Origin of the sequence: Sinorhizobium sp. RAC02 (assembly GCF_001713395.1) — a bacterium.
GTDB lineage: Bacteria > Pseudomonadota > Alphaproteobacteria > Rhizobiales > Rhizobiaceae > Shinella.
This window is the reverse complement of record NZ_CP016452.1, coordinates 1,024,901-1,140,243: the sequence shown is the minus strand read 5'-3', so window position 1 is coordinate 1,140,243 and position 115,343 is coordinate 1,024,901. Positions and strand designations below refer to the sequence as shown.

Sequence of the window (115,343 nt, the reverse complement as noted above, 5' to 3'; positions counted from 1 at the left end):
AAGTCGTGCCCTTCGAAAAGACGGAAGAAGCCAATGCTGCCTTCCTCTCGGGCCGTTGCGACGCCATGATGGAATGGGACCTACAGCTCGGCGTCCTGCGCGCCACCGAGGCAAAGAATGCGGACGACTTCGTGATCCTTCCCGACGTCCTGTCTGCCGAGCCGGTGGGCATCGTGATGCGCCAGGGTGATGACAACTGGATCGATATCGCCAACTGGGTGCAGACGGCATTGCTTCTGGCCGAACAGTCCGGGGTGACCAGCGCGAATGTGGACGAGATGAAGGCCAATCCCCCGACGCCTGCGGTCGGCAAGCTTCTGGGTGCGACGCCCGGCATGGGTACGCCGCTCGGCCTGACGGACGACTGGGCCTACAACGTCATCAAGACCGTCGGCAACTATTCGGAAATCTGGGACCGCAACATCGGTAAGGATTCGCCCTACAAGGTCGAACGTGGCGTCAATGCGCTCCTCAAGAATGGCGGAATTCTCTACCCGCTCGTTCTCGACTGATCCTCCTCCCGAGACGACCGCCGGTGCTTGACGCGCCGGCGGTCACGATCAGAGCGGAGAGGTGTTCCGATGCAGATATTGAGAAACAGAAAAACGCGCAACGTCATCTATCAGGTCGCCTTTCTCGTCATTCTCGTCCTTGCCATCACGGGCGCCGTGCATGAGGCGACGGCCAAGATGGCCGCGCAAGGCATGACGGGCGGTTTCGACTTCCTGTACAAGTCGACCGGCTTCAGAATCGGCTTTTCGCTGATCCCGTTCGATCCGTTCAGCTCCTATGCGCGCATGATCTGGGTTGGCATCGTCAACACAATCTTCCTTGGCCTGCTCAGCATCGTGCTTGCCAACATCGTCGGCCTGGTCATCGCGATTTTCCGGATTTCATCGAACGGCGTCCTCAACGACATCGGAACGCTATACATTGAAGCCTTCCGCAACGTGCCGCTCATCCTCCAGGCCCTGTTCTGGTATGCCGCGCTCACGCATTTTCCGCCGCCCAAGCAGGCGTATGCGCTGTTCGATTCCGTGTTTCTCTCTGCCCGTGGCGTGTTCATCCCGAGCCTGAACGTGGAAGGGAAATGGTTTGCGGCCGTGGCACTGGTGCTGGTTGCCGGCCTTACCTGCCTCGCCTGGTTTTCGATGACCCGCCGCTTCCGACGCATTCGAAGCCGGGGAAAGGTTCAAAGCATCATTGCCGCAACCACGCTGGCAGCCATGACGGCCATCCTCGTCTATGCGCGCGAACCGGGCTCTGCACTCATCTCCATCCCCTCGCTGCAAGGCCTCAATTTCCGCGGCGGCATCACCGTCCCACCGGAAATGGCGGCGCTTGCCATCGCCACCGCCATCTATGGCGGCACCTATATCGCCGAGGTCATCCGCGCCGGTTTCATCTCGGTCGGCAAGGGGCAGGTCGAGGCGGCGCGTGCCCTCGGCCTTTCGCCGTGGCATGTCTTTTCGCGCGTGCATCTTCCGCTCGCCATCCGCGCCGTTCTCCCCACGCTGATCAACCAATATGTCTGGCTGTTCAAGGCGACGACGCTCGGCATCGTCGTCGGTTTTGCGGACTTCTTCTCGGTCATTTCCGTTTCCATCAACCAGAGCGGCCAGACACTCGAGCTGATCGCAATCCTGATGGCCGGCTTCCTCATCATGAACAACACGCTCTCCTTCGTGCTCAATCGCGTCAACAAGGCGATTGCCCTCAAGGGCACGCAGCTGAGAACCTGAAGAGAGCCCCATGGCAACCGTTTCCGCGACAACCACCGTTTCTCCACTGAACGCCTCCGGCTTTCGCCCCACAGGCGTGCTGGAAAAAATCCGCCGGCGTTATTTTCGGACCCCTTTCAATGCCGTCATTTCGGTGTCGGGGATCATCTTCCTCGCCTATTTCGCCTTCCTGGCCGCCGATTGGGCCATTCTGAATGCCGTTTGGATCTCGCCTGACGGTACCTCGGCAGTCTGTCGCGGCATTGAAGGCGCCTGCTGGGCGGTGATCCATCAGCGCTGGCGCATCATCACCTTCGGCCTGTTCCCCTATGACGAACAGTGGCGCTCGATGCTCGCCTGCATTGCAATGGTGGTCACGATCGTCTTGTCCTGCGTGCCATGGTTCTGGAAGCCGTTGCGGCTGGCAAGCCTCTGGTGCACCGGCTTTCTGGTCTTCTATATCCTCATGCGTGGTGGCGTTTTCGGAATGCCTGTTGTCATGCCGGCTGACTGGGGCGGCCTGACGCTGACGGTCTTCCTTTATGCCGCGGGCGTGCTGATCGGCATGCCGATGGCGATCGCGCTGGCGCTCTTGCGGCGTTCGGAACTGCCCGTCGTTTCGAGGACCACGGGCGCATTCATCGACGGCGTGCGCTCCCTGCCCCTCATCACCATCCTCTTTACCGCGGCACTGATCCTCCCCTTCGTGTTGCCCGGCTGGCTGCAGGGTGACAAGATCTGGCGCGTCATCATCGGCTTTGCGCTTTTCTTCGCCGCGTATCAGGCCGAGATCATCCGCAGCGGCATTCAATCCGTTCCCGTCGGGCAGGAAGAGGCTGCGAAAGCGCTCGGGCTTGGCTATTGGCAGCGCACCGGCCGCATCATCCTGCCGCAGGCCTTCCGCAATGCCCTGCCGCCGACGATCAACCAGCTCGTGATCACCTTCAAGGAGACCTCGCTGATCGTGATCATCGGCTTCTTCGATATTCTTGCCTCCGGCCATGCGGCCTACGGCACGGGCGAATGGTCCTTCGCCTACTTCGAGGTCTATATTTTCGTCGGTCTCGTCTACTTCCTGTTCGTTTTCAGCCTCTCCCGCTATGGCGCCTATCTCGAACGGCGCATGCGTATCGGCCAGCATTGAAAGAGATTCGTGATGAGCGAAGCCGCGGTCCACATTTCCGGCATGAACAAGTTTTACGGCCGCTTCCAGGTCCTGCGGGATATCAACCTGGAGGTCCCCACGGGCGAGCGGATCGTCATCTGCGGCCCGTCGGGCTCTGGCAAGTCTACCCTGATCCGCTGCATCAACCGGTTGGAAGAACATCAGGATGGCCTGATCAACGTTCTCGGCACCGAACTGAATGACGATATCGCCAAGATCGATCATATCCGCCGGGAAGTCGGCATGGTGTTCCAGCATTTCAATCTGTTTCCGCACCTGACCGTGCTGGAGAACTGCACGCTCGCCCCTACCCTCGCCCGCAAGGTACCGATAGAGGAAGCCGAGGCGACTGCCATGACGTATCTGGAGCGCGTTCGCATTCCCGAGCAGGCTGAGAAATTCCCCGGCCAGCTCTCCGGCGGCCAGCAGCAGCGCGTCGCCATTGCACGCGCGCTGTGCATGAAGCCGAAGATCCTCCTCTTTGACGAACCCACCTCCGCCCTCGATCCGGAAATGATCAAGGAGGTGCTGGACGTCATGGTGGAGTTGGCGAACGACGGCATGACGATGGTATGCGTGACCCATGAAATGGGGTTTGCCCGCCAGGTCGCTGACCGTGTCATCTTCATGGACAAGGGCGAGATCGTTGAGGAAGGCCCTCCGGCGGACCTGTTCGACAATCCGAAGAGTGAGCGAACCCGCACATTCCTGAGCCAGGTCCTCAGTCACTGAGACGGGGAGAGAGTTGTGCGGCTTGTCTCGCTCTTGTATGCAATGACAAGTAACAGAAATACGATGAGCGGGACTGCCGCGTGGTCGGCAGGTTCACACAGTTTGGCGGCAGAATGAGCAAGAAGAAGCCTTTGGACGTTTCGCTGGCCGGCGTGGATCTGGCGCCGATCGGTCGTAGCGAGACCCTCGGCCAGCAGGTCCGCACCCAGCTTGGAAGCGCCATCATGGCTGGCCGTTTCAAGCCCGGCCAGAAATTGACGATCCGTGCGGTCGCAACCGCGCTCGACGTAAGCCTGACGCCCGCCCGGGAAGCACTTTACAACCTTGCCGCCGAGGGCATTCTCGAAATGCGGCCGAACGGCTCCGTCTATGTGCCGACGCTCACGACGGAGCGGATCGTCGAACTGACAAAAATCCGCACGGCACTCGAGGCCTTGGCCGCGCGCGAGGCGGCCATGCGCATCACCGACGAGGGCATCGCCAACATCACGCGCATCAACGAGATGATGGTGGAGGCGAACGAGCGGAAAGACTACGCCCAGGTCATGGAATTGAACTGGGAATTCCACTTCGCGATCTACCGTGCCAGCGGCATGAGCGAGCTGGTGCGAATGATCGAGAAGCGCTGGATGATGAACAGTTCCTACCTGAACGTCATCTATCCCAGCTTCGGCCAGATGGACCAGGGCATAAACAATCACCACACGATGGTCCGCGCCCTTCATTCGCGCGACCCCGAACGTCTCGCGAGTGCCGTCGTCATCGACATCAATTTCGCAGCCGATACGCTGCTGGATATGATCACGGCGCAGCAGGGAGCAGAGCGCCGCCAAAAGGCTGGCCGGTAAGACCGAAGCACAGGATGCCCAAGCCCCGGGGCAGCGCGGTACGTCCTGCACGCGCCGTATTGTGGGCGTTGTTTCGCTTTTTTGCCATCTTCAGTCGCGAACCCGCGACACACCTTTTCATCATAAGTCGGCGATTTCCTGCATCTTTTCCTTGACGCGCAAGAGCGCGTCACGCAAAATGTTACAACAAATAACATGGCGCCCTCTGGTGGAGAAAACGGATGGCTGGAACAGCAATCGTGACGGGGGCAACAGGCGGCATCGGCCAGGCCGTGACGCGACAGCTAACGGAAAAGGGCTTTCAGGTTCTTGCCCTTGGGACGCGCCGGGATGCCCTTGAACAACTCTCCGACGCATGTGGCTGCACGGGTATTGCGGTCGATATCTCCGATGCCGAGGCGGTCGACGCCGCACTGGTGGGCGTGACGGCGGACGTTCTGATCCACGGCGCCGGCCTTCTCGGACCAAACCTGCCGATCCATCGGACACCGGCAGAGACGATCGCGCAACTGATCGCCGTCAATGTCACCGGCATGTTCAACATCTTGCGCGCCGTCGTTCCCGGGATGGTCGAGCGCCAGCGCGGCTCGATCGTGCTGCTGGGCTCGATTTGCGGCAATGTAGCGGGCGCGGGCCCCGGCGCCTACAGCGCCACCAAGGCCGCCATGCAGTCGGTTGCGGCAAATCTGCGCTTCGATCTTCAGGACACGCCTATCCGGGTCGGCGAAATCCGCCTTGGCCGTGTGCGAACCGGCATTCACGGCCAGCTCGAGATGGATACTGATTTTTACGATGGCTACGAATGCATCCTCCCGGACGATGTCGCCCAGACGATCCTCCACATGCTCGCCACCCCGCCGGCGACCGATATTTCCACCGTCGAGATGATGCCGACCCGACAGGTTGTCGGCGGAACGCGTTTCTCGAAGGGCTGATCCCCACCCCGAAATCCAACAAAAGGCATTCCCATGTGCAACGGCACTGTCCACCACGGCTCGATCAACTACAAAACCATTGCGCTTGAAGAGTGCTTGCCGCTTGCCAACCGTCTTCAAAGCGAGGGGAAGGCATGGCATTCGCACGTTCTGTCTCCCGGCTGCCGTTTCAACCCTTTCGAGGGCCGCTATGCAGCCGTCGTGGAAGACGATTCAACGCAGACTGCCTACATCGCCCCCTCGGACGGCTTTCCGGAAGTGGACAAGCAACTTGTGAAGATGCTGCATGGCGACGACATCCTGGATGCAGGCCACCCGGCAAGTGCCGAAGGCGCATTGCTAGACGGGTCGCCGCTGCTGCGCCGTCTCGTCGAGATCGATGATGCCGGCAAATCCTGGCACCATCACATGAATTTCCCGGATTGCGCGCTCAACCCGCATCGTGGCCGCTGGGCAATCACGATTGAAAGTGGCGATGACCAGTTTTCCGAAAGCTACGACGAAGAACCGCGCGATATCCTGCGCGCGATCGAGGTTCGCTACTTCCGCAATCTCGACGGTAAGCGGTAACGCCCCGGCGACGCTTCAAGGTCAGGCACGCCTGTCCTTGAAGCGGTTCCACGGATGAATGCGATTGGCCACCTGCACGGCGAGGGAATGGAAGGCGATCGGCTTCATCGCGGTCACGGGCAGCGGCATGTCCGCATCGGTCCGGCGGCCGGCAGCCCAACGGCCGATCTCCTGCCCCAGAGCCATAGAAAGCGCCACGCCCCGGCCGGAATACAGGCCGCCGAAGACCAGGCCCGGTGCCAGCCGATAGAGGTGCGGCTTCAGATCCGGAACCACCGCGAAGGTACCATGCCAATATTCGGTAATGCGCGGTTCGCCGCCAAATGCCTTGAAGGTGCTGGCGAGCATTTTCGCAACCTTGGCCCGCCCGCGGGCCGCCTCGTCATGCCAGAATGTATGCGTCGCACCACTGACAAGACGTCCGTCGCGGTCATAGTGGAAGTAGCGAAGGTCGTTGCGCATATCGGAGACCGCCGGATTGCCGACGAGAATCTGTGCCCTCAGGTCCTCGGCGAGCGGCTCAGTTGCCGCTTGAAAGACCTTCATCGGAATGAGCGTGCGCTTCAAGCTGGGCCATAGGTCATCCGTCAATGCATTTGTGGCCAGCACAACCTCGCGCGCGGTCACGCTGCCGCTGCTTGCGTAGACTTTCCAACCCGCCGCCACCCGCTCCAGACGGAGCGCCCGGGTGTTTTCGAAGAGCCTCACGCCGTCGCGCTCGACCGCGCCGGCAAGCCCGACCGTCATCGCGAAGGGATTGATATGCCCGGAATTGCGCACCATCCAGCCACCAAGATACGGGCTTCCCACCCTCTCCGTCACCTCGTCCCGGTCGAGCCAGGAGACGTGCGCGCCGAAGGCTCGCCATTCGTCATGGAACCGACGCGCACGAGCGAGCGTCGCCTTCGTGTGCGCCGGCTGGATCCAGCCCTCCTGGACTTGATGGGCATCAATGCCGAAGCGCTGCATCAGCCCGAAGGCGACATCGGCTGCGCCTGCGACAAGAGCGTTGAACCGCGCGCCATGCACCTTCCCAAAACTCGCTTCGAGTTCGGAGGGCGAGGCCTTGGAATGATGCGAAATGACGAGACCGTTGTTGCGGCCGGACGCAGCCGAGCCAATCTCGTTGCCCTCGAGAAGAACGACGCTCGCCCCGCTATCGCGCGCACCCAGCGCCGCGGCGAGACCGGTAAAACCGCCGCCGACCACAAGCACGTCAGTCTCGATATCATCGGCGAGTGCGGGAGAAGCATTTCGGGTTGCTGTCGTCTTCCGCCATAGATGCGGGTTCTTCCAGTCGACGTCAAACACGGACGGTGTCCTCGTTGGCCCCGCCGAGATAGAGTTCGCCCAGCGCCGAGTGCTCCGCCATTTCCTGCGCAGGTCCATGGAGCTTCACCTGCCCCATGTTGAACAGATAGCCATAGTCGCCGCATTCCAGCGCAAGCTGGACATTCTGCTCCACGAGCAGGATCGACATGCCGGTTTTCGACAGGTCGAGGATGATGCGGAAGATCTGGTGGACGATCTTCGGAGCAAGGCCGAGAGAGGGTTCGTCCAGCATGAGAAGCGTCGGTTCCGCCATCAGCGCACGACCGATCGCCAGCATCTGCTGCTGGCCGCCGGACATGCGGCTCGCCATGCCGTTGCGGCGCTCCTTGAGAACGGGAAAGAGGTCAAACACCTCTGTCCGCAACGCCTCGAAACTCTTGCCGGCACGGCCGATATGGGCGGCGACGAGGTTTTCCTCGACCGTCAGGCGCTGGAAGATCTGCCGCCCCTCCGGGCAGTGAGTAAGCCCCATGCGCACCACCTGCTCCGGTCGCGCGCCGGTGATATCGCGGCCCTCGAAGTGAATGGTGCCGGCCGTGGGACGAGCCACACCCGAGATCGAGTTGAGCAGCGTCGTCTTGCCCGCACCATTGGGTCCGAGGATAACGACGATCTCACGCGGGTCGACCTCGAGATCGACGCTTTCAAGAACGCCGACGCGCCCGTATCCCGAGCTGAGCCCGGCGATCTTGAGCAGCGGCTCTGATGTCATCGATGTCATTATCAGTCCCCAGATAGGCAAGTTGAACGTCGCTGCTCGCCTGAACTTCGGCGGGCGTTCCCTGGAAGAGGAGTTTGCCGTGATGCATCACGACAATCCTGTCGCAAAGCGTCATCACCAGATCCATGTCATGCTCGACGACGAGCATGATCCGATCAGGCGAGCGCAATTCGGCGAGCTTGGCCGTCAGATCGGCCGTTTCATGGTGGTTGAGACCCGCGGCAGGCTCGTCGAGCAGAAGAACGCGCGGGTTCATGGCGAGGGCGCGGGCGATTTCCAACATGCGTTGGCGGCCATAGGGAAGGCTGCCGGCTTCCATGTCGGCATACCCCTGGAGATCGAAGAAGCGCAGGATTTCCATACAGGATTCGCGACGTGATCCCGCGCGAGCGCGCCCATAGGGCGGCCAGAGAACCTCTTTCCACGTGTCGCGCACCTGCGCCGGATAGGAACAGACTTCCAGATTCTCCAGCACGGTCATCTGATCGAACAGGCGGATGTTCTGGTAGGTGCGCGCGATGCCGGAATTGGCGATCTGGTATTTCTTCATCCCGTCCAGGCGCCGCCCGTCGAGGGAGATGGAGCCCGCAGAGACGGTGTAGGAGCCGGCTGTCATATTGATAAGCGTCGATTTGCCGGCACCGTTCGGGCCGATGACGCCGTGAATGAGGCCAGGCGCGAATTCGGTCGAGACGTCGTTGATGGCGACATTGGCGCCGTACTGCTTTCGCAGGTTGCTGAAGACGAGTGTCATTTTCCGAAAAGCCCCCGAATGAGTTTTTCCGGGCCGAAGCTGCGCGGCACGATGCCGGCCGGGCGCACGATGATGAGAACGACCATCAGGATACCCAGGAAGAGGATGCGCCATTCGGCAAATTCCCTGAGCATTTCCGGCAACAGGATGAGAATGGCCGCACCCGCGACGATGCCCAGAATGTTGCCGATCCCTCCGATGACGATCATAAGGACGATCAGCACGGATTCCTGCAGCGTAAAGCTTTCCGGGCTGACGAAACGCTGCGACGCGGCAAAGATCGTCCCGGCAACGGCGCCGATGGTGGCGGAGGTCGCGAAGGCCGCGAGCTTGGCATTGGTCGTGTTGATGCCGATGCCGCGCGCAGCATCCTGGTCTTCGCGGATCGCAGCCCAGGCTTTGCCGAGGATGGAGCGTTCGAGCCGCCAGACGAGGATCCCCGTCAGGACGACAGTGACCAACAGCAGCCAGTAAATTTCCACCGGCCGCGCGACCTCCACGCCAAGAATGGAGGCCTTGTCGAGGCGTGCAATGCCCTTCGGGCCGCCGGTCAGCCAATCGACATTGTTGATCACGATGCGGATGATCTCGCCGAAACCGAGGGTCACGATGGCGAGATAATCGCCTCTCAGCTTCAGGACCGGGATGCCGAGCAGGATGCCGGTGATCATGCCCATGAGGGCCGCGATGCCGACGATCAGGAGGAAGGGCAGGTGCAGATCGAGCTGCGGGCTGGCCAACAGTGCGTAGGTGTAAGCTCCCACCGCATAGAACGCCACGAAACCCAGATCGAGAAGGCCGGTATAGCCGATGACGATGTTGAGGCCGATCCCGAGCAGGATGTAGATCAGCAGGCTGTTGACGACGCGGATGTGGTAGTTCGACAGAAACGGCGTCGCGACGATCAGGGCTGCAATGGCGGCAAGCACGAGAAGTGCGACGAGACGGCTTGCCTTTGGTTTGGCGGGGGAAGAGGCGTCGATCGCAGACATCAGAACTCCCTCTTGTAGACCATGCTTTCCTCGGACACCGGCTCGCCAAGAATACCGGCGGGTCTCACGAGCAGCACGAGGATGAGGATGATGAAGGACAGCACGTCACGATACTCCGTGCCGAGCATGCCGTTGGTGAGGATCGGCAGCAGCGCCGTGCCTCCCACTTCGACGAAAGCCAGAATGTAGGCGCCCAGCATGGCGCCTGGAATGGAGCCTATCCCGCCGAGGATCGCTGCGGTGAAGGCCTTGAGGCCGATGACGGCGCCCATCGTCGGCGACATGATGCCGTAGTAGCTGGCATAGAGAATGCCACCGGCAGCGCCAAGCAGCGGGCCGGAGAAGAAGACCGCCGAAATCGCCAGATTGACGTTGATGCCGAGAAGCTGCGCCGTGGGGCGGCTTTCCGAGACGGCGCGCACGATGATGCCCATGCGGCTGCGATTGACCAGCATGTAGAGCGCGAACATCAGAACGAAGGCCGCAACGAGAATGCCGATCTGCACGGACGTCACGGTGCCACCGAAAAAATCGTAGCGCGTGGCCGGGAAGAAACTGGGGAAGGCGACGGGTTGCGGTCCCGCCAGAATCTGGAGGCCGGTGACAAGGGTCAGCGATACGCCGAGCGAGGACAGCATTGGCGCCAGGCGGGTGGAATTGCGCAGCGGCTTATAGGCCAGCCGCTCGATGCCGACGCCAAAGAAGCCAACGGCGACGACGGCGCCGAAAAAAGCAAGGGTGAAGGCGAATGCACCGGCCGCGCCGATCTCACCGACAAACAGGCTGAGTGCCAGAAATGCGGCGTAAGCGCCGAGCATGAACATCTCACCATGGGCGAAATTGATCATGCGCAGGACGCCGTAGACCATCGTATAGCCCAACGCGATCAGAGCGTAGATCGACCCGATCGTCAGGGCGTTGACAGTCTGTTGAATAAGGGTTCCCAGCATAGAGGTCCGCCCGGAAAGTCCGCGGCCGAAGGACGGCGGATATCAAGAAGAAATGCGCGGCGGCGGAAAAGGCCACCGCGCGGCGGACGGACGGGCCGGCCGAGGCCGGCCCTGCCCGCTTACCTGGATCCGATCAGCACGAAGTTCTTGCCTTCCACCTTGTAAAGGTAGGACGGCGCGACCTTCAACTCACCAACATCGTCGAACTCCAGGGCGCCAACGGCGGTCTCGACCTTTACGGCGTGCAGTGCCTCGTTCATCTCCTCGCGGGAGAGCCCCTTGGTCGTCTTCAGCACGGCCTCGAGGATCTGCCCCTGGACATAACCGTAGATCGAATAGGGTCCGGCTTCTTCGCCGAACTTCTCCTTGTAAAGCTTGGCGAATTCGGCAATCGCCGGTGACGCATCCATCGGGGGAACCTGGATTGCGACCAGCGTGCCCTGCACGTTGCCCTCACCCGCCTGGCCGATGAAGTCCGGCGTGTAGCCGCCGTCCGGAACCATGAGGGTCGCCGTCACGCCCTGCTCATGCATCTGCTTGGCAAAGAGGGCGAGCTGCGGCATGACCGCGCCGACATAGATGACATCCGGCGCCTTGCCCTTGATCTGGGCGAGAACCGAAGAGAAGTCCACATCCGTCGGCGCAATGGCAAGCGTGTCGAGCAACTGCCCGCCGCCAGCCGTAAAGTTCTTGCCGAAGATTTCGGAAATGCCTTGGCCGAACACCTGTTTGTCGTTGACGACGATCGCCGTCTTCGCACCGAGTTTCTGGAGCGCATATTCAGCCGGCAGCAGAGCGCCAGCGAGGTCGTTGGCGACGGGGCGCACCATGTATTTGTAGTCTTGCTGGGTCAGGTCCGGGTTCGAGCCGAAGGTCATGGTCGGCAAGGTGCAATCTTCGAAGATCGGCAGCGTCGATTGCGCCACACCGGAATTGAAGTTTACGAGACCGATCACGACACTGTCGTCGTCGCAGAACTTCTGGGCTACCAGCGTGCCCTCGCGTGGGTCGGCCTTGTCGTCCTGCTGGTTGTAGGCGACGGTCACGCCGTTGACGCCGCCAGCCGCATTCAGCTTGTCCCAATAGAGCTTGAAGCCATTGTGCCAGGTGTTGCCGAAGTAGGCCTGCGGCCCGGAGAGCGGCCCGGCAATGCCGATCGAAATTTCTTCGGCGAGGCTCGGCGTCGCGAGAAGCGAAACGCCGAGGCAAAGTGAAGCGACAAATTTCATAACAGTTCCCCTGTCTTTGACACGATCCGGTTGTTGGCAGGCCGTTCCGGTCTCTTGCCACTGCCTGCATGGAAGCAGACATTCACAGTCGCGTCAAGAAAGTGTCGACACTATTGCGTTCAATTATCGCATTTAGGCCTCTTTGTTGGAGCGGCGCCGCGGCCGGGCTGCCGATTCGGCCGATGTGTAGACCTTGAGCAGCGCATTCTTCAGCGCCTCCTGCGTTGCCGAAACGGTCATTTCGATGTGATCGCGCAGCAGCGCCGTCCCACGCTCCGCATCACGCCGGATGGCGGCGGCGACGATATCCGAGTGGGAAACGATCTGTTTCCTGTCATGCGTGTGCTCGATCTGGATGCGCCGGATGAAGCGGATGCGTGCATTGATCGCGGCAAGCTGGTTGGCGAGTTCAGGATTGCCTGAAAGTTCCGCAATCAGCAGGTGAAACGTCTCGTCCTTGACAAGGATCTCGTCCGGCGGATTTTGTTCGTAACCATCGACGACGCTGGCCCAATAGGCCGTCAGTCGCGCAATCTGCGTATCTTCGGCCCGCTCACACATCAGCCGGAAGGCGGCACATTCGATGATAGAGCGCAACTCGTACAGGTCGAGCAAGCCCTCCGTCGAAAGGCTGCGCACGAAAAAGCCGCGGTTGGGCGTGAGCGACACGAACCCCTCGGAAGCAAGCCGGTTCAATGCCTCGCGAATGGGCGTGCGCGATACGCCGAGACTGCGCGACAACTGAACTTCATTCAGGCGCTCATCCGGCTTAAGTTTGAATTCTATCAGCAGTTTCCGGATCGTGTTGTAGGCCCGTTCGCTGCTGTCCGCCGAGCGGCGCCCCTCCTGCTCAGCCTCAACGGGCACGTTTTCCAGCGCATCCGCCTCTATTCTTTCGGTCATGGCGCCTCCGGCGTCTTGCTGCATAGAACCAAAGTGTCTACAGTTTTGTGCAATATCTTGTTCCTAATTTTGCGTCGATGGCAAGCCGCCGTCATTAATTTGGAGGCGAATGATGATTGTCGGCATTATCGGCGTGGGCCACCTTGCAGCCGCAGTCCTGTCCGGCCTCCTGCGCGCGGGCGTTGATCCGGCATCCATACTGTTGTCTCCCCGCGGTCAAGCCCGGCAGCTGGCGCAGCGCTGGAACATTCCCCTTGCGCGTGACAACGAAGATCTCGTTACACGCGCGGACATTGTGCTGCTTTCCGTGCGCCCTGTCGATGCGCCCGATGCCGTTGCCGGTTTGCCGTGGCGTGCGGGCCAGACAATGCTTTCCTTCTGCGCCGGCGTACCGCTTTCCAGCCTCAATGTCGGCCTTGCCCAAGCCGTGCGCGCGATGCCGCTGACTGCGGCGGCGATCAATGCCAGCCCCACGGCCTGCTTCCCCGCCAGTCTCGCGGCCTTCGGTGTTCTTGAGAAGCTCGGTCCGGTCATCACCCTTCGCGACGAACGCGAGTTCGAAGTGGCATCCGTGAATGCGGCAATCTATGGCTGGGCACAGGATCTGATCCGGCAATCTGCCGGATGGGCGGCCCACCAAGGCGGCGATGCCGACGCCATGCGCAAGCTCGCGGCCCTGACCTTCGTCGCTGCGGGGCGCTTGATCGCGGAAACCGACCGGCCGATGGATGCGCTGATCGGGGAACTGGTGACGCCAGGCGGCATCACCGAACTTGGCCTCGATGTTCTCGCCAGGGAGAGGCAGCCGCAGGCATGGCAAGCTGCCTGCGACGCCGTTCTTCATAGGCTATCGGAGCAAGCACCCACTTAGGACGCGAGCGAACCGGGCTCAGTCCAGCGCGGCCCGAAATGCCTCATTGAGATCGTTCCACGGAATGAGAAGGTCCAGCCACGCGCCGATGCGGCCCGCGACAAGAATGGCCTCGTCAACGAGCACTGCGACGGGCACGCCTTCTTCCGTCGCGTCACGCAGGCTGAAAAGGAGCGCCGGCGTTTCGTCCATGTGACAGAAATCGCGTAGCCGTGTCGCCGTTTTATCAAGTGCAATGGCCATGGTCTGCCGCAGGACAGCGTCGTCATACTGACCTTGGCCGGCGCGGATCCACCAGAGTAGCTCATGCAGCACCCGCGCCTCCGCTTCGGCCGCGAAAATCGGACCGGCCGGATGCATGATCGCACGCGAGGCTGTCAGACGGGCAATGTCTGCAGGCATCTCCTGCCAAAGCACCTTCCGACGCGAGATCAAATCCGCAGGCAGGACAGACGACGTGTCGCCAGCCGCTGCCAGTTCCGTACCCTCTGTGAGCGCTAGAGTTCCCTCGATAACACGATGACCCTGCTCGCGTTTGAGGGTCGCGGCCAGCTCGGCAATGCCCTCCACCGCAGCGTCCAGATGGCCAAGGACGGTGATCTGGGCGTTCTCTGCCTGCAACGGCGCAAAGGTAATCTCGAGGAACTGTCGAACCGGCCAATAGATGAAGGCGCCCGCTTGCGCGTCGAGGACATGGGTTGCCCCTTCCACGTCTTCGACAAAGGGCGCATGCCAATATATATGGCTCCCGGCAATCTTTGGCGTATGCAGCTGGAGACGCAAAGGCAAGCTGGCCAGCAACGCACTGCGTGTGCGCAGGGCATCGCCCGTAAGGCGGATTGGCCAGCTACGGCCTTCGGCAGTGAAAACAAGTTGCATCCCTAATCCTTCATTTTCGAAGCGCGAGGCGCGGTACCGCCTCACCGAACAATAATCCAATACATTTCTGTCGACACTTCATTTAGTGACCCAACCGCCACCGACACTTCCTGTCTAGTTTTCAGGCGAACGGGCTTTGAGCGCGACCAGCATCCCATCCAGATCCGTGCAGGGGATGCAGCCGATCTCTGCGATGTCGTTCGAAACATCGACAGGAAGGCCCGAGTTGGAATCCTTCGGCACCTCGTTCAACCGCCCACCGATCAGAACCGGAAGGTCGAGGCCGCGCTGCTGCATGGCAGCCTTCACCGCGCGCGAATAGGAAAGTGCGACTCCGTTATATGTGCTGACGGCGATCACATCCGCGCCGGTTTCCGCCGCTTTTGCAACGAGAGTTTCCGGGTCGACGGCGACGCCAGCATCGATGGTTTCTATGCCCAACCCTTCGAAAGCCTTCTCCACGAGATATTTGCCGTGTTCGTGCACGTCAGTCGTGCCGATACAGACGGAAAGCGGCTTTGACGGAGCGAACGAACGGTGTGACGCAACCCAGTCTTCTGCCTTGTGATTGAGTTCGCGTGCCCATTCCGCATGGATCAACGGCGTTCGTCCCCGTCCCTCCAGCACGCCTGGGCCAAACAGTGCCTCCATGCGTTTCGGTCCCATGCGGCGGATTGCCAGCAGCAATGCAGCCGGGTCATTCACGTCCACGCCGCGCTCGCCCAAACCGTCCAGGACCGCGGTAGCGAAGCGTCCCCCGCCCTCAACCAGGACGTCGGCCATGGCCTCCACCTGCACCCAGTCGAAAACCGGATCGTAGAATGGTGCCTGCAACGTGAGACGATGGGCAAAGGTCTGCGCATCGATTATCTCGTCGATGTCGGGGATGCGCTGGTTCTCCGTCACCGGAACCGGATTGATCGCGTGGCCCGCCGGCCAGCGTCCAAGCGCCAGGATATCGGCAAGAAGATAGCTTGCGAGACTGGCATAATTGCCAGCCGGCGTTGACTGGTAAGCGACCGTATTGCCGAAGATCATCGTGCCGGGCGTATCGTTGACCCGCACCAGCGCGGCATGAAAGGCGGTGCGCGACAGCGGATCGCTGAAGTGATGCCCGTAACAATGGGCGAGCCGCGCGCCGATCAACCCCTCGACAATGTGTTTTTCGATGATCACCATGCCGAGCGCACAGGCCATGTCCACGAACAGGCCGGCGAAGCCGTCGTCGAGATTGGAATGAACCAGGATTTCCGCATCTTGCGCTGCGATAAGGCCAAGCGCGGTGACGGTCGCTTCCGTGGTCGCCACGTCATCGTCCCAATAGGGCAGCCGGAAGGTGAAATATTGCCCGAGATTGCCGATGGCCGTGGCGCCGGCCACGATCGCGGCTCTGGTGTTTTCGAGCGCACCGGGAAGCCCCAGCATGAAATCGCCAAAGTGCGCGGCTGCGGGGGCCGCCTCGATGATCCGCGCAAAATCCTCTGGCCCCGACAGGACAATGCCGGTTCCGCGGGATGCTTGGGCACGCCACGCCTCGGGATAGCCCATCGACCAATCGAGCGTTATGCCGAAACGATCGACCGTGATGCCCGCATCGGCGCATGCGCCATGGACCGCACGAATACCCTCGATCGTGCGGTTGACATCGCGAAAGCCGATATGGGCATGCTGCATGATACGTTTGTCAGTGGCGGCCTGTCGCTTCCATTCCGCCTCGGACGCCACGCCCGTCTCACGCATGAAGCGGCTTGTCCCAAGCCGCCAGTCCTGGGCCATCGACCGCCCTTGGCTGAGCAGGTCGGCGCCCGCCGTGAGGCGCGGATCATGAAGACCGGATATGTCATCTCTTGTCATAGGCTGCCCGACATTCGAGAAAGATGTTTGGTGCGCAGATATGGGGCCGGACGCACCACACCATAGCCGGTCGGTGAGCCGGTTATGGCGATGCGGCTTGACCTGCCGTGCTTTGGAAGGATCCTCCAACCTGATTGCAGGTCAGACTATCGCGCGAAAAGTGTCGACACAATAGTAGACAGATAAAGATTATTCTTCTTATAGTGCGGTTTCGGCATCGGAGAAGGCAATGAACGAGTTCGACGTGGTGGTGATTGGATCGGGCTCGGCCGCGTGCGCCGCAGCTTTGCGGTCTGCAAAGGGCGGGCTGAAAGTCCTCGTCCTCGAAAAATCGGATCGGCTCGGCGGGACGTCCGCCATGTCCGGCGCGGGCATCTGGATTCCAGCGAACCATGTGGCCGCGGCCGCGGGTGTCGCAGACAGCCGGCAGGACGCGCTCGCCTATATCCATGCCGTGCAGCCGCCTGAGCTCAAGCAGCGCGATAGCAGACGGTGGGCCGCCTTCGTGGAATCGGCGCCCGACATGCTGCAATTTCTCGCGGAGAACACGCCCCTGGAGTTCCAGCTTGTCGCCGAGCCGGATCCCTTCACGGAAGCGCCAGGTGGCAAGGTCTTTGGCCGAATGGTCACGCCTCGGGAATTGAGCCGCCGTATTCTCGGCCGTTTTGCCAATCGGCTCCGCCGCTCAACGCTTCCCCACAGCTTCACCTACAAGGAGGCAGTCGACCTCGACATCTATCATCATCCGATAAAGGCGGGCTTCAAGGTCTGGTATAAACTCCTCCGCAGATGGCTGACCAATTCGGGCGGGCAGGGAACCGCACTGATGGTCGGGCTCATTAAGGGCTGCCTGGATGCGGGCGTCGAGTTTCGCCTGGAGGCGCGGGCGGTTGACCTTGTCCGCGATGCAGACGGCCGGATCAATGGTGTGGATGTCGAACAAGCCGGCCAGAAGCAGCGCATCGAAGCCGCACGCGGCGTCGTCATAGCCAGCGGTGGATTCGAGTGGAATCCGGAGATGGTCGCGCGCCATTTTCCAGGCCCGATCGATCGCATCGGCAGCCCGAGCAGCAACGTGGGGGATGGGCAGCTGTTGGCCGCGCTCGCCGGGGCCGCGTTGTCGTGCATGGACCAGGCAAACATCTATCCTTGCCTTCCCACCCGCTACGAACGACGCCCCAGCGGCCTTCCAATGACATTCCAGGCCGAGCCGCATTCCATCGTGGTGAACCGCCACGGCGAGCGCTTCGTCAGCGAAAGCGACTTCAACATCGGCGAGGCGCTCGACGCGAGGGACGAGAACGGAACCCCTCTCAACCTGCCGTGTTTCCTCATCGGCGATCACCGCTTTCTGGGCGCTGCCCTCCCCTTTCGCTGGTACGCCTCGTACGACCCGGGCTGGGTCAAAAAGGCGGAAACGATGCCGGAACTCGCACGGAAACTGGGACTGCCGGCGGAAGCCCTTGAGCAAACGATCGCGCGCTGGAATGCCCATTGCAAGACGGGCCGCGATACGGATTTCCAGCGTGGCGAGAACAGTTGGGAAGCGTACAAGGCGCACGGCGAGGCAAGCCGTCTCAAGCCGATCGACAAGCCGCCCTATGTCGGCATGACCCTCAACCGCTCAATCCTTGGCACCAAAGGCGGCGCGATGACCAATGAGCGGGGCCAGGTGCTCCGGGAGGACGGCTCTATCATCGCCGGCCTCTATGCCGCCGGCCTCGCAATGGCCAACCCGTTCGGCACACGCGCCATCGGTGCCGGCACGACACTCGGTCCGAACATGACCTGGGGTTACATCGCTGCCGAGACAATACTTCAACAAAACCGGTGAGCGCGCTGCACTGCTCGGAAAATCCGCCGCCGGCAAGTGGATGTGCATGACAACCGCCTCGCCCGCTTCAACGGTGATAGGCCGTCATAGCGGGCGTCGCCGTTAAAACGTTCGGTGCGCCGGCGATCGCACCTTCGCGAGCCGAAAGACAGCCATTGTCTGCCCGGCAGAGATGTCGCCGACGGAATGTCACGTTGACGTGCGCTTGCCGGCTGCCAGCGACCCTTCCCAAGCCGCTTCCGAGAAAATTTGGAACACGATCGATTTATAACCGCTTCGTTCGCTGGAGTAGATATTCGGATTTTCGACAAACTGCCCATGGTCGGCCAGACCGGTTGATGATCGGATTCTCGCCTGCATCCTTCGGTGGCAAACCGCAAGGTACCGATCCCGCATGACCCGGCACTCTACTGAAGCACCACAAAGCCTCCATGTTCGGCAGACTCAAAGACTGAGCGATGGACCTAAACTTGAGACAGCCAACACCATCATACCTTCATCCCAAAGATATACATAACTACAGTAGCCATATTTCGGACCTTTCTTCATGAAAGCTCGACTTAAAACAATACAAATCAGCTCTTCAGAGATTTTAACCGTTGATTAATATTACAATCTCGATCATTTTAAGAATTAACGCTGGGGATACGCAGGATGGCGGCTCCTCTCCGATGAATTCCGAATGAATGGCAACCTCCGGGGGATCTTATGACCACATTGTTGAAGACTCGCGCGCTCTATGACGGACTTGATCAAAAGGCTTATGAAGCCGTCGCGGATGGCGACTTCAATCCGCTCCTGCCGTTTGAAAGCGATGTACGCCAGGAGCCCGCTACGGCGTTGCAGCAGTTCGACGGCGCGACCACATCGGTTGCTGCGTCGGGCATCAATTATGTCGACGGCCTTCTCTCCGGGGTACGATGGAACCTGACGTCGATCACCTTTAGTTTTCCAGATGAAGCAACCGATTATGAGGCAGGGTATGAAGACGGCGCGCCTTTGGAGAATTTCGGACAAATTTCATCGAGCCAGCAAGCAATTCTGCGCGCAGCGCTGGATGGCAATACCTGGCGTTCGATCGACGGATTTACCGCCCTCGATACAATAGACAACGGCAACAGCGCGGATTCCACATTGCGTGCCGCCTATTCTTCGGATCCCGGCGGTTCGGCGTATGCCTATTACCCATCGAGCAGCTATTACGGCGGCGATATGTGGTTCGGCACCTTCAGCGGATACAATTACGCCACGGCGACGCTCGGGTCGTCCGGCTACCGCTCGACGCTGCATGAACTGGGGCATGCGCTCGGCCTTAAGCACGGCCATGAAACCGGTGGTCCTGCCAACATTTCCGTGCCGGTGGAGTATAATCATCATGAATATACCGTCATGCCGTATATCAGTTACCAGGGTGGGCCGACTAGTTATACGAATGAAGCCGGCGGCTTTCCGCAGAGCTTCATGATGGTCGATATTGCAGCCTTGCAATACATGTATGGCGCCAATTTCGGCGGCAGCAATTCTACGTATTCGTGGTCTCCGACGACGGGTGAAATGTTCGTCAACGGCGTCGGCCAGGGCGCACCCAACAACGGAGCAGGCGGGATCTACAACCGCATCTTCCTGACAATCTGGGATAATGGCGGCACGAACGACACCTATGATACGTCCAACTATAGCAATGATGTCAAAATCGACCTCAGACCCGGGTACTCCTCCGTCCTGTCCCCGGAACAGGTCGCCTATCTTGGCGGCGGCCCGAACAATGGTTATGCCCGGGGCAACGTCTATAACGCGTTTCTCTACAACGGCGACCTGCGTTCACTGATCGAGAATGCGATCGGTGGGTCGGGGAACGACCAGTTGCTAGGCAATCAGGGCAATAACAATCTTGATGGTGGAGCGGGTGATGACCGGCTGGATGGCGGAACCGGCGCAGACACTTTGGTGGGCCGGACCGGGAACGACCACTATATCGTCGATCGGGTCGGCGATGTGATTGTCGAGGTTGCCGGCGAAGGAACCGCCGACAGGGTCTCTGCTCGGGTGAGCTATGCATTGGCGGCGGATGACGATATCGAGCTGTTGACCACGGTTTCGTCGGCAGCCACCACGGCGATCAATCTGACGGGCAACGCGCTTCACCAGGAAATCGTCGGCAATGCCGGGGCGAATACTCTGAGGGATGGTGGCGGCGCAGGAGATACATTGAAAGGACTTGGCGGCAACGATACTTATCAAATCTATAGTAAAACAACGACAATCGTCGAGGCGTCAACCGGCGGCACCGCAGACCGGGTCATGGCTGCAGTCGATTATCAGCTCGGCACCGGAGTCCGTGTGGAACTTATGACCACCAATGGTTCGGCAGGGACATCCGGGATCGACCTCACCGGCAACGAATTCGTCCAGTCGATCACCGGAAACGCCGGCAACAACATTCTAAATGGCCTGGGTGGCAATGATACCCTGACAGGGCTCGGCGGCAAGGACACCTTTGTGTTTTCCAATGCGCTCGGCGCAACGAATGTCGACAAGATCACCGACTTCAACGTCGCCGATGACACGATCAGGCTGGAGAACGCAATCTTTACCGGCCTGACCTCCACCGGCGTGCTCTCGGCGTCCCTCTTCAAGGACAATGGCCTGTCGCCGCGGGATGCAAATGACAAGATCTTGTACAATTCAAACTCCGGCTCGCTCTTCTATGACGCGGACGGATTGGGCACCAGTTTCGCGGCCGTTAAGTTCGGGTCGTTGGCGCCGGGGCTGGTACTGACCGCTGCGGATTTTTTTGTAATCTGACCACCGTGTCGAATGATATTCTGACCCAAACAACCCCAACCACGATCGCCAACGGCGGTCATGGTTGGGGTTGAATCCTTCAACGTATCCCGACCCCGCCCCGCTCAAGGCATCGCATGCCACCACCTAGGCAGCCAATCTCCTCGGCAGAGGTGGCTCGGGAGAGCTTGACTACGGGGATACGTGGAATTTCTGCCTCCCCTTGGCTTGGATGCCGGAAAAAGGAGGTTGCATGACGAGACGCCCGCGCCGGAAACCGTCCCTGCATTCAAGGCGACGATGGCGCTTGCTGCGATCCGTTTACGAGTAGACGCTGGTGGGCGGTTCGACCAGCACGCCGATCAGATCAAGCAGTAGTAAGACCAATCCCATGAGGGGCCGCGGTCGTTTTTGGCGATGAGCCAAGACAGAACGGACAGACCTCCACAATCGATGCCGAAACTTGGCACGCCAAGATCGGCGAGAACGATTTTCTATCCGGCACTTCGGCAAGGCGGGCTCGCGGGGCGGAAAAAATGATCGGCGGGAACCAAACGGCCGCTCATGCGCCAAACGAAGCTTCTCGGCTTTCGTCATGGCAGCGTCTATCATGCTGCGTATGGAGATATTCGACGTCTGGTGGAAATCCCCGGATCAGCGCGCTCCACTATGATGCGAAACCACGCCAGCGTGCAACCCATCTGCTACGAAAGCGTTCGGAACGGCAGGGGATTGGCGTACGGACGTACCGTCCGGCATAACAGACAGGAAAGTCAAGCTAGAGGAGAAATCAGATGTCGAAGCGACTTTCTGCCTTTCTGCTTTCATTCACCGCCATCACTCTAGTCAGCCCGTCCTGGGCGCAGGAGCATGACGACCTCAACGCGGCCAACAATCCGCTGACGCCGAAGATCACTTTCAATTTTCAAAACTACTACACCCCCGAACTGAAAGGCATCGATGACCGGCATGCCAACCAGTTCCTCCTGCGAGGGCTTGTTCCTTCCGATTTGTTTGGCGTGCCACAGCTATTTCGCTTTACCTTGCCGATCGCAACGGCCCCGGAATTCCCGCGCGACTACGTGACCGGGCTCGGCGATCTGACACTGATGGACATCTTCGTTTTTCCCGGCAAGGAGGTCTCGCTCGGCGTCGGTCCACTCGTCGTTCTGCCGACGGCAACCGACGATGCACTCGGCGCAGGTAAATGGCAAGCCGGCGCTGTCTGCATGGCGGTAGCGCCGCAGAAATGGGGCCTTCTTGCCGGTCTCGTGACTTACCAGGCGTCGTTTGCGGGCGATGATAATCGCGACGACGTTTCACTTGCGACGGTGCAGCCGATCGTCAATATCAACCTTAGTGATGGCTTCTACCTGCGTTCGACGGCGATCTTGGATTTCGACCTTGAGACCGGTGAATACACCATCCCTGTCGGTTTCGGCATCGGTAAGGTCATCCAGGTCAACGACAAGCTGACACTCAACGCCTTCATCGAACCGCAATACACAGTTTGCAGCAGGGACACGGGCGGCCCGAAATGGCAGATCTTCGCGGGAATCAATTTCCAGTTCGCGCTTGACCGCTAGGCGCAATGAGCTGACCAAACAGGAGCGTTCTGGCATGATTTCGGCAATAGCCTCCCTTTTGAAGAATTCGCTCAAGAGCCGTTCGCAGGAAGAACGCGACGACCGCAACAAGGTCCTGGATACAGTTCTTTCAGGCGGTTCCGGGAGCACCCGGCTGACGGCGGGGCGAGAGCAGCAGACGCTGCACCAAAAATATCTTTTCCCTGAGACGTCGAGGGAGGATCGGGGGAGCAAGCCGGCCCGCGACGAAAAAGAAAATAGCTGGGTCCAGTTCAATTGGCCCGACGAGCACCATCACGAGAGCTGCACATGGCACAATGTGAGCTGGCGTTTCTACCGCACCGGATTTGTGACGGTTTCAATGGGCTTGAGCGTTACCGACCGTCGCCTGGACCTTCATGATCTTCTCGGGCACCGCATCGAACTGCGTGACAAGTCCGGTTTCCTTCTCGGTGTCTGGTCGGCCGCCTTTCAGGTGTGGAAGGGTGTCGGGCGCATGGGCTATCAAAGCTCTGCCTCCGAAGATTTCCTGCCGCTGAAGCAGCATTTCGACGACATCGCACTTGTTCAGGAGGGACAACGGTTCAGCATCTGAACCCACCGTCTTCATGGCACGCGCACGCTGGCGAGGGGCCGGACCAGTCGCGGGCGACAAGAAAAATGGCAGTACGCTACCGCAATTTGACAATTCTAATCCCTGAATTCTGCATCAGTGTTCTCGGTCGGCTGACGACGCCCCGACAAACACATCAACGCCCCGTAAATCCGGCCGCTTTTACCGTAACGTACTTATCCGCTTCCATGGCGTGGATAGTATGCGCCGGTCGGACTCGACCGAGGCTAGACGGGCTGATGGGCAAGGGAAACACAAGCGAAGGACTACCGCACGGTTCCGCTGAGCGTGGCCTTTGGAGGCTCATGCTGAAGCTGCCCGCGCTGCGCGGGCGTCTTCAGATCCTTGCTGCCAGACGTGATTCCATCATCAATCTCTTCGAGGCGTACGAAGACGCAAGCGTGACCCTTCAGCGCCTGAGGATAGCGCCGGGAGAACAAGACCACCTGCTCGCGCTTGAGTACGAAACCATCTGTTCCGAAATCGAGACCGAAGTCATCGAGTACTGTCTGAAGCACCGCCCAACCGTGCCGGAATAGGCCACTTGCCCCGCGGGGGCTTTACGCTCGCTTAGTTTTGTCGCGCTTCATGGCACAACTTCGGTTGCAACTCATCATCACCTGCGCGATAAAACCTCTGGTTTAGTTTCAGGTAAAGCGTAGCGGGGGAGCGACGATGAACACTGAACACAGCCTTGGCGTGGTCGTCGCCGTTTCAGACGTCCACGCACGTGCCGAACTCTGCAGGCTTCTCGACGATAGCAGGTTCCACGGCACCGATCGCACGCGCAGTATCTTGAAATATCTGGCGGAACGGCGTTTCGAGGGGCAGGCTGACAGCGTCAAGGCCTACTCGATCGCGCTCGATGTCCTCGGCCGCAGGTGCGACTTCGATCCAACGACCGACCCCATCGTGCGCATCGAGATGAGCAGGCTACGCTCGGCTCTGTCGCAATACTATGAAGCGTTCGGTTCTGAGAGCGCTGTCGTCATCACGCTCCCCAAAGGTCACTACGTCGCCGACTTTACCTACGCGAACGCCGCACGGGCAGAAGGTGCCGACGATCAGGCAACGGATGCGCGACCGACAGCGCACGCAGCCATCGACGCACGCCCGTCCCCTGCCCCGGCAGAGGCACAATCTCGAAACATCAGAAGACACTGGCGGCCGGCAGCCTGTCTTGCATTGGCCGTTTCCGTCATGATCGCTGCGGGAACATGGTACGGCATGCAGCCCGACATCACGGAAAAGCCGATAGTGGCCGTGACGATGACGGCAGCCGATGAGGCCCTTTCGGGAGAGGCCAGCCTCACGCGCGACATGCTGCTGGCAGCGCTCACACAGTTCAGCACCTTGACGGTCGCGAGCGTCGGGCGTGCGACCGGATCGTTCTCCACCTCGCTGCGTCCGCGCCGCTCGAACGCCTATACGATCGACCTCAAATACTACGGAGATGACGACAACCGCAGCGTATGGTGGCAGATCGTCGACGCGCGGACGGGCGACCTGCTGAAATCCGGCCTCGAGCGCGTCAACACCGACGGCAAGGCTGCATTCGCGGTGCGGGACGAGCTGGTGAGCGTGCTCTCAAGGCGCTTTGCCCACACACGCGGTGTCATCAACAACATCGAGCGGCATGATGCTGCGGAAAGCGTTGTTGGAAACGCCTGTGTCCTGCGTGCCGAATATGATCTTGATGACGGCGGTGCCAGCGACCTAACCGAAGCGGCCGACTGCCTCGAACGTACCGTGGCGAAACACACATGGGACAGCGACGCGGCGGCAGCTTTGTCGCGCGTGATCATCGCGCGGGCCGGAGGACATCCTGCCAAAGAGGCGATGGAACGGTCTCTCGATCTTGCCAACCTGGCGGTCTCCCTGGCACCACTTTCCGACCGAGCACAGATCGCGCAGATGATGGCGCAGTTCTACAGCGGCCGCACGCCGTCGGCGATCGAGACGGGCAAGAAGGCGATGGCCCTCAACCCCAACAATCCCGACGTCGCCGCCAAGCTTGGCATGGTACTGTTTTCGTCCGGATACTGGGATGCGGGCGTGTCGCTCGCCGAGGATGCAAGCCGGTCGTCGATGTCGTCCCACGTGACGCAATCATGATTCTCGCCCTCGATGCCTATCGCCGGGCCGACTGGTCGTCTGCGTCGCTGCTGTCCGAACAACTCAACGGCAGCGATGCCGTCGTGCGGCTGCTGCGGGCGGCTGCGCTGGGCGAAATCGGCTCCGAGCAGGCGACACAGCGACTGGCCGATGTCCGGTTCCATGATCCTGATTTCGAGCAGACCTATTCCGAGCTGATGTCCGCCCGGCGCTTCGTGCCGGCCTTGGCGACATCCATCAAGGCAGGCCTGATGAAGGCAGGGGCGAACATGGAGACGCGGCGCTCCGCGCGGGCGTTCTGAGTGTAGTGCACGCATGTAAAACGCGACATTTACCGTAACGTACTTGTTGCAAGGCCTGTCTCTGCCACTCTCGTGCCTGATGCAAACGACACGTGGAAGGAGGCCGCGATGAGACGGCTCGCAGCACTTCTGATAACGGTATCCCTCGTGGCGACGGCGGCCTCGGCTGCGCCTGCGATCACGACCACCAAGGTCAACCTGCGCACCGGACCGGGCACCGGCTATCCCACTGCCGGCACCGTCGGCGAAGGTGTGACGGTCGATGTCAGCGAGTGCGACGCGAGCGGTGCGTGGTGCGCCGTAAAGCTGGATGGCCGCGAAGGCTTCATCAACGGCAAATATATCGAGCAGGCCGATCCGCATAAACCCAACTGGCCGCGCAGCTTCACCACCGACAAAGGCGCGACACTCACGCTCTTCCAGCCGCAGATCACCGATTGGCCGGGGTTCACGCAGCTCGACGCGCTGGTCGCCACCGAATTCAAGGCGACGGCCGATGCCAAGCCCATCTACGGCGTCATCGGCATCAGCGGCAAGACCGTCGCAGACGACACGACCGATGAGGTGGTGATCACCGACGTTACCGCCACGCAGGTGGATTTCTCGACGCTTGATCGCAAGGAACTCACCGATCTGGCAATCGAGGTCGGAAAGATCATGCCGACCGGCTCCATCACCGTGTCGCAGGAACGGCTGACAGCAAGCCTTGCGGACTACAAGCGTCTTGAAGACGTGAATGGCATCAAGTCCGACCCGCCGAAGATCGTCGTCAGCACCGAACCCGCCATCCTCGTGCAGACGGACGGCAAGGAAGTGCTCTCGCCGGTAAAGGGCGTCGAGGGCCTTCAGTTCGTCGTCAACACGAACTGGGATCTCTTCAAGACGGCCGATCCCGACGGCGCCTATTTCCTGCGCGACGAGAAGAGCTGGCTGACATCGAAGACCCTCGGCGGCGCGTGGACCGCGGTTACACAGCTTCCGGATGTTCTGACGAAGCTGCCCGCGGACGACAACTGGAAGGACACGAAGACAGCCGTACCGGCCTCAGCTTTCGAGGATGGCAAGGTGCCGAAGGTGTTCTATTCGGATGTGCCGGCCGAAATGCTTCTGTTCGACGGCCAGCCAACGCTTGAAGCCGTCCCTGGAACCGGACTGGAATGGGCGTCGAACACCACAAGCGACGTCTTCTTCCACAAGGACCAGAAGACCTGGTACGTGCTTGTGTCGGGGCGCTGGTTCTCCGCGGCGAGCCTTGATGGTCCGTGGACGTTCGCGACGCCGAATCTCCCCGCCGACTTCCAGAACATTCCGGACGACTCTGCCTATTATCAGGTGCGCGCATCCGTGCCCGGCACGTCTGAAAGCGCTGAAGCCCGTCTGAAAGCCAGCATCCCGCAGATGGCCCGCGTCGCCACGGATGGCTCGGTCAATGTCGAGGTGTCCTATAGCGGCGATCCGAAATTCGAACCGATCGACGGCACGAGCCTTGCCTATGCGGTGAATTCCAACGAGCAGGTGATCAAGGTCGGCGATGCCTATTTCGTCCTGAAGGATGGCGTCTGGTTCACCGGACCCGCGCCGACCGGACCGTGGAAGGTCGCCACGGCCGTGCCGGATGAGATCTACAAGATCCCGCCATCGTCGCCGATCTACAATGTCACCTATGTGCGCGTCTACAACACGGAGCCGGATGCGGTCTGGTTCGGCTACACGATGGGCTATCTCGGTGCCTATCTGGCATGGGACACCTTCGTCTACGGAACGGGCTGGGCGTATCCGGCCTATTGGGACTTCGGCTGGGCTGGCGGCGGCTACTGGCCCTATTATCCGCGACCGCTGACCTACGGCGTCGGCGCCTTCTACAATCCGGCCTATGGGACGTTCGGCCGTTATGGCTATGCCTACGGACCCTATCGCGGCATAGCCGGGGGTACGGCCTATAATCCTCGCACCGGGACCTATGTCCGCGGTGGCGCGATTGCGGGACCAAACGGTGCGCGCGGTTTCGTGTCGGCCTACAATCCCCGCACGGGCAATGCCGCCTTCGCCCGCGGCGGCCACAATGTCTACGGAGCCTGGGGCACGGCAGGCGTGAAGCATGGCTCCGATTTCGCCCGCATATCAGGCGGCGCGACAGACAATGCGGCGGGCATGCATTGGCGAACGTCTGGTGGCAACCATGGCTTCGTCGCCGGCGGCAAGGGCACCGATGTCTATGCGGGCCGCAACGGCAATGTCTACCGCAAGGACGACGGGGGCTGGCAGAAGCACACGTCAGATGGCTGGCAGGACGTCAATCGTCCGAACACTGAAAACCTGAAAAACCACGCCCAGAACTTCCAGGCAAAACATCCTGATGCCGCCGAGCGGATCCGCACCGAAAAGCCCGTCCGTCATACAGGCAAGGTTCGCGAAAGGGCGCCCGAGCATCTTGCCATCGACAGGGCGGGGCGTCAGGTCGGCAACCAGCGGGAACTTCGCCACGACTTCGGACGGCAGGACATCGGGCAGTTCCGCGGTGGCGGCATCAGCGAACGGCAGTTCCGCGGCGGGGGAAGCAGCTTCCGGGCCCATGAGTTTAGTGGCCACCGGATGGGGGGCTTTCATGGCGGAGGTGGTGCACGCTTCAGGCGTCGGTAGCAGGAAGAGTTAGCCTTATCGGAATAGTCAGGAGAGCATGATGGGACGGCATATGAAGACGACCGCGAGACTGGTTCTGGCGGGAACGACCTTGTGTCTTGCGGCTCCCGTACATGCCGCCGAAGGCGGTGCAGGCTTCTATCTGCTCGGTTCGAAGGGACCTGCCGCCGCCATCCTGCCGCCGCCGGGCGTGTTCTTCCAGAACGACATCTACATCTACTCCGGCGACCTCGGCGGCGGCACGGAGCTTCCGACGGGTGGCAAAATAGCTGTCGGTGTCGACGGCAGCGCGATCGTTGAAGTTCCAACCGTCATCTGGGTTCTGCCGGAAGAGGTGATCGGCGGCCATCTGGGCCTCTCGGCCAGCCTGCCGTTCGGCTGGAAGAAGACCTCTGCGGAGGCGACACGAACCGGGCCACTCGGCGGTATTGCGACCGGGTCGGTGACCGATACGGTGTTCACGATCGGAGATCCGATCCTGAGCGCTTTCGTCGGCTGGGAAGCCGGCAACTTTCACTACCAGGTTGGCACGATGGTGAACGTCCCGATCGGCGACTATCAGGAAGGCGAAATCTCCAACATCGCCTTCCATCACTGGGGCGCCGACGTGTTCGCGGCCGCGACGTGGCTCGACCCGAACATCGGCCTCGACCTGTCGGGCGTCGTCGGCATGACGTTCAATGCGGAAAACCCGGCGACCGACTACAGGACCGGCAACGAGTTCCATTTTGAATGGGCGGCCGTCCAGCACTTCAACGAGCAATTCGATGCGGGCCTGGTTGGCTACTACTACAACCAGACGACCGGAGACAGCGGCGATGGCGCCGCGCGGCCGTTCAAGGGGGAGGTCGCGGCGATCGGCGCGACGATCGGTTGGAACTTCAAGTTTGGCGAAGTGCCGATTTCCGCCCGCATCAAGTACTTTCATGAATTCGATGCCACGAACCGGGCCGAGGGCGATTCGGTATTCCTGACGATTGCGATGCCTTTGGCGATCACACAGCCGACGAATGTGGCGGCCCAGTAAGGCCATTCCGTCCTCCAGCAACATGCCTGTAAATCGTGCAATGCAGGCGTCGTTATAGGACACCCGCATTGCACGGAATGCTGAGGACTGTTGGCTACCGGCTATTCGAAGGTATAAATCTTCTTCCAGTCCGCCTTCATGTCCACGAGGAGCCACTTGCGAGCTTCGGCCTCGTCCAATGCCTTGTCCAGCTTCCCGAAAGCGGATTCCCGGTCATAGGCGAACTCGCGCACCGCATCCGTGTGATGGACGATCATGCCGAACCCCTTCTGCGGGCCGCTAGTGACCCAGCGAAGCATCTCGTAATCCCCGTCGGAATTTCCGGCGACGAAGATCGGCCGGCGGCCGATGAACTTGTTGATGCCGGCCGGTTTGCCCGCGCCGTCGTCGATGAAGTCGATCTTCGGCAGCCTGTTCAACACGGGCACGTCGTCGACCAGCGCATATTGCGTCACGATCGTGCTGCCGATGACCTGCTCGGGCGGAATGCCATAGGCCTTCTCGGTGATTGGCCGCATGAATTCCACGCCGCCGCCCGAGACGATATAGGTCTTGAATTCGTTGGCCCGCAGGTAATCGAGCAGTTCACGCATCGGGAGGAACGTGACCTCGTCATACGGCTTGTGGAACTTCGGATGGCGGGCGGTCGCGTACCAGTCCGTCACGATTTTCGTGAACGCTTCGGTGGTCATCCCGGCATGCGTCGCCATGCCCAGCTCCACGATGCCCTTCTCGCCGCTTTTCGCGATACCTTTCAGGTCACCCGCAAGGATGGACTTGAACGGTTCCTTTTCGGACCATTCCGGATGCTGTGGTGCCAGCGCTTTCACCCGATCGAGCATGAAGCCGAGCTGGAAATAGAACGGCTGCTCGGACCACAGCGTGCCGTCATTGTCGAACACGGCGATGCGGTCTTCGGGTGCGACGAAGCCTTCGCCTCCCTGCGTCGTCACCGTCGTGACGAAATCGACGATCGCCTGCCTGGATTTGCCCTCGTTCCAGGATGGCAGGTCTTCCGCCATGGCGGCCAAGGGTGCCAGGAGCAGGATGAGCAAGACGCGAAGTATGATCTTCATCAAAATTCTCCCATCAGAGGCTGGTCCGCCTGATGCAACGGAAGCCGACATGGCTCGTGGATGTGTCTTCCGGCTCCGCATGGCGGGCCGCAGGGCGATAGCGGCGGCAATAGTTCGGAGCGCAAAGATGCGAGCCGCCCTTGAGAACACGGCGCGGAATCCGGATTTCGGGCTGGCGAGGATCGAAGCTGCCGTCGATGGCGGCGCCCCGCGGGTTCTGCGGAATGCAGCAGGACTTGGCTGCGGGCTCCGGATGCCGGGTCGACCAATAGTCCGTCGTCCACTCCCAGACGTTACCGATCATGTCATATAGGCCGTAGCCGTTTGCAGGAAAGGAGCGGACGGGCGTCGTGCGGTCCTTGCCCGCAGCCTTCGTGCTGAGCGTCGGAAATGTGCCCGCCCAGGTGTTGGCCATTATTGTGCCACCGGGCGTCAGCTCGTCACCCCAGGCGTATTCGACGCCGTCGAGACCTCCGCGCGCGGCGAGCTCCCATTCGGCCTCGGTCGGCAGGTCGAGGCCTGCCCATTCTGCATAGGCAAGGGCATCGCAATGGGCAACATGGACGACGGGGTGGTCGAGCTTGCCCCGAAGATCGCTGAGACCGCCATAGGGCCGCCGCCAGTTCGCGCCGAACTTGAAATTCCACCACTGGCTGATATCCGGTCCGCTCACCGCCTTTGGCGGCGTGAAAACGAGCGAACCCGCCTTCAGCATCTTCGGAAGCGCGCCCGGATAATCCTTGGGATCGGGGGCCTTCTCGGCCAAAGTGACATATCCGGTCGCCTTGACGAAGTCTGCAAACTTCCTGTTCGTCACCGGGGTCTGTTCGATCCAGAAACCATCGACCTTTACCGGGTGTGCCGGGGCTTCCTCCGGATAGTGGCTGTCGGAGCCCATCACGAAGGTGCGGCCGGGGATCCAGACGAGATCTTCGGTTACGGCCGGCCGCGCACCTGTCGTCGGGAAAGCCAATGTCATTGCCGTCTCCGTCTTTCGATACCGGAACATTGCGGAGACGGGCGCGCGACGGAAGTACGTTACGGTAAAAAGCAACCGGACGATGTAACAACGCCGTAAATCGGGCTCACCCGATGGCCGCGCTATCCGGGTTCAGCTTCGGCAGCGCGGACGGCCGGACAATACCCTCTCGATTTTCACCGCGCTTTCGGGCAGCGCGGACGGACTTTGACAATGCCGCCCTGTTGAAGCCAGGACGGTCGCGATCCGGGCCAAAAAGCTCTCGCTGGAGCTTCTCCGCCTCCCTGACGACATCGCCGTTCCCGGACGCGCTCACCCAATCGCCGATCGATCCATATCCTGCACTGCGCGTCCAATCCTCAAGACGTCGATAGACCGTCATCGGATCGCTCCCGCGAATTGCCACCATCAGGCGTTTGAAACTCCGCCGCTCGGAAACCCACTCACCATCTGCGAACGCACGTAGTCTTCGTTTCATCCACGGGAGCGTTTTCACAAAGAGCCAACATCCCGTCGCAAGAACAACGAATAGCGCGGCAGCGGCCGCCAATGTCGCCTTCGACGGCCATCTCCGTTCGCTCCCGGCGTCTGTCTGCTCAAGCTGCGGCGCAAGGCCTGTCGTCGCCGGGGCGGCCTTGCTCACCTTGACCGGCGTGCCCGGAAGGGCCGCTACCGCGTTGGCTTGCGCATCGATGTCGAACCATGGATAGGACACCGCGGGAATCTCGACTGCGCCCGCAACCTCGGCGACGAAGGTGGTCGTCTCCGTCCGCGTGCTACCTGTCGTCCGGTCCTCGGCCTGCACCCCGTCCGCTATGCTGGGGGATTTTGGATACTGCTTCATGCCTGCCACGGCCGTCACCGGGGCCGCTGGTATCAGCATCGCCTGCGTATCTTCGGCGAACACCGTGATCGTCCTGACCAGGGCGTCGCCCACCTCCAGGGTGGAGGGATCTCGATCGAAGGACTGGGTTATCGTCAGACCGCGCGCCGCAAAGGTCGGGGCGGCTGCGGCGCCGCCCGATGGCTCGGCCACGGTGAAACGCGTTTCCGGCAGCGTCGTCTGACCCGGGACCGGTTTTCCATTCTGCGAATAGCCGAGCGTGATAACCGCCGGCGGCAAAGTGAAAGTGCCCGCCTCCATCGGAACCACGGCGTAGGTCCGCCGGATGCCGGCATATTGCACCCCATCGATCGTTTCGACCATGTTCAGCGCGCGACCATCCGGCAGGGTGACGAGCGCGTTCGGCAGATCGAAGAGCGGAAACTGCGGCGGCGACGTGAAGAAGTCGGGCACGAACACCTCGACATCGACCCGAACCTGCTGGCCGGGGACGATCCTGCCCGTGTCTTCGATCTTCACCCGGGCGAACGGTTCCGCTGCAAAGCCTGCCGACCCCAACACCAACCAGAGTGCGACGGCGAAGCGCAGCAGCGTCATGGTTTTGCCCTCTGCGCTTCGATCGCGAACTTGCGCGCCATCAGATCCGTCGGGCTGACCACGATGCTCTTCATCCACAGCTCCGACGCCTGCTCGGCGATGGTCATCTGACCGGCCTTGCCCTGCTTGCCCTTGTCGTCGAACTGCACGCTGTCGGGTGGCAGATTGGGTTGGTCCTGCTGCTCTTCTTCAGCGTCCTTTTTCTGCTGGATGAGTGTCTTGGCAATGGCGAGGTTTGCGATGGCGTCCGGCCAACCCTTTCTCTTGTCGAGCGCCTTCCCATAGGCGGCGACCGCCTCGTCGAGCTTGCCGATATGCAGCAGGGCGTTGCCCTGATCGTACCAGCTTTCCGCACTATCGACCGTGGCGAAGGCGTCGACCGCCTCGGCGAACTTTCCCGCCCTGTAAAGTGCCGTTCCTCGCCACATCGGATCGGCGAAATGGGCTGCCGCCGCGTCGAAGTCGCCTTTCTCATAGGCCAGCCGCCCTTGCTGGTCCGGGGTCAACCACATGCCCACCCAGTCTGCGGCCTGGGCTTCGGCCGGAAGCAGCAGGCGCGCAGCGAGGAAGACCGCGCCGACCCGCACGACCCAGCCCTTGCGGAACGACAGCAAGAAAAAAAACACCAACGGAAGCAGCATCCACCAGCCCATGTCACGCCAGCGATCCTCTTCGGCTGCCTGCTTCTGCGCGAAGTTGGTGCGGATCTTCTGCAACACCCAGCGGACATCGGTGTCGTCATCCGTTATTGTGGCGACATCCGCGCCTGTCGCCGCATGCAGCGTCTTCAGTGCCTCGACATCGAGCTTCGCAAAGACGCGTCCGCCAGTCGCATCGGTCAGGAATCCGCCGTCCGGCGTCTTCACCGGCCCGCCTTCGGAGGTGCCGATACCGAGCACGACGATCCCGTTCCTCGCGCTGCTTTTGAACGCGTCGAACGCCTTCTGTTCGACCCCGTCGGTCAGGAAGACAACGGTGCCGGATGCCTCCTGCGCGGCGAGCATGGCCGTGGCCAGCTCAAGAGCCCCGGCCGTGTCCTTGCCATCAACCGGCATGATCCGTGTTGCCAGCGCATCGGTATAGGTCTCGATCAGCGACAGGTCTTCGGTGAGCGGCAGGACCTGATGAGCCGACCCCGCATAGGCGATCACGGCTGTCCGCGCGCCCGCGCGCCCGGCAATGATGTCCCGGATCTTCAGCTTGGCGCGCTCCAGCCGCGATGGGGTCACGTCAATCGCATCCATGGTGGGTGAAAGGTCCATCGCGATGACGAGCGGAGCGGTGTCCTCGACGAAGGGTGGCAGCTCCCGCTGCCAGGTCGGGCCGGCGGCGGCCAGGATTGCCAGCGTCAACACTAGGGCCAGCAGCCACGAGGGGCGCATGCGCGAACCGGTTGAACCATTGACGATCAGACTGTCGAGAAGGTGCGGCTCGATCATGCCCTTCCACTGGCCGCGCATATCGGTCGCACGCGTGGACAGCCAGGCGATGGCGAGCGGAAGGATAAGCGCCAGCAGCCACCACGGCCTCAGGAAATGGAAGGCCTCGATCATGCCGGTGCCCTCCTCTTGAAAACACCCGCCAGCCCGCTCAGAAGGTAGAACAGGGCAAGGACGGCGATCGAGGCGCCTAACGGCCAGTGGAACAGCTCGATGCGCGGCCGCCAGGACAGGTTTTTCTGATCCTGCGGCGTGATTTTGTCGAGGGTGTCGTAGATGGCTGCAAGCTGTGCCTGATCCCCGCCGAAGAAGTACCTCCCACCCGTGTCGGCCGCCATCCTCTGCAATGTCGCGATGTCGAGCTTGTCCTCGCCTGCGGCCTTCGGATCGCCGATGCCGACCGTGTGGATGACGACGCCTTTCTGCTTGGCGATCTCCGCCGCCTTGACCGGCGGCATCCGGCTCGCCGTGTCGTTGCCGTCGGTCAGCACGATCAGGACCTTTTCCGGCACGGTGGTCTTGTCGAACATCTTGATGGCAAGGCCGATCGCATCGCCGATCGATGTTCGCGGCCCCGCCATGCCGGGCAGCGTTTCGGCGATCACCGCCTGGACGGTCTTGTGGTCCATGGTGAAAGGCACCAGCGGATAAGGCGCATCGCCAAAGGCAATCAACCCGATACGATCGCCGGGGCGCTTGGCGACGAAATCCGCGACCACCGTACGCACCGCATCCACGCGGGCCTCGGTGCTGCCGTCGGGTGAACGAAAATCCTTGGTATCCATCGACTGCGACAGGTCCAACGCCAGCAACAGGTCGCGCTGCGGCTCGACTTTCTCGATCGGCGGCTCGACGAATTGCGGCCGGGCCAGCGCCAGGATCATCAGGCACCATGCCAGCGTCTCGCAGGCAAGCTGGACCCAGCCGCGACGGGCAATGACCGACCCCAGGGTTGGATTGATGCCGGCAGCTTTGGCGATCTGCGTGAAGAAGGGAAGCCGCACCGATGCCGAGGTCTCCCGGTGCGCGGGCAGCAACCACCAGACCAGGAGCGGCAAGGGAAGGACAACCAGCAGCCAAGGAAGATCAAGCTGATACATGATGCCGCCTGATCCAATTGCGGGCCGGTGACAAGATGCCATCCGACGTCGGCGCCGCCGCACCGCTGCCGTTCCGGTATTCGCCATCATCAAGCAGCGCGGCGAGCGCATGCCCGTTTTGTCGATCACCCTGCTCTTCGAGAAACGCCACCCATGCTGCACCTGACAGCGCGGCGACATCGGCCCGGCCCCACCCGGCAAGGGCCGTCCGTTTAAGCACTTCGGCGAGATCACGCAGGGCCTGATCGCGCTCTGCAGCATTCTGGAGCTTTCCCTCCATCCCGTCGAGAAGACCGAGCGCCTCACGGCGATAGGCGTTGGCGCGATAGACCCGCACCCGGTGAAGGAGGATTGCAATGACGGCCAACGCGAAAAGGACCGCAACCAGCGACCAGCCCCAGGTCTGCGGCATCCATGACACGGGCTGCGGAACCGCAATGTCCTTCAGCGATTCAAGCGCGACCTTGGTCAATGGATCAAGCGGTGTCGCCTTGTCGGGTTCCATCACCGCCTCCGCTGCCGCCACGCGGCCTGTTCGAGGAGGCGCCGGAGTTGCGGCGCTGTTTCTTCCGCCGCCGAGACAGGGAGCATCGGCAGCCCCAGTTCCCGCTGCCAGTCGCGAAGTTCGCGGCCGCGTGCGCGCGCAAACGTGTCGATGGCCTGCCGGATATCGGCACGGCGCAGCGATAATTCCGCCTGCAGGGTGCCGCCGCTCACCACGATGTCGCCGGTGGTCGGAAGTTCAAGCAGGAAAGGATCGTAGACGAGGATGCAGATGACATCGTTGCGGCCCGATAGCCGCAGCAGCGTATCCCGCGTCGTGGCACTGTGCCCATCGAAGTCGCTGATCACCACGACGAGATGGTCATGATGGGCGATGCCGGCCACACGTTGCAGCACGGTGTCAAGCGATGCGGGCGACGGCGCCCCGGAAAATCCGGCCTCGAGCCTGCCGTTCTGTGTTGCGACCTTGCCTGCGAGCGTGATCACCGCCTCGCGGCTGCGGTGCGGCCGCACCTCCTCGATGTCTCCATCGTTGAAGACGAAGCCGCCGACGCGGTCGCCCGAACCGAGGATGCGCCAGGCGCAAAGCATCGCCACCTCGGCCGCCGCCACCGATTTCATCGCGCGCCGACTGCCGAAGAACATGTTGATCCGCTGGTCGACGACAATGAGGGCCGGGCGCTCCTTCTCCTCGCTGTAGACGCGCACGACAGGCTTGTTCGTGCGCGCCGTCACGCGCCAGTCGATGGAGCGGATGTCGTCACCAGGCAGGTAGTCCCGCAGTTCCTCGAAGGTCAGGCCCCGGCCGCGCATCGAGGACTGCATTCGCCCTGCAAGCTGCTGGTGGCTGCGATATTTCTGGACGAAGCTCAGGTCGCGGGCGCGCGCCTCCAGCGCCACGAGCTGGTCGGTGGAGATATGGACGCCTGCCGTGCTTTCGGTCGTGGGCATCCCCTCTCCTCACGAAACCGCCACGAGTTCGACAATGCGATCGATGACCTTATCCGGCGTGGTGTTCACGGCATGCGCCTCGTAGGACAGGATGAGCCTGTGGCGAAAAACATCGTGGACGACCGCCTTGACGTCATCCGGCGTGACATAGTCACGGCCCTTCAGCCAGGCATAGGCGCGCGAGACCTTGTCGAGACCGATGACGCCGCGCGGGCTGGCACCGACCTGCAGCAGCTTGGCGAGATCCCTGTCGTAACGATCCGGATAACGCGTGGCGAAGACAAGGGCGACAATGTATTTCTCGACGGGATCGGACACGGTCACGGCGCCGATTTCCTTGCGAGCAGCGAAGATTGCCGCTGGATCGAGACGCTCGACCGCGGCCGACTTTGCATGCTCGGCGGCATTCTCCTCGCCGCGCACCAGCCGCATGATCGCGGCCTCAGACGCCTCATCCGGATAGCCGACCTCGATATGCATCAGGAAACGGTCGAGCTGGGCTTCCGGCAACGGATAGGTGCCTTCCTGCTCGATGGGGTTCTGCGTCGCCATGACCATGAACAGGTCAGGCAGAGGATAGCTTTTGCCACCGACGGTTACCTGCCGTTCCTCCATCGCCTCGAGCAGCGCCGACTGCACCTTGGCAGGCGCGCGGTTGATCTCGTCGGCCAGGATCAGATTGGCGAAGATCGGTCCCTGCTGGAACTTGAATTCGCCCTTGCCGCCCTCGCTGAAATAGATTTCCGAGCCGGTAATATCGGCGGGCAGAAGGTCCGGCGTAAACTGGACGCGGGAGAGTTCGGAATTGAGGTTCTTCGCCAGGCTCTTGATGGCGCGTGTCTTTGCAAGTCCCGGAAGGCCTTCGACCAGCAGATGGCCGTTGGCGAGCAGCCCGAGCAGCAACCGCTCGACCATCGCTTCCTGCCCGATGATGGACTGGCCAATCCGTTGGCCGAGAGCCAGGATGTCGTCGCGTGCGGTCATGGGAAACCCTGTCAAAACCGGAGCAGCGAAACGCGCCGATTGAACGGCGCGTCTCCAGGTCGATGGGTTACTTCTCGATGCCGCGCGCCTTGAAGGACTCGTCGATCGCCTTGTCGACCTGCTCGCGCACGCCTTCGATGTTGAAGCTGGCGACACGCTGGCTCGGCGGGTACTTGACGAAGGTCTCGAGGAAGGCGGCCCCCTTCAACTGTCCCTTGACGAGCAGGAAGTCGTTTTTCACCAGCCAGTCATTGTACTGGTCGGAAACGAGATCGGCCCGCTCATAGGGATCCATGCGGAGGTTGAAGAGCTTGGGAAGACGAAGGGTGACCAGGGGATCCTGCCAGACGCCAAATCCACCCGGCGTGCGCTGTTCATGGAAGACCACCTTCCAGTCGTCGTAGCGAATGGAGACAAGATTGCCGTCGTCATCGAAGTAGTAGAACTCGTTGCGCGCGCTCTTGTCGGCCTTTCCGGTGATGTAGTCGAGCTGGTTGTATCCGTCGAGATGGTTCTTGAACGACGTATCGCTGCCTTCCGGCTTCCAGCCGCTGAGGAGACGGCTCTTCACATCGGGATCGCCAGCCGCGGCAAGCAGGGTCGGGAACCAATCAAGGCCGGAGATCATGCCGTTGGAGACCTGTCCGGGCTGAACATGTCCCGGCCAGCGGACCATTGCCGGAACGCGGAATGCGCCTTCCCAATTGGTATCCTTCTCGCTGCGGAACGGTGTCGTTGCCGCATCGGGCCACGAGAACTGGTTAGGGCCGTTGTCGGTCGCATAGACGACGATGGTGTTGTCGGCAATGCCGAGCTCGTCGAGCTTGGTCAGGAGCTTGCCGACGTCCTGGTCGTGCTCCCACATCCCGTCGCCATACTCATTGCCTGTCATCCCGCTCTTGCCCCTGTATTCCGGGCGGACATGCGTGAACAAATGCATGCGGGTCGTGTTCATCCAGGTGAAGAAGGGCTTCTTCGCTTTCGCCTGGCGGTCGATGAAGTCGATGGCGGCCGCCGTCGTCTCGTCGTCGATGGTCTCCATGCGCTTGACGGTCAGCGGACCGGTGTCCTCGACCTTGCCATCGGCCGATGCCTTGATCACGCCGCGCGGAGAGTAGGCTTTTAGGAATTCCTCGTCATTTCCCGGCCAATTGGCAGCCTCGGGCTCCTCCTCGGCATTGAGATGATAGAGATTGCCGAAGAACTCGTCGAAACCATGCTTGGTCGGCAGGTATTCGTCGCGGTCCCCGAGATGGTTCTTGCCGAATTGGCCCGTCGCATAACCGAGCGGCTTCAAAGCCTGGGCAATGGTGATGTCACCCGCCTGCAAGCCGACCGCAACACCCGGTGCACCGACCTTGCACAGTCCCGTACGCAGGCAGGTCTGCCCGGTGATGAATGTCGAGCGGCCCGCGGTGCAACTGTTCTCGGCATAGTAGTCCGTGAACATCATGCCTTCCTTGGCGATACGGTCGATATTCGGCGTCTTGTAGCCGACGACGCCCATCGAATAGGCGGAGATGTTGGTCTGGCCGACATCATCGCCGAAGATGACGAGGATGTTGGGTTTGGCGGCGGCCGCATCCTGCGCCCCTGCGGTGCTGGCGCCCAGGGGTACCGCCGTCAAGGACATGGCGACTGCGGCAGTGGCACTCAGTAATCGACGTGAAAATGTATTCGTCATGATGGTCGCTCCAGCTTGTTTGGTCGGACATCCTTCGACATTTCGCCCTCCTTCTGACGGGACAGGCCACAGCCGCCCTCGCAGGTCGCTTCTTGCCGGTGCCACTGTCATCCGCAAACGGATCGAAGGAAGTACGTTACGGTAACAATTCGCGTAAATGCGGGTGTCCTGCATCAGGTCGCCGAGGGCTTTATCGCGAGCGAGATACTCGCGTGGTCTGGCATAGCGCCACGACGTTTCGTCGCAACTTGATCCGGATACGGGTGCGAAGCGCGTTCGACGGTGGCGCTTACGGCGCCAGTAGTTCGCGGATACAGGACAAGCTCTACCCCTTGAGATAGTGGATAACCGCGTCTGCGATCAGGCCCTTGTGCCGGGTCATCGTTTGCGGTTCGGACAGGTCGCGCCGGAAAATCGTTCCGAAGGTGTAGCGGTTCGAGACGCGGAAGAAGCAGAAGGCGCTGATCAGCATGTGGACGTCGATCGGATCGGCCTGGCGCTTGAAAGCGCCCTCGGCGACACCGCGTTCCAGGATGCCGGCGATCGTTTCGATGACCGAGACGTTGAGATCGCGGATCGCCTCCGAACGCAGCATATGGGCGGCATGGTGGATGTTTTCGATGCTGACCAGCCGCACGAAATCCGGATTGGCCTCATCATGGTCGAAGGTGCTGGAGATGAGCGTGCGGAGTGCTTCTTCCGGCGCGAGGCTGGCGAGCTTGAGATCCTCCTCCAGCGTGCGGATCTTGCGATAGGCGCGCTCCAGCACGGAGAGATAGAGCCCCTCCTTGCCGCCGAAATAGTAGTAGATCATGCGCTTCGACGTGCGCGTGCGCTCTGCGATGGCATCGACACGCGCGCCGGCGAGACCATGGGTCGAAAATTCCTCCGTGGCGACGACGAGGATATCTTCCTTCGTCCGCTCCGGATCGTTCTTTCGACTCGCCTCAGCCCGCTCTACCATTTTTCCCATTCTCCCCGCGATCAACTTGATTTTCATCAAGAAAACGCCACCCAACGGGACGGCCAAACAGCCGTCCCATCTTGCCTCCCAGGAAAGTCATATTGAGCTTATGGGGGTATTTCAAGAGACGCCACTTGACATACGTACTAGTTCGTACATTTTGTAAATGCGCTGACGGCCAGGAGGAGGACGTCGCTGCACCATAGCGCTAACGCGCCAGGCCGGACCTAGGCTAGGAACGGATACAGGCCGCACCAGCGGCAATTCGCTTTGGGAGGAGCGTTATGGTTCGCATCATCGATTTCAGCTTCTGGCTGCTGAAGGCAGCGATTGCCGCCCTGCTTGCCGGCATGGTCGTCCTCGTCTTCGGCAACGTCGTCCTGCGCTACGCCTTCAACACGGGCATCACCTATTCGGAAGAACTGTCGCGCATGTTCTTCGTCTGGCTGACCTTTCTCGGCGCGGTCGTCGCCATGCGCGAACACGGCCATCTCGGTGTCGATTCCCTGCTGCGTCGTCTGCCGCCCACGGGCGCCAAGGTTGCCGTTGTTGCCGGGCAGGCGCTGATGCTCTGGGCGACGTGGCTGATGATCAGCGGAAGCTGGACACAGACCGTGATCAACCTTCACGTTTCGGCACCCGCGACGGGGATTTCCATGGGCGTCTTCTACGGCGCCGGCCTTGCCTTCGGTGTGCCCGCCTTGCTCCTCATCCTCGCCGATATGATCGGCGTTCTCACCGGCCGTATCGACGTCACCACCGCCGAATTCGTCAAGGACAGCGAGGACGAGGTGGCGCTGGAACACCAACCGGAGCCGTCCCTCGTCACGTCTTCCGGCAAACATTGAGGTTGCACCGATGACCGTCACGATCTTCTTCGGCGCCCTTCTCGTTCCCATGGCCCTTGGCGTGCCTATCGCCTTCGCCCTGATCCTCAGCGGTGTCGCACTGATGATGTATCTCGGCCTCTTCGACGCGCAGATCGTCGCCCAGAACGTGCTCAACGGCGCCGACAGTTTTCCCCTGATGGCCGTGCCCTTCTTCCTGCTTGCCGGGGAAGTGATGAACACGGGCGGACTGTCGCGCCGCATCGTCAACCTCGCCATGGCGCTGGTCGGCCATATTCGCGGCGGGCTCGGTTTCGTTGCCATCTTCGCCGCCTGCATCCTGTCCAGCCTCTCCGGCTCGGCCGTTGCCGATGCGGCAGCACTCGGCGCCCTGCTCTACCCGATGATGGTGAAATCCGGCCATGACCCGGCGCGCACCGGCGGACTGCTTGCGTCCGCCTCGGTCATTGGCCCGATCATTCCGCCGTCGATCGGTTTCATCCTTTACGGCGTCATCGGCGGCGTCTCGATCACCAAGCTGTTTCTCGCCGGCATCTTTCCCGGCCTGATGATCGCAGCCGCGCTCTGCATCACCTGGCTGCTGGTCGCGCGCAAGGAGCAGTTCGCGCTGCCGCCGCGCCAGAGCGGCGCAGTGCGCCTGAAAGCCTTCGTCGACAGCCTCTGGGCCTTGATGCTGCCGGTCATCATCATCATCGGACTGAAATTCGGCGTATTCACGCCAACGGAGGCGGGCGTCGTTGCCGCGGTCTACTCGCTCTTCGTGGCCATGGTCGTCTACCGCGAGTTGCCGCCGGCAAAACTCTTCGGCGTCTTCGTCGCCGCGGCCAAGATCACGTCCGTCGTCATGTTCCTCGTCGCCTGCGCGGCCGTCTCGGCCTGGCTCGTCACCGTCGCGAACGTGCCCGGCGAACTCGTGTCCCTGCTCGAACCGCTGATGGACAACCAGACGCTGCTGCTGCTCGCCATCATGGCCCTCGTCGTCGTGGTGGGTACCGCCATGGACATGACGCCGACCATCCTGATCATGACGCCGGTGCTGATGCCGATCATCAAGCAGGCTGGCATCGACCCGGTCTATTTCGGCGTGCTGTTCATCATCAACAATTCCATCGGCCTGATCACGCCGCCGGTCGGCACCGTGCTCAACGTCATCTGCGGCGTCTCCAAGCTCAACATGGAGCAACTAATGAAGGGTGTGATGCCCTTCCTCATCGCCGAAATCATCGTGCTTCTGCTGCTCGTCCTGTTCCCGCAACTCGTCACGTTTCCCGTGGCGCTGATGGGGCATTGAGCAGTTGATTTAACCGGCCGAACGCAAAAGCGCGGCCAAACCTGGGAGGAAAACATGCGCAATATCCTGAAGAGGCTAGTGTTCGGGGCGATCGTTCCGCTCGCCGTGCTGGCTGCCGGTCCGGCCGCGGCAGAAATCCGCGAGCACCAGCTCAAATTCGCCTCGGCCAACAACAAGGGTCACCCGCAGGTGACCGGCATGGAGAAATTCGCCGAACTGATCAAGGAGAAGAGCGGCGGCAAGATCGACGTGAAGCTGTTCCCCGGCGGTGTGCTTGGCGGCGACGTGCAGACCGTTTCGGCGCTGCAGGGCGGCGTCATCGAAATGACCGTGCTGAATGCCGGCATCCTCGCCAGCAACGTCAAGCAGTTCGGTGCCGTCGACCTGCCGTTCCTGTTCAACAGCGGCGAGGAAGCCGACAAAGTGATGGACGGCGCCTTCGGCACGAGCCTGATGGATCTCCTGCCCGATACCGGCCTTGTGGGCCTTGGTTATTGGGAGCTCGGGTTCCGCAACCTCACCAACAACCGCCATCCGGTCACCAAGCTGGAAGACATCAGCGGACTGAAGATCCGCACGATCCAGTCGCCAATCCCGATCGAGCTGTTCAACAGCCTCGGCGCCAATGCCGTGCCGCTGCCCTATACCGAACTCTACACGGCACTCGAAACCGGCACTGTCGATGGCCAGGAAAACCCTGCCGCCAACATCCTGAACGCCAAGTTCTACGAAGTGCAGAAATATATGACGGTGACCCGCCACCAGTACAATCCGCAGATCGTGCTGATCAGCAAGAAGGTCTGGGACGGGCTCAACGACGAGGAGAAGGCTGTCTTCCAGTCCGCTGCCACGGAGGCACGCGACTATCAGCGCAAGGTCTCGCGCGAGGTGGACGCCAAGGCCATCGAAGACATCAAGGCGACCGGCATGGAGGTCGGCGAGCTCTCGCCGGAGGAAACCCGGAAGCTGCGTGACGCCGTCAAGCCGCTGATTGAGAAGTTCGCTGCGGAGATCGGCCCCGAGACGGTTGCCGCCCTCTTCAAGGACCTCGAGACGATCCGCGGCAACTAAGGCCAGCAAACCGGCCCGCCGGGACTGGCGGGCCGGATTTCACCTCACTGGACTGCGAGAGATGAGCGAAATTCTGCTGAAACCGTTGAAGGCCGGGCTGATCGGCGCCGGCATTCAGGCATCGCTGACCCCGGCCATGCACATGCGCGAAGGCGAGGCGCAAGGCTTCTCCTATGACTATGAGCTGATCGACCTCAGCCAGATCGACGCGACAGCAGCGGATCTTCCCCGCCTGCTCGACAAGGCGGAGGCCCGAGGGCTCGCCGGCCTCAACATTACCTATCCCTGCAAGCAGAGCGTCATTCCCCATCTCGATGAGCTTTCGCCGCAGGCCCGCGATCTTGGGGCCGTCAACACGGTGGTGTTTCGCAACGGCAGACGCTCCGGCCACAACACCGACTGGTGGGGTTTTGCCGAAAGTTTTCGAAGAGGCCTGCCGCAGGCGGACTTATCGTCGGCCCTACAGCTTGGCGCCGGCGGTGCCGGAGCAGCCACCGCCTACGCCCTTCTGTCGCTTGGGCTGGAAAAGCTTCTTGTGTTCGACCGGGAAAAGGAGCGCGCCGCGGCGCTCGCACAGACCATGGCTGCCCTCTTCCCGAATGCCACCGTCGATGTGGCTGGTGACCTGGCGCACGCCATGCAGACAGGGGCCGGTCTCGTGCATGCGACGCCGACCGGGATGGCCAAGTATCCCGGCATGCCTTTGCCGGCCGATCTGCTCGACCGCCAGCACTGGGTTGCCGAGATCGTCTATTTTCCGCTCGAAACCGAGCTTTTGCGCGCGGCGAAGCGCGCTGGCTGCCGGACGCTTGATGGCGGTGGCATGGCCGTGTTCCAGGCGGTCGATGCATTCCGGCTGTTTACCGGCCGCGAGCCGGACGTTGACCGCATGCTCGCGCATTTCAACACGCTCGCACGCTGAAGGAAGATGCCATGAAGACCTCGATCGCGACCGTCTCGCTCAGCGGCGACCTGCGTGAAAAACTCGGAGCCATCGCCAAGGCAGGCTTCGATGGCGTCGAGATCTTCGAAAACGATTTCCTCGTCTTCGACGAGAGCCCGAAGCAGCTCGGCCGCATGGTGCGGGACTTTGGCCTGGAGATTACCCTCTTCCAGCCCTTCCGCGATTTCGAGGGGATGCCGGAACCGCTGCGTAGCCGCACCTTCGATCGGGCCGAGCGCAAGTTCGACCTCATGCAGGACATGGGCACGGACCTCGTGCTCGTCTGCTCGAACGTTTCCAGTGCCGCCCTCGGTGGCCTGGACCGCGCCGCGGCCGATTTCCGCGAACTTGGCGAGCGTGCGGCGAAACGCGGTCTCCGGGTCGGGTATGAAGCGTTGGCCTGGGGCAAACACATCAATGATCACCGGGATGCGTGGGAAATCGTGCGTCGGGCCGACCATGCCAATATCGGGCTGATCCTCGACAGCTTTCACACGCTTGCGCGCAAGATCGACGTCAATTCGATCCGCTCGATCCCGAAAGAGAAGATCTTCATCATCCAGCTCGCCGATGCACCGAAGATCGACATGGACCTTCTCTACTGGAGCCGGCATTTCCGCAACATGCCGGGAGAAGGCGAGCTGCCGGTAGAGGCGTTCATGGCCGCCGTCGCGGAGACCGGCTACGATGGTTATCTGTCCCTCGAGATCTTCAACGACCAGTTCCGCGGCGGTTCGCCCGCCGCCATCGCGGCCGACGGGCATCGCTCCCTCGTCTATTTCGGCGACCGGGTTCGTCGCGCCAATCCCGGCCTCGCGGTGAACGTGCCCAAAATGCCAGATCGCAGCCGCGTCGAAGGCGTCGCCTTCATCGAGTTCGCGGTGGACGAAACGGAAGCGCCGGCACTGGAGGCCATGATCACCACCCTCGGCTTTCGTCGGGATGCGCGTCACAAGACCAAGAACGTCGCCGTGTTCCGGCAGGGCGATATCCGGTTGGTCGTCAACGCGGATGGCCGCGGCTTTGCCAGTTCTTCCTATCTCGTGCACGGCACATCGGCCTATGCGATGGGTCTTCTCGTCGACGACGCCTGGGCGGCAAGGGCGCGCGCTATCACGCTCGGCGCCGAAGCTTTCGAACAGCCGCTCGACCGCGACGAGATCGAAATGCCGGCCGTGCGCGGTGTCGGCGGTGGCATCGTCTACCTTCTGGACCGGAGCACTGATCTCGCCCGCATCTGGGACATCGAGTTCGATCCCATCGCGGATGGGGCAGACACGCACAGTGCCGGTCTCGCAACCATCGATCACGTCGCGCAGACGATGCCCTATGACGAACTCCTGACCTGGTTGTTGTTTTACACCTCGATCTTCGAAGCCGGGAAAACACCCATGGTCGATATCGTCGATCCGTCCGGCCTCGTGCGCAGCCAGGCGATCGAGAACAGTGAAGGATCGTTGCGCATCACCATGAACGGCGCGGAGAACCGCAATACGGTCGCCGGGCGCTTCATCACGGAGACCTTTGGTTCCGGCATCCAGCACCTCGCCTTCACCACCGACGACATCTTCGCCACAGCCGCTGCACTCACCGCCAATGGCTTCGCCGCACTGGAAATCTCGCCAAACTATTACGATGACCTGGAAGCGCGCTTCGGCCTCGACCCCGCCCTCACGGAACAGCTCCAGTCGCACAACATCCTTTACGACCGCGACGAGCACGGCGAGTATTTCCAGCTCTACAGTCCCACCTACCGGGAAGGCTTCTTCTTCGAAATTGTCCAGCGCAAGGGCTATCGCGGTTATGGAGCGGCGAATGCGATATTCCGCATCGCCGCGCTACGCCGGCATCTCCGGCCGGTGGGCATGCCGCGCGCGTGATAGTTTCGATCGCAAGCGCGGCCGGACTAGCGCAGCCCCGGCGCCACGATGAATTCAACCGCGCCGCGCCGCCTCGATTGCCGCGACATCGATCTTCCTCATCGTCATCATGGCATCGAAAGCGCGCTTTGCCTCATCGCCGCCAACCGCCAGCGCCTCCATCAGGACACGCGGCGTGATCTGCCAAGACAACCCCCATTTATCCTTGCACCAGCCACAGTCGTTCTCCCGGCCGCCATTGCTGACGATCGCGTTCCAGTAACGGTCGGTTTCCTCCTGGTCTTCGGTCGAGATCTGGAAGGAAAAGGCTTCGTTATGCCTGATCGCCGGGCCGCCGTTCAGGCCGATGCAGGCAACACCGGCAACCGTGAACTCGACAACCAGGACGTCTCCCTGTTTCCCCTCCGGATAGTTCCCAGGAGCACAGATGAGGGCGCCTACCGCGCTATCGGGAAAGGTCTCGGCGTAGAAACGAGCGGCGTCCTCGGCGTCCTTGTCGTACCAAAGACAGATGGTGTTCTTCGCCATTGTGCGATCCTTTCGCGCTTTGTTTCCGATGTCCTTCCCGAAATAGAGGCCAGACTGCCATTCTCCAGTCCCGCATGCCGTTTTAACGACCATCGAAAAACGATGAGCCTGCGCACGGCACGTCGAACCACGCACCGACATGGACGGCGTTGATCTATGCGGTGCTGGCTGCCTTGAGCGTTCAACCCACCCAGACGCCCTCGCACGCAACGATGCGGCCGCGCTTAACCACGAGGCTGCGCTTCGGCCGATCCACCAGGATCTGTGCGCGATTTTCCCCATCGATCAGCACGAGGCTGCCCTCGCTGCCGACATCGAGGCCATAGCCTTCGAGATCGAGCAGGGCTGCACCTCGCTTCGTGCCCATGTCGAGAGAAGAGACGAGTTCTTCGTCCGTGCGGCAATAGGAGCGATAAGACAGCAGCCAGCAGCGCTCCAGCATGTCGCCGTTGCCGTGCGGGTTCCAGGTGTCGCGCAGGGAATCCGACGCGACGGCGCATTTGACGCCACGTCGCGCCAATTCGAACATCGGCGGGAAGTTGATCTCGCCCGGCACGGCCGAAATGATGCCGATGCCGGCCTCTGCCAGTATGTCGATCATCGCATCCACCGTATCAGCCGGCCCATCGCCGAGACAGAAGGCGTGGCTCACCACCACCCGCCCCTGCATGCCGTTCGCCTTAGTGCGCTCGGTGATCATCTTCAACGCGGCAAGGCCGAGTTCACCCGCCTCGTGCAGGTGGATGTCGATCTTGGCGGCCTTGCGGTTGGCAATGTCGAAGATCGTGTCGAGATGCCCCTTCGGGTCGCCGTCGATGTTGGTCGGGTCAATACCGCCGATCACCGAGGCCCCCTCGTCCAGCGCGGCCTCCATCAGGTCGGCCGTACCGGGGTCGATCAACATGCCGAGCTGCGGAAAGGCGACCAGTTCGAGCCCGACGGCATGCCGCGTCTTCTCCCAGGCGCGCAACACTGCATGCAGGTTGTCGAGCTTGTAGCCGGTCGAGATGTCGACATGGCTGCGGATATGGGTGGAGCCCATGGCAACACACTGGCGCATCAGGTTGCCGGCGCGCTCCTCCGTGTCCCAGGGTAGGCTCTTGCGGATTTCCACCTCGTTGTCGATCATCGCGCGCAGCGACGGCGGCACGTTGATGCTGTGCCAGGGCAGACCCCAAAGGATCTTGTCGAGATGCACATGCGGCTCGACGAAGGGGGCGATGGCAACGGCATTGCGCCCGTCATGCACCGGCACGCCGGCCTCGCGCGGCAGGTTCGCACCGACGGCGGCGATACGGCCGCCCTTGATCAGGATGTCGGCGGTCTCCCCGCCATCTGGCCGGACATTGGTTACGAGCAGATCGGTCATCTTGAAAATCCTGAAATCAGTGCGGGTTGAGAACAGCCAAGTCGCCGCCAATCCAAACAGAATACACTTTAGCTTCCATATTGTGTCAAATCTAAAAGGAGTTTTGCATACCACAACGCGCATAGCCCCTCCGATGGATAGGGCTGCGAGCCGTTTCGACCACTCTCACGATGGGAACCTGTTGACGGTTACAAGGTCAATCATCGAGCGCGCGGATACTTCCCCGAACTCCATCAGCGCACGATAAGAAACAATCCGCTGACGATTGCAAAGCTGAGGACGCCGATCCGCAGACCGCGACCGCCGATGCGATGGTGCGCGAGCCTGGAGACAGCACTCCCCAGCAGAACCGCGGGCGTCAGATAGAGGGCGGCCAGAAGCTGCTCGGAGCCCACGCGTCCGGAAATAGCCAGCACGACGAGCGACATGACCTCCCCAACGAGGAAGCAGAGCGCAACCGTTGCCCGCAGGACCGGAGCCTTGGCGTGCTGGTAGAGCAAGGCGAGCGGGGGGCCGCCTATGCCGGTCGCGGTTTCGGTAATACCCGTGAACAGGCCGACACCAAGCGCGCTCGTCCGGTTCGGCGTGAAAGGCGGGGCAACAAGGGCGGCGCCGGCGGCAACCACCGTGAAAATGCCGACTGCCAAATCCAGTTGGCCCAGCGATAGAGCGGCAAGCAGCCAGAGGCCGGCAAACGTTCCCGCGAACCGCCCCATCGTAATCCAGCGGGCACCCGACCAGTCGATATGGTCGCGCTCCCGTACCGCAACGTGCAGATTAAGTGGCAGCATCAGCAGAAGCAGAGTGACGGGCAGCAGATCGGGTTTCAACATCCCGACGATGGGTGCGACGATCAGGGCAAAGCCGATACCGAGTGCGCCCTGAATGAATGCCGCGACGAAGGTCACCGCCGCCAGGATGAAGAAAAGTTCAAGGCTCATTTGTAGTATCCGAGATGACGGTGCGCTTCGGAAAGCGGATGAATGCGCTGGATCGGCGCCTTCGCGATGGCCACGGCGGCATCGCCGCGCACTTCCGCCAAGAGCGCCCGTGCATCCCAATCGACAGGCCAGCCTTGCCAAAGCCGAAGCTGCCCGTTGGTGAAGACGGCGTCGATCTGGTCGCGATTGCCATAACGGACAAGCTCCCACATCAGATCGTATGAGGGGGTGAATTCGGGCCGGTCGAGATCGACGAGTAGGAAGTCGGCCGCCAGGCCTTCGGCAATCGAACCGGTAACGCCGGCCAGGCCTGCGACATTGGCAGCGCCGGATGTCGCCCGGTCGAGCCAGAGCCAGCCGCCGCCGCAGGATGAATCGCCCGTCGCAAGGCCGAAGCCGGCGCGCTGCAAACCTTCGGCCGCGTCCATCAACCGGAACCCGTCCGCACGGGTTCCGTCCGTCCCCAGCCCGAATCGGATGCCGAGTGCCGCCATCTGCAGCGCTGGCGCCACCGCATTTCCCTTCCAGAGGCTGGCCACGGGATTGTAGGCAACGGCGCTGCCGGTCTCGCGCAGCAGATTGAGTTCATGCGGCGTGATGAGCGTGGAATGCGCAAGCAGGACCTGAGGGCCGAGCGCCCCCAGATGTGCAAGATGTTCGATCGGGCGGCGCCCCCTCGCCACGAGGGAGCGTTCGACGGCTACGAGATGTTCGTTAACATGGGTCTGGAACACCACTCCGGCCGCGCCGGCCATGTCACTGACCGCCTTCAGCATCCCATCGCTCGCCACTTCCGGAATGGATATCGCGAGTGAGGGATGGACCAGCGGGTCACGCCTGTAGGTGGACAGATGCGCCTCGGCCTGGCGCAGGATGACATCCGCATCCGGGATGTGCGCCGTGCCGCCGAGATCGTTGCAGATAAAGCCGACGACACTGCGCAGCCCGACATCCCGCGCAGCCCGCACCAGTGCGCCGATATGGCCCTCCGAGCGGGTGCCGGCATCGACGGCGGTCGTGAAGCCGCCGCGCAGGCATTCCAATGCGGCAAGCTTGGCGGAAAGATAGACCATGCGCTCGTCCAGGCTGCCTTCCAGCGGCACCCAGATCCGCCGGAAAATTTCCGACGGCTCGCCGAAGACCAGCGCCTTGCCGAGCGACTGGGTTAGGTGCGTATGGGCATCGACAAAGCCGGGCATCAGGAGATGATCCGGCAGGTCGAGCGGCAAGAGGTCCGGATAGTCCCTTTCCACGGCTTCCGCCGTATCGACGCGGCAAAACACCCCGGCGCGCACGACGACCGCCATGCCGGCACGCGGGCCTTCCGGCAAAAGCACATGGCCCGGGCGCAGAAGCAGGTCGCCCGTTCCGGACAGTTTTTCGCGGATCACGCTCACTCGTTGGCTCCTTGGGTCGTGGATTGCAGGGAGGGCGCCGGGACCGCCGGGTGTTTTTCAGCGCCGTGATGGGAAAAGAGGGCATTGACCAGCACGGCGGTGACGGTGCCGGCGGCAAGCCCGTTGCCGAGGATCATCTGGGTCCATTGTGGGAACTGGCTGTAGACGCCGGGCACCAGGATCGGCAGCAGCCCGATCGACAGGGCCGAGGCCAGGGTGAACATCGCCCCGTGTTCGCGCAGGTCGACACGACGCAGCAGGTCAATCCCGATGACGCCGATGATGGAGAAGACGATGACCGCCGTGCCGCCGATGACCGCGCCCGGCAGTGCCGTCGCCAGTCGCCCGATTGGCGCAAACAGCGCAATCACGACGAGAATGGCGCCAGCCATGGCTGTCACGTAGCGCGATTTGACGTTCGTCGCCCGCACGATGCCGACATTCTCGCCACTGGTGATGATCAGCGACGTGCCGAACAGGCCACCGACCAGGGACATCAAGGCATCGCCCCGGATGGTCGCGGGAACGATGGCATGGGCGTCGCCCCGCCGCCCGACGATTTCGGCGGTCGCGATGGTCTGGCCGGTCGCCTCTGCCATCGAAATGATCGAAAACACGATGAGCGGTATGGCGGCGATGAGATCGAACTTCGGCATGCCGAAGGGGAAAAGCTGCGGCACGGCGATGACCGGCCCGGACAGTACGCCGGAGAAATCCATATGGCCGAGGGCGAGCGCGACGAGCGACCCGCCTACGAGGCCCAACATGACGGCAAGCCGCTGAAGCGTGCCGCTAAAGACGCGTGCGGCGACGATAGTGAGAACGATGGTGATTAGCGCCAGCCCGACCTCGATGGGTGCCGCAAATCCTTCCGTCCCAGGCTTGCCGGTGATCGTCACGCCATAGATCCGCACAAGATTGACGGAGACCAGCAGCAGCATCGTTCCGACGACGATCGGCGGAAAGTAACGCAGGAGCCTGCGAAAGACCGGCAGCGCCAGAAAATAGAACAGGGCCGTCATGATGACGGCGCCCACCGCCGTCTGCACATCCGTCTGCTGCGCAATCGCAAGGAAGATGGCGATGGGTGCGCCACCCGGCACCATGACGAACGGCAAGCGGGCGCCGAACCCTTTTGGCCCAAAACTCTGAAGCATCGACCCGAGGCCGCAGACAAAGAAGGTGGCGCTGATCAGCGAGACCGTCACCGCATCGGAAAAGCCGAGCGCCTTGCTCACCAGAAAGACAGCGGTGATCGGCGAGGCCGCCATCACCAGCACGTGCTGCAGGCCGAACAGGAAAAGACTGCGCAGCGGCAGCCTCTCGTCGGCCGGATCGACCACAGAATTCAGTTCATATCCCATTTTTCCTCCTCCCGGCCTCCTCAAGCCGCCATGCAAATCGTTTTGCACAGCAACGTCTCTAACATAAATTTTGCACACTGCAAATCGTTTTGCATGGGGCACCCGCCGTGTTAAGACGTCTCAACAGGAGGGACCATGGGCAAACCGACTATTGCCGATCTTGCAAAGGCGGCGGGCGTATCCGCCACGACGGTGTCGCACGCCTTCAGTGGCCGTCGTTACGTGGATCCCGAAACGCGCAAACGCATCGAAGCGCTCGCCGAAGCAATGGGGTATAGGCCGAACCATCGCGCACGGCGCCTGCGAACAGGCGGAGCCGGGGCGATTGCGCTTGTCTCATCCATGCCGTTCGCGGTTGCGGCTGGCCCGTCGAGACTGGGCTTCCTCATGGAAATCGCGGCAGCCGCCGCTGTGGCGGCTTTTTCGCGCGGCATCTCGCTTTGCCTCGTCCCGCCACTTGGGCCGCGTGACAGCCTGGACGCCCTTGAGGTGGATGGCGTCATCGTCGTCGAGCCGGAGCTCGATGATCCGGTGCTGGATTTTTTCTTCGACCGGGGCGTGGAGGTCGTCTCCATCGGACGCGCGCCCGGGCGGGACGGCCTGCCCTTCGTGGATCTTCAAAGCGGCGCGACGGCACACCTGCTGCTGGACCACCTACTTGAAGGCGGTGGGCACGTCGGCCTGATAACCGGCCTGCAAAGGCGCAATTCCTACATCGAGATGGAGGCCGTCTATGCGGAGCGCGCAGCGCGAGCCGGCTTCTCGCCCATCGCCATTCGTGTCGATGAACGCGGCGGCGAGCAGGCTGCCGCCGCGGCAGCCGAAACCCTCCTGCGGGCAGATCCGAGCATCGCGGCCCTCTGTGTGCCGGTCGACGCCTTCGCAACCGGAGTTCTGGACGCGGCAGGCATTGTCGGCCGCAAGGTCCCACACGACCTTCGGCTCGCGACGCGTTATGACGGCATGCGCGCCAAGCTGGCCACGCCTCCCCTCACCGCAATCGATCTTCACCTCGATCAGGTCGCGGCTACCGCCGTCGATCTGCTTCTGGCGCGCCTGGGGCAGTTGGACCCCACACCATGCATCATCTCGCCGCCATCCCTGGTGCTGCGAGCGTCGTCCGTGTCGCCATCGAGATCCGCCTGACAATCCTGCCATGCGCCGCATGACAGGATTGGTCATTGAAGCGGCCGCGCCAGCGCACGCAACGTGGTCGCGCTCGGAACGAGCGCAGGCGCAATACCTTGAAAACGTATGAACTGTGAAAGTCCTTTGACGACATGCGGGTCCTGCCCGCCTGTCGTCGGAATGACGAAATCCGGGGAGGCTCTCGGAAATGCGCGCACACCAGTGATGGGGTCCTGCCCTCGCGGGTTGGTATAAACGTCGCTGAAGTCGGTTTTTCCCATCCAGCGGGTCAGCGAATAGAACTGCTGGTTCAAATTCGCGCAGAGGAACATACCGACCACGCCACGATCCTGACCGTCGTCTTCATCACCTTGCAAGTCCGATCCGTAAGGCGTGCCCCGGCGAAGGACCCTTGGAAACCCGCCTGGGAACATTGCCTTGTTCGCGGCATTCAGCGGCTGGTCGCGCCCGTTGACGATGCGAACATGCGCCGCAAACGGACAGCGAGCGCCATCGGCATCCTCGGCATAAGTGAAATCATTGGCAAGCGCGAGGCCCGCATCATCCGCCTCGGGTGCCAGGACCAGCGGTGCGCCACTGCGCCAACGCCCCATCAGCTTGGCGGCAAGCCACTCCTCCGCTTCCGGCGCAGCGAGGTCGGGACGTAACGCCGGACCGGTTTCCTTCAGGAACGTGCGAAAGGCCGCGACGTCCTGATAGACCCAGGCAAAAGCCATGTAGCTTCCGTTCCTCACAAACTGCCGGAACGGCGGGTGGCGCGGAAACGATTGGTGCTCTTCAAGCCATTCATCGATCAGGAACATTCCGCGCGGCAGCAGGTCTGGACGATCCGGCAGGTCATCCCAGTTCACGGGAGGGTGCGAAATTCCGTCCTGGTATCCGAAATGCAGTTGACGACCCGCAAAAGCGCGGCCCGAGATTGCCGCATTGTCCCGCGTGGGAAGCAGTTCCTTGAGTCCGTGAGCCGAGGCAGATGCCTGAACGCCTTCGCTCAGATCCTCCATAGAAGCGTCGGTATGCGCGTAACAATGGACTATGATGTGAATTTCGGCACTGGCGAATTGTTTGTTCCACCAGTTTGCCGGGTCGCTATCCCCCGCGACGCGGAGGGAATGGGCATCCGGCAAATCCTTGAAGTGCCACGGAAAAGCCGCCTCGGCCGCCGATGCCCCTCCGGTTTCGTCGAACGCCCGCAGCTTCAGCAGGCCTTGCCATGTCAACGAGATGTTGAGCAACGGCTCGGAATGCGCCTCCGTCTCCTGCTCCGCGAAGGTTACTTTGGGTAGGACGGCTTCTATGAATTTTCGGCCGGCGGCGGAGTCACCCACTGAAAACAGATGATGACGGGAAAGCGGACACTTATAGGGAGTGACAATCAAAGCCTGCACGTCGGATCGATCAAGATCGGGCATGATCCTTCTCCGTTCCCAGGTAATCGAGCGTCTTGACGCTGCCCTTGCAGGTGCGCGCCGTTCAACTCAATCTTTTAACAAAGGAAGCAAGTCTCTGACCTCGCGGTCGTCGTAAGCGCAAAAGAGGTAGCCCGCGGCTTCGCCGGTTACGCCGGTATCCCCCGTTGTGGAGCGCCCGAGCGACGTGATTTGGTGCTTCTTGGCGAACTCGAAGAAGGCGTGCTCATCCATCGTATTCCAGTCCGGGGCACCTTCCACCAAAGAAAATATAGTTTTGAATACATCCGGAAGCTGCCGCCGGAAGAACTCCGTGTATTCTTTATGCCCCCCGTCGTATTCGGTAATAACTTGAATATACTTGTCGTCTATGACCAAAACACGCCCAAAATGCACGATCTCTGATTTTCTGAGCGCCGCGTCGATTAGCGGCTGTATATTATCGGCAAATATTGATTTTATATGTGCCAGCGTCTTTTGCGTTTCCACATCCTGCTTCAGGGGCATGGTAAGATTCAATGCGTGCGCCATCGACATTCCTCCAGCAATAATTGGAAATTCAACCTTAACTAAAACATATATCCAACTTTGATTCAATAAACAACCAAAGGTTATGACGCATAAAACTGTAAATAATCTTATAAAATCTCAAATGTGATGATAATTCAGCTCGTTAAGGCCCTAGATCCCGATGCCGCCAAAGGCCGCAAGTCGCTATCCGCACCAGCGGCAAAATCACGTCCCAAACCGTCCTGAACGGGCATATGGGGCTCGATTGACAGGGTATTCTCCAATCCTGCAGGTAAAGTGCAGCAGTTTGGCTCGGTTCAGGCTTCCGCCCCACCGATGAGCCGCGGAACCGCAAGGCATAGAAATTGTCGGTTGGCAGGTATATCGAAGCGGTTATCTGCTCATGGGATGGACCAGCAATGAATCTGCGCTTCGTCGAAACGTTCGTGTGGGTCGCGCGGCTCGGAAGCTTCCGCGCCGCAGCCGAGCGGCTGAATGCGACGCAAGCGGCCGTTTCCAACCGCATCGCCAGCCTTGAGGCTGAGATGGGCTGCGAGCTTTTCGAACGGATGCCGGGCGGCGTGCGGCTCTCGACCATCGGCCAGCGCGCCATGCAGCCGGCCGAGGAGCTGCTGAAAGCCGCGACCAGCTTCAAGGTGGCGATCGGCAGCCCGCAGCATCTGCGCACCACGGTGTCTATCGGCACCATCGATTCCATCGTGCATGCCTGGCTGCCCAATTTCATCGAGCGCGTGAAGGAACGCTTTCCTTCGCTTGGCCTCGACCTCAATGTCGATACATCGCTGGCGATCGGCCGCGAGGTCAGCGAGCGACGGCTGGATCTCGCGCTGCTGATGGGCCCGGTTCTCACCCCGGGCCTCAAGAACATCGATCTCGGCACGATGGAATGCGCCTGGGTCGCCGCTCCCTCGTTCGGGCTCGGCGGCCGGGAACTCCGTCTGCAGGACCTTTCCAACTATCCGGTGCTCACCTTCTCGCGCAACAGCGTGCCGCATGTCTGGCTGCTTCGGCAGTTCGAGGAACTGGGCGTGCAGCCGCCGGTCATTTCAAACTCCAACTCGCTTTCCGCCATGCTGCGGCTTGCCCGCGACGGCATCGGCGTCGCGCTGCTACCGGTGCCCATGGTGGTGCCGATGATTGCTGAGGGCGTCGTCGAGCTATTATCGATCACGCCGCATTTCCCCGCCCTGAAACTGCATGCCGTCTACGCGGATGACCCGGAAAACCTAATCCCTTCAATGCTTTCGGTGATTGCGCGCGAAGCGTCTCTCGATACGAAAGGCATTACGGCGTAAAACAGTCTGCACAAGTTTTTTCTATCGCTCCCGACAATTCTTTATCGTTTGTCATTCCAATCGCGAGGCATGACGATACCCCGACTGAGACTTGGAGGACTTCGATGAAGATCAGTGTTGTGCAAATGAATTCCGGTTCCGACAAAGCGAAAAACCTCGACGACGCCGAGCGTATGGTGCGTGAGGTCGTGGCCGCCGAGACGCCGGATCTGGTGGTATTGCCGGAATATTTCGCCTTTCTCGGCGAGGGTCGCGATGCAGTCCATGGCAGCGGCGAAAGCTTTCCGGACGGCCCGACCTATCAGCGCTTCGCAGCGCTTACCAAGGAACTCGGCGTGACGCTGCATTGCGGCTCGATGGTCGAAAAATCCGGCAACAACCACTACAACGCCACTGTGGTCTTCGGCCCCAAAGGCACGGAAATTGCCAAGTACCGCAAGATCCACCTGTTCGACGTCGACACGCCCGGCGGCGTCTCCTACCGCGAGTCCGACACGATCGGCCGCGGCGAGGACGTCGTGACCTACAAGGTCGGCGACACCACCGTCGGCTGCGCCATCTGCTACGACATCCGCTTCCCCGAACTCTTCCGGGCGCTGCGCGACAAGGGTGCGGACGTCATCGTACTGCCCGCCGCCTTCACGCTGATGACCGGCAAGGACCATTGGGAAGTGCTCGCCCGGGCCCGCGCCATCGAGACCCAGACCTATTTCGCCGCGGTCGGCCAGGCCGGCGCCCATGCGGACGGCAAGAAGTGGTGCTGGGGCCATTCCATGGTCATCGACCCCTGGGGCCACATGGTCGCCCAGTGCTCGGACGGCGTCAGCACCGCCTCGGCCCGCCTCGACCTTGATCGCATCGGCACGGTGCGCCGCGACGTGCCCGTCGCCCAGCATCACGTTCTGTAAGGAAAGCCTCATCATGTTCATCGTCAATGCCATGCCGCAGCAGATTGCTCCGGCACTCATCAAGAAGATGGAACAGGTCGAGACCGCGACGGTCGGCCATTTCCTGCATTCCGGCTTCCTGAACCGGGAACTGCGCGCCGTCCTGCCGGAAAAGCGTATCGCCGGCACGGCCGTCACCGTGCGCCTGCCGCATGCCGACTCGACCATCCTGCACTATCTCACCAAGCTGGTGCGGCCGGGTGATTTCATCGTCGTCGACCGCTGCGGCGACGACAAGCATGCCTGCTGGGGCGGCGTGGTCACCCATTCGATGAAGCTCGGCGGCATCGTCGGCGCGGTCATCGACGGCCCGGCGACCGACTTCTCCGAAATTCGCCGCGTCGACCTGCCGATGTGGTGCCGTGGTCCCTCGCCGATCACCACCAAGATCCTCGGCCTCGAAGGCGCGATCAACGTGCCGGTCTCGGTCGGCGGCCAGACGGTCAACCCAGGCGACGCCATCATCGCCGACGAGAGCGGTGTGCTGGTGCTTGATCCGTCGAAGGCGGAATGGGCCGTCGACAAGGCGCTCGGCATGCAGGAAAGCGAACTCGTCTTGCTCGAGCGGCTGCGCAACGGCGAAAAGCTGCCCGACATTTCCGGCGCCACGAAAATCGTGGAAGCCTCGGCCGCCTGAGGCGGCCCAATACGATAAACATAATGGGAACAATCGGTTCAAGAGTGGAGGAAAACTCATGACCACCATCAGACACGCAACCCGCGTTGGCCTTGCCGCGCTCGCAATGTCCCTCGCCACCTCTGTGGCGATGGCTGATACCGTCGTGCTGACGGCCTATTCCGGCATCTTCCAGGAAAACTACGTGAAGGCCGTCGTCGAGCCCTTCATGAAGGCCAATCCGGACATCACCGTCGAATTCTACGGCATGCCCAACTCCGCCCAGATGCTGGGCACGCTGAGGGCGCAGGCCAGCGCCCCGCAGATCGACATCGCCATCATGGACGTCTCGGTGGCGAAGGCGGCGACGGACGAGGGTATTTTTGCCCCGATGGATGACACCGTCACGAAACACATCGCCGACCTCTATCCGCAGGCGAAAGTCGCGGGCATCAATGCCGTCGGCGTCACCTTCGACAATCTCATCCTGCTCTACAACACCGACAAGGTGAAACAGGCGCCGACCTCGTGGAATGCGCTCTGGGACGAGCAATATGCCAAGCAGGTCTCGATCCCAGCCGTGCCGGATATCCAGGGCACGACGTTCACCATCATCACCGACAAGATGGCGGGCGGCACGAACTACATTGAAAGCGTCGAGGCCGGCATCACGCGACTTGAGGCGCTCGCGCCCCTCGTCCAGACCTGGGAGCCGCGGCCGGACGTCTACCAGCCGATCTCCAGCGGCACGGCCGCCATCGGCATAGGCTGGAATGCCCGCGCGCAGGTCTATGCCGATCTCTCGGATGGCAAGCTCGGCGTCGCGCTGCCGGAAGAAGGCAGCGGCTTCCAGATCAACGTGATCGGCCTCATCAAAGGGGGACCTGCCAGCGACAGCGCCAAAAAATTCATCGACTACGCGCTGAGCCCGGAGGCACAGGCCGCCTTCACCGAGCAGATGTTCTACGCACCCACCAACTCCAAGGCGGCAGCGCTGATCTCGGAAAAGGCGATCGAGCGCACCGCCGCCGGTGCGATGGACAAGATGATCGACATCAACTGGCTCGAGGTCGCCAAGATCCGCGAAGCCATCACCGAGCAGTGGCGCCGCCGCGTCATTCCGCTTAGCCGCTGATCCCGGTCCAGGACGTTTTCGCTTTTCCCCGAATCGCGAAAACGCTCTATCTCTTTGTTTTTCCGCAATTCCACCCGTAGAACTGCTGCGCCTTTTGCTGGAATTGCCCCAGGAGTTGTCCCATGCCCATGACTTCCGCTCCGGAGGAGCATCTCAGACTGGAAGGGATCGGCGTCAGCTTCGGCGCTGTCAACGTGATCCCCTCGCTCGATCTTTCCGTCCGCAAGGGCGAGATGGTTGCCTTTCTCGGCCCGTCGGGATGTGGAAAGACCACGACGCTGCGTATCATCGCGGGCCTCAACAAACCCTCCCGGGGCCAGATCATGGTGGGTGGGCGCGACATCACGCGCCTGCCCATCCATGATCGTGACATGGGCATGGTGTTCCAGAGCTATGCGCTGTTTCCGCACATGAACGTGGCGCGCAACGTGGCGTTCGGCCTGCAGATGCGCAACGTTCCGGCACGCGAAGCTGAAACCCGCGCGACGCAGGCGCTGGAAATGGTCCAACTCGGCCATCTCGCCCACCGCAAGCCGAAGGAGCTGTCCGGCGGCCAACAGCAGCGCGTGGCGCTTGCCCGCGCGCTCGTCATCGAGCCGTCGATCCTGCTTCTCGACGAGCCGCTGTCGAACCTCGACGCGAAGCTGCGCGACGAGATGCGCGTACAGATCCGCGCCCTCCAGCAGCAGAGCGGCATCACCGCGGTCTTCGTCACGCATGACCAGGTCGAGGCGCTTTCGATGTGCGACCGCGTCGTGGTGATGCGGGGCGGTCAGGTTGAGCAATTCGGTACGCCGACCGAAGTTTACGAACGGCCGGCAACGGCCTTCGTCGCCAATTTCGTCGGCCGCACGAACCGTCTCAAGGGTACGGTCACATCGGAAGGCACGCTGATGGCCGCGGGCCAGCAGCTGCGTTCCGCCACGACGCTGGCACTAGGTGCCGTGGACATCCTCGTGCGCCCGCACCGCATCCGCCTGCAGGAGACGGGCGAGGCCGCGAACAAGGTTCAGGGCACCGTGTCGGGCATCACCTTCATTGGCGACCTCGTGCAATATGCAGTGCGCGTCGGCGGCGACGAGATCGTCGTGGAAGAAGCGACGCGGCGCGATCGCAGCCCGCTTGCCGTCGGTGACGGCGTCACGCTCGGCTGGTCGGCGGAAGACACCCTCGTTTATCCGGCGGACGAGAAATGAGCGCCGTCCCCGCCCTTCCCCGCCCCGCTCGCCAATGGCGCGACGGCGAACTCGCCGTCCTCCTGCTCTTGCCGATCGCACTCATCAACGCGGTCGGCTTCATCCTGCCGGTCCTGAACCTCGCACGTTACTCCTTCAACAAGTCGCGTATCGGCGGCGGCATGGAGGCGGTCTTCACCTGGAAGAACTGGGCGGGCCTGCTCAGCGATCCGTTCTATCTCGAACTGGTGTTCAACTCGGTCTGGATCAGCCTGGCGATCACGCTGACGACACTTGTCGTCTCCTATCCGATCGCGCTCTATTTGCACCGGGCGTCAGGCTCCTGGCGGACCTTCCTCACGGTGCTCGTCATCTCGCCGCTGCTCACCTCCGCGGTGGTGCGCACCTATGGCTGGATCGCCATTCTTACCGACGATGGGCCGGTGGTCAGCGCCATCAAGGCGGTCGGCCTGCCGGCGCCGAGCCTGATGTTCAACATCAAGGGCGTCTTCATTGGCCTCACCGAAATCCTGATGCCCTATATGATCCTCGCGCTGATGGCAGGGTTCGGCCGACTCGATCCGCGGGTGGAGGAGGCCGCGCGCACGCTCGGCGCCACGGCCACCCGCACCTTCACCAAGGTCATCCTGCCCTTGACGCTGCCCGGCATCGCGCTCGGCTGCCTGCTCTGCTTCGTGCTGGCCGTCTCGTCCTTCATCACGCCGAAGCTGATGGGTGGCGGGCGCGTCTTTCTGCTCGCGACCGAGATCTACGACCAGGCGATCGTCACGCTCAACTGGCCGCTCGCCTCGACGCTGTCGATCCTCGTGCTCATCGTTTTCGGTGCGGCGCTGTGGGCTTATTCCGTCGTGCTGCGGCGCCTGGACTAGGAGGAAAATCCAATGGAAATCCACAAGACCTCCTGGCCGATGCGCATCATCGTCTTCCTGCTCTTCGTCTACCTGCTGGCGCCGGTGATCCTCGTCTTCCCGCTGTCGTTTTCCGGCGACCAGGTGCTGCGCTTCCCGCCGTCCTCCTGGTCGACGCGCTGGTATTCGGCGCTGTTTGCCAACAGCCAGATGCTGAAGGCGTTCTGGACGAGCCTGTCGCTGGCGGCGGTCGTCACCGCACTGTCGATCCTTATCGGGGTGCCCGCCGCCTGGGTGATGACCCGGCTTCGCTTCGCTGGCCGCGACCTCCTGTTCAACATCTTTACGGCACCGCTGCTGCTGCCGACCATCGTGCTCGGCCTCGCCATCCTCATCGTCTTCGCTTCCTTCGGGCTGCTTGCGACGATGCAGGGCCTGGTCTTCGCTCATCTGGTGGTAACGCTGCCCTATGCGCTACGGGTGCTTGCCGTATCGCTGAGCACGCAGGACCGAGCCTGCGAGGAGGCCGCGCGCACACTCGGCGCCAAGCCGCTCACCGTGTTCTTCCGCGTTACCGTGCCCATGCTGACGCCGGGGATCGTCGCGGCGGCAGCCCTGTGTTTCCTCGTCTCCTTCGACGAGGTGGTGATCACGCTGTTCCTCACCGGCCCGCGCATCAGCACGCTGCCCGTCGAACTCTACAACTACGTCTATAACCAGGCCGATCCGCTGGTGGCTGCCGCCTCGGCGCTGCTGATCCTGCTGACATTGGCCGTGATCATGATCGTTGAGCGGGCGATGGGGCTCGGCAAAGCCTTCGTCAAATAGCCGGTTGCGCCAATCGCGGGGGCTAGCGCATGAAAGCTTCAGCCCCCTCGATCATCCAGCCCCGAAAGAATACGACGCCGGCCGACACGAATGACATTCCACATCGCCTGGCGCGCGCCCTCCTCGTCGCGGCGGCGGATCTCCTCGACGATCCGCATGTGATTGGCCGCGACGTCGCCGATCTTGCCCCGATCGGCGGCCGGCGAACTCAGCTTGAAGACCCCGGCAAGCGCCGCTTCGATAAGACTGCCCACGGTGCGCATGAACGGATTGTGCGAGGCCTCCATCACCGCGAGGTGAAAGCGCAGGTCGGCAAGGGCCAGTGTTTCCGGCGTATGATCCGGGTCCCCCATAGCGACGGCGAGGCGCATCATCTGGTTGATTTCCGCCTCGCTCGCATGGCGGGCCGCCAGCGCTGCGGCATGCGGCTCGAAACCGCCGCGGATATCGCTGAGATGCAGCAGAAAATCCTTGTCCACGCCGACAGCAAAATGCCAGGTGAGGATGTCGCCGTCGAAGAGGTTCCACTGATCCTTGGGCGTCACCCGCGTGCCGATGCGGGCGCGCGGCACGATGAGCCCCTTGGCGGCGAGCGTCTTCATCGCCTCACGCAGAACAGTGCGCGACACCCCGAAGCGGGCTGCCAGCTCGACGTCGCCGGGCAGCGTGGCTCCGACGGGAAACTCGCCGGAAACGATGGCCTTGCCGAGTTCGGTGACGACCTGCGAGTGGCTGGTATGCGCCACCGCTCCACTCACCATCGTTTCGAGCAGGCCCTTCTTGCGCATCGGCCCGCTAACCTCGGCGCCGTAGAGCAGCAAGCGAGGCCGGGTGGACGTCAGGCATACCGCCTCCTTCGACCCGTGACATGGATGAGCCCCTTCTGGAGAAGGATGAAAGCGAAGAGCAGCAGGCCGATGAGAATCTTCGTCCACCAGCTCGACAGTGAACCATCGAAGGTGATGTAGGTCTGGATGAGCCCCTGGATGAGGATGCCGACCAGCGTGCCGGCGATGAAGCCGGAGCCGCCCGTCAGAAGCGTGCCGCCGATGACCACCGCAGCAATGGCATCCAGCTCCACGCCGACCGTTGCCAGCGAATAGCCCGCCGAGGTGTAGAGCGAGAAGACGATCCCGGCGAGACCGGCAAGAAAGCCGGAAAGCGCGTAGATCAGGATCGTCGTGCGGCCGATCGGTACGCCCATCAGCCGCGCCGTCGCTGCACCGCCGCCGAGCGCATAGACGTTCGCGCCGAAACGGGTGCGGTGCGCAACCAGCATGCCCGCCAGGAAGACGAGAAGCATAAGGCCGCCGATCAGCGTGATGCGTCCTCCGCCGGGCAGCTTGTAGTAGAGGCTCTTCAGCATGGCGTAGAATGGGTGTTTGATCGGGATCGAGTCGATCGACAGCACGAAGGCCATGCCGCGCGCCAAAAACATGCCCGCCAGCGTGACGATGAAAGGCGGCATTTCGAGATGGTGGATGATGGCCCCCATCAGCGCGCCAAAAGCCGTACTGACGATGAGCGCTAGTATGAAGGCCGCCAGCGGGTGGATCGACGTCGATTCGAGCAGGACCGCCAGAAATACGCCCGTGAACGCGATGACCGCGCCGATCGACAGGTCGATGCCGCCCGAGAGGATGACGAAGGTCATGCCGACGGCGGCGATGCCGAGGAAGGCATTGTCGGTGAGCAGGTTGCCGATCACCCGCGTCGACAGCATGTTCGGGTACTGTGCAAAACAGATGGCATAGGCGATCAGGAAGATCGCGACCGTGGCGGCAAGAGGGAGATAACGCGGGTTCATTTCGCCTCCTGCTCCGTCTTCTTGTCCTGTGCCCGCGGGCGAGAGAGGAAGACGAAGGCCGATTGCGCGCGTGGCGACTGGATGACCAGGATCAGCACGATGATCGCGGCTTTGATGATGAGGTTGAATTCGGGTGGGAAGCCGGAGAGCAGGATGCCCGTATTGATCGACTGGATGATGAGGGCACCCAGCAGGGAGGCGGCGATCGAGAACCGCCCGCCGAGCAGCGACGTCCCCCCGACAACCACCGCGAGGATCGCATCGAGTTCCAGCCAGAGACCGGCATTGTTGGCATCCGCACCGCGGATATCGGCCGCGACGATGATGCCCGCGATGGCGGCGCAGAGGCCACAAAGCACGTAGGCAGCCATCAGCAGCACGCGGGTCGACACACCCGACAGCGTGGAGGCGCGGCGATTGACGCCGAGGGCCTCGATCAGCATGCCAAGTGCCGTGCGGCGCACAAGGAAAGCGACGATGAGGCCGAAGCCAAGCCAGATGATCACCGGCATGGGCAGGCCGAGAAGCGATCCGCTGCCGATGAAGATCAGGCCCGCATCATTGAAGGTCAGGATCGCGCCTTCGGTGATGAGCTGCGCGATACCGCGGCCTGCGACCATGAGCACCAGCGTCGCGATGATCGGCTGGATATCGAGCACGGCAACGAGAAATCCGTTCCACAGGCCGCAGAGGATGCCGGTGCCAAGAGTGATGAGCAGCGTCATCAACAGCCCGTGGCCGGACGTGATACAGGCGGCGGCGACCGCCCCGCAGATCGCCATGACCGCCCCGACGGACAGGTCTATGCCCTTGGTGGCGATGACGACCGTCATGCCGATTGCAAGCAGCGCCACCGGCGCACCGCGGTTGAGAATGTCGATCACGCTGCCGTAGAGCCGGCCGTTCTGTATTTCGAGCGTGAAGAAACCGGGAAAGGCAATCGACACCATGAGCAGGATGAGGGCGAGTGCGACGATCTGCGGAAGAAGGCGGATGGCATAGGCCTTGAGGGTCGAGCTCATGCGTCCGCCCTCCCGGTTGACGACGCTATGGCCTCGACGATTCCGGCCGTCGTGACCTGATCGCCCGCCAGTTCGGCGACATGCGCCCGGTCGCGCAGCACGATGACGCGGCTCGAATAGGCGACAAGTTCTTCAAGTTCGGAAGAAATCACGATCAGCGACATGCCCTTTTCACACAGAGATTCGATAAGGCGGATGATTTCCGCATGCGCGCCGACGTCGATGCCGCGCGTTGGTTCATCGAGAATCAGGAAGTCCGGATTGGTCGCCAGCCAGCGGGCGAGGATCGCCTTCTGCTGGTTGCCGCCGGAGAGCAGCTTGATCGGTTTTTCCCGGTCCGTCGTGCGGATGTCGAGCGCCTTGATGTACTGATCCGCCAGGCGGTCCTGCTCGCTGCGGCTGATCGGCCGCGTCCAGCCGCGCCGGGCCTGCAGGGCGAGCGCGATGTTCTCGCGCACGGAAAGATCGCCGACGATACCATCGATCTTGCGGTCTTCCGGGCAGAAGCCGAATTTTTCGCGGATTGCCGCGCGCGGCGAGGACAGGTCGAGCGCTCGGCCATCCGCCTCCGCCGTGCCGCTGTCCGCGCGCTCGGCGCCGAACAGGATTTCCGCCGTCTCCGTGCGGCCGGAGCCGAGCAGGCCGGCAATGCCGACCACTTCGCCGGTACGCACATCGAGATCGAAGGGCTGGATGTGGCCCTTGCGGCCGAAATTGCGGAAGCGAAAGCGCACAGCGCCGCCCTCGCCCTTCGGCCCGTGCTCGGCCGTGACCTCCTGCACCAGTTCGCGGCCGAGCATCATGGCGATGAGGTCGCGGCGTGACAGGTCGGCCGTCTCCCGCGTGCCGACAAGCAGCCCGTTGCGCAGCACGGTGATGCGGTCGGAGATTTCATAGACCTGTTCGAGGAAGTGGGTGATGAAGACGATGCCCAGGCGACGTTCCTTGAGGCGCCGCACGATGCGGAAAAGCATCGCGACCTCATGCGCGTCGAGGCTCGCCGTCGGCTCGTCGAGGATCAGCACCTTGCCGGAGAGATCAACGGCACGGGCGATCGCGACGACCTGCTGCACGGCCACGGAATAGGCCGCAAGCTCCGCGGTAACATCGATGTCGAGTTCGTATTCGGCAAGCAGCGCTCTGGCGCGCCGGTTCATCTCGCGGGCATTCACCAGGCCGAAGCGCTTCGGCTGACGGCCGAGAAAGAGGTTTTCGGCGACCGTCAGGTTGGCCAGAAGGTTCACCTCCTGGTAAACCGTGCCGATACCGAGGTTCTGCGCCTCCAGCGTATTGCGAGGATCGACCTCTGCGCCATCGACGAGGATATGACCGCCGTCGCGGCGATAGGCGCCCGTCAGGCATTTGACGAGCGTCGATTTGCCCGCCCCGTTTTCACCGAGCAGCGCGTGCACCTCGCCGCGCTTTAGCGAGAAGTCGACGCGGCTCAGCGCCTTGGCACCGGGGAAGATCTTGTCGACCGCCGTTGCCGAGAGAACATAGGAATTGACCGGCTGCATGATGCCACCCGTATGAACGTCGCCGACCGTCGCCTCCCGAAAGGGAAGCGACGGGCAAGGCAGATGCCCCGCGCCGCGTTAGGAGCTGGACGCGGGGCGCTGGGGAGAAATCAGTAGCCGAGGCCCTTCTTCTCCTCATAGACCTTCGCCGGATCGTCGGCCTGGGTGTAGAGCTTGGATTCCGTCTGGATCCACTTCGGCGGCGCCTTGCCATCCTTGAGGAAGGCATTGAGGGCGTCGAAGGCGGGGCCGGCCATGTTCGGGGTCAGCTCGACGGTGGCATTCGCCTCGCCGGCTGCCATCGCCTGGAAGATATCCGGAACGGCATCGATCGAGACGACGAGGATGTCGGTGCCCGGCTTCAGGCCGGCTTCCTTGATCGCCTGGATGGCGCCGACGGCCATGTCGTCATTGTGGGCGTAGAGTGCGCAGATGTTCTTGCCACCATCTTCCGCCTTCAGGAAGCTTTCCATGACTTCCTTGCCCTTGGTGCGGGTGAAGTCACCGGTCTGGCTGCGGACGATTTTCAGGTTTTCCTTGCCGGCAAGCGCCTCTTCAAAGCCCTTCTTGCGGTCGATTGCCGGCGAGGAGCCGGTCGTGCCCTGAAGCTCGACGACATTGCAGGGTTTTCCGGCGACCGTGTCGACCAGCCACTGGCCGGCGACCTTGCCTTCGTGCACCAGATCCGAAGTGACGGCGGTCATATACAGATCCTGCGACGCATCAACCGTGCGGTCGAGCAGGATGACCGGGATTTCCGCGTCCTTGGCTTCCTGCAGCACTTCGTCCCAGCCGGTGGCGACGACCGGTGCGACGAGGATGGCATCGACGTCCTGCGCGATAAAGGAGCGTAGCGCCTTGATCTGGTTTTCCTGCTTCTGCTGGGCATCGGCGAATTTGAGGTCGATGCCGCGCTGTTCGGCCTGCTGCTTGGTCAGGGTCGTTTCAGCGGCGCGCCAGCCCGACTCGGATCCGATCTGCGAAAAACCTACCGTCAGGTCGGCGGCGGACGCAGCGCCGAACATCGAGACAGCAAGGATCGTGGCACTCGCGAGTGCGATTTTGAATTTCATGATTTCCTCCCAAAGAAAGCTGCCGCTCGGCAGCACGCTTAAAACATCATATTGTATTACTATTGTAAACCATCAAAATTGGCTTGTGCCTTGAAAGGCTCAATGACTGGAGGGTGTCTGCAATGAAGTGGAGGCTTTTTCGCGCCACCGCGCGATGCGCCCCTCGCGGCGTCTAGCGACGTCGATGTCCGGAAACTTCCGCGCCGGCACCGGCGGGGAGTGCCAAAAAACGCAACGCGGAGACAAAGCCGATGACCGCGACACAGAGGAAGGCCGCACGAATGTCCATCAGCATGCCGCCGTCCGCGGCCGGCGGAGCAAAGTAGGACGATAGGCGCATGACGACCGCCGCCACGGCCACGCCAAGCAACTGGGCGAGCTGCTGCAACATCGCCGAAATCGTCGCTGCCGCACTCCGCTGCGCCGGCGTGACATCGGCGAAGGCAATCGTCGTCAGCGCAGTGAACTGCATGGAGCGCGACAGGCCGCAGGCAATGAGCAGCGCGAAAAGGAAAAGACGCGGCGTTTGCCCGTCGATAAAGGCAAAGGCACCGATCGTCAGGGCCGCGACCACGCCGTTAGCGACCAGCACGGTGCGGAAGCCGAAGAGGCGCAACGCAGGCGTCGTCACGCTCTTCATCAGCAGGTTGCCGAGGAAATAGACGAGGATGAGCGTGCCTGTCTCCACCGCGTCAAGGCCAAGGCCAACCTGGAAGAGCAGCGGCAGCAGAAACGGTGTGGCATTGACGGCCAGCCGCCCTGCGGTACCCGCCGAAAGCGTGGCAAAGGCGAACGTCGGGATCTTCAGCACTGCCAGATCGAGAAGCGGATGCATCGTGCGTTTAAGGTGAAGGATCGCGGCGAAGCCCATCAGCACGCCCAGGGCCAGAATGGCGAGTGAACCGGCTCCGCCAGTCGATGCGCTGGACAATTCGAGCCCCGCCAGCGTCAAGGCAAGGGCGCTGCCAGTCAGAAGAAAGCCGACGAGGTCAAAGGGCCGTCGCCCCTCTGCCGGTGCGTGCGGCACGAAGAAGGCAACCAACACCACGCCAAGAAGGCCAAGCGGCAGGTTGATGAAGAAATTCCACTGCCATCCGGCATGAGTGGTGATCCACGCGCCGATCAGCGGACCGATCACCGGCGCGCTCAACGCTGGCCAGGTGATGGTTGCGATCGCCCGGACGAGTTCGGCCTTCGGCGCACCGCGCAACACGAGCTGGCGCCCTACAGGCGTCATCAGAGCTGCCGATGCCCCCTGAAAAAGCCGCGCAGCCCCGAACTCCCAAAGCGAACCGGCGTAACCACACGCGATGGACGCCAGCGTGAACAACACGATGGCGGACAGAAACACTTCCCGCGCGCCAAACCGGTCGGCGAGCCAGCCGGCCGGCGGGATGAACACCGCCATGGCGAGCAGATAGGCGGTGAACCCGACATTCAGCGTCACAACGTCCGTCGAAAAGGCCTGCGCCATGGCCGGCAGCGACGTCGCGATGATCGTGCTGTCGAGCATCTGCATGAAGAAGGCCACGGCGACGGCGGCCGGGACAATGCGGGTGCGGTGAAGAGGGAGCGACGGAGCGGGAATGGAAGACATCACGACATCAAAAAATGGGCCGGCGCGTCTGCGCCGGCACCCAAGCCTATATGGTCAGTTGCTGGCGGCAACCCTTTTCAGGGCGGCGTCATAGAAGGAACGGTCGATCCAGGTGTCGTAATTGACCTTGCCCTTCAGAAGCTCGGCATCCGCCATGAAGGTTTCCTCGCCTTGAAGCGCGCGCACAGCCTCTTCGGTGATTTCGGGATCCTGGAAGAACTTGCCGTCCGGATAGGTCGCCCGCACTGCCTTGTCGCTGTTGCCGGTTTCCTTGACGAAGATCGCGATTGTCTCTTCCGGGTTCGCATCCGCCCAGCGCGCCGTCGCGATATCGACCGCCAGCAGGCGCGTCACGATCTCCGGATACTTGCGGGCGAAATCGCCATTGACGCTGATGAGGTGGGGAACGGCCCATTCCGGGCTGCCGGAAACGCCGGCATCGAAGATCACCCGCGCGCCGCCTTTTTCGACCAGCGCCTGAACCGGGCCGGTGCTTTCCACGATGGCATCGACATCACCGCGGGAAAGCGCCGGGCCGGAACTTTCGATCCCGAGGTTGAGGCTTTCCACGTCTTTGAGCGAGAGACCGGCGGCATTCAACGCCTTGGCGAAGGTAGAGTGACGCACCGTACCGGAAAGATAGGCGACCTTCTTGCCTTTCAGGTCCTCGATCTTCTGGATCGGCGAATCCGGCTTGACGACGATCTGCGTTTCGTTGGAGCGGTTCCAGCTCGATAGGCCGACGAGTTTCACATCCGCGCCGGCCGCGGCCAGGCGCAGCGACGGGTTGTTGCCGATGTAAGTGAAGTCGATCGCGCCGGAACCGAGCGCGACGGTGGCAGCCGATCCACCATCGAAGGTCGTCAGCTCGATCTTGATACCGTCCTTGGCGAATTCGTCCTCCAGCAGCTTCTTGTTGCGATAGAGGATGAACTTCAGGTGGCCGGGCGCCGTCGAGCCGATGCGGATGACATCAGGCTTGGCCTCATCTGCAAAGGCCGGGGCTGCCGCAGCGACAGGTACGAGCGAAAGTGCGAGCGCCAGCTTCAAAAGCGTCCGGCGGAGCGGAAGGGACGTCATGGATGGATCCTTTCGAGATCGATTGGTCAGAATGAAGGGAGGTTCAGTTGGGGCCGCTCTCGCCGCTGCCCCGCCAATGCGTGGCGCGCTTTTCACCGGCGACGAGCAGGTAGTTAAGCACGAGACCCACGATGGTCAGCGTCAGGATCCCCGCATACATGCGATCGGTTTCCAGCATCAGCGATGAATTCTGGATGAGGTAGCCGATGCCGGACTGGGCGGCGAGCATCTCGGCCGCGATCACCGAGAAGAGTGATGTCTTCACGCCGAGCCGGGCACCCGCGACGATCGAGGGGATGGCGGAGGGAAAGATGACCTTCTTGAAAAGGTCCCAGTCCGACGTGCCCATCGAGCGCGCCGCCTTGAGGAGCAGCGGGTCGACCGACTTCACACCGACGATCGTGTTGATCAACAGGAAGAAGACGGCGGCGTAGAAGGTGATGGCGATCTTCGAGGCCTCGCCGATGCCGAGCAGCAGGATGAAGACCGGCAGCAGCGCGAACTGCGACGTGTTGCGCAGGGTCTGGACGAGGAAATCGGAGGCCCGCTCAAAGAGCGGGTAGCGTCCCATCAGGAAGCCGAGCGGCACGGCGGTGACGACGGCAAGGGCAAAGCCGATCGCGGCGCGCTGTAAGCTGATGCCGATATGGTCGGCAAGCTGGCCGGAGACGATCATCTCCCACAGGACCGCGAGCACCTGGCTGAGCGGCGGAAAGAACAGCGAATTGATCCATCCGGCGCGCGGCGCAACCTCCCAGAGGAGTGCAAAGGCGGCAAGTGCCGGCAGGCCGATCGTGATGGTGGAGAAGAACTCGGAGAGCGCGGTCGGCGCCTTCTCCCGGGCGCGTTTGCGGCGCAGGGAAAAGGTGGTGCGTAGCGGCAGGCTGCGGTCGGCGATCAGGCTCATCGGGCCCTCCCTCAATTGGCGTAGCTGGAAGCGAGCGCCCAGTCGCGCTGGGCCTTCACCACCTCGTCGCGCAGGCTTTCCCAGACGCGGGCACGGTAGGCGTTGAAGGCCTCGCTGTTGCGGATATCGAGATCGCGCGGACGCGGCAGATCTATCGCGACGATCTCCTTGACGCTCGCCGGGCGGGCAGTCATCACGACGACGCGGTCGGCGAGATAGATCGCCTCGTCGATCGAATGGGTTACGAAGACGACTGTGGTCTTGATCTGCTCCCAGATGCGCAGAAGCTCGCTTTGCAGGATGTCGCGGGTCTGGGCGTCGAGGGCTGCGAACGGCTCGTCCATCAGCAGCACCTGCGGATCTGTGGAAAGCGCGCGGGCGATCGCCACACGCTGCTGCATGCCGCCGGAAAGTTGCGACGGATAGCGGTCTTCGAAGCCGTGGAGGCCGAAGAGGTGCAGGAAGTAGAGTGCCTTCTCGCGGCGCTCGGCGGCGGGCGTGCCGCGCACTTCCAGCGCATATTCGACGTTCTGCAAGGCGGTACGCCAGGGAAAGAGCGCGTATTGCTGGAAGACATAGGCCGTGCGGGCATGCGGTTTCGACACCTCGATGCCATCGATACGCGCACCTCCCGAGGTCGCCTCGGTCAGCCCCGCAATGACATCGAGCAGCACCGACTTGCCGCTGCCGGAGGGGCCGACGACGGTGACGAATTCGCCGCGATTGATGGTGAGGTCGACGCCATCCAGTACCGCGATCCGGTTGGACAGCACGCCATCGACGGCCACCGTCTGGCCGGGCTTCAGCGTAAAGGTTTTGCGCAACGCGCTGACGGCTATGCGTTCCATGATCAATCTCCCTTCAGACCTGCGCCACGCGGATGTGGCGGGTCGGGTCATTCTGCGCGCCCCCGGCGCGCCCGCGGTTCCAGCCGAGTGAGCGGGCGTATGTGCCGAAAAGGTCGCGTTCCAAGACATCAGCCTCGCTGATGCCGATCGGCCCGTGCGCGTTTTCGGCGACGTAGAGCGCATCCGTCGGGCAGTAGATTTCGCAGAGAAAACACGTCTGGCAGTCGTCCTGCCGGGCAATGACGGGCAGACCCGTCTCGTCCCGGTCGAAAACGAAGGCCGGACAGATGCGCTCGCAGATGTCGCAGCGGATGCAGCGGTCGGTCGAGATGACTTCGATCATCGCTCAGCCCTCCCGTGCCGTTTCAAGGGCAAGGATTTCGCGCGCGGCCGTCACCCGGTCGAGGCCGGAAACGGTGATGCGGCTCGCCTGGGCGTCGTCCTCACCTGAAAAATCGCGTCGACGGTGCACGCCGCGGCTTTCGGTGCGCAACAGGGCTGCAGCAACCGTCCAGCGCGCATTTGCAGTCACCGACGCCACTTCACGGGACCGAAGGCGACCAATGCCAGCGGAGGGGCCTGCCTGGTTCAGCCGAAGCCAGATGTCGTCCAGCGCCCGTTGGCTGGAATCCAACGTCTCGGCCGTCCGCCAGTAACTCTTGTCGAGCGGCACGATTTCGCCATGCACAGCGCGCGCAGTGGCGGCGAGATCGACATCCTCGCGCTCGGCGCTGCCCCGCAGACCCGTCGTACCGAGCGACTGCAAACGCGCAGTGTCCCTGGCCTGACGGCGGCGGGCGTGTTGGGCGGCGCCATGACCAGACCACCAGCCGCTGGCAATGGCCCAGGAGGCATTGATCGCACCCCCGCCGGAAATGCCGCCGGTGACATTCTCGCGGCTTGCCGCGTCTCCGGCAACATAGAGGCCGGCAACACCGGTGCTGCAATCGGAGGAAACAATGCGGATGCCGCCCGTGCCGCGCACCGTGCCCTCGTATTTGAGTTCCACGCGGAAACGCTCTTCGAAGGGATTGATGCCCATGCGGTCATAGGGCTGAAAACAGTTCGGCTGGCCACGCCGCAACCAGTCCTGCATGGCGGGCTCGGCAAGATCGAGCCGGGCGTAGACGGGGCCGGTCAGCAAGGCCTCGGCCACCTGCCGCTCCCCGCCTCCAATACCGTTCGTCACCGGATCGCCATGGGCATTGCGCAGCACCTCACCGTTCTCATGGTAGAAGGTCGCCCAGCGGAACGGCAGGCCCTTGTTCAGCGAGGAGCCATGCGGAGAGAGCGTGTATTTGCCGGTAAACTCCATGCCGGAGAGCGAAGCGCCGGCCTCCGCCGCGAAGAGACTGCCATCGCCCGTCAAGCCCGTGCCGCCGAGAATGCGCTCGAAGAAGGCGCAACCGCCTGTCGCCAGGACCACTGCGCCGGCCGACACGCGAAAGCTCGCGCCGTTGCGGCGTACGAGCCCCGCCGCACCGCCGATATGGTTGTCGTCGCCAAGCAGTTCCAGGATCGGATGGTGATCGAGAATGGTGACACCGGCCTTCTGCACGCGCTGGCGCATGAAGCGCATGTAGTCCGGGCCCCGCAGGTTGGCGATGTAGAGGCTGCCATCCTCCTCGCTCGGAAAGGGATAACCCCATTCGACCAGCTTCTGCAGGTTTTCATAGGCCCGGTCCGCCGCACGCAGCATCCAGCGGCGATCGGCAAGCCCGGCCGTGCGCTTGAACCGCTGCTCGACGGAGGTTGCACGCCCCTCGCCCGGCGGAATGCACCAGGTCCCCGTGTTGGAAGGGGCCGTCGCGCCGCTGGTGCCGTGGTAACCCTTGTCGACCAGAACGACGCGCGCGCCGGCCTCTGCCGCCGACAACGCGGCCCACGCCGCGGACGGCCCGCCGCCTACGACGAGGACGTCCGTTTCAATGAGGCGCCCGTCTTCTTCAGGCTGTTGCTTGCGACGCGATGCCATGGTGTTCCGGTCTGTGAAGGGGAAAACGCGGCCAGCCCACGAGAGCCGGCCGTCTTCGACCGCGATCAGGCGGCAGTGGAGAACCAGGACGGTTCGTTGCCGGCCGTCCATTTGATGTTGCAGCCGATCGAGGGAACCTGTTTTGCACCGGCAGTCTCGCCGCGAAGCACAGCATCGACGGCGGCGCGCAGGTCCGCGCCCGTCACATCCTTGCCGTTGCCCGGGCGGGCATCGTCGAACTGGCCGTGATAGGTCAGCTTACGATCGCGGTCATACAGGAAGAAGTCCGGCGTACAGGCTGCACCGTAAGCCGTGGCGACGCCCTGTGACGCGTCCTTGAGATAGGGGAAGCCGTAACCGTAGGTCTTCACCTCGGCGCCGACCCGCTCCAGTGTCTCTTCCGGATGAGCCTGCGCATCGTTGCTGTTGATGGCGACGACGGCGAGCCCCTGCCCGGCATAGTCACGTGCGAACTGCGCCAGCGCTTCGCGGATCAGCACGACAAAGGGGCAGCGGTTCGAGATGAAGGCGATCAGCAGCGCCGGGCTCTCCTTGAAATCCGCCAACGTATGGAGATGGCCGTCCGCGTCGGGCAGGATGAAGTCTGCCGCGCGGGTTCCGAGCGTGATGGGATTGGATTCGGTTTTGGGCATGGTATCCTCCTGGGCAGCCAACGAGAATATTAAGACATAAAATACATAGATTTTATAGATAAAAGAATCCCGCAAATCGCGCGACTTTAGATATTGTGGCGTGCGATGGGCCGGTTTCGAGGGTTTTTTTCGCGTAGCCGCACGGGGACTCGCGCGCCGGGGCCTTGAAGCGCCGAAACAAGACCCCGCATCGCTGCGCCGTCATCCCTTCCTGGACAGGCGCAGTTGTTGCCTGATCGCGCAGCGATCGCGTTGGTCAAATCTCCACAAAAAATAGGCCGTAGAGACAAGAATGGCGCTATGACATTGCCGCTTCGGCGTTTGCACAGGATTGCAAAAGGCGTATAGACCCGCCGTACATGTTATTCTGCTTTATCTTCCGCCTTGCACAGCGCGCCATTTTTCGCAGAAGCTGCTCACGGCCTTGCACATTCTGGCAAAAATGGTTCAAACCTGTGCAAAGCAGAACAGCGCGGGGAAGCAAGACTTGGTAATAACGAAGGCCAAACCAAAAAAATCCTCGGTCAGCGCCATCCGGGTGGCGGAGCTTGCCGGCGTTTCGCGTTCGGCGGTGTCGCGCACCTTCACCGATGGGGCGAGCGTCTCGCCGACAACACGGACCAAGGTGTTGGCGGCAGCGGAAAAGCTCGGCTACCACGTCAATCATCTAGCACGTGGGCTGATCCACCATCGCTCGGGCATCGTCTGCCTGATCGTCGCCGAGATGCAGGCGCCGTTCCAGGCCAACGTGGTCGAGACCACGACGCGCAAGCTCCAGGCGATCGGCAAGGTCGTGATGGTGCTGAACACGGCCGGCCAGCCTGAAAATGTCGAGGCGGCGCTGCGCCAGACGTTGAACTACCGCGCCGAGGCAACCGTCGTCGTTTCCGGTGCGCCGCCCGCCTCGCTGATCGAGACCTGCATCGAGAATGGCCAGCGCGTCATCCTCATCAACCGCGACGACGCCATCACCGGCCCGGAATTCGTGCTGGTCGAGAATGAAAACGCGGCGCGCGAGGCCTGCCTGTTGCTGCATCGGGCCGGCTGCCGGAACCTGGCCGTGGTCAGCTCCACCGCCGGCACGTCCAGCATCATAGCGCGCGAGCAGTCCTTCGTCGCCGCCGCTGCGGAACTGGGCCTGACGGCGCAGGTCAGCCGCGCCGGACCGACCGGTTATGCAACGGGCGCTGAAGGTGCGCGCCAACTGCTCGGCGCTTCGAACCGGCCGGACGGCGTGTTCTGCGTCACCGATCTCCTGGCGCTCGGCTTCATGGATGTGGCACGGCAGGAGTTCCGCCTCGCTATTCCGGAGGAACTCTGCGTCGTCGGCTTCGACGACATTCCGGAGGCGAGTTGGCTTGCCTACAACCTTACGACCTTCCGCCAGCCGATCGGCGCCATCGCCGATCATATCGCCAGCATCATCGAGAAGGACGAACCCGAACCGGCTCCCCTGAAACGCCTGCCGACTCAGGTCGCCTGGCGCAAGAGCGTGCGTCCCTAGAGCGGCGTGACTGCCAGATCCGTCCGGCTGAGCGAGAAGTCGCGGTTTGGGTGACGATGGAGATAGGCGCGCATCATGCGCAGGAGCGTGGCGAAGCGGGCCGCAAGGCTGTCGCCTTCAAGCGTCGGCGCTTGTGCCGAGAGGCGTCGGTAGAAGGCGAGCCGGTCGGGCGCGATATCCTCGTGGCTGAGTTCGCCGGCCTTGCGCAGCCTATACCAATCCTCGACCAGCGCCGCCAGCGGCAAGTCCGGGGCGTCACGGGCATCGAGGTCGAGATGCCGCATCAGGTCCGCCACCGAGGCGTCGGCCACGAAGTCCACCATGTCCTGCGGCCACTCGCGTGCGAGATATCGTCCATGCACGAGATTGACCAGGTGACGGCTGAGGAACTCACCGTGATCGGGCGCGAAACTTGCTGACGGATCGGGCGTGCCCGCCTTTCGCGCCTCGGCCTTGTAGGCGGCAAAGGCCGCATCGTGGCCGGACACTTGGCGCAAGGGTCGCGTACGGATCTCGATGCGATCGGCATGAAGGTCGACGATCTTGAGGCCCGGTCCATAGCCGACCGGTGAAGGGACAGCGATATTGGCAAAGCGCCCGCGCGCGGTTTCGTGGCAGGCGGTATCGTTGACGTGCAGGTGGCCGGAGAAATGGAGCGGTACACCCGTTGCCGCGAACGCATCGGCCACTGCGATGGTAGGCGCGCGACGGGCAAGGCCGGTCGCGCCGAACAGTGCGACCTCCTCGGTCGAGGCGCCGCCGAGTGGGTCGAGAGCCGGATAATGCGAGAAGGCAACGAGATGTTTGCCTCCTGCCTTCGCCCGCACCGCCACGTCCGTCATCCAGGCAAACAGATGGGCGCGGTGTTGCAGCACGGCCCGCCAGCCACCATCGGTCGGGTCGTGGAACTGCGCGGGATCGGCAAAATCACTTGCACCATCGCGCGGCACGCAGACATTGGCATCGATGGCGAGCACCCAGAGCCCTTCCACGGGCTCGACGAGATAGGAAGCGTCGATCATGCGGCAAGGCGTACCGCCATCCGGGCTCAGGGCGGTGTAGCTGCGCGCCGACCAGTCGGGATCGCTACCGAAGGGGCTTTCCCAGTGGAGATCGCCCTCCTCCGGCTCGAAGCCGAGACTGGACAGCATGGCGAGCGCTTCGCCCGTACCGAGCGTCGCGGCCTCGGGGCATTCCGCGCTCCTCACCATGACCGACGAACCGTCCGGCGCAAGGAAACTCTTGTCCTGCGGCCGGCCGGCCAGAGCGTAGAAATCGTGGTTACCGGGCGTCATCAGCACGCGGATGCCGTGACGCTCGCGGTATTCCTCGATGATCGACAGCGCCGCCAGGATGTTCGGTCGCTGGCCATCGTCGGTGAGGTCACCGACAAGCAGCACGACCGCCGCACAGGCCTCCACCGCGCAGTCGAGCGCGGCGCGGAAGGCCGGCACGCTCTCGTTGAAGATGCGGGTCGAGGCGGCGGTCTCGGCGAAGCTGCGCACGGCGCCTTCCAGGCCGAATCCTTCCGGCACCCAGGTGCAGTCGTGCACATGGGGATCGGCAATCACGGCAATACGGATCATGCGGAAACCTTCACCGGAGCGTCGGAGCGCGTGCGATCGGCTTCGACAATGCGCACCCAGCCCGCGGCACTCTCGGCGGCTGCAATCAGCATAGGCTTTGGCGTCTCATGCCATTCATCGCGGCGCAGTTCGCGCTTTTCCCGAACATGGTCGACGGCGGATGCAAGTGTCGGGAATTCCTTCGGGACCTGCAGGTGCAGCAGCAAGGCGGCGAGGATAACTGAACGGGAGCGCCCGGCACGGCAGTTCACCAGCACGTTGCCACGCTCGCGCATCGGGTAGCTCGGTTTCTCCGGCAGCACCTGCTGCAGCGCGCCGAGCAGCTGGTAGTAGCCAGCAAGGAACATAGTGTCGGGATTGCCCGGGCCATCGACGATGCCGAGCTTGTAGTAACGGATCGGCGCCGGGCCATAACCGACGCGGCTGTCGTGCGAGACTTCGTCGGGCGCGGCGACATAGTTGAAATCGAGGTTGACCGCGCAGTTCAGCACCGTGGAGATACCGTTTTCGCGCAGGAGCGGTACGTCCGACGCGCCCTCGCGACCGCCGACGAAGAGATCGACGCCGAAGCCCGGCAGGTTTTCATAGACGCGGCTGATCGGTGGGCGGTCATAGTGGCGGGAGGATTTTTCGGTCATGCGGTTCTCCGATGGTCTTCGTCTGCCGCGGCGAGCAGATCCGGCCCGGCAAGAAGGGGAATGCCTGTCGCATCCGACAGGGTTTTGGCGACGCCCGGCGCCGCGGCAAGCACCGGAGCACCCGCGACGAGGCCGCCCAGCGACAGGAACGGCCCCGTGACGCCACCGGCCTCATGCACGAGCAGCAGGCCAGCAAGGCAATCCCAGGAATTCATGTGCAGCTCCGCATAGCCGTCGCTGCGCCCGTCGGCAACATAGGCGAGGCCAAGCGCCCCGCAGGCGCCGCGCCGCACATTGCTGCCGGCTTCGAACAGGGCGTTGACGGCAGTGATGTAACGGGCGAGTGGACGGCGGTTCGACCAGCCCATCTCGAAGGAGGTGGCGGCGATGTCGGTGGTGGCGGAAACGCGGATCGGCTTGCCGTTGAGGCTCGCCCCCCGGCCGCGTCGCGCGAGATAGACCTCATTCAGCACCGGATTGACGATGGCACCGAGTTGCACCTCACCATTGGCGACGAAGGCGATGGCGACGCAGAAATGCGGGATGGCGCGGGCGAAGTTGGCGGTGCCGTCGATGGGATCGACCACCCAGGCCTGGACGCCCGGCTCGCCGCCGCCCTCCTCCCCAAGGAACCCGTCTTCGGGGAAGATATCAGCAATGCGGGCGCGAACATGGTTCTCCACCTGTCCGTCGGTCTCCGTCAGGTAGTCCTGCGGCCCCTTCATGCTAACCGCCTGTCCCGTCTGCCGCGCAAAACCGGCGCGGGCAAGCTTTGCCGCCTCCCGCACCAGGTCTGCGAGGAAGACCTCCCGGCGATCGATCGCCTCATCGCCAATGTTCATGCACGCAGTCCTTCCGTTTCCAAAATCCTGTTCATTCTCTGGCTCCGTTCAGCGGAAATTTCTTCGGCAATGGCAACCACCGTAGGGTGGTCCGCGCCGCGCCTAAGGGCGACATAGCCGGGCTGCATATGAGCCGGCGCATCCGCGGCACATTTGCCGAGCGTCAGCGGCAGGTAACGCCCGCCCGACCGTTGCAGGATGAGGCTCGCCGCCGTCACATCCCAGGGATTGACGCTGAAGCCGAGCGCCGCATCCGCCCAGCCCGCCGCCACATGGGCGATGGAGAGTGCCGCGCTGCCGGGCCGGCGCACCGTCGCCACGGTCTCGACCAGCCGGCCGAAGCGGCTGAGCGCGACATCCCGGCCGTCCAGCGCGAAATCCCGCGCCACGGGATAACCGGTGATCAGCGTCGCGTGCGGCTCGGCGGAGGCGTGCGCCGGCGCCAATGGCTGGTCGTTCAGCCAGGCGCCGGCGCCGGAGGCGGAGAAGATCGCCCCCGAAACCGGATCATGGATTGCCGCCGCGACGACTTTGTCATCGACGACCGCTCCAACCGAGGTGCACCAGAATGCGATGCCCGCGGCAAAATTCGATGTGCCGTCGATTGGATCGACGAACCATTTGACCTGCCCCGTGCCCGTCGTGCCGCCTTCTTCCCCCATGAAGGTGGAATCGGGCACCTCCCGAAAAATCAGGTCGCGGATCACGGCTTCTGCCCGCCGGTCGTGTACCGTCACGGGATCGTGACGGTCACGCTTATAGTCTACCGCCATGCCTTGCCGGAACGCCGCCAGAAGAGCGGGCGCGGGCAGAAGGGCGGCGGCGATGGCGGTACGAAGCAGTCGATCGGTCATCAGAAAACTCGCATCATGGGTGGACGGGCCGAGAGCCGGCCCGTCCGTCTTCGTTCAGCGCTTGTAGTGAATCCGCCAGAAATCCTGCCAGTCCTGGCGGCTGTCCCAGTCTTCCAGGCCCGTGGCGGGGTTGTAGGAGAGCATCGCGTCAAGGTGCTTGCCAATGCCGGACGGCTCGTCGGCCGGCAGGCCGACGGTACCATTGGAAGAAAGCTTGCCGTCGTCAGCCTGCGGTGCGATGCCCTCGGCGGTCATGGCATAACGCACGAAGAGCTTTGCCGTGTTCGGGCTGTCGCTGCCTTTCACGATGACGCCGACCGTCGCGTTGGAGAAGCCGATGATCGGATCTACCCCAGCACAAAGGCCGAGCGTAAAGCCCTTGCCGGCATTGTCGCGGAACTTGGCGGAGGAGACGAGGCCGACGAAGGGCTCGCTCTGACCGGGCGCGGCGATGGCTTCGGCTGCGGCGGAGTCGGAATCCGTCAGGAGCGGGCCGTTGGCGGCAAGAGCCGCGACAAAGGCTTCCGTCGCGCTGCCGAGATCGGTTTCCAGCTTCTTGCCGTACTGCTTCTCATAGGCGGCGGCGATCTTGTCGTCGATGCGGCTGCGCATCTGGTTGAACCAGTCGGTATAGGACGGCTTGCCGAGCGGGTCCTGCATCGAGACCTTGCCCTTCCACTCCGCCTCGGTGAGCTGCCAGATATTGGTGATCGGGCATTTGTCGTAGAGCTTGGTGTTGTAGGCGAGGATGTTGGGGCTCGAGACGATGAGCAACGGGTTCTGCGCTTCCGACGAAATGTCCTTGGCCAGATCCGGCGGCACCCAGTTTTCCACGAAACCGGCCGGCATCAGCTGGCCGATGACGGCCGACGGATCCGAGATGAAGGAGACGTCCGTCTGGATATTGCCCGACTGCGACTCGCGGATGATCGTTTCGAGCTGCGCCGTCGCCTTGGACTTCGCGCCCTCCGCCTTCAGGCCGTACTTGGCGTTGAAGGCCTCGACCATGTCGACGATCTTGCCGGTGCTGTCATAAACCGACAGCGGTGGCTCCTTCTTCGCCGCCTCGATGAGCGCGTCGAGGTTGAACTCCTCCGCCAACGCTCCGCTGCCCATCGCGGTCGCCAGCACGACACCTGCCAATAAACCGTATTTCCTCATGTTCTCCTCCTTCGAGATTGCGTCCCATCCGTCTCTTCCCATCGGATGCGACAAGGTTTCATTTGCCTTCTGTTCAGGCGGCACGCGCCAGCACATCGTCTGCCTCGGCAAGCCGGAGGCCTGCCGCGTCGAAGACATGCATGGCCGTCGGGCGCACATGCACCCACACCCGCTCCCCGCCGCGCAGCGCCGGGCTTTCCGTGGTGGTGGCAAACAGCGTGCGACCATCGACCTTGAGTTCGATGATCCAACTGCCACCGGTCGGCAGGATGCCCGTGACCTCGGCCGCATGGCGGAAGCTGCCGCCGAGAACAGCAGCCTCCGAGCGCGCGATCTGGAGGGCTTCCGGACGGAAACCCACCGAGCCGACCCCGGCGCTCTCGCCGAGACGACCGGCAAGCCAATGCGATGCGGCGCGGTCCAGCGCGTGGGCGGTCGCCGTTTCGAGAATGTTGATCGGCGGGCTGCCGACGAATTCGGCAACGAAGCGATTGGCCGGCCGGTCGTAGATGTCGTTTGGCGTGCCCAGTTGCTGGAGGCGGCCCTCGTTCATCACCGCAATCGAGGTGGCGAGCGTCATCGCCTCCCACTGGTCATGGGTAACGAAGACGATGGTGGTGCGGAACTCCGCGTGGATACGCTTCAACTCGGCCCGCATTTCGAGGCGCAGGCGCGCATCGAGGTTGGAAAGCGGCTCGTCGAGCAGCAGCACGCCCGGATTGACCGCCAGCATGCGGGCGAGCGCCACGCGCTGCTGCTGGCCACCGGACAGCTGCGAGGGATAACGATGGCGGTATTTCTCGATGTCGAGCGCCTTCATCACCTTCTCCACCCGCGCTTCGCGCTCGGCCTTCGGCACCTTGCGCAGGCGCAAGCCAAAGTCGGTGTTGCGCTCGATGGTGAGATGCGGCCAGAGCGCATAGGACTGGAAGACCAGGCCCATGCCGCGTTTTTCCGGACCGACAAAGGCGCCGCGTGCGGGGCTGTCGATCACCGTCTCGCCGACGCGGATTTCGCCGTCCGTCAGGTTTTCGAGGCCGGCGATCATGCGCAATGTCGTCGTCTTGCCGCAGCCGGAGGGGCCGAGCAGGCACATGAACTCGCCGTCGTGGATATGAAGATCAAGATCGCTGACGGCATTGGGCGAACCGCCGCCATAGGATTTCTGAACGTTGCTGAGAACGATATCGGGCATCAGGTTCCAAGTCCCTCGGCAAGGTTGGTGCGGGTCAGCCGCTGCGCAAGCACCGTGCCGCCATAGGCAAGGCCGGCGATGATCAGCACCACGGCGTTTGCGGCCTGGGTGTAGTTGTAGTCGACAAGGCGCAGCGAGAAGGTCGTCAGCACATCCGTGGCGGGCACGGCGAGGATGACGAAAAGACTGAGCCCCTTGATGCCCGAGATGAAGGGCAGGAGAATGCCGGTGACGAGCGAGCCCTTCTGGATCGGGATGACGATGGACGTCATGCGCCGGAACCAGCCCGCCCCGATGATCTGCGCTGCCTCTTCCGGCTCCTTGCCGAGCTGCATCATCGCAGAGATGCCGGCGCGGGATGCATAGGGCATCTGGTCCGCCATCAGCGCAAGGATGAGGATCAGCGTCGTGCCATAGAGGCCGGGAATAGGCCCACGCTGCACGGCGAAGAGCGAGAGATAGGCGGCGGCAAAGGCGATGCCCGGCACCAGATAGGGCATGAATGTCACCTGTCGCAGGAAGATCGCCAGCGGACGGATGGTGGTGCGCACCACGACATAGCCGGTGAGCACGCCAAGGATACCCGAGCAGATGGAGGCGATGCCGACGATCGAAATCGTGTTGAAGGCCGCCTGCCAGAGATCGGGGCTCAATAGGATACCGGTGCGCATGGCGACGGTCGGCAGGTCCTGGCCGATCCAGTAATCGAGCGTGAAGTTCGAGAGCGCAAAACTGCCCGGCTGATGCATGACGGTCGAGAGCGCAAGGGTCAGCAGCGGCAGGCCGACCGAGAGCATGAAGACGACGCCGGCGAATCCGGCGGCGGGCCAACGCAGGCCCTTCAGCCGCGACAGTCGGTTCATCGACCCCTTCGAGCCGACGGTGACGAAACGGCGCGCTTCGCGGGCTAGATAGGCATCGACCATGATGGCGAGCACGCCGATCAGCATGATCGCGCCGGCCAGCACGCCGGCCACGCCGGTCTGGCGCGAGCCGATGGAGCGGTAGAGCGAGGTTGCCAGCACGTCGAATTTCACCGGCAGGCCAAGCACATAAGGCACGCCGAACTCGCCGAGGCATTTCGCGAAGATGAGCAGTACGGCCGAAAGCAGTGCCGGACGCATCAGCGGCAATATGATCTGCACGGCGACGACCCAGCCGGGTGCGCCGAGAATGCGCGCGGAATCCTCCAGCTGGCTATCGAAGCGCCGCAGCGCCGAGCCGAAAAGCAGGATGACGAAGGGCGTGTAGTGAAGCGCGAGAATGATGGTGATCGGCACCTGGCCATAGGCGAGCCAGTCCGGCGGGGTCAGCCCGATCGCCTCGAACCAGCCCGGCTGGCCGCCGACGGTGCGGTTCTTGAAGAGCGTGCTCCAGGCAAGCGCGAAGGTCCAGGCCGGCAGCATATAGGGCACGATCAGTGCGGTCGCGAACCAGCGGCGGCCGAACATGTCGGTGCGGGCGATCAGCCAGGCAAGCACGCCGCCGACCGGAAGCGAGATGGCAATGGCACCAAAGGCCACTTTCAGCGTATTGAGAAGCGGTTCCCAGAAGAGATCGTGGGCGATCGGCGAGGCGAAGGCGCGGTAGAGATAGTAGGAGGTGAAGCCCCCCTCTCCGCCGCCCGTGCGCCGCTCGTCGCCGAACTGCACGGTCGCCGCATCCGCCAGAATAGACAGGATCGGCACGACGATGAGATAGGCAAAGAGCGCCGCCATCAGGACCGCGATCACCGTCGTCGGCTCGCGCAAAGCCAGCCGCAATCGATAGCGCCAGCGCGCGCCGCCAACGGGGGCCGGCGCCAAAAGCGCGTCAGACGAAGCCATGACGGCCGCCTCGTGCACTTTGAGTATACTTCGCAAAGCCGTGCAAGTGTTCCTCCCCTGCCGATTTTCATCGGCAACTGCACATTCCGCGCCGGAATTGCGAAAGTTTCCTCCCATTCGCAACATGGCAACATGTGCAGTCAATCATTCGCAGTCGGTGCTGTCAATACGATATTGCACAGCCGTGCAATGATTGTGGACATGAGGCGTGATCCGCTTCCGCGTCCGACATTTACGCACGATGAAGGCGACAGCGCGGAGATGGATTCCAGACGGATTATGCGCTGGCGAGCCTGTTACGACCCTTCGGCCACACACCGCGAACAGGCTGCATCTTTGTCTCCACCTTCCAAAGAAAGGGCGAGCCGTGGACGGAGATATCCACATGTAACGGAACATTCCCGGCCCGGACGGGTTTATGTTGCGTCGCAAAATAAATTCGACGGCAATGTTCGATCCCGAAACGCCCTCCTTCCTGCTGGCATTCCGCCTGCCCTCTCGTGAAGGTTTCCCGCAGCGTGATCGAAGTACCCGTCAGTCTGGTGTCGTAAATCATGAGTCGTCTTATCGTCGTTTCCAATCGCGTTCCCGTTCCTGACAAACGCGGAGCGGCCCCTGCCGGTGGCCTGGCGGTCGCCCTCCAATCCGCCCTCAAGACACGCGGAGGCTTATGGCTCGGCTGGTCCGGCCAATCCTGCGCCGAGGACGCGGTAGGCCCGCTCCGAACGATGAAGGATGGCAATATCGAATACGCGTTGACGGATCTGACCGAACGCGACGTCGAGGAGTACTACCAGGGCTTTGCCAACCGTGTGCTCTGGCCGATCTGCCACTACCGCTTGGATCTTGCCGAATATGGCAGGCGGGAAATGACCGGCTATTTCCGCGTGAACCGCTTCTTTGCAAGCCGTCTTCTGCCGTTGATCGAGGAAGACGACCTCATCTGGATCCACGACTATCATCTCATCCCGCTCGCAGCAGAACTGCGCCGACTGGGCGTGAAAAACCGCATCGGCTTCTTCCTGCACATCCCCTGGCCCTCCCCGGATGTGTTCCTCACCATGCCCGTGCACGACGAACTGCTGAACGGCCTCACGGCCTATGATGTGATCGGCTTCCAGACCGATCACGACCGGGAAAATTTCGCCGGTTGCCTCGCACGCCTCGGCATCGGGGACCGGCTGGACACGACCCGCTTCGTCGTGGGCGAGCGCACCTTCACCACGAAATCCTATCCGATCGGCATTGAGACAGCTGAATTTGCCAGCCTGGCAAAGCGGGCGTCGGAGACCACGCTGCACAAGCGCATGCTGCAGAGCCTCGACGGCAAGGAACTGATCATCGGCGTCGACCGGCTCGACTACTCCAAGGGCATCACCCAGCGCATCGATGCCTTCGAGACCTTCCTCACTCGGCACGAGGACAGCCAGCGCAAGGTGACGCTGCTGCAGATCACGCCGAAATCGCGCTCCGAGGTGCCGGAATACGAGGCCATGCAGCGCGCGGTGGCGGAGCAGGCCGGCCGGGTGAACGGCGCGCTTGGAACCGTGGACTGGGTGCCGATCCGCTACGTCAACCGATCCCTGCGCCGCCCCGCTTTGGCAGGTCTCTATCGCATGGCCAAGCTCGCGCTGGTGACGCCGCTGCGCGACGGCATGAACCTCGTCGCCAAGGAATACGTCGCGGCGCAGAGCGAGGACGACCCCGGCGTCCTCCTGCTCTCGCGTTTTGCCGGCGCCGCACAGGAGTTGAAGGATGCCGTGCTCGTCAATCCCTACGATGTCGAGGGCACGGCCGAGGCCATAGCGCGCAGTCTCGTCATGCCGTTACAGGAACGCCGCGAACGCTGGGAAAGCATGATGACCGTCCTGCGCGCCAACGACGTGTTTACCTGGTGCGACACGTTCCTCGAAGACCTTGCCGAAGGCGCAACGAAACAGAGCAGCTCTGTTCCGGCAGAGGCGCGCAGCAGGAACACCGCTTGACGGCGACAAACTGCACAATCCCTCGCGCCCCTTAGCTAAGCTTCCGACTCTCCCATGAGAGGATCGTCCTGGACAGCGGCGATCAGGAACTCCACCACCGTCCTTATGCGTAACGGCATGTTGCGGCGTGAGGAATAAACCACGTTGATCGGCAGCCGGGCCGGGCAGAGCCATGTTTCTTGGGCGTCTGCCAAGCCCTTGTCGGGCTTCGTAGTCGGCGGCCCCTTCACCTTTTGTTAGCCATCGCGTGGATACAACCGACACAACCATAGCCGGATGCATTTAACACTTTCGGATTGAGTGCTACGATCGGTGACGTAGCTGCCCAAGCAGCTCGCAATATTTAAAGACGATTACGCCATCCGTATTTGAATAGGAAAAATCATGGCCACTTTTACCGGCTCGAACGCCAGCGAAATATTATCTGACCTCATAATCGGCCCTATCCAAGGCATTGGCAACGATTTCGTTGATGCTTTGGGCGGTGACGACATCGCGATCGGCTGGTCCGGCGATGATGTCATCCGTGGCGGCTCCGGCGCAGACGTCATCATCGGTGGGTTGCTCAACGCTGCAGGCATAGTAACACCATCGGGCATTGACGCCGCCGACTACACGACCTCTGTTGACGGTGTGACCATCGATCTGTCGCTGACGGTCAGCCTTACTCTGCCGATGCTTGGTATCAACCTGCAGCTCGTCAGCGCATCACAGGGCTTCGGCGGCGACGCCCAGGGCGATTACCTGCAAGGTATAACCAATCTTATCGGCTCCAACACCGGCGGCGACAATCTCACCGGCACTGTGAGTGCCAATACGTTCAACGGCCAAGGTGGCAACGACGTGCTCAATGGCATGGGCGGCAATGACATATTGCTTGGCGGCGCTGGAGACGATTGGCTTATTGGCGGCGCAGGCGCCGATTCTCTGCAAGGAGGGGCGGGCCTCTTCGATACGGCGGACTATTCCACCTCCGTCGACGCGGTAACCATTAGCCTAATGTCCGGCACCGGTAGCGGCGGCGACGCCCAAGGCGACACGCTGACTGGCATAGAACGCCTGATCGGCTCAGCTGGCGACGACACGCTTGCCGGTTCGGCCGGCAACGACACCATCATCGGCGGTGCGGGAGCCGATGTTCTCGTCGGCAACGCCGGTATCGACACCGCCGACTATTCCGGTTCGTCGGCGGCGGTGAATGTCGACCTCGCCGCTGGCAGCGGGTCCGGCGGCGAGGCCCAGGGCGATACCCTGAGCAACATCGAGAACCTCATCGGCTCGGCCTTCAACGACACACTGACCGGCAGTTCCGCGGCGAACATTCTGTCCGGCGGCAACGGTGACGACGTGCTCCAGGGCGGGGCCGGGGCTGACACGCTTGATGGTGGCGCAGGTATCGACACGGTAAGCTATGCGGCGTCTTCGGCCGGTGTCACGATCGATCTTCGGCTGTTGGGGCCGCAAGTATCATCCGGTGACGCCAACGGCGACACGTTGACCGGCATAGAAATCATCAGGGGCTCCGTTTTCGCTGACATCATCACCGGTGACGCCAACGACAACATTTTCACCGATGGTGGGGTCGGCGCTGCCGACATTTTGACTGGAGGTGCCGGCAACGATACCTATTCGGTCTATAACGCCGGAACGGCAATCGTCGAAATTGGCGGTGAAGGCAATGACCGCGTCAGCGCCGGCGTGAACTATGTGCTCGCCAGCGGCGCCAGCGTCGAATATCTGAACACCACCTCCCTGCAGGGCACCCGTGCAACCAATCTGACCGGCAACGAACTGGCGCAGCTGGTGCGCGGCAATGACGGTGGCAACGTGATCGATGGCGGTGGCGGCAACGACACGCTGTGGGGAATGGGGGGGGCGGACACGTTCCTGTTCTCGAGCGCGCTGGGCTCCGGCGGTGTCGCCCGCATCGGCGATTTCAACGTCGCCGATGACCAGATCCAGCTCGACAGCGCGATCTTTTCAGCGCTCGATCTCGGGGGGTTGGATGCGTCGGCGTTCAAGGACAATGCCAGCGCGCCACGCGATGCAGACGATTTCATCATCTACAACTCGAACACCGGTTCGCTGTTCTATGACGCCGATGGCGGCGGTTCGGCGTTCAGGGCTGTCAAGTTTGCGTCGCTGTCGGCCGGCCTCAACCTCAGCGCTGCGGATTTCCTGGTGATCTGATCGGAGCAGAAGGGCCTTCAGGTCGTCTTCCGGCAGGACAAGGGGCCTGGATTTGTGGTGGCGTTCTCTGTTGGTTTCTTGGGCGTCACCGACCGGCAGAAGGCCGCACCGTCGATGACGATGTGGGAACTGAGCCGCTTTCGCGAGTTCTTGCTCAGAAGCCGCCGAAGACGTCTTTCAATTGCGCAACGTTTTCCGGAGAAAGCATCCGCACCGGCACACCGCGCAGGAGAACCAGCAGTTTTGCTGTTTCTTCGAGCTCCTCCGCGGCAAAGACCGCAGAGATAACATCTTTACCCGTGACGACCGGCCCGTGATTTGCGAGCAGCGCGGCAGCGTAGCATCCCCCAAGGTTACGGATCATATCGCCCATCCGTTCGTCGCCCGGTTTGACATAGGGCAGCAGCTTCACCACGCCGACACGCATGACGACGTAGGGCGTCAGCGGCGGAATGCAGTCGTCCGGGTCGATATCCGAAAGGCAGGAAAGAGCCGTCGCGAACGTCGAATGGAGATGGACCACGGCCCCCGTCTGCGGGCGTGTTTCATAGAAAGCCCGGTGCAGGAAGATTTCCTTGGATGGCCTGTCGCCAGAAACATGGTTACCGCTGCGATCGAGCTTCGAGATCCGCGCCGGATCCAGGAAACCGAGGCATGAATTCGTCGGGGTTATCAGGATCCCGTCTTCGACCGCGGCGCTGATATTGCCGGCGGACCCCACTGAAAAGCCACGATCGAAGAGCGACTTCGACAAGCGGGCGATATCGTCGCGTATCCTGTTTTCCAGACTCATCTGCCCGCGAGCCTTTTCACTGCGTTGATGAAGAAATCAGGCGCGCCAAAATTGCCGGACTTCAGGGCGAGCGCGATAGGACATTCCCCGCCCGACAGGAGCACGGGCACACCGGGATCGATTTCGGCCCCGATCGTGAGTGCACCAAGATCGAGCGCCGAAACGACGGCGCCCGACGTTTCGCCACCTGCGACGACGAGCCGGCGAATACCCGCTCGCACCAGTTGCTGGGCGATCTGCGCGAACAGGTCATCGAGCGCTTTGGCAACCTTCTCTCGCCCGAAGCGCACCTGGATCGCCTGGACCGCGTCGGGTGTGCAGGAAGAATAGGCCAGCGGCGCCCGCCCCTGGTTCGCGAGCAGGAAGGATGTCACGTCCTTGGTCGTGATCGATCCGTCCATGACGGCGTCGACGTCGATGGCGAAAGTCGGATGGTTCCTGCGATGAACTTCGATCTGTTCGCGCGTTGCCCCGGAGCAGCTTCCTGCGAGAACAGCTTCCGGTCCCTCGACGCCGATCGCCGCCGCGCCTGTACCGACGGCAAGGCCGTGTTCAACGAAGTTCGCGGCAAGGCCGATCGCGATACCCGAGCCGCCCGTGACAAGACGGTGCGATACCACCGCGCGGCCGATCGCGACAAGGTCGTCATCCGTTATCGCATCGACGATGACGAGAGTGCGGTTCCGAGCAGCGTCTTCCTGCAAGGCTGCTTCGATTTCAGCCGGACCTTGTCGAACGACCCCGATATCGACATGGCCGACGTCGGCTGTCGTCTGGAGCCGAAGCCAGCGCCGGATGTCTGCATCCGTCATCGGGTTGAGCGGATGGTTTTGCAGGCCGGATTCGTTGAGCGACCGGTCCTTCACGAAGAGGTGGCCCTGATACACGGTGCGACCCGCGCCGGGGAAGGCAGGGCAGGCAACCACGCCCTTGACGTCCAGCGCCTCGGCCAGTGCCTCGGCGACGGGACCGATATTGCCGGCGGATGTGGAATCGAAGGTCGAGCAGTATTTGAAGACGATCTGCCGGCAACCCTGTTCGAGGAGCCAGCGGAGGGCGGCGAGCGACTGTTCGACGGCCGCCGCCGCTTCGATCGACCGGCTCTTCAGCGCGATAACACCGGCCTCGACGTCCGGAGCCGCCATTCCATCCGGAATGCCGAGATATTGCACGGTGCGAAGACCGCCCTGCCCCGGCCGGCCCTTTGCAAGGGTATTCGCAATATCACTCGCTCCGGTAAAACCGTCTGCAATGACGCCAAGCAGCATCGAATAGTACTCCCGAAATCAGACCGCACCGATAAGGCGCTTGAGTTTGTCGATAGCGGCGTCTGGGCTCGACAGGACTGGAATGTCCGTCGCCGCCCGTACGGCCGGCACGGCACGCGCCATGGAGAAATGCGCAAGCACGATGCTGTCGAAGCCAGTAAGGCGAGCCGCCGCTTCGGCGACCAGGCGATTGTGCGTCTCCGTATCTCCGGCCCGAACCGCCTCGATCGCGCCCTCTATGAAGACGCCTTCCATCGTGGCCGTAGGGTCGAGCCTTGCGGCCTCTTCTGCAAACTCGGCTTCCATACCCTCGCGCGCCGGCGGGAAAGTGTAGAGCATGGCCGTGCGTCCGCCCCTGCGGATCGCGGCCTCGAACATTGCCTCGTTCGGCTTCAGCACCGGAATATCGACGCTCGCCGCTGCCTGCTCGATGGCCCGCCCGAAGGCCGAGCAGGTGAACAATACGGCGTCACTGCCAATCTGCCATGCATAGTGTGTCAGCGCCGCGATGCGGGCCGCCAACGCCTCGGTAATGTCGCTGCTTCTTGCCCGGTCGGGTGACAGGCTGTCTTCGAGCAGGTTGACGACATCCGCATGCGGCCAAGCCGCTGCGAAGGCCAGCTTGATGGGCTCCATGGCGATCGGTGCCGCATGGATGAGGGTGATCCGTGGCGATTTCGACATGTGATTTCCTTTGATGGCAGCGGCCGCTGGAAGATGTAGCGGCCACCATAGACGGCTAGCTATTGCTGGCTGGCCGAAAACACCCAGACGCTTTCCGAGGGTATGCGGGCCCAGACCGTTCCAGACGAAAGCTGTTTGGCGCCGTGTGCCCTGGCGACGAAATCGCCGCGGCGAAGACGGTATTCCCAGCGGTCGCCGAGATAGATACTGTCGTCGAGATTCATCTCGATGCCGCCAGCCTCGGGCCGGTCGTTGACGCTGATCTGCTCAACGCGGATGACCGCCCGGACGTCCTGCCCGACACTCAACCCCGCCGCTTCGCGTACCGAGCCGTCGAGGCTCCAGCTTTCGCCGCCAATGACGGCCGCCTTGCCCTCGACGGTCTTCACCTTGGCCTTGACGATGTTGTTGGCGCCCAGAAAATCTGCCGAATAGAAACTGTTCGGATTGGAGTAGATTTCCTGCGGACCTCCCTGCTGGACAATGCGGCCGTCCTGCAGGAGGAGAATGTTGTCGGCAGCCGCGAGCGCTTCGCTCTGGTCGTGCGTGACCAAGATGGCGCAGATTTCGAGGTCGAGTATCAGTTTGCGGATCCAGTAGCGCGCTTCCTCGCGCAGCTTCGCATCGAGGTTGGACAGCGGTTCATCCAGCAGCAAAACACGCGGCTCATAGACCAGCGCCCGGCAGATTGCGACGCGCTGCTGCTGGCCGCCCGAAAGCTGCGAGGGGAAGCGATCGGCAAGATGGCCAAGCCCCATGCGATCAAGGATGGCCTGCACGCGTTTCTCGATGTCGGCTTGCGCGACGTTGCGCAGCTTCAAGCCGTAGCCGACATTCTCCTTGACGGTGCGGTGCGGCCAGAGCGCATAGGACTGGAAGACGAGACCGATATTACGCTGCTCGGGCGGCAGGGCGAGTTTCTTGTCGCCGTCGAGCACGGTCTTGCTACCGATGATTATCTGGCCGATTTCCGGCTGTTCTAGGCCGGCGATGCAGCGAAGAAGGGTTGTCTTGCCGCTGCCCGAGGCGCCGAGCAAGGCGACGATGGAGCCGCGTTGCGCGGTAAACGAAGCGCCCTTCAGGATCTGCAAGCCGCCCAGCCACTTCTGGACATTGCTGACAACGAGTTCAGTCATGGATTTTTGCTCCCAAACGGAGGGCGAGTGCGAGGCCTGCGCCCGTCAAGACGATGCTGATGAGGGAAAGGGCGGCGATCGTGTTCATGGCGCCGGTCTGCAGAAGCGAAACCATCAGCGAACCGATCACTTCCGTGCCCGCACTCATGAGGTAGACGCCTGTCGCATATTCGCGAAGGAAGATGATCATGATGAGCGCCCAGGCACCGGCAAGGCCGGGCCGAACGATCGGGATTACCACGTCCATCCAGGTCCGGCCGATCGTAGCGCCGGTTGTGCGCGCGGATTCCTCGAGTTCCGGTGCGACCTGGATGAGCGTGCCCTGAAGGAGGCGCAGGCCATAGGAGAGGCCGACGACGACATAGGCGATGAAAAGACTGACCAGCGTCGGGCGCAGCGGCGTCAACAGCGGCACGAAGAGGAAGACCCAGAAGAACGCAAGGCCGATGACAAGGCCCGGCAAAGCGCGTGGCAGGAGCACGAGATAGTCGAGCACGGTGTTCGACAGGCCCCAGTTGCGATGTCCCGCAAGACCGACCATCAGGTAGATGCCGACCGCGACGGCGCCGCCGACGACGGAGAGAAGCACCGTGTTGGTAATACCGCGCACAAGGCTCGGGACTTCCAGCATACGATCGAAATTGGAGAGCGTAAGATGATCCCACAGATTGACGCCCTCGCCCCAGGCATCCACGAAGGCACGCACCGTAATGCCGCCAATCGGCAGGACGACCGAGGCGAACAGCCAGAATCCGATGATCGATAGCGCGATGACCTGGCCGCTCGTGCCGAGCTTCAAAGTGGAGACACGCGCACCCTTGCCACCCATCGCGGCATATTTGCGGGTATTGCGCAACAGTCGGCGCTAGTGAGCTTGTAGATATAGGTGGTGAGCACCATGATGCCGTTCGGATCGCCAAGCACCAGCGGAATGCCGAAGGTCTCGAAACCGAGCAGGATGTTGAGCGCGGCGGCGAAGATCAGCGCTGGCAGCACCATGGGCAGTGTGACATCGCGCGAGACCTGCCAGATGGAAGCGCCGGTGGTGCGGGCCGCCTCCTCGAGATCCGACGGCAGGTTGCGCATGGCCGAGGAGACATAGAGATAGACGTGCGGCACATGGCTGAGGCCGGCAATCAGGATCATGCCCGGCAGGCTGTAGATGTTCCCGGGCACGATCCCGATCATATCGCGGATGAAGAGCGAAACGAAACCGGTTGGGCCCACAGAGACCGTATAGCCGAAGGCGAGCACGATGGATGAAATGAACATCGGCACGAGCACGAGGATTTCGAGCAGGCGCTTTGCCTTGATATCCGTGCGTGTGATCAGGAAGGCAAGCAGGCCGCCTAGCGGCACGGCAATCGACACCATACCGAAGGAGAAGACCGCAGTCGTACCGAGCGCCTTGTAAAAATTCTTGTCGGTGAAGACGTATCCGTATGCATCGAACCCGAACCGCGCACGCGGGCTGAAGAACGCCGCCGTCAGGAAACTCTGGTAGATGATCAGGCCGACGGGTGCCAGCACGGCGAGTGCGAGCAGACCAATGACGATGCGCCGGTAGGCAGTCGCATTGCCGTGCCGCGGCATCTTCGCCGGATACTTCTTTTCGGCCGCGGCTTTCGTCAACGGGACTGCAGCCGGCGCTTGGATGGGGGTGGACATTCTATGCCTCTCGCAAAACGTGGCGGGGTCGCGGCGCTGGCGCGCCGCGACCGGCTAAGCATCAGCGGCCGAGGGCGGCTTTCCAGTCGTCGAAAAACTGCACGCGCTTCGTCGGCTCCATGTATTCGAGCACGCCTTCGTCCACGGTGATCGGCTTCAGGCCGCCGCCGACACGCTCGTTTAGCGTCTTGATATTGAGACCGGCGGTCACGTCCTCGCGCACCGACGGCAGCCCGCCTTCCGCGAGAAGCGACTGGCCCTCGCTTGACAGCATGAAATCGACGAAGAGCCTGGCGGCGTTCGAATGCGGAGCATCCTTGGTGATCAGCGCGAGGCGCGAGAAGGCCGGCGTATAGTCGGCGGCGAAATGTACGCCGAGGTTCGGGCTTTCCTTCACCCAATCCAGCGCATAGGAGCCGATAATGTTGATGGCGATGACGTTTTCGCCCGAAACCACCGTTTCCTTCATGCCGCCGGAGCTTGAATAGATTTTTGCACCGTCCTCGCCCATGGCCTTGGCGAGGTCCCAGAAGTCGGGTCGGTTGCGGGCATCGTTGGAGTGATGCAGGAAGCCAGAGCCGCTCTTTTCAGGATCGAAGGTCGCCACCTTGCCCTGAAGCTCGGTCTTGTTGTCCTTGAGGAAGCTGATCAGCTCCGCATAGGTCTTCGGCAATTTGTCTTCCGACAGCGCCTTGGTGTTGTAGATCATGCCGATCGGCTCGACGGTCGTGCCGAACAGCATGTTCTTGTAGTTCGCCCAAGCCGGGAGACTGGCCGCTTCCGGGGTGGCATAATCGGCAGCATAGCCTTCCTGGACCAACGTCATCTGAAGGTCCATGGCCGAGCTCCAGACAATGTCCGCCGTCGTCTGGCCGGCAGCGGCTTCCGAGATCACCTGATTGTAGGAGCCGTTCGTACCCAGGTCATTGTAGGCGATCTTGATGCCGTACTTCTTGGTGAAGGCATCCTGCAGTTTCTGCGACTGGGCGGCGTCGGTCGAGGTATAGACCGAGACTGTTCCCTCCTCCTTCGCCGCGGCAATGATGCCAGCGTAGTCGGCCGGATAGCCGGCGGGTACTTCCTGTGCGAATGCGGATGCGCCGAAGGCCGTCATGAACGCCGTGCTGACGGCGAAGACGGCCGTGCGGGCGGATACATTGCTATTCATCATCTCTTCTCCCAAAAGATAGGCCCGCACTCCAAAGCGAGCGCAAGCAGCCACGCGAGGGCCACTCCCTGCCCTCGCTTTCCCCATGTTTTGCATTTTGGATTTTAAAAATTTAAAATACAAAATACCTTCTCAGGCGCTGGCGAATTTCCGCTCGCCGTCTCCCGATTGAACCGCGCCGGCGACAAGCGCGCCGAATGCGTCCGTACTGGTGTTGCCACCGAGATCGCGGGTCCTCGACGCCGGGTCCGCGAGAACCGCGTCGACTGCCCGCTCGATGTCCGCACCAGCCGCCTCAAACTGCGGCAGACCGCGCCATTCACCGAGCCAGCTCAGCATCATTGCCGCAGACAGGATGAGCGAGGTCGGGTTGGCGATGTTCTGGTTCTGGATATCCGGCGCCGAACCGTGCTGCGCCTGGGCGCAGACGAGGCCGGTCTCGGCATTGGCGTTGATCGAGCCGGCAAGGCCGAGACTGCCGGACAGTTCGCTCGCCAGATCTGACAGAATATCCGAATAGAAGTTCGTTGCGACGATAACGTCGAAGCGGAACGGGTCGCGCACCAGATGGGCGGCCATCGCATCGATGATGAGTTCGTTGAGCGTGACCTCCGGGAATTCGGCCGCGACCTTCCGCACCTGCTGCAGGAACAGGCCGTCCGTGAGAATGAAATTGTTGGCCTTGTGAACCGCGGTCACCTTCCTGTTGCGCTTCATGGCAAGCAGGAAGGCCTGGCGCGCAATGCGCTCGCAGGCCGACGCCGTGATCTTGCGCACGGAAAGCGCCACATCCGGTGTCGGCATGAATTCGCCCGTACCGGCATACATGTTGCGGTCGGGATAGAAGCCTTCCGTCGCCTCGCGCATGATAACGAGGTCCATCGTCTTGGCATCGTTCAGGAACGGGCGCGAGCGCGCCGGGCGTACGTTCGCATAGAGATCGAGCTTGACGCGGAAGCCGGCCGAGACGTTGACGCCGCCCTTGTCGCGCGCAGGGTAATCCATGTGGGATTGCGGTCCGAGGATGATGCCGTCGAAGGTGCGCGCCCGGTCCAGCGTCTCGTCTCGCAGAGTTGAACCGTACTTCTCCAGGCTCGCAAAGCCCGTTTCTTCAAAATGGAAGTCGAGACCAAGCGAAAACGCCGCATCCGCCGCCTTCAGGACGTCCATAGTTGCCGCGGTGATCTCCGGGCCAATCCCATCACACGGCGTCACGAATATTCTCATCAAACCAATCTCCCATGAGGCGGCAAGCAAGATCGCCGCGCAACGTCACGAGCAGGTTATTGGCTTTTTAAATTCAAAAATGCAATATCATTTTTCTGGATCGTCTTTTTCATGTGCCTGATGGGACCAGGACCAGGTAACGGGCGACTTTTTGGAGAGCGCGCCACCGAGGTGACGGCGCATCGCATAGGAGGCCTCCACGACCTCACCGCGTTCCAGAAGATCGAGGATTTCGAGATGCTCCCGGCACTGCCGCACCGTGCGACTGCGGTCGACGCGCGAGCGATACTCCAGAAGGCGCCGCATCCGGTTCACGCGAACCAGGGAGATGTGGAAAAAAGGATTGTTCGACATTTTGATCAGCTCTTCATGGAAGAGCGCGCCGTTGTGCAGCAGCCGTTCGGCAGGCAGGCGCTCTATATCAATCTCCAGCATGCGTAGCTGGACACGTCGCTGCTCCTCGATGATTTTCCGGTCAAGCCGAAATTCCGGCTCCAGCATGGCGGCGGGCTCGATCAGCATGCGGAAGCGATAGATCTGCTCGAAAGCCTCCGGTGTCTTGGCGACGGGCAGGAAGCGCCAGCCATAACCCTGCTTGCGCTCCGCCCAGCCCTCGCGGGTGGCACGCATGAGGACATCGTTGAGCTGCGACTTCGTCAGCGCGTAGCGCTCACGCAGCATCTGCTCAGTCACTTCGGCAGGAATACGGTCCGTCAGCCAGTCTTCCGCCAGCCGCTGGTAGTCGTTTGCAATCTCGAAGGGTTCGGGGTCGTCACGCACTTGCTCGACGACACCGTCGTTCGCCTCCTTGACGAAGAAGCCGCGATTCTCCTTCTGCTCCAGGAGCCCCTGGCTCGCCAGCATCTCCATCGCCTCGCGCACGGGAGACCGCGAAACCCCGAAGCGGTCGGCCAACTGCTGGGTCTTCAGGTGCTCGCCAACCAAAAGCTCGCCGGATGTGACGAGAAGAGTGATTTCGTTCGCGATGGTCTGGGCGAGCTGGCTGGAGCGCATGGTTCGTGTCCGATCCTCTGGGGGGCATTCGCGGCACGTTAATTCATGCCTGTCCCGAAATAAACAAGATGTCCGATTTTTGCATATGCGCCCGGTTAAAAGCCAATGAATTGGCGGAAAACCGTTGACATCTTCCATTAATTGCTTTTTTAAACTTAAAAAATCAATTTTGAGAGGGCGTATGGCTTTACGGATCGAAGCAGCGACCGGCCCCGTCAATGCCGTCGACCTCCGAAGCGCTTTCGGAGAGGTCCATCGCCTGCCGTTCGTGCTGCGTATCCTGCTTGAAAACGTGGCCCGAAGGGATCCGGGCCACCTCTTCGCTTTCACCGAAGCCTTGCGCATCTGGCTACGTGACGGGACCAGTGAAGCGGCGGTCGATTTTCATCCATCCCGCGTGCTCATGCACGATACGACCTGCGTGCCGGCGCTGGTGGATATCGCGGCCATGCGCGACGCCATCGCTGAAGCCGGCGGCGACCCTTCGACGCTGACGCCCGTTCTGCCCGTCGACGTTTCGGTTGACCACAGCGTCGCCGTCGACTGGTACGGCCGAAGCGGAGCGCGCGAACACAATATGCGTCGCGAGATGGAGCGAAACAGCGAACGCTACCGGCTGATGAAATGGGCGACCGCCGCCCTGCCCGGCGTGCGGGTCCACCCGCCCGGCACCGGCATCATGCATACGCTGAATCTCGAACAGCTTGCCACGATCATGGACATTGTCGACCGGGACGGCGAGCGATGGGCGGCACCGGACACGCTGATCGGAACGGACAGCCACACCCCGATGATCGCCGGCATCGGCGTTCTCGCCTGGGGCGTCGGGGGCCTCGAGGCGGAAAGCGTGTTCTTCGGAATGCCGGTGACGATCCGCCTGCCTGACGTCGTTGGCGTTAGGCTGCGGGGGCGGTTGGGGCCGGGTGTGTTTTCGACGGATCTTGCGCTGGATGTCACGCACCTGCTTAGAAAACACGGCCTATCCGGTGAATTCGTCGAATTTTTCGGCGAAGGCATTTCGACGCTGACCGGCGGCGACCGTGCCGTGGTCGCCAATATGGCACCTGAATACGGTGCGACGACCGGCTTCTTTCCGGTCGATGAACAGACGATCAGCTATCTTCGCCAGACCGGCCGCGCGGCCGAGCATTGTACCTTCGTTGAAAACGCTGCAAAAGCGCTCTGCCTGTGGTTCGACCCAGTAGTCGAGCCGCGCTACAGCCGGGTGATCGATCTCGATCTGTCCGCGATCGAGCCCCTCCTTGCCGGACCGCGTCGTCCGCAGGACAAATTGCCCGTCGCGGCGGCCGCCGAAGCGCTGGAGGCTGTGAGTGGTCGCCTCTTCCAAGAGGGGAAAACCATACCGGACGGTGCCATTGCCATTGCCGCCATTACTAGCTGCACCAACACGTCCGATCAACACCTGCTCGCTGCGGCCGGCCTCGTTGCGCGCAAAGCGCGGCGTCTCGGCCTTCGACCGCCGGTCTGGGTGAAGACTTCGCTGGCGCCGGGCTCGCCATCTGCCGAACGTTTCCTGGCCCGCAGCGGCCTGCTGGGTGATCTGGAGGCCCTAGGCTTCGGCATCGTCGGCCACGGATGCACGACCTGCATCGGCAATTCCGGCCCCCTGCAAGCTGACATGGCAACGGCGGTCGAGGAGGGAACTGTCGCAGCAGCCCTTCTCTCCGGAAACCGGAACTTTCCCGGGCGTGTCCATCCAAGCCTGCAATTCGGCTTTCTCGCAGCACCCCCGCTCGTCGTCGCGCTCTCCCTTATCGGCAAACTGGTACCGGACCCCATGAGCCGTAAAATCGCCCGCAGACGGAACGGCGAACCATTCGTTCTTGGCGACCTTCTTCCCTCCCGCGCGGAAATCGATGCCATCATGCACGCCTTTTCTGATCCTGCCGATTTCGGGCAAGCCTTCTCACAAGCCGCAGCCAATACCGCTTGGGAGGCGCTCGATGCTCCTGCGTCCCCGCGCTTCCCGTGGGACGAAGCGTCTACCTATATCCGCCGGCCGCCCTTCGCCGACACCCGCACGGCAAGTCGTCTCGGAACCTATTCAGCGCATCCATTGCTTGTCCTCGGCGATGACATGACCACGGACCATATCTCGCCGGCCGGCCAGATCAGTGCCGGCAGCCTTGCCGGCAAACACCTCGTTGCGCGGGGCGCACCATCAAACGATCTTAACGTTTATGCCGCCCGGCGCGGGAACTGGGAGGTCATGGTGCACGGCCTGTTCGACAATCGCAGCGCCTGCAACCTGCTGATCGATAACCGGCCGGCCTCGCGAACCGTCCACGCACCCACGATGGAGGAGGGGCCGCTCTCTGAGATAGCCGAGCGCTACCGGCAGGAGGGCCGCTCGGTCGTCATCGTTGCAGGCGAGCGGTACGGCACCGGCTCCTCGCGCGACTGGGCCGCGAAGGGCGTGGCGCTCCTCGGCGTGCGCGCGGTCATCGCGCGCAGCTTCGAACGCATTCACCGCACGAACCTCATCGGCATGGGTATCCTTCCCATCGAGCTTGCGCGCGATGTGCCATTTTCCATCGGCGTGCAGGACATGCTCCAGGTCTACGCAGCTGTCGTGGAGCCCAGATGCACGGTGGCCTTGACCGTCCGGCGTGCAAACGGCGATTGCCAGCATCTGGCAGGAAGGGCCGCGGTGGAAACAGAGCGGGAGGCCGATATCCTCACATCAGGTGGAATGATCCAGGCGATCCTGTCTCCTGCCCGACGTCCATGAGGTGATGCCATTTGGAGGGACACCTTCATGCCTTGACGTGGCGGCATGATCTTCGATCGACCCCGAGGGCATCGGTTGTCCCATCGCACTCTTTTCGACCAATAACGAAATATTTCCCGCCAGTCGCCATCATTCGCCTGCCGTTTTACCCATCATCGCCGGCATCCCACGTCGATGGTTCTGGATACCCTTTGTCGAGGACGCAAACATTGATCTACACGATGAGTTCGCCAATGCTGCTCCCCATCATCAACCAGGAGATCATAGATGACGAGGGCCGTCCTATAGCGGACTGGTCCCGCCAGATACGCTATGTTGACGGCGCATTCGATGGTGGAGCCGGCTTTCAAGGTCAGAAGAAAGGCGTCCTCGGATACGGCATACCGCTGATCCCGGCGACGCTGCCGAACAGAATCCGCTTTCTGGCCACGCAGCGGGTCAGGCCTCTGCCCGACGTTCTATACCAAGTCCCACAATACCTGGCCACGGCGCGGTTTCGCGATGTCGTTGAAGCCATGGAGCCGGGCATGCATCAACTTCACCCTCTGACGATGATGTGGAAGGACGACAGTGCTGCGCCGGACCGCTGGATCGTCCATCCCACACAACGGATCGACACCGCAGACCGTACGCAGACGACCTATGTCTTCACGACCAACACGGCGCGCGGATGGAGCTGGCGGGACGATCCCAGCCGCCAGGACAAGTCGATCCCGCAGGCACGCTTCGTCATCGATTCATCCAAGGTGGCGGGCAGGCATTTCTGGGTGGACAAGTACTTTCTTGTGCCGGTGCATTTCGTCTCGGCCGAGTTTCGCCAGGCGTGTGAAACTGCAAAAATCACCGGCCTGCAATTCACGCCAATCGGGGAGCTTGATTGGCTGGGCGTGTCCTAACGGACAGACAATACCAGAGCCCGGCGCACCATCGTCACAGATCCTTGGCAAGGCGCAGTGCATCGTAGATGGCCGCGTGCGTGTTGCGCGCTGCGACGGCATCGCCGATCCTGTAGAGCTGGTACGTGCCGTCCGGGTTGCGCTCGACAGTCTGCGGTGCGCCGGAAAGCAGCTCGTCATAGGAAACCTCCCCGAGGTTTCTCGATCCCGGCTTGAGCTCGAAATAGAGGTCGTCCAGCGGGATAGTGCCGTGGTTGACGACGATCTGGTCGACCACGCGCTGTTTGGCGATGCCGCCATAGTCGCTACCGACATGGGCAATGATCTGGTTGCCGCTCTTTTCCGCAGCGTCCAGCTTGTAGGTGACGGTGAAGGTCGTATCGAGCTTCTGCAACGAACGCATGTAGGGCACGAGGTTCATCGCCATGACTTCCGGCGCAAAGGCGCGGTCCGGCGTCATGATCTCAACCTTGCCGCCCGCTTTGGCGATGAACTCGGCCGCCTGCAGGCCGGCATGGTCGCCGGCATCGTCATAGATGAGCACGTTGCTGCCCGGCTTCACGTCGCCGGAGATGATATCCCAGGAAGAGACGACCAGCTCGTTGCCCTTGGTGAGCACATCCGTATGCGGCAGACCGCCCGTCGCGATGATGACGACATCGGGTTTTTCCGCCTTGATTGCATCGGCTTCTGCCCAGGTATTGAAGCGGAAGGTGACGCCGTGTTTTTCGCACTGGCGCATGCGCCAATCGATAATGCCGATCATTTCGCGGCGGCGCTCACTCTGTGCCGTCAGGCGAATCTGGCCACCCGGATTGTTCGCCGCTTCGAAAACCACGACCTCGTGCCCGCGCTCAGCGGAGACGCGCGCCGCCTCGAGGCCCGCCGGACCGGCGCCGACGATCACCACTTTCCGGCGCGTATCCGCCTTCGCAATCGTATGCGGCATCGTCTCCTCGCGGCCGGTCGCGGCGTTGTGGATACAGAAGGCGAGACCGCCCTGGTAGATGCGGTCGAGACAGTAGTTCGCGCCGACGCAGGGACGGATATCGTCCTCGCGCTTTTCGATGATCTTGCGCAGGATATGCGGGTCGGTCATGTGGGCCCGCGTCATGCCGATCATATCGACCTTGCCGGCGGCAATAGCGTGCCGCGCGGTCGCCACATCCTGGATCTTCGCTGCGTGGAAGGTCGGGAACTTGGTCGCGGCGCGGATATCGCCGGCAAAGTCCAGATGCGGTGCGCTCGCCATGCCCTGGATCGGGATGACGTCGGTCAGGCCCGGGTCCGTATCGATATGCCCGCGGATGACGTTCAGGTAATCTATCAGGCCGCTTTCCTTGAGACGGCGGGAGATTTCCAGGCCTTCGGCCTTTCCGGTCCCGCCGGGAAGACATTCGTCAGCCGTGTAGCGCACACCGAGGATGAAGTCGTCGCCGACCCGTTTGCGCATCGCCTTGAACACGTCGAAACAGAAACGCATGCGATTGTCGAGCGAGCCGCCATAGGGGCCGTCGAGCTCGTTGGTAAGCGGCGAGGTGAACTGGTCGATGAGATGGCCATAGGCCTCCAGCTCGACGCCATCCATGCCGCCGGCCTTCATGCGCTCGGCCGCATCGGCAAAATCCTTGATGATGCGCTCGATGTCCCAATCTTCCAGCTTCTTGGGAAACGCCCGGTGCGCCGCCTCGCGATGATGCGACGGCGCGACGACGGGCAGCCAGTCGCCCTTGTCCCAGCGCGTACGGCGGCCGAGATGGGTGAGCTGGATCATGATCGCCGCACCCTCTTCATGCACGGCGTCAGTCATCTCCCGGATCCACGGAACGATCTCGTCCTTGTAGGCGAGCAAGTTGTTGAAGACCGGCGGACTATCCTTCGAGACGGCGGCCGAACCCGCCGTCATGGTCAACGCCACCCCGCCCCTCGCCCGCTCCACGGTATAGGCACGGTAGCGGCCTTTCGGCATGCCATCTTCCGGATAGGCCGGCTCGTGCGACGTGACGATGATGCGGTTGCGGAGGGTCAGATGCTTCAGCTGGTAGGGTTGAAGCAGGGGATCGTTCGACATGCGACGGCTCCGGATTGAGGGACTTTGTCATGACGGTAAGCGGGAATGTACATATGTGTCAACATTTGAAAACAGTATCGTTTATAATATCGACAGCACTGTACATTCCCTTGTGGCGACGCCCGGGTTTTGTTAGGAAGCAAACATGGAACAAGCGACGATCGACAGCGGGTGGCGGGGCTCTCATGAGGCATGGCTGGACGCGGCCTACGACGCGCTGCTCGAATCCGGCGTGGATTCGGTCAAGATTCTGCCGCTCGCAAAGCGGCTCAATCTCTCCCGGACCAGTTTCTACTGGTTCTTTAAGGACCGGGAGGAACTGTTGAGTGCGCTGATTGCGCGCTGGCGGGAAAAGAACACCGGCAATCTTGTGAAGCTCGCCGGGGCCTATGCGGAATCGCTCGCCGAAGCGATGCTGAACGTCTTCGACTGCTGGCTGAACAAGGAGTTGTTCGACTCTCAGCTCGAATTCGCAGTCCGCAGCTGGGCGCTACAGTCGCCGGAAATCCAGGCAGAGGTCCATGCGGCCGACCAGACGAGAATGGACGCGATCGGCCGCATGTTCATGCGGTTCGGTTATGATGACGGGGCAGCGGACGTTCGCGCGCGAACGACCTACCTGGTGCAGATCGGATATATCTCCATGCAGTCTACGGAGGATCTCGCGCTCCGCATGAAGCGTATCCCGGAATATATCGCGATCTATACCGGCCAAGCTCCCCAGCAGCGAGAACTCGACCGCTTCTTTGCGCGGCACGGTTACAAACCGGAATGAGGATCGCCCGCGAGGTCGCCGAAGGCCTCAGCCGACGAAGAGCGGCCGAAGCGCCATTTCACATCCCAGCAGCAGCAGGCAGACGAGGAAACCACGCCGGAAGGCCGATGGACTGATCCGCTGGCGGATCGCCTGCCCGACCGCCATGCCGATCAGAGCCGGGACGACGGCGAGAAGCGAGGGAACCAGGTTTTCGGCGGGCAGCGCACCGTGAAATCCGAGCGCCAGGGCAAGGGCGATGGTGGAGACGGTAAAGGACAGCCCAAGCGCCTGGACCAGTTCGTCCTTTTCCAGGTCGAGTGCCTGAAGATAGGGCACGGCTGGAATGACGAAGACGCCGGTGGCGCCCGTCACCAGACCCGTCACAAGGCCAACCAGCGGCGTTGCAACGGGCTGCCAAAACGACGGCACACGCCTTGGAGCTGCGCAAAGCGTATAGGCGGCATAGGCGACGAGGGTGAGGCCAAGCGCGACCGTGGTGCGAGCGGAAGCACCGTCCGCAAGCAGCGTCGAACCGACCAGGGTGCCGGCAATCACCGCGCCCATCATGGGCCATAGCCGCCATAAGAGCGGCTTGAAGCGGGGGCCGGTCAGCAATTGCCAGACATTGGTGACGAAGGAAGGCACGAGCAGCAATGTCGCCGCCGTCAGCGGCGACAGCACCGCCCCCAGCACGCCCATCGCGACGGTCGGCAGGCCCATGCCGGTGACGCCCTTGACGATGCCGGCAAGAAGGAAAGTTGCGATAATGATGACGACGTCGTTCTGATCCATGCCGGGAGCTAACGGCCTGCCGGGGTCCGTCACAAGCGGGAAGATCCAACAACAGCCTTCGGTTTATCCGAAAGCTGATTTGTGTTACGCCCTGAAAATGCGCTTCGACCTTGCCGACCTGCGTCTCTTTCTGGCCATCGTGGAGGCCGGCAGCATCACGCATGGTGCCCAGGCGGCGAACCTGTCCGTGGCCGCGGCAAGTGAACGGCTGCGCGACATGGAGGCATCCGGTGGCGTGCAGCTTCTCGAACGCGGACGCCGCGGCGTGACGCCCACCCGTGCCGGTGACACGCTTGCGCATCATGCCCGCCTCGTCCTGCACCAGGTTGGCACCATGCATGTGGAAATGTCCGAACACGCTCGGGGCCTACGGTCGTCGATCCGCATCCTGGCCAATACGGCCGCCATCACCGAATTCCTGCCGGAGCGACTCGCACCGTGGCTTGCCGCCCACCGACAAGTCGATGTCGATCTTGCCGAGCGGCCGAGCCGCGAGACGATTGCCGCGGTCGCTCGCGGGGCGGCAGCGTTCGGCATCGTCTCCGACGCCGTTGATACGGCGCCACTTGCCACCCTGCCCTTTGCCGTGGACCGCCTCGTCGTCGTGCTGCGGCGGGACCATCCGCTGGCGCTGCAAAAACAGGTCGCCTTCTCTGACATGCTCGGCGAAGACTATGTCGGCTTCGCGGGTGCGTTGCAGGATCATATCGACCAGCAAGCTCTGCGTATTGGGCAAAAGCTTCACCCACGCGTGCGCCTGCGCACCTTCGAAGGGATCTGCCGGCAGGTGGCTGCGGGCGTCGGCTTCGGCATTGTTCCGGAGGTCGCCGCCCGGCGGTGCCGGCGCAGCCTGCCGATCGCTTGCGTGCGACTGAGCGATCCCTGGGCGACACGCCAACTTCTATTGTGTTTCCAGGAAACGCAACCGCTTGATCCGGCCGCCCAGCAACTCCTCACGCATCTGGCCGCAGGTGGATGATCCCGCACGGCGGAACGTGGAAATCCTCGGAGTGGATATCAAGCCCGGGATGCGCTCGATTGCCGTCTTCGTGCAAGCTCATAGGCGACGGCCGCGAGGACCGTCGCGGCGATGAGCACGAGCCCGAGAGCGTTGACCGCGGGTGTCAGCCCGGTGCGCACCTTCGTCGCGATGTAGACCGTCAAGGGCGTCTCGGTGCCGCGCACGAAAAGCGTGGTGTTGTAGTTCTCGAAGGATTGCAGGAAGGCGATGCAGGTCGCGGCCAGAAGCGACGGCTTGAGATAGGGCAACAATATGCGGCGAAAGACCACGATGCGGGACGCGCCGAGATCCACGGCGGCGTCCTCCAGCGTGCGGTCAAAGCGCTGCATGCGGGCGGCGACCATGAGCATCACATAGGCGGAAATGAAACTCGACTGCGCGAGGATGATCAGCGCCGTGCCACCGCCGACCCCGACCTGGCGCCAGAGCACCAGCGTCGCGATGCCGATGGCAACGCCAGGGGTCAGGAGCGGCGAGACCATCACGGCATAGAAGAGGCTTCGCGAGCGGTCCTGAAGGCTGTTGAGGAAAAGGGCCGCCGCGGTTCCGACGGGCAGGGAAATGGCAATCACACCCAGACTGATGAGAATGGACAGCCGGAGAGCCTGCCACATGGCGCTATCCGCCCACAGCGCCGAAAACCAGTCGAGCGTCGTTCCGAGCCAGGGCGTGACCGTCGGGAACTTGCTGGTGTTGAATGTCGCCGCCGCCATCACGAGCAGCGGCAGGAACAGATACGCGAAGAACAGCACCATGTAGATGGCGAAGATCACCTTTGGCAGGACGCTTGCGAGGGCCGCCAACCCGCTCGCCGAGGGTGCTGCACCCGCAGTGGCCTTATAGGAAACAGTCATTTTGCCACATCCGCGAGATTGACCCGGAAAATCCTGAGCGCGGCCATCACGACAGCCATGCACAGCGCGAGAAGAACCAGCGCATAGGCAGCACCACGGTTCCAATTGCCGCCTTCGAAGAACCAGTTGTAGATGATCTCCGTGAACCAGCGGCTGCCCGGCGCGCCGAGAAGCGCCGGCGCCACGTAGCTTCCGGCCGCCAGCATGAAGGTGAAGACGCAGCCTGTTGCGATGCCCGCCTTGGCATGCGGGATGACGATTCTGCGATGGATCTGGATTGTCGAGGCGCCAAGATTGCGGGCCGCCTCTATCTGCGCCGAATCCAGCGTGCTGATGGAATTGCAGACCGGGAAGAGCATGAACAGAATGTAGGCATAGACCATGCCCGCCAGCACCCCGACATCGCCGAACCAGCGCACCGGCGCGTCGATCACGCCGAGCGACGTGAGCACGACGTTGAGCGGCCCGTTAAAGGCGAGGAGGATGTAACAGGCCAGTGTTCGCAGCACCTCGTTGATCCAGAACGGGATAATCAGCGCGACCGTCACGAAGGCGACGGCCTTGCGCTGGGCGACCTTGGCCAGCCAGTAAGCCATGGGATAGGTGACGACGAAGGTCGCCGCCATGACGAGCGCGCTTGCCCAGATGGTCTTGAAGAAGATGCCCCTGTGGACTGGATCGGAGAAAAGCGCGGTAAAGTTGACCAGCGTGTAGCGATCGTCCGGGCCGCCGATCTGCGCCGGCATCAGGTTAGGCCGCAACGAGAAATCCAGCATCATCAGGTTGGGCGCCAGAACCATGCCCAGCAACCAGGTTGCGACACAGATCAGAATCACGCTGCCGAGGCCAACGCCAAATCGCTGAAACAGGCTATGCATGGGCCAGGACCAGCGCCTGCGAAGCGGCAAAGGACAGCCGCACATTCGTTCCGGCCGTCGGTGCCTCGGCAAGCCGATGGTGCGGCAATGCCGCCGCCAGCCGGTATCCGTCATCGGTCTTGGCGTGCAGCATGGCGGTTGCACCTTCGAATTCGAGCTGCTCGGCAACGGCGTGCAGGCCATTGGCATCGGCTCCCGCCGAAAGCGAGATCGCTTCGGGCCGAACGTAGACAACCGCCTGGTCGCCGACCTTGAGTCCAGCGCTGCTCCGCCCCGTGAATAGGCCATGGGCGGTCTCGATTGCGGCCATGCCATCGGCGAGGCGCTCAACGCGGCCGGGGAACTCATTGGTTTCCCCAACGAACCGCGCGACGAAGGACGTCGCCGGATTGGTGTAGAGTTCGAGCGGCGGCGCGACCTGCTGCAAGACGCCGGCGCTCATCACGGCGACACGATCCGACATGGCAAGCGCCTCGGACTGGTCGTGGGTAATATAGATGAAAGTGACGCCGGTGCGCTTCTGCAGGCTGCGCAACTCTGCGCGCATGTGCTGGCGCAGCTTCAGATCGAGCGCCGAGAGCGGCTCGTCGAGCAGCAGCACCTGGGGCTCGACAGCCAGCGCGCGGGCGATTGCGACGCGCTGCTTCTGCCCACCCGAGAGTTCATGCACCATGCGCTCGCCATAGCCGGGCAGGGCAATGAGTTCGAGCAGCTCCTCGGCACGCTTTTTCCGTTCGGCCTTGCGGACACCACGAACTTCCAGCCCGAAAGCGATGTTCTCCCACACCGGCATAAGGGGAAAGAGCGCCAGCGACTGGAAGATCATCGAGGTCGGCCGCTGGTCGGCGCCGATGCCGACCATGTCGCGCCCGCCGATCAGGATCCGGCCGCCCGTCGGCTGTATGAATCCGGCGATCAGTCGCAGGATGGTCGTCTTGCCGCAGCCGGAAGGGCCAAGGATCGAAAAGAACTCGCCGCCCTCTATGGCAACGGAGAGTTTCTCAACCGCGCGGGCCTTGCCGAAGGTCATTTCGACATCGATCAGTTCGACAGAACGGGACATGCAGGACTTCCTTGAAAAAGAGCGGCGGCGGGATCCTGTCCCGCCGCCCAATGTCCACAGACGGGCTTAAGCCGAGAGGAACTTGTCCTGGTACTCGTTGCGCAGGGCGACGAACCAGTTTTCCTGAACCGGCCACCACCACAGCTTTTCGAGCGCGTCGCCCGGATAGGCGGCGGCGAAGAACTTCTGCGACGCTTCGGAAAGGAACTTTTCCGCGCCGACCGCCGTCGTGTTGATCGAGGTGTGGTTAGCATAAAGCGCGCCGGCTTCCGGCGTCAGCACCCAGTTCAGGAAGGCATAGGCCTGTTCGACATTGGCGGCGCCAACGGGAATGGAAACACCCTCCATCCAGGTCAGCGCACCTTCCTTCGGGGCCACGAAGCCAACCGGCAGGCCTTCCTTGGCGAGGCCGGCAGCGGACGAATCCCAGGTCTGGCCGATCGTCACGCCGTTCGCGCGGAAAGCACCCTGCGCTTCGTTTTCATTCGACCAGAACTGCGCGATGTTGCCCTTGTTCTTGATGGCTTCGGCGAGGATGGCGTCGTAGTTCGTCCGCATCGTCGCTTCGTCCTTGAAGCTGTCGCGCATCGGCTTCGGCAGCTTGCCCTGTGTCTCCAGCCAGAGGCCGAGACCGACGAGGCCGGAATGGCCACGGACGGTTGCCTTGCCGGCCATTTCCGGCTTCCAGATATCGCCGTAGGAGGCGGTGCCGTATTCCAGCGGCGTGGTGTTCTTGTCGAAGGTGATTGCTTCCGTGCCCCAGTCGGTCGGCACCTGGTAGCGTTTTCCGTCGATCACAGCGCCCAGCGTTTCCGAACCTTTGAGGGCGCTTGCCAGCACGCGATCCCACAGCACCTTCTTTTCGTCGATCGGCTGGATGAGGCCGAATTCGACATAGTTCGGCACGCGGTCGACGGCCGGCCAGATGACGTCATAGCCCGAGCCGTTGCTCGCGCGCATCTGGTTGAGCAATTCGTCGTTGGTGCCATAGGGCGTGTAGACCGGCTTGATGCCCGTGTCCTTCTCGAACGCAGCCAGCATCTCGTCGGAAATGTAGCCGGCCCAGGCGAAGATGTTGACCGAGCCGGACGAACCGGCGGCAAATCCCGTGCGGGAGACAAACGGTGCTGCCAAGGCAAGTCCGGCAGCCGCCATGGTGCCCTTCATCAGGATGCGTCGACTAACGTGGGTCATCGAAAGGTTCTCCTTTTCGGCGCCACTATCGGCCGCCGTCAGGGCACCGCTCATAGGGCTGGTCTGTGACAGGTATGCGAAGGATTCCGCGCCTGAAGCAGCTTCCGCCCCACCTGGCACGGCGCGAAGGCAAACTTCATCGAACGGTCATCCGTCTGTCGGCTGACTGACACATTCGCTGACTAGCGGGAGGGGCATCCGGGCAGGTTCATGCCCAAGTCATCAATGAGGTTCGCTGTCATGTTTTCCAATGGCGTCAAAGGCATCGGTATTTCCGCGCACAAGAGGGCGCATGATCTTTCGGACTTCGGGGCGGAACTCGACATGATCGAAGCGCTTGGCGTGGACTCGATCGAGATTCCCACCTTCGACCTCGATGTCGTCGTCGGCGGGCGGGTCCGTCGCCCCCAACTCGCCCGGCTGCTCGACGCATGCCGCGGCCGCGGGGTGCTCTATTCGGTGCATGGCCCGCTCGCCATCAACTTCATGGACGAAGCCTGGCGTCTGCCCCGCCATTTCGAGGTGCTGGAAGCATCGCTGGAAGTCGCCGCGGAAATCGGCGCGGAGCACTACGTCATGCATTCCGGGCTGGCACCGCGCCAGCAGGCCGCGGGCACGGAAGCTGCCTACGACCGGCAGCGCGAAGCGCTTTCGCGGGCTGGGGATATGGCGCGGCAACACGGCCTGATCCTGTGCGTGGAAACGCTGTTTGCCGACTACAAGGGAGATGGCTACGCCTCGTCGCCGCGGCGCCTGGCGAAAGAACTTGCCGCCATTGCGCATCGGCACGTCATGGCAACCATCGATTTCAGCCACTCCTATCTCAAGCTCGACTTCGACGGTGACCGGGATCGTTTCGTGGATGAGATCGCCACCTTGGCGCCCTATGCCAAGCACCTGCATGTCCATGACAGCTTTGGCCGTCAGGACGACATATGGATGTATACCGAAGGCGAACGCCTGGCCTACGGCCATGGCGATCTCCACCTGCCGGTCGGGTGGGGCGACATTCCCTGGCAGGCGCTGATGGCCGAATGCAGGTTCCCCGAAGGCACCCTGTTCAACATCGAGCTCAATGAGCGCTACTGGTATGCGGCGACGGAATGTGTGGACGCAACGCGCGTTCTGGCGCATTCGGCGCAAACCGCGCAAGCCCCCATCGCGGCCTGACGTGGCCGGTCTTTGACCGGACCGACCACGCAAGGGTAAAGCCGGTTTCTAGCCGGCGCGGTTCTGTCCCATGCGGGCATAGGCAGCCGGGTTCGTGGCCTTGAGCCTGCTTGCCATCGCGAAACCGATAAGGCCGGCAACCGGGATCAGCGCCGGCAGGATGATGCCGAGCGTGCCGCCAGCCGTCTGGGTGAGGTCGCCGAAGTTGATGAAGATATAGACGAACAACGCCGCCATGATGAGGCCCGACACGGCCGGCAGGACGAGCGTCGTCAGGGGTGGATGTGCGCCGGGCGTCTTGCGGAAGAAGACGATGACGGAGAGCGACGTGATGGTCATCATGCCGAGCACGCCGAGCGTGCCGACCTGGCTGATCCAGGTGAACATGTTGAGCACCGGATCGAGGCCGAGGCCGGCGAAGACCGCGAGCACGGCAAGCGCCATCACCGTCTGCATGACGGACCCGACATGCGGGCTCTGGTGCGCATCGTGGGTGCGGCCGAAGGCGGATGGCAGCAAGCCTTCGCGGCCAGCCACGTAGCTGTAGCGGGCGATGTAGTTGTGGAAGGCGCTGATCGCGGCAAACAGGCTCGAGACGAGCAGCAGGCCGGCAATGGCCGGAACCGGCCCGCCAACATAGGTGCCGGCAAGATCGAAGAAGAACGATGTCGGGTCGGGTAGCGCGCCAATCGTCGACACGAGCTTGTCGGCGCCGACGCCGACGATCATCAGCCACGTCGTGAAGACGAAGAACAGGCCGATCATCAGCACGGACAGATAGGTTGCACGCGGAATGGTCCTTTCCGGATCGCGCGCCTCCTCGGCATAGATTGTCGTCGCCTCGAAGCCGATGAACGAGCCGAGGCAGAACAGCACGGCGGCGGTGAGCGAACCGGAGAACATGGCTGTCGTGTCGAAGAAATTGAAGGAGAGGCCACCTGCCCCACCCTTTGCCAGAATGGCGAAATCGACCAGCAGCACGATCAGATATTCGAGCACGACCAGCACGATCATGACCTTGGCGGAGAGATCGACCTGACGGTAGCCCAGGATACCGACGAGGGCGATGGCGATGAGGCTCCACAGGTACCATGGCAGGTCGATGCCGAAGCCGGAGAAGACGCCGCTTGCAATGCCGCCCAGCAGGCCGATCAGGCCGAACTGCATGGCGTTATAGGCCACCAGCGCGATGATGGCGACGGCGCCGGCCATGCGCCCGCCGAGGCCGCGTGCCGCATAGGCGTAGAAGGCGCCGGCATTGGTTACGTGGCGCGACATCGCCACGTAACCAGCCGAAAAAGCCAGCATGATCAGCGTCATCAACAGAAACGTTGCCGGAATGCCGGTGCCGTTTCCGAGCAGGAAGGAAATCGGCACGGCGCCGGCAACGCCCGTAAGCGGTGCTGCGGCCGAGATCACCATGAAGGTCACCGCGATCAGGCCCAGCGAATTTCTGCGGAGTTGGTTCGCCCCCGCGATTGTCACGTCAGTCATTGGTCTCTCCAGTTTTCGTTCCCCAATTCGCCGGCTCACCCCGCCGGCATCCACAGCCCTTTTCGTTTTTATTGTGCGCTACGACAGTTGAACGGCCCGGTGATAGGCGCGGTGGCCGTAGAGCAGAGAGGCCGGGTTTTCCGACAAGCGGACGTCCATGACACGCCCGATGATGATGTGATGCGTTTCCCAAAACACGGAGGTTGCGACCTGGCATTGGAAGCTAGCCGTCGCGCCTTCCAGTGCGGGTTGCCCGAGTTTTCCTGATGACCAGGGCGTGCGCTCGAAGCGCTCCGCATGTTCGCCCGCCGAAAGCCGGCCGGCGAAGAGATCGGACACCGGATGCTGGTCCTCATGCAGGAGATTGGCGCAGAAGGCGCGGTTTTTCAGGATCGCCGTGGCGACCGGGCTCATGTGGTGTAAGCACGCGAGCAGCGAGGGATGGTCGCCATCGGCGGAAACCGAGGTGAGCGAGCTGATCGTCACGCCGAAGCGCCCCGCTTCGCCATCCGTCGTCACCACCGCGACGAACGTCGCCGCACGGCTCATGCCTTCGAGGAATTGCATGCGAAGCTCTGGTTTCATGGCACTACCCCAGGTCAAAGAAGCGTTGCAGTTCTACATCGGGTACTTTCTTGCAGAATTCGTCATGCTGGCTCTGGCGGCTGGCGGCAAAGGCTTCGACGAAGCGCTCGCCAAGCCAGTCTTTGGCAAAAGCAGAGGTCCGAAGCCGGCCGATTGCCTCGGGCATCGAACGGGCGAAATCAGGTCCCTCACCCGCCTGCACATAGCCGTTGCCGATCACTTCGGGCTCGGGCTCGATGCCCTCCATGATGCCGGCAACACCGGCCGCGACGGTCGCGGCGACCGTCAGATAGGGATTGGTGTCGGCGCCGGGCAACCGATTTTCGACGCGCAGCGACCCCGCATCGTGCCCGACGACGCGGAAGCAGGTCGTGCGGTTCTCGAAACCCCAGGTCAGGCCGGGCGGCGCGAAGGTACCGGGCGCAAAGCGGCGGTAGGAATTCACCGTCGGCTGGAAGATCAGCGTCATGTCGCCGATGTAGCGTTGCAGACCGCCGATGAAGTGCCGGAAGGTTTGCGACATGCCGTTCTTGCCGGCGGGATCATGGAAGACCTTCCGGCCCTCCCCGTCGATGAGGCTGACATGAAGGTGGATCGACTGGCTGTCGGCAGTCTCCGTCCAGCGCGGCATGAAGGTGACGCATTTGCCCTGGCGCTGTGCGAGTGCGCGTACGAAGTTTTTCAGGAGGACGAGCTGGTCGGCAGGTTCCAGCCCCGTGCCCGCCGCGATGCAGGCTTCGAGGAAACCACCGCCGATTTCCTCGTGCATCTTGGCGAGGTCGATCTTCAGTGGTTCGCAGATCTCGGCCAGCGCCTCGTACCATTCCGTCTGCTGCACCTGGTAGAGCACGAGGTCATGGCTCTTGTGCAGCGTCGCCGTCTTGAGATTGCGATAGCCCTTTTCACGCGCGCTTTCCGGCGTCTCGTCGAACAGCGTGTATTCCAGCTCCATGCCGTAACGCGGCGCATAGCCCGCCTCCCCGGCGCGGGCCAGCACGCGCTTCAGCAGCGAGCGCGGGCAAAGTTCTGCAGTCGCACCGCCATAGTTGGACAGTACCAGCAGGTCGTGGCCGGGCTTGGACCAGGGCAGGCGGCGCACGGTGGAGGGGTCCAGCACCAGCGGATCGTCGTGGAAATCCGATGTGTCATCCGAGACGCCGGGAATATTGAGGACGACATCGGTCGGATCGAGCGCGAACGTGACGGGAGACATGCCCATGCCGCTGCGCGCTATACCGGCCAGCGAGCGGACCGACACCATCTGGCCGCGAAGCAGGCCGTTCGTATCGGTCATCGCAACGGTGGCGAAGCGGCTTTCCGGGTCGGCGATGTAGGCGTCGAGGGTCATGGTCACTCCGTTTCGGTGGCCGGCGGCGGCTTGAGGGATGAGAGGACGGCGAGGTCTTTTTCTGAAGCGGTGGAATAGGCGCGCAGGAACACGCCGAGCCCGTTGCGGATGTAGCGTTCGATGGTCGCCCGGTCGGGCACGGCATCGGGAATGTGCAGCGCCTTGTTGCGTGGTGCCGAGAGGATCAGGCCCCAGAGGTCTTCTGCCGCGAGCTCGGCATCGTCAAAGACGAGCCGGCCGGCCCCGCGCTGCCGTTCGAGATAGGTGATCATGCCGGCGAGCACCCGGTCAGGACCCGACGCCTGATAGGCACGGCCGACATCGGGCAAGCGCTGCGCTTCACCGATGATCAGCCGGGCGAGGTTCAGCATGTCCGGTCGCAGCACGACATCGGCATAATGCCACGAAAAGGCATAGAGCTCGGCCACCATGCCCGAGGCGGAGGGATACTCGAAGGATTCAAGCATGTGGTCCCGTTCCTGGGTCATCATGGCGGTGAAGAGCTCGTCTTTCGACGGAAAATACTGGTAGAGCGTCGGCTTGGTCAGCTCCGCCTCGGCCGCGATGTCGTCCATCGAGGCGCTGACGAAACCCTTCTCCGAGAAGATCTTGAGCGCGGCGTCGAGGATGCGGCGTTCGCGAAGAATGCGGTTCTGCTGGCGTTTCGGTAGAGCGGTCATCGCGCGATCTCCGACAGGAATTCGCCGAGCACCCTGTTATAGGCGCCGGGACGCTCGACATTGCAGACATGCCCGGCGTCCTCGATGACCTCGAAACGCACACAGGCGCGCGGCGCCACTTCCGCGATCCGGTTGGCAACGCCGCGGATCTCCTCGGGGGCAGCAAGCCGGTCGAACCGTCCCGTCATCATCAATACCGGCATGGTGAGCCGGGAGAAATCGAAACGCTCCGGCGGGTGGGTGAAACAATGGAGCGCATCGCGATAGGTCGCAGCGGGAATGGCTGCCATGGAGGTGAACAGCGCCTGCCGCACCGCCTCGCCCGCATTTGGACCCGCCAGGACATCCACGACCGCAGGTGCAAAATCGGCCGGCGTCTTGCCCGCATCGAGCGGAACTTCGCGCGCCGTTCGGAATGCCTCGCGCTCCGCCACCTCGGCCTCAGACATGCCGGTGCAGCCGCCGGACAGGACGAGGCCCGCCAGCATTTCCGGATGACGCATGG

General features: G+C 62.3%; 101 protein-coding genes and 1 pseudogene (2 of these 102 running past the window's edge). 38 read left to right on the top strand and 64 right to left on the bottom strand.

The features are described 5' to 3' along the window. The 7 genes from BSY16_RS26385 to BSY16_RS26355 form a co-directional block, all read left to right on the top strand. On the top strand, positions 1-512 hold the 3' portion of the coding sequence (locus BSY16_RS26385; RefSeq protein ID WP_069062753.1) for a transporter substrate-binding domain-containing protein. The gene continues 529 nt to the left of window position 1, outside the view; only the last 512 of its 1,041 coding nucleotides appear in the window; its start codon lies off the left edge, out of view; it ends in the stop codon at positions 510-512. Between the two features lie 69 nt (positions 513-581). Next, positions 582-1,742, top strand: coding sequence for an ABC transporter permease subunit (locus tag BSY16_RS26380; protein ID WP_069062752.1), 1,161 nt, complete (start codon positions 582-584; stop codon positions 1,740-1,742). Positions 1,743-1,752: 10 nt separating this feature from the next. After that, positions 1,753-2,865 (top strand): amino acid ABC transporter permease, encoded by a 1,113-nt coding sequence (locus BSY16_RS26375; protein WP_083243128.1) that lies wholly within the window; start codon positions 1,753-1,755, stop codon positions 2,863-2,865. A 12-nt stretch (positions 2,866-2,877) separates the two neighbouring features. Then, complete coding sequence (locus BSY16_RS26370) at positions 2,878-3,618, top strand: amino acid ABC transporter ATP-binding protein (RefSeq protein WP_069062751.1); 741 nt, start codon at positions 2,878-2,880, stop codon at positions 3,616-3,618. Between the two features lie 113 nt (positions 3,619-3,731). Continuing rightward, positions 3,732-4,466, top strand: coding sequence for a GntR family transcriptional regulator (locus tag BSY16_RS26365; RefSeq protein WP_069062750.1), 735 nt, complete (start codon positions 3,732-3,734; stop codon positions 4,464-4,466). A gap of 221 nt (positions 4,467-4,687) precedes the next feature. Continuing rightward, the gene (locus tag BSY16_RS26360) at positions 4,688-5,401 is read left to right on the top strand and encodes an SDR family oxidoreductase (RefSeq protein WP_069062749.1); all 714 of its coding nucleotides are present in this window, start codon (positions 4,688-4,690) and stop codon (positions 5,399-5,401) included. A 33-nt stretch (positions 5,402-5,434) separates the two neighbouring features. After that, positions 5,435-5,971 (top strand): hypothetical protein, encoded by a 537-nt coding sequence (locus BSY16_RS26355; RefSeq protein WP_069062748.1) that lies wholly within the window; start codon positions 5,435-5,437, stop codon positions 5,969-5,971. 21 nt (positions 5,972-5,992) lie between these two features. Here BSY16_RS26355 and BSY16_RS26350 read toward each other — a convergent pair whose 3' ends face one another. The 7 genes from BSY16_RS26350 to BSY16_RS26320 all read right to left on the bottom strand — a co-directional run bounded on the left by BSY16_RS26350 (position 5,993) and on the right by BSY16_RS26320 (position 12,852). After that, entirely contained in the window at positions 5,993-7,282 is a 1,290-nt protein-coding gene (locus BSY16_RS26350; RefSeq protein ID WP_069062747.1) for an NAD(P)/FAD-dependent oxidoreductase, read from the bottom strand. Then, on the bottom strand, positions 7,275-8,024 hold the full coding sequence (locus tag BSY16_RS26345; protein ID WP_171902486.1) for an ABC transporter ATP-binding protein: 750 nt from the start codon (positions 8,022-8,024) through the stop codon (positions 7,275-7,277). The genes BSY16_RS26350 and BSY16_RS26345 overlap by 8 nt, the downstream gene beginning before the upstream one ends. Continuing rightward, the gene (locus BSY16_RS26340) at positions 7,948-8,778 is read right to left on the bottom strand and encodes an ABC transporter ATP-binding protein (RefSeq protein ID WP_069062745.1); all 831 of its coding nucleotides are present in this window, start codon (positions 8,776-8,778) and stop codon (positions 7,948-7,950) included. Before BSY16_RS26340 ends, BSY16_RS26345 begins: the two co-directional genes overlap by 77 nt. Then, positions 8,775-9,770 carry a branched-chain amino acid ABC transporter permease gene (locus BSY16_RS26335; RefSeq protein ID WP_083243126.1) on the bottom strand — a complete coding sequence of 332 codons (996 nt, stop codon included), beginning with the start codon at positions 9,768-9,770 and terminating at the stop codon, positions 8,775-8,777. Before BSY16_RS26335 ends, BSY16_RS26340 begins: the two co-directional genes overlap by 4 nt. Beyond that, positions 9,770-10,720 carry a branched-chain amino acid ABC transporter permease gene (locus tag BSY16_RS26330; protein ID WP_286157264.1) on the bottom strand — a complete coding sequence of 317 codons (951 nt, stop codon included), beginning with the start codon at positions 10,718-10,720 and terminating at the stop codon, positions 9,770-9,772. Before BSY16_RS26330 ends, BSY16_RS26335 begins: the two co-directional genes overlap by 1 nt. Positions 10,721-10,839: 119 nt before the next feature. After that, on the bottom strand, positions 10,840-11,949 hold the full coding sequence (locus tag BSY16_RS26325; protein ID WP_069062744.1) for a branched-chain amino acid ABC transporter substrate-binding protein: 1,110 nt from the start codon (positions 11,947-11,949) through the stop codon (positions 10,840-10,842). 132 nt (positions 11,950-12,081) lie between these two features. Beyond that, positions 12,082-12,852, bottom strand: a complete 771-nt coding sequence (locus BSY16_RS26320; protein WP_069063712.1) for a GntR family transcriptional regulator — start codon at positions 12,850-12,852, stop codon at positions 12,082-12,084. A 112-nt stretch (positions 12,853-12,964) separates the two neighbouring features. On the opposite strand from BSY16_RS26320, the gene BSY16_RS26315 reads away from it, so the two are divergent. Continuing rightward, on the top strand, positions 12,965-13,723 hold the full coding sequence (locus BSY16_RS26315; protein WP_069062743.1) for an NAD(P)-binding domain-containing protein: 759 nt from the start codon (positions 12,965-12,967) through the stop codon (positions 13,721-13,723). 18 nt (positions 13,724-13,741) lie between these two features. On the opposite strand, the gene BSY16_RS26310 is transcribed toward BSY16_RS26315, so the two are convergent. Next, the gene (locus tag BSY16_RS26310) at positions 13,742-14,602 is read right to left on the bottom strand and encodes a hypothetical protein (protein WP_069062742.1); all 861 of its coding nucleotides are present in this window, start codon (positions 14,600-14,602) and stop codon (positions 13,742-13,744) included. 114 nt (positions 14,603-14,716) lie between these two features. Beyond that, positions 14,717-16,456: a cobalamin-dependent protein gene (locus BSY16_RS26305; protein WP_083243123.1), complete on the bottom strand. Its 1,740-nt coding sequence runs from the start codon at positions 16,454-16,456 to the stop codon at positions 14,717-14,719. A 229-nt stretch (positions 16,457-16,685) separates the two neighbouring features. On the opposite strand from BSY16_RS26305, the gene BSY16_RS26300 reads away from it, so the two are divergent. The 9 genes from BSY16_RS26300 (at position 16,686) to BSY16_RS26265 (ending at position 29,357) form a co-directional block, all read left to right on the top strand. Continuing rightward, positions 16,686-18,290 carry an FAD-dependent oxidoreductase gene (locus BSY16_RS26300; RefSeq protein ID WP_069062740.1) on the top strand — a complete coding sequence of 535 codons (1,605 nt, stop codon included), beginning with the start codon at positions 16,686-16,688 and terminating at the stop codon, positions 18,288-18,290. Positions 18,291-18,998: 708 nt separating this feature from the next. Further along, positions 18,999-21,095 carry a M10 family metallopeptidase gene (locus tag BSY16_RS26295; RefSeq protein ID WP_069062739.1) on the top strand — a complete coding sequence of 699 codons (2,097 nt, stop codon included), beginning with the start codon at positions 18,999-19,001 and terminating at the stop codon, positions 21,093-21,095. A 773-nt stretch (positions 21,096-21,868) separates the two neighbouring features. After that, the gene (locus BSY16_RS26290; RefSeq protein WP_069062738.1) at positions 21,869-22,660 is read left to right on the top strand and encodes a hypothetical protein; all 792 of its coding nucleotides are present in this window, start codon (positions 21,869-21,871) and stop codon (positions 22,658-22,660) included. A 34-nt stretch (positions 22,661-22,694) separates the two neighbouring features. Continuing rightward, positions 22,695-23,255: a hypothetical protein gene (locus BSY16_RS26285; protein WP_069062737.1), complete on the top strand. Its 561-nt coding sequence runs from the start codon at positions 22,695-22,697 to the stop codon at positions 23,253-23,255. Between the two features lie 323 nt (positions 23,256-23,578). Beyond that, positions 23,579-23,812 (top strand): hypothetical protein, encoded by a 234-nt coding sequence (locus BSY16_RS26280; protein ID WP_353652382.1) that lies wholly within the window; start codon positions 23,579-23,581, stop codon positions 23,810-23,812. 160 nt (positions 23,813-23,972) lie between these two features. Further along, positions 23,973-25,388 (top strand): hypothetical protein, encoded by a 1,416-nt coding sequence (locus tag BSY16_RS26275; protein WP_286157263.1) that lies wholly within the window; start codon positions 23,973-23,975, stop codon positions 25,386-25,388. Further along, entirely contained in the window at positions 25,385-25,690 is a 306-nt protein-coding gene (locus BSY16_RS32975; protein ID WP_286157262.1) for a hypothetical protein, read from the top strand. Before BSY16_RS26275 ends, BSY16_RS32975 begins: the two co-directional genes overlap by 4 nt. Before the next feature lie 108 nt (positions 25,691-25,798). Further along, positions 25,799-28,330: an SH3 domain-containing protein gene (locus tag BSY16_RS26270; protein ID WP_069062735.1), complete on the top strand. Its 2,532-nt coding sequence runs from the start codon at positions 25,799-25,801 to the stop codon at positions 28,328-28,330. Positions 28,331-28,370: 40 nt separating this feature from the next. Then, the gene (locus tag BSY16_RS26265) at positions 28,371-29,357 is read left to right on the top strand and encodes a SphA family protein (RefSeq protein ID WP_150130151.1); all 987 of its coding nucleotides are present in this window, start codon (positions 28,371-28,373) and stop codon (positions 29,355-29,357) included. Between the two features lie 101 nt (positions 29,358-29,458). On the opposite strand, the gene BSY16_RS26260 is transcribed toward BSY16_RS26265, so the two are convergent. From BSY16_RS26260 to BSY16_RS26215, 10 genes are all read right to left on the bottom strand, one after another. Then, on the bottom strand, positions 29,459-30,433 hold the full coding sequence (locus BSY16_RS26260; RefSeq protein ID WP_069062734.1) for an HAD family hydrolase: 975 nt from the start codon (positions 30,431-30,433) through the stop codon (positions 29,459-29,461). Between the two features lie 13 nt (positions 30,434-30,446). Continuing rightward, entirely contained in the window at positions 30,447-31,412 is a 966-nt protein-coding gene (locus BSY16_RS26255) for a formylglycine-generating enzyme family protein (protein WP_069062733.1), read from the bottom strand. 106 nt (positions 31,413-31,518) lie between these two features. Beyond that, positions 31,519-32,853, bottom strand: coding sequence for a BatD family protein (locus tag BSY16_RS26250; protein WP_069062732.1), 1,335 nt, complete (start codon positions 32,851-32,853; stop codon positions 31,519-31,521). After that, positions 32,850-34,406, bottom strand: coding sequence for a VWA domain-containing protein (locus BSY16_RS26245; RefSeq protein WP_069062731.1), 1,557 nt, complete (start codon positions 34,404-34,406; stop codon positions 32,850-32,852). The genes BSY16_RS26250 and BSY16_RS26245 overlap by 4 nt, the downstream gene beginning before the upstream one ends. Further along, positions 34,403-35,392 carry a vWA domain-containing protein gene (locus BSY16_RS26240; RefSeq protein ID WP_069062730.1) on the bottom strand — a complete coding sequence of 330 codons (990 nt, stop codon included), beginning with the start codon at positions 35,390-35,392 and terminating at the stop codon, positions 34,403-34,405. Before BSY16_RS26240 ends, BSY16_RS26245 begins: the two co-directional genes overlap by 4 nt. Then, positions 35,379-35,897: a DUF4381 domain-containing protein gene (locus BSY16_RS26235; protein ID WP_069062729.1), complete on the bottom strand. Its 519-nt coding sequence runs from the start codon at positions 35,895-35,897 to the stop codon at positions 35,379-35,381. The genes BSY16_RS26240 and BSY16_RS26235 overlap by 14 nt, the downstream gene beginning before the upstream one ends. Next, positions 35,897-36,847, bottom strand: a complete 951-nt coding sequence (locus BSY16_RS26230) for a DUF58 domain-containing protein (protein ID WP_069062728.1) — start codon at positions 36,845-36,847, stop codon at positions 35,897-35,899. The genes BSY16_RS26235 and BSY16_RS26230 overlap by 1 nt, the downstream gene beginning before the upstream one ends. 9 nt (positions 36,848-36,856) lie before the next feature. Next, positions 36,857-37,831: an AAA family ATPase gene (locus BSY16_RS26225; protein WP_069062727.1), complete on the bottom strand. Its 975-nt coding sequence runs from the start codon at positions 37,829-37,831 to the stop codon at positions 36,857-36,859. 67 nt (positions 37,832-37,898) lie between these two features. Next, a complete protein-coding gene (locus BSY16_RS26220) occupies positions 37,899-39,515 on the bottom strand; it encodes an arylsulfatase (RefSeq protein ID WP_069062726.1) in 1,617 nt (538 codons plus the stop codon). A 325-nt stretch (positions 39,516-39,840) separates the two neighbouring features. Then, complete coding sequence (locus BSY16_RS26215) at positions 39,841-40,479, bottom strand: TetR/AcrR family transcriptional regulator (RefSeq protein ID WP_069062725.1); 639 nt, start codon at positions 40,477-40,479, stop codon at positions 39,841-39,843. Between the two features lie 284 nt (positions 40,480-40,763). Here BSY16_RS26215 and BSY16_RS26210 point away from each other — a divergent pair, with 284 nt between their 5' ends. The 5 genes from BSY16_RS26210 (at position 40,764) to BSY16_RS26190 (ending at position 46,512) form a co-directional block, all read left to right on the top strand. Then, positions 40,764-41,327: a TRAP transporter small permease gene (locus BSY16_RS26210; RefSeq protein WP_069062724.1), complete on the top strand. Its 564-nt coding sequence runs from the start codon at positions 40,764-40,766 to the stop codon at positions 41,325-41,327. Positions 41,328-41,337: 10 nt separating this feature from the next. Next, on the top strand, positions 41,338-42,618 hold the full coding sequence (locus BSY16_RS26205) for a TRAP transporter large permease (RefSeq protein WP_069062723.1): 1,281 nt from the start codon (positions 41,338-41,340) through the stop codon (positions 42,616-42,618). 54 nt (positions 42,619-42,672) lie between these two features. Then, the gene (locus BSY16_RS26200) at positions 42,673-43,689 is read left to right on the top strand and encodes a TRAP transporter substrate-binding protein (RefSeq protein WP_069062722.1); all 1,017 of its coding nucleotides are present in this window, start codon (positions 42,673-42,675) and stop codon (positions 43,687-43,689) included. Between the two features lie 61 nt (positions 43,690-43,750). Further along, positions 43,751-44,611, top strand: coding sequence for a shikimate dehydrogenase (locus BSY16_RS26195; protein WP_069062721.1), 861 nt, complete (start codon positions 43,751-43,753; stop codon positions 44,609-44,611). Positions 44,612-44,622: 11 nt separating this feature from the next. Beyond that, complete coding sequence (locus tag BSY16_RS26190; RefSeq protein WP_069062720.1) at positions 44,623-46,512, top strand: bifunctional sugar phosphate isomerase/epimerase/4-hydroxyphenylpyruvate dioxygenase family protein; 1,890 nt, start codon at positions 44,623-44,625, stop codon at positions 46,510-46,512. 54 nt (positions 46,513-46,566) lie between these two features. Here the strand turns inward: BSY16_RS26190 and BSY16_RS26185 are convergent, their stop codons facing one another. The 5 genes from BSY16_RS26185 to BSY16_RS26165 form a co-directional block, all read right to left on the bottom strand. After that, the gene (locus BSY16_RS26185) at positions 46,567-47,040 is read right to left on the bottom strand and encodes a VOC family protein (RefSeq protein WP_069062719.1); all 474 of its coding nucleotides are present in this window, start codon (positions 47,038-47,040) and stop codon (positions 46,567-46,569) included. A 181-nt stretch (positions 47,041-47,221) separates the two neighbouring features. Then, on the bottom strand, positions 47,222-48,409 hold the full coding sequence (locus BSY16_RS26180) for an amidohydrolase family protein (RefSeq protein ID WP_069062718.1): 1,188 nt from the start codon (positions 48,407-48,409) through the stop codon (positions 47,222-47,224). A gap of 233 nt (positions 48,410-48,642) precedes the next feature. After that, the gene (locus BSY16_RS26175) at positions 48,643-49,350 is read right to left on the bottom strand and encodes a sulfite exporter TauE/SafE family protein (RefSeq protein ID WP_069062717.1); all 708 of its coding nucleotides are present in this window, start codon (positions 49,348-49,350) and stop codon (positions 48,643-48,645) included. Then, a complete protein-coding gene (locus tag BSY16_RS26170) occupies positions 49,347-50,747 on the bottom strand; it encodes an amidohydrolase family protein (protein ID WP_069062716.1) in 1,401 nt (466 codons plus the stop codon). Before BSY16_RS26170 ends, BSY16_RS26175 begins: the two co-directional genes overlap by 4 nt. Next, the gene (locus BSY16_RS26165; RefSeq protein WP_069062715.1) at positions 50,744-52,111 is read right to left on the bottom strand and encodes a uracil-xanthine permease family protein; all 1,368 of its coding nucleotides are present in this window, start codon (positions 52,109-52,111) and stop codon (positions 50,744-50,746) included. Before BSY16_RS26165 ends, BSY16_RS26170 begins: the two co-directional genes overlap by 4 nt. 135 nt (positions 52,112-52,246) lie before the next feature. Between BSY16_RS26165 and BSY16_RS26160 the strand changes: the two genes are divergently transcribed. Continuing rightward, entirely contained in the window at positions 52,247-53,257 is a 1,011-nt protein-coding gene (locus BSY16_RS26160) for a substrate-binding domain-containing protein (RefSeq protein ID WP_069062714.1), read from the top strand. A 32-nt stretch (positions 53,258-53,289) separates the two neighbouring features. Here the strand turns inward: BSY16_RS26160 and BSY16_RS26155 are convergent, their stop codons facing one another. Both BSY16_RS26155 and BSY16_RS26150 read right to left on the bottom strand, forming a co-directional pair. Next, entirely contained in the window at positions 53,290-54,672 is a 1,383-nt protein-coding gene (locus BSY16_RS26155) for a Dyp-type peroxidase (protein ID WP_069062713.1), read from the bottom strand. A gap of 66 nt (positions 54,673-54,738) precedes the next feature. Continuing rightward, positions 54,739-55,200, bottom strand: a complete 462-nt coding sequence (locus BSY16_RS26150; RefSeq protein ID WP_069062712.1) for a hypothetical protein — start codon at positions 55,198-55,200, stop codon at positions 54,739-54,741. 398 nt (positions 55,201-55,598) lie between these two features. On the opposite strand from BSY16_RS26150, the gene BSY16_RS26145 reads away from it, so the two are divergent. From BSY16_RS26145 to BSY16_RS26115, 7 genes are all read left to right on the top strand, one after another. Then, positions 55,599-56,495, top strand: a complete 897-nt coding sequence (locus BSY16_RS26145) for a LysR family transcriptional regulator (RefSeq protein WP_069062711.1) — start codon at positions 55,599-55,601, stop codon at positions 56,493-56,495. 104 nt (positions 56,496-56,599) lie between these two features. Then, positions 56,600-57,403 carry a carbon-nitrogen hydrolase family protein gene (locus BSY16_RS26140; RefSeq protein ID WP_083243121.1) on the top strand — a complete coding sequence of 268 codons (804 nt, stop codon included), beginning with the start codon at positions 56,600-56,602 and terminating at the stop codon, positions 57,401-57,403. A 13-nt stretch (positions 57,404-57,416) separates the two neighbouring features. Next, positions 57,417-58,079, top strand: coding sequence for an RraA family protein (locus BSY16_RS26135; protein WP_069062710.1), 663 nt, complete (start codon positions 57,417-57,419; stop codon positions 58,077-58,079). A 58-nt stretch (positions 58,080-58,137) separates the two neighbouring features. Next, complete coding sequence (locus tag BSY16_RS26130) at positions 58,138-59,193, top strand: ABC transporter substrate-binding protein (protein WP_069062709.1); 1,056 nt, start codon at positions 58,138-58,140, stop codon at positions 59,191-59,193. Between the two features lie 128 nt (positions 59,194-59,321). Continuing rightward, a complete protein-coding gene (locus BSY16_RS26125; protein WP_083243232.1) occupies positions 59,322-60,389 on the top strand; it encodes an ABC transporter ATP-binding protein in 1,068 nt (355 codons plus the stop codon). Continuing rightward, entirely contained in the window at positions 60,386-61,258 is an 873-nt protein-coding gene (locus tag BSY16_RS26120; RefSeq protein WP_069062707.1) for an ABC transporter permease, read from the top strand. Before BSY16_RS26125 ends, BSY16_RS26120 begins: the two co-directional genes overlap by 4 nt. Before the next feature lie 12 nt (positions 61,259-61,270). Then, positions 61,271-62,065, top strand: coding sequence for an ABC transporter permease (locus tag BSY16_RS26115; protein WP_069062706.1), 795 nt, complete (start codon positions 61,271-61,273; stop codon positions 62,063-62,065). Positions 62,066-62,103: 38 nt separating this feature from the next. Here the strand turns inward: BSY16_RS26115 and BSY16_RS26110 are convergent, their stop codons facing one another. From BSY16_RS26110 to BSY16_RS26055, 12 genes are all read right to left on the bottom strand, one after another. Next, positions 62,104-62,853: a FadR/GntR family transcriptional regulator gene (locus BSY16_RS26110; protein WP_069063709.1), complete on the bottom strand. Its 750-nt coding sequence runs from the start codon at positions 62,851-62,853 to the stop codon at positions 62,104-62,106. Positions 62,854-62,903: 50 nt separating this feature from the next. Continuing rightward, positions 62,904-63,872 carry a galactofuranose ABC transporter, permease protein YjfF gene (gene yjfF / locus BSY16_RS26105; RefSeq protein ID WP_069062705.1) on the bottom strand — a complete coding sequence of 323 codons (969 nt, stop codon included), beginning with the start codon at positions 63,870-63,872 and terminating at the stop codon, positions 62,904-62,906. Further along, positions 63,869-64,894, bottom strand: a complete 1,026-nt coding sequence (locus BSY16_RS26100) for an ABC transporter permease (protein WP_069062704.1) — start codon at positions 64,892-64,894, stop codon at positions 63,869-63,871. Before BSY16_RS26100 ends, yjfF begins: the two co-directional genes overlap by 4 nt. After that, positions 64,891-66,411, bottom strand: coding sequence for a galactofuranose ABC transporter, ATP-binding protein YtfR (gene ytfR, locus BSY16_RS26095; RefSeq protein WP_069062703.1), 1,521 nt, complete (start codon positions 66,409-66,411; stop codon positions 64,891-64,893). The genes BSY16_RS26100 and ytfR overlap by 4 nt, the downstream gene beginning before the upstream one ends. A gap of 110 nt (positions 66,412-66,521) precedes the next feature. Next, complete coding sequence (ytfQ, locus tag BSY16_RS26090) at positions 66,522-67,484, bottom strand: galactofuranose ABC transporter, galactofuranose-binding protein YtfQ (protein WP_069062702.1); 963 nt, start codon at positions 67,482-67,484, stop codon at positions 66,522-66,524. A 172-nt stretch (positions 67,485-67,656) separates the two neighbouring features. Continuing rightward, complete coding sequence (locus tag BSY16_RS26085) at positions 67,657-69,081, bottom strand: MFS transporter (protein WP_069062701.1); 1,425 nt, start codon at positions 69,079-69,081, stop codon at positions 67,657-67,659. A gap of 54 nt (positions 69,082-69,135) precedes the next feature. Then, complete coding sequence (locus BSY16_RS26080) at positions 69,136-70,161, bottom strand: aliphatic sulfonate ABC transporter substrate-binding protein (protein ID WP_069062700.1); 1,026 nt, start codon at positions 70,159-70,161, stop codon at positions 69,136-69,138. A gap of 43 nt (positions 70,162-70,204) precedes the next feature. Beyond that, positions 70,205-71,068 carry an ABC transporter permease gene (locus tag BSY16_RS26075; protein ID WP_069062699.1) on the bottom strand — a complete coding sequence of 288 codons (864 nt, stop codon included), beginning with the start codon at positions 71,066-71,068 and terminating at the stop codon, positions 70,205-70,207. Positions 71,069-71,079: 11 nt separating this feature from the next. Continuing rightward, on the bottom strand, positions 71,080-71,916 hold the full coding sequence (locus BSY16_RS26070) for an ABC transporter ATP-binding protein (protein WP_069062698.1): 837 nt from the start codon (positions 71,914-71,916) through the stop codon (positions 71,080-71,082). A 13-nt stretch (positions 71,917-71,929) separates the two neighbouring features. Continuing rightward, a complete protein-coding gene (locus tag BSY16_RS26065) occupies positions 71,930-72,259 on the bottom strand; it encodes a 4Fe-4S dicluster domain-containing protein (RefSeq protein ID WP_069062697.1) in 330 nt (109 codons plus the stop codon). Between the two features lie 3 nt (positions 72,260-72,262). Continuing rightward, positions 72,263-73,891, bottom strand: a complete 1,629-nt coding sequence (locus tag BSY16_RS26060; protein WP_069063708.1) for an FAD-dependent oxidoreductase — start codon at positions 73,889-73,891, stop codon at positions 72,263-72,265. Between the two features lie 65 nt (positions 73,892-73,956). After that, positions 73,957-74,544 carry a thioredoxin family protein gene (locus tag BSY16_RS26055; protein ID WP_069062696.1) on the bottom strand — a complete coding sequence of 196 codons (588 nt, stop codon included), beginning with the start codon at positions 74,542-74,544 and terminating at the stop codon, positions 73,957-73,959. Between the two features lie 487 nt (positions 74,545-75,031). Between BSY16_RS26055 and BSY16_RS26050 the strand changes: the two genes are divergently transcribed. Next, positions 75,032-76,048, top strand: a complete 1,017-nt coding sequence (locus BSY16_RS26050; RefSeq protein WP_286157344.1) for a LacI family DNA-binding transcriptional regulator — start codon at positions 75,032-75,034, stop codon at positions 76,046-76,048. Here BSY16_RS26050 and BSY16_RS26045 read toward each other — a convergent pair. The 7 genes from BSY16_RS26045 to BSY16_RS26015 all read right to left on the bottom strand — a co-directional run bounded on the left by BSY16_RS26045 (position 76,045) and on the right by BSY16_RS26015 (position 84,150). After that, a complete protein-coding gene (locus BSY16_RS26045) occupies positions 76,045-77,634 on the bottom strand; it encodes a metallophosphoesterase family protein (RefSeq protein WP_069062695.1) in 1,590 nt (529 codons plus the stop codon). The genes BSY16_RS26050 and BSY16_RS26045 overlap by 4 nt on opposite strands. Continuing rightward, entirely contained in the window at positions 77,631-78,272 is a 642-nt protein-coding gene (locus tag BSY16_RS26040; protein WP_069062694.1) for a dual specificity protein phosphatase family protein, read from the bottom strand. The genes BSY16_RS26045 and BSY16_RS26040 overlap by 4 nt, the downstream gene beginning before the upstream one ends. Beyond that, on the bottom strand, positions 78,269-79,114 hold the full coding sequence (locus BSY16_RS26035) for an inositol monophosphatase family protein (protein WP_069062693.1): 846 nt from the start codon (positions 79,112-79,114) through the stop codon (positions 78,269-78,271). Before BSY16_RS26035 ends, BSY16_RS26040 begins: the two co-directional genes overlap by 4 nt. Further along, a complete protein-coding gene (locus tag BSY16_RS26030; protein WP_069062692.1) occupies positions 79,111-79,968 on the bottom strand; it encodes an inositol monophosphatase family protein in 858 nt (285 codons plus the stop codon). Before BSY16_RS26030 ends, BSY16_RS26035 begins: the two co-directional genes overlap by 4 nt. Positions 79,969-80,022: 54 nt before the next feature. Then, entirely contained in the window at positions 80,023-81,129 is a 1,107-nt protein-coding gene (locus tag BSY16_RS26025) for an ABC transporter substrate-binding protein (RefSeq protein ID WP_069063706.1), read from the bottom strand. A gap of 73 nt (positions 81,130-81,202) precedes the next feature. Next, entirely contained in the window at positions 81,203-82,324 is a 1,122-nt protein-coding gene (locus BSY16_RS26020) for an ABC transporter ATP-binding protein (RefSeq protein ID WP_069062691.1), read from the bottom strand. Continuing rightward, entirely contained in the window at positions 82,324-84,150 is a 1,827-nt protein-coding gene (locus BSY16_RS26015; protein ID WP_069063705.1) for an ABC transporter permease, read from the bottom strand. The genes BSY16_RS26020 and BSY16_RS26015 overlap by 1 nt, the downstream gene beginning before the upstream one ends. 554 nt (positions 84,151-84,704) lie before the next feature. Between BSY16_RS26015 and otsA the strand changes: the two genes are divergently transcribed. Together otsA and BSY16_RS26000 are read left to right on the top strand one after the other, a co-directional pair. After that, complete coding sequence (otsA, locus tag BSY16_RS26005; protein WP_069062689.1) at positions 84,705-86,135, top strand: alpha,alpha-trehalose-phosphate synthase (UDP-forming); 1,431 nt, start codon at positions 84,705-84,707, stop codon at positions 86,133-86,135. Between the two features lie 384 nt (positions 86,136-86,519). Next, on the top strand, positions 86,520-88,325 hold the full coding sequence (locus BSY16_RS26000) for a calcium-binding protein (RefSeq protein WP_069062688.1): 1,806 nt from the start codon (positions 86,520-86,522) through the stop codon (positions 88,323-88,325). A gap of 154 nt (positions 88,326-88,479) precedes the next feature. Here BSY16_RS26000 and otnC read toward each other — a convergent pair whose 3' ends face one another. From otnC to BSY16_RS25960, 8 genes and pseudogenes are all read right to left on the bottom strand, one after another. After that, positions 88,480-89,118: a 3-oxo-tetronate 4-phosphate decarboxylase gene (otnC, locus tag BSY16_RS25995; RefSeq protein ID WP_069062687.1), complete on the bottom strand. Its 639-nt coding sequence runs from the start codon at positions 89,116-89,118 to the stop codon at positions 88,480-88,482. Beyond that, positions 89,115-90,386 (bottom strand): 3-oxo-tetronate kinase, encoded by a 1,272-nt coding sequence (otnK, locus tag BSY16_RS25990; RefSeq protein WP_069062686.1) that lies wholly within the window; start codon positions 90,384-90,386, stop codon positions 89,115-89,117. The genes otnC and otnK overlap by 4 nt, the downstream gene beginning before the upstream one ends. Before the next feature lie 18 nt (positions 90,387-90,404). Next, positions 90,405-91,070, bottom strand: a complete 666-nt coding sequence (locus tag BSY16_RS25985) for an aspartate/glutamate racemase family protein (protein WP_069062685.1) — start codon at positions 91,068-91,070, stop codon at positions 90,405-90,407. Between the two features lie 59 nt (positions 91,071-91,129). After that, positions 91,130-92,206, bottom strand: a complete 1,077-nt coding sequence (locus BSY16_RS25980) for an ABC transporter ATP-binding protein (protein WP_069062684.1) — start codon at positions 92,204-92,206, stop codon at positions 91,130-91,132. Continuing rightward, a pseudogene (locus BSY16_RS25975) lies at positions 92,199-93,874 on the bottom strand (ABC transporter permease). The gene BSY16_RS25980 and the pseudogene BSY16_RS25975 overlap by 8 nt, the downstream one beginning before the upstream one ends. Before the next feature lie 61 nt (positions 93,875-93,935). Then, positions 93,936-95,042 (bottom strand): ABC transporter substrate-binding protein, encoded by a 1,107-nt coding sequence (locus BSY16_RS25970; RefSeq protein ID WP_069063704.1) that lies wholly within the window; start codon positions 95,040-95,042, stop codon positions 93,936-93,938. A gap of 132 nt (positions 95,043-95,174) precedes the next feature. Beyond that, positions 95,175-96,269, bottom strand: a complete 1,095-nt coding sequence (locus BSY16_RS25965) for an isocitrate/isopropylmalate dehydrogenase family protein (protein ID WP_069062683.1) — start codon at positions 96,267-96,269, stop codon at positions 95,175-95,177. 87 nt (positions 96,270-96,356) lie between these two features. Then, positions 96,357-97,283 carry a GntR family transcriptional regulator gene (locus BSY16_RS25960; protein ID WP_069062682.1) on the bottom strand — a complete coding sequence of 309 codons (927 nt, stop codon included), beginning with the start codon at positions 97,281-97,283 and terminating at the stop codon, positions 96,357-96,359. Positions 97,284-97,464: 181 nt separating this feature from the next. Here BSY16_RS25960 and acnA point away from each other — a divergent pair, with 181 nt between their 5' ends. Further along, positions 97,465-100,035, top strand: coding sequence for an aconitate hydratase AcnA (acnA, locus tag BSY16_RS25955; RefSeq protein ID WP_069062681.1), 2,571 nt, complete (start codon positions 97,465-97,467; stop codon positions 100,033-100,035). Between the two features lie 209 nt (positions 100,036-100,244). Continuing rightward, a complete protein-coding gene (locus BSY16_RS25950; protein ID WP_150130150.1) occupies positions 100,245-100,931 on the top strand; it encodes an imm11 family protein in 687 nt (228 codons plus the stop codon). Positions 100,932-100,965: 34 nt separating this feature from the next. Here the strand turns inward: BSY16_RS25950 and BSY16_RS25945 are convergent, their stop codons facing one another. Then, entirely contained in the window at positions 100,966-103,002 is a 2,037-nt protein-coding gene (locus BSY16_RS25945) for an NADH:flavin oxidoreductase (protein ID WP_069062679.1), read from the bottom strand. A gap of 145 nt (positions 103,003-103,147) precedes the next feature. On the opposite strand from BSY16_RS25945, the gene BSY16_RS25940 reads away from it, so the two are divergent. Then, on the top strand, positions 103,148-103,777 hold the full coding sequence (locus tag BSY16_RS25940) for a TetR/AcrR family transcriptional regulator (RefSeq protein WP_069062678.1): 630 nt from the start codon (positions 103,148-103,150) through the stop codon (positions 103,775-103,777). 27 nt (positions 103,778-103,804) lie between these two features. On the opposite strand, the gene BSY16_RS25935 is transcribed toward BSY16_RS25940, so the two are convergent. After that, positions 103,805-104,551 (bottom strand): sulfite exporter TauE/SafE family protein, encoded by a 747-nt coding sequence (locus tag BSY16_RS25935; protein ID WP_069062677.1) that lies wholly within the window; start codon positions 104,549-104,551, stop codon positions 103,805-103,807. Between the two features lie 97 nt (positions 104,552-104,648). On the opposite strand from BSY16_RS25935, the gene BSY16_RS25930 reads away from it, so the two are divergent. After that, complete coding sequence (locus tag BSY16_RS25930) at positions 104,649-105,530, top strand: LysR family transcriptional regulator (protein WP_069062676.1); 882 nt, start codon at positions 104,649-104,651, stop codon at positions 105,528-105,530. Between the two features lie 38 nt (positions 105,531-105,568). Here the strand turns inward: BSY16_RS25930 and BSY16_RS25925 are convergent, their stop codons facing one another. The 4 genes from BSY16_RS25925 to BSY16_RS25910 all read right to left on the bottom strand — a co-directional run bounded on the left by BSY16_RS25925 (position 105,569) and on the right by BSY16_RS25910 (position 109,561). Continuing rightward, a complete protein-coding gene (locus BSY16_RS25925; protein ID WP_069063703.1) occupies positions 105,569-106,327 on the bottom strand; it encodes an ABC transporter permease in 759 nt (252 codons plus the stop codon). 95 nt (positions 106,328-106,422) lie between these two features. Beyond that, positions 106,423-107,304: an ABC transporter permease gene (locus tag BSY16_RS25920; protein ID WP_069062675.1), complete on the bottom strand. Its 882-nt coding sequence runs from the start codon at positions 107,302-107,304 to the stop codon at positions 106,423-106,425. Beyond that, the gene (locus tag BSY16_RS25915) at positions 107,297-108,367 is read right to left on the bottom strand and encodes an ABC transporter ATP-binding protein (RefSeq protein WP_069062674.1); all 1,071 of its coding nucleotides are present in this window, start codon (positions 108,365-108,367) and stop codon (positions 107,297-107,299) included. The genes BSY16_RS25920 and BSY16_RS25915 overlap by 8 nt, the downstream gene beginning before the upstream one ends. Before the next feature lie 66 nt (positions 108,368-108,433). Continuing rightward, the gene (locus BSY16_RS25910) at positions 108,434-109,561 is read right to left on the bottom strand and encodes an extracellular solute-binding protein (RefSeq protein ID WP_069063702.1); all 1,128 of its coding nucleotides are present in this window, start codon (positions 109,559-109,561) and stop codon (positions 108,434-108,436) included. 240 nt (positions 109,562-109,801) lie between these two features. Here BSY16_RS25910 and BSY16_RS25905 point away from each other — a divergent pair, with 240 nt between their 5' ends. Next, positions 109,802-110,731, top strand: a complete 930-nt coding sequence (locus BSY16_RS25905; protein WP_069062673.1) for a sugar phosphate isomerase/epimerase family protein — start codon at positions 109,802-109,804, stop codon at positions 110,729-110,731. Between the two features lie 48 nt (positions 110,732-110,779). Here BSY16_RS25905 and BSY16_RS25900 read toward each other — a convergent pair whose 3' ends face one another. The 5 genes from BSY16_RS25900 to BSY16_RS25880 all read right to left on the bottom strand — a co-directional run. Next, entirely contained in the window at positions 110,780-112,225 is a 1,446-nt protein-coding gene (locus BSY16_RS25900) for an APC family permease (protein ID WP_069062672.1), read from the bottom strand. A 78-nt stretch (positions 112,226-112,303) separates the two neighbouring features. Continuing rightward, the gene (locus BSY16_RS25895) at positions 112,304-112,810 is read right to left on the bottom strand and encodes a flavin reductase family protein (RefSeq protein ID WP_069062671.1); all 507 of its coding nucleotides are present in this window, start codon (positions 112,808-112,810) and stop codon (positions 112,304-112,306) included. Between the two features lie 4 nt (positions 112,811-112,814). Beyond that, a complete protein-coding gene (locus BSY16_RS25890) occupies positions 112,815-114,158 on the bottom strand; it encodes a glutamine synthetase family protein (protein WP_069062670.1) in 1,344 nt (447 codons plus the stop codon). A 2-nt stretch (positions 114,159-114,160) separates the two neighbouring features. After that, positions 114,161-114,838 (bottom strand): TetR/AcrR family transcriptional regulator, encoded by a 678-nt coding sequence (locus BSY16_RS25885; protein WP_069062669.1) that lies wholly within the window; start codon positions 114,836-114,838, stop codon positions 114,161-114,163. Further along, positions 114,835-115,343: the 3' end of an alpha/beta fold hydrolase gene (locus BSY16_RS25880; protein WP_069062668.1), read on the bottom strand. 784 nt of this gene lie beyond the right edge of the window; only the last 509 of its 1,293 coding nucleotides appear in the window; its start codon lies off the right edge, out of view — the gene reads right to left on this strand; its stop codon occupies positions 114,835-114,837. The genes BSY16_RS25885 and BSY16_RS25880 overlap by 4 nt, the downstream gene beginning before the upstream one ends.

Excerpts from the sequence above, each read along its gene's own strand:
- BSY16_RS26380 (WP_069062752.1), top strand. The coding sequence starts at position 582 with ATGCAGATATTGAGAAACAGAAAAACGCGCAACGTCATCTATCAGGTC.
- BSY16_RS26375 (WP_083243128.1), top strand. The coding sequence starts at position 1,753 with ATGGCAACCGTTTCCGCGACAACCACCGTTTCTCCACTGAACGCCTCC.
- BSY16_RS26370 (WP_069062751.1), top strand. The coding sequence starts at position 2,878 with ATGAGCGAAGCCGCGGTCCACATTTCCGGCATGAACAAGTTTTACGGC.
- BSY16_RS26365 (WP_069062750.1), top strand. The coding sequence starts at position 3,732 with ATGAGCAAGAAGAAGCCTTTGGACGTTTCGCTGGCCGGCGTGGATCTG.
- BSY16_RS26360 (WP_069062749.1), top strand. The coding sequence starts at position 4,688 with ATGGCTGGAACAGCAATCGTGACGGGGGCAACAGGCGGCATCGGCCAG.
- BSY16_RS26355 (WP_069062748.1), top strand. The coding sequence starts at position 5,435 with ATGTGCAACGGCACTGTCCACCACGGCTCGATCAACTACAAAACCATT.
- BSY16_RS26345 (WP_171902486.1), bottom strand. The coding sequence starts at position 8,024 with ATGACATCGATGACATCAGAGCCGCTGCTCAAGATCGCCGGGCTCAGC.
- BSY16_RS26340 (WP_069062745.1), bottom strand. The coding sequence starts at position 8,778 with ATGACACTCGTCTTCAGCAACCTGCGAAAGCAGTACGGCGCCAATGTC.
- BSY16_RS26335 (WP_083243126.1), bottom strand. The coding sequence starts at position 9,770 with ATGTCTGCGATCGACGCCTCTTCCCCCGCCAAACCAAAGGCAAGCCGT.
- BSY16_RS26330 (WP_286157264.1), bottom strand. The coding sequence starts at position 10,720 with ATGCTGGGAACCCTTATTCAACAGACTGTCAACGCCCTGACGATCGGG.
- BSY16_RS26325 (WP_069062744.1), bottom strand. The coding sequence starts at position 11,949 with ATGAAATTTGTCGCTTCACTTTGCCTCGGCGTTTCGCTTCTCGCGACG.
- BSY16_RS26320 (WP_069063712.1), bottom strand. The coding sequence starts at position 12,852 with ATGACCGAAAGAATAGAGGCGGATGCGCTGGAAAACGTGCCCGTTGAG.
- BSY16_RS26315 (WP_069062743.1), top strand. The coding sequence starts at position 12,965 with ATGATTGTCGGCATTATCGGCGTGGGCCACCTTGCAGCCGCAGTCCTG.
- BSY16_RS26310 (WP_069062742.1), bottom strand. The coding sequence starts at position 14,602 with ATGCAACTTGTTTTCACTGCCGAAGGCCGTAGCTGGCCAATCCGCCTT.
- BSY16_RS26305 (WP_083243123.1), bottom strand. The coding sequence starts at position 16,456 with ATGACAAGAGATGACATATCCGGTCTTCATGATCCGCGCCTCACGGCG.
- BSY16_RS26300 (WP_069062740.1), top strand. The coding sequence starts at position 16,686 with ATGAACGAGTTCGACGTGGTGGTGATTGGATCGGGCTCGGCCGCGTGC.
- BSY16_RS26295 (WP_069062739.1), top strand. The coding sequence starts at position 18,999 with ATGACCACATTGTTGAAGACTCGCGCGCTCTATGACGGACTTGATCAA.
- BSY16_RS26290 (WP_069062738.1), top strand. The coding sequence starts at position 21,869 with ATGTCGAAGCGACTTTCTGCCTTTCTGCTTTCATTCACCGCCATCACT.
- BSY16_RS26285 (WP_069062737.1), top strand. The coding sequence starts at position 22,695 with ATGATTTCGGCAATAGCCTCCCTTTTGAAGAATTCGCTCAAGAGCCGT.
- BSY16_RS26280 (WP_353652382.1), top strand. The coding sequence starts at position 23,579 with ATGCTGAAGCTGCCCGCGCTGCGCGGGCGTCTTCAGATCCTTGCTGCC.
- BSY16_RS32975 (WP_286157262.1), top strand. The coding sequence starts at position 25,385 with ATGATTCTCGCCCTCGATGCCTATCGCCGGGCCGACTGGTCGTCTGCG.
- BSY16_RS26270 (WP_069062735.1), top strand. The coding sequence starts at position 25,799 with ATGAGACGGCTCGCAGCACTTCTGATAACGGTATCCCTCGTGGCGACG.
- BSY16_RS26265 (WP_150130151.1), top strand. The coding sequence starts at position 28,371 with ATGGGACGGCATATGAAGACGACCGCGAGACTGGTTCTGGCGGGAACG.
- BSY16_RS26260 (WP_069062734.1), bottom strand. The coding sequence starts at position 30,433 with ATGAAGATCATACTTCGCGTCTTGCTCATCCTGCTCCTGGCACCCTTG.
- BSY16_RS26255 (WP_069062733.1), bottom strand. The coding sequence starts at position 31,412 with ATGACATTGGCTTTCCCGACGACAGGTGCGCGGCCGGCCGTAACCGAA.
- BSY16_RS26250 (WP_069062732.1), bottom strand. The coding sequence starts at position 32,853 with ATGACGCTGCTGCGCTTCGCCGTCGCACTCTGGTTGGTGTTGGGGTCG.
- BSY16_RS26245 (WP_069062731.1), bottom strand. The coding sequence starts at position 34,406 with ATGATCGAGGCCTTCCATTTCCTGAGGCCGTGGTGGCTGCTGGCGCTT.
- BSY16_RS26240 (WP_069062730.1), bottom strand. The coding sequence starts at position 35,392 with ATGTATCAGCTTGATCTTCCTTGGCTGCTGGTTGTCCTTCCCTTGCCG.
- BSY16_RS26235 (WP_069062729.1), bottom strand. The coding sequence starts at position 35,897 with ATGGAACCCGACAAGGCGACACCGCTTGATCCATTGACCAAGGTCGCG.
- BSY16_RS26230 (WP_069062728.1), bottom strand. The coding sequence starts at position 36,847 with ATGCCCACGACCGAAAGCACGGCAGGCGTCCATATCTCCACCGACCAG.
- BSY16_RS26225 (WP_069062727.1), bottom strand. The coding sequence starts at position 37,831 with ATGACCGCACGCGACGACATCCTGGCTCTCGGCCAACGGATTGGCCAG.
- BSY16_RS26220 (WP_069062726.1), bottom strand. The coding sequence starts at position 39,515 with ATGACGAATACATTTTCACGTCGATTACTGAGTGCCACTGCCGCAGTC.
- BSY16_RS26215 (WP_069062725.1), bottom strand. The coding sequence starts at position 40,479 with ATGGTAGAGCGGGCTGAGGCGAGTCGAAAGAACGATCCGGAGCGGACG.
- BSY16_RS26210 (WP_069062724.1), top strand. The coding sequence starts at position 40,764 with ATGGTTCGCATCATCGATTTCAGCTTCTGGCTGCTGAAGGCAGCGATT.
- BSY16_RS26205 (WP_069062723.1), top strand. The coding sequence starts at position 41,338 with ATGACCGTCACGATCTTCTTCGGCGCCCTTCTCGTTCCCATGGCCCTT.
- BSY16_RS26200 (WP_069062722.1), top strand. The coding sequence starts at position 42,673 with ATGCGCAATATCCTGAAGAGGCTAGTGTTCGGGGCGATCGTTCCGCTC.
- BSY16_RS26195 (WP_069062721.1), top strand. The coding sequence starts at position 43,751 with ATGAGCGAAATTCTGCTGAAACCGTTGAAGGCCGGGCTGATCGGCGCC.
- BSY16_RS26190 (WP_069062720.1), top strand. The coding sequence starts at position 44,623 with ATGAAGACCTCGATCGCGACCGTCTCGCTCAGCGGCGACCTGCGTGAA.
- BSY16_RS26185 (WP_069062719.1), bottom strand. The coding sequence starts at position 47,040 with ATGGCGAAGAACACCATCTGTCTTTGGTACGACAAGGACGCCGAGGAC.
- BSY16_RS26180 (WP_069062718.1), bottom strand. The coding sequence starts at position 48,409 with ATGACCGATCTGCTCGTAACCAATGTCCGGCCAGATGGCGGGGAGACC.
- BSY16_RS26175 (WP_069062717.1), bottom strand. The coding sequence starts at position 49,350 with ATGAGCCTTGAACTTTTCTTCATCCTGGCGGCGGTGACCTTCGTCGCG.
- BSY16_RS26165 (WP_069062715.1), bottom strand. The coding sequence starts at position 52,111 with ATGGGATATGAACTGAATTCTGTGGTCGATCCGGCCGACGAGAGGCTG.
- BSY16_RS26160 (WP_069062714.1), top strand. The coding sequence starts at position 52,247 with ATGGGCAAACCGACTATTGCCGATCTTGCAAAGGCGGCGGGCGTATCC.
- BSY16_RS26155 (WP_069062713.1), bottom strand. The coding sequence starts at position 54,672 with ATGCCCGATCTTGATCGATCCGACGTGCAGGCTTTGATTGTCACTCCC.
- BSY16_RS26150 (WP_069062712.1), bottom strand. The coding sequence starts at position 55,200 with ATGGCGCACGCATTGAATCTTACCATGCCCCTGAAGCAGGATGTGGAA.
- BSY16_RS26145 (WP_069062711.1), top strand. The coding sequence starts at position 55,599 with ATGAATCTGCGCTTCGTCGAAACGTTCGTGTGGGTCGCGCGGCTCGGA.
- BSY16_RS26140 (WP_083243121.1), top strand. The coding sequence starts at position 56,600 with ATGAAGATCAGTGTTGTGCAAATGAATTCCGGTTCCGACAAAGCGAAA.
- BSY16_RS26135 (WP_069062710.1), top strand. The coding sequence starts at position 57,417 with ATGTTCATCGTCAATGCCATGCCGCAGCAGATTGCTCCGGCACTCATC.
- BSY16_RS26130 (WP_069062709.1), top strand. The coding sequence starts at position 58,138 with ATGACCACCATCAGACACGCAACCCGCGTTGGCCTTGCCGCGCTCGCA.
- BSY16_RS26125 (WP_083243232.1), top strand. The coding sequence starts at position 59,322 with ATGACTTCCGCTCCGGAGGAGCATCTCAGACTGGAAGGGATCGGCGTC.
- BSY16_RS26120 (WP_069062707.1), top strand. The coding sequence starts at position 60,386 with ATGAGCGCCGTCCCCGCCCTTCCCCGCCCCGCTCGCCAATGGCGCGAC.
- BSY16_RS26115 (WP_069062706.1), top strand. The coding sequence starts at position 61,271 with ATGGAAATCCACAAGACCTCCTGGCCGATGCGCATCATCGTCTTCCTG.
- BSY16_RS26110 (WP_069063709.1), bottom strand. The coding sequence starts at position 62,853 with ATGCGCAAGAAGGGCCTGCTCGAAACGATGGTGAGTGGAGCGGTGGCG.
- yjfF (WP_069062705.1), bottom strand. The coding sequence starts at position 63,872 with ATGAACCCGCGTTATCTCCCTCTTGCCGCCACGGTCGCGATCTTCCTG.
- BSY16_RS26100 (WP_069062704.1), bottom strand. The coding sequence starts at position 64,894 with ATGAGCTCGACCCTCAAGGCCTATGCCATCCGCCTTCTTCCGCAGATC.
- ytfR (WP_069062703.1), bottom strand. The coding sequence starts at position 66,411 with ATGCAGCCGGTCAATTCCTATGTTCTCTCGGCAACGGCGGTCGACAAG.
- ytfQ (WP_069062702.1), bottom strand. The coding sequence starts at position 67,484 with ATGAAATTCAAAATCGCACTCGCGAGTGCCACGATCCTTGCTGTCTCG.
- BSY16_RS26085 (WP_069062701.1), bottom strand. The coding sequence starts at position 69,081 with ATGTCTTCCATTCCCGCTCCGTCGCTCCCTCTTCACCGCACCCGCATT.
- BSY16_RS26080 (WP_069062700.1), bottom strand. The coding sequence starts at position 70,161 with ATGACGTCCCTTCCGCTCCGCCGGACGCTTTTGAAGCTGGCGCTCGCA.
- BSY16_RS26075 (WP_069062699.1), bottom strand. The coding sequence starts at position 71,068 with ATGAGCCTGATCGCCGACCGCAGCCTGCCGCTACGCACCACCTTTTCC.
- BSY16_RS26070 (WP_069062698.1), bottom strand. The coding sequence starts at position 71,916 with ATGGAACGCATAGCCGTCAGCGCGTTGCGCAAAACCTTTACGCTGAAG.
- BSY16_RS26065 (WP_069062697.1), bottom strand. The coding sequence starts at position 72,259 with ATGATCGAAGTCATCTCGACCGACCGCTGCATCCGCTGCGACATCTGC.
- BSY16_RS26060 (WP_069063708.1), bottom strand. The coding sequence starts at position 73,891 with ATGGCATCGCGTCGCAAGCAACAGCCTGAAGAAGACGGGCGCCTCATT.
- BSY16_RS26055 (WP_069062696.1), bottom strand. The coding sequence starts at position 74,544 with ATGCCCAAAACCGAATCCAATCCCATCACGCTCGGAACCCGCGCGGCA.
- BSY16_RS26045 (WP_069062695.1), bottom strand. The coding sequence starts at position 77,634 with ATGATCCGTATTGCCGTGATTGCCGATCCCCATGTGCACGACTGCACC.
- BSY16_RS26040 (WP_069062694.1), bottom strand. The coding sequence starts at position 78,272 with ATGACCGAAAAATCCTCCCGCCACTATGACCGCCCACCGATCAGCCGC.
- BSY16_RS26035 (WP_069062693.1), bottom strand. The coding sequence starts at position 79,114 with ATGAACATTGGCGATGAGGCGATCGATCGCCGGGAGGTCTTCCTCGCA.
- BSY16_RS26030 (WP_069062692.1), bottom strand. The coding sequence starts at position 79,968 with ATGACCGATCGACTGCTTCGTACCGCCATCGCCGCCGCCCTTCTGCCC.
- BSY16_RS26025 (WP_069063706.1), bottom strand. The coding sequence starts at position 81,129 with ATGAGGAAATACGGTTTATTGGCAGGTGTCGTGCTGGCGACCGCGATG.
- BSY16_RS26020 (WP_069062691.1), bottom strand. The coding sequence starts at position 82,324 with ATGCCCGATATCGTTCTCAGCAACGTTCAGAAATCCTATGGCGGCGGT.
- BSY16_RS26015 (WP_069063705.1), bottom strand. The coding sequence starts at position 84,150 with ATGGCTTCGTCTGACGCGCTTTTGGCGCCGGCCCCCGTTGGCGGCGCG.
- otsA (WP_069062689.1), top strand. The coding sequence starts at position 84,705 with ATGAGTCGTCTTATCGTCGTTTCCAATCGCGTTCCCGTTCCTGACAAA.
- BSY16_RS26000 (WP_069062688.1), top strand. The coding sequence starts at position 86,520 with ATGGCCACTTTTACCGGCTCGAACGCCAGCGAAATATTATCTGACCTC.
- otnC (WP_069062687.1), bottom strand. The coding sequence starts at position 89,118 with ATGAGTCTGGAAAACAGGATACGCGACGATATCGCCCGCTTGTCGAAG.
- otnK (WP_069062686.1), bottom strand. The coding sequence starts at position 90,386 with ATGCTGCTTGGCGTCATTGCAGACGGTTTTACCGGAGCGAGTGATATT.
- BSY16_RS25985 (WP_069062685.1), bottom strand. The coding sequence starts at position 91,070 with ATGTCGAAATCGCCACGGATCACCCTCATCCATGCGGCACCGATCGCC.
- BSY16_RS25980 (WP_069062684.1), bottom strand. The coding sequence starts at position 92,206 with ATGACTGAACTCGTTGTCAGCAATGTCCAGAAGTGGCTGGGCGGCTTG.
- BSY16_RS25970 (WP_069063704.1), bottom strand. The coding sequence starts at position 95,042 with ATGAATAGCAATGTATCCGCCCGCACGGCCGTCTTCGCCGTCAGCACG.
- BSY16_RS25965 (WP_069062683.1), bottom strand. The coding sequence starts at position 96,269 with ATGAGAATATTCGTGACGCCGTGTGATGGGATTGGCCCGGAGATCACC.
- BSY16_RS25960 (WP_069062682.1), bottom strand. The coding sequence starts at position 97,283 with ATGCGCTCCAGCCAGCTCGCCCAGACCATCGCGAACGAAATCACTCTT.
- acnA (WP_069062681.1), top strand. The coding sequence starts at position 97,465 with ATGGCTTTACGGATCGAAGCAGCGACCGGCCCCGTCAATGCCGTCGAC.
- BSY16_RS25945 (WP_069062679.1), bottom strand. The coding sequence starts at position 103,002 with ATGTCGAACGATCCCCTGCTTCAACCCTACCAGCTGAAGCATCTGACC.
- BSY16_RS25940 (WP_069062678.1), top strand. The coding sequence starts at position 103,148 with ATGGAACAAGCGACGATCGACAGCGGGTGGCGGGGCTCTCATGAGGCA.
- BSY16_RS25935 (WP_069062677.1), bottom strand. The coding sequence starts at position 104,551 with ATGGATCAGAACGACGTCGTCATCATTATCGCAACTTTCCTTCTTGCC.
- BSY16_RS25930 (WP_069062676.1), top strand. The coding sequence starts at position 104,649 with ATGCGCTTCGACCTTGCCGACCTGCGTCTCTTTCTGGCCATCGTGGAG.
- BSY16_RS25925 (WP_069063703.1), bottom strand. The coding sequence starts at position 106,327 with ATGGTGCTGTTCTTCGCGTATCTGTTCCTGCCGCTGCTCGTGATGGCG.
- BSY16_RS25920 (WP_069062675.1), bottom strand. The coding sequence starts at position 107,304 with ATGCATAGCCTGTTTCAGCGATTTGGCGTTGGCCTCGGCAGCGTGATT.
- BSY16_RS25915 (WP_069062674.1), bottom strand. The coding sequence starts at position 108,367 with ATGTCCCGTTCTGTCGAACTGATCGATGTCGAAATGACCTTCGGCAAG.
- BSY16_RS25910 (WP_069063702.1), bottom strand. The coding sequence starts at position 109,561 with ATGACCCACGTTAGTCGACGCATCCTGATGAAGGGCACCATGGCGGCT.
- BSY16_RS25905 (WP_069062673.1), top strand. The coding sequence starts at position 109,802 with ATGTTTTCCAATGGCGTCAAAGGCATCGGTATTTCCGCGCACAAGAGG.
- BSY16_RS25900 (WP_069062672.1), bottom strand. The coding sequence starts at position 112,225 with ATGACTGACGTGACAATCGCGGGGGCGAACCAACTCCGCAGAAATTCG.
- BSY16_RS25895 (WP_069062671.1), bottom strand. The coding sequence starts at position 112,810 with ATGAAACCAGAGCTTCGCATGCAATTCCTCGAAGGCATGAGCCGTGCG.
- BSY16_RS25890 (WP_069062670.1), bottom strand. The coding sequence starts at position 114,158 with ATGACCCTCGACGCCTACATCGCCGACCCGGAAAGCCGCTTCGCCACC.
- BSY16_RS25885 (WP_069062669.1), bottom strand. The coding sequence starts at position 114,838 with ATGACCGCTCTACCGAAACGCCAGCAGAACCGCATTCTTCGCGAACGC.